This window comes from Embleya sp. NPDC005971 (genome assembly GCF_040629175.1).
GTDB lineage: Bacteria > Actinomycetota > Actinomycetes > Streptomycetales > Streptomycetaceae > Embleya.
On the sequence record NZ_JBEXUX010000009.1, the window covers coordinates 1 to 115343 of the forward strand.

Annotated in this window: 96 protein-coding genes (1 of these 96 running past the window's edge); 54 read left to right on the forward strand and 42 right to left on the reverse strand. The window is 72.0% G+C overall.

The window, feature by feature from the left end; all coding sequences use genetic code 11:
* A partial coding sequence (locus tag ABZ374_RS10855; protein WP_360309279.1) for a hypothetical protein occupies positions 1-1368 on the forward strand: 1368 nt, incomplete at its 5' end.
* Between the two features lie 2 nt (positions 1369-1370).
* The gene (locus ABZ374_RS10860) at positions 1371-3455 is read left to right on the forward strand and encodes a hypothetical protein (RefSeq protein ID WP_360309281.1); all 2085 of its coding nucleotides are present in this window, start codon (positions 1371-1373) and stop codon (positions 3453-3455) included.
* A gap of 114 nt (positions 3456-3569) precedes the next feature.
* Here ABZ374_RS10860 and ABZ374_RS10865 read toward each other — a convergent pair whose 3' ends face one another.
* The gene (locus tag ABZ374_RS10865; RefSeq protein WP_360309283.1) at positions 3570-4655 is read right to left on the reverse strand and encodes a prephenate dehydrogenase; all 1086 of its coding nucleotides are present in this window, start codon (positions 4653-4655) and stop codon (positions 3570-3572) included.
* A gap of 169 nt (positions 4656-4824) precedes the next feature.
* On the opposite strand from ABZ374_RS10865, the gene cmk reads away from it, so the two are divergent.
* From cmk to der, 3 genes are read left to right on the forward strand one after another with little or no spacing between them, the layout of a single operon-like run.
* Positions 4825-5511 (forward strand): (d)CMP kinase, encoded by a 687-nt coding sequence (cmk, locus tag ABZ374_RS10870; RefSeq protein WP_360309285.1) that lies wholly within the window; start codon positions 4825-4827, stop codon positions 5509-5511.
* Positions 5508-6173, forward strand: coding sequence for a lysophospholipid acyltransferase family protein (locus ABZ374_RS10875; RefSeq protein ID WP_360309287.1), 666 nt, complete (start codon positions 5508-5510; stop codon positions 6171-6173). The genes cmk and ABZ374_RS10875 overlap by 4 nt, the downstream gene beginning before the upstream one ends.
* Positions 6174-6217: 44 nt before the next feature.
* Positions 6218-7684 carry a ribosome biogenesis GTPase Der gene (gene der / locus ABZ374_RS10880; protein WP_360309289.1) on the forward strand — a complete coding sequence of 489 codons (1467 nt, stop codon included), beginning with the start codon at positions 6218-6220 and terminating at the stop codon, positions 7682-7684.
* Between the two features lie 120 nt (positions 7685-7804).
* Here der and ABZ374_RS10885 read toward each other — a convergent pair whose 3' ends face one another.
* From ABZ374_RS10885 to ABZ374_RS10895, 3 genes are all read right to left on the reverse strand, one after another.
* Positions 7805-8167: a hypothetical protein gene (locus tag ABZ374_RS10885; RefSeq protein WP_360309291.1), complete on the reverse strand. Its 363-nt coding sequence runs from the start codon at positions 8165-8167 to the stop codon at positions 7805-7807.
* 95 nt (positions 8168-8262) lie between these two features.
* On the reverse strand, positions 8263-9576 hold the full coding sequence (gene bioA, locus ABZ374_RS10890) for an adenosylmethionine--8-amino-7-oxononanoate transaminase (protein ID WP_360309293.1): 1314 nt from the start codon (positions 9574-9576) through the stop codon (positions 8263-8265).
* 70 nt (positions 9577-9646) lie between these two features.
* On the reverse strand, positions 9647-10426 hold the full coding sequence (locus ABZ374_RS10895; RefSeq protein WP_360309295.1) for a hypothetical protein: 780 nt from the start codon (positions 10424-10426) through the stop codon (positions 9647-9649).
* A 574-nt stretch (positions 10427-11000) separates the two neighbouring features.
* Between ABZ374_RS10895 and ABZ374_RS10900 the strand changes: the two genes are divergently transcribed.
* Complete coding sequence (locus tag ABZ374_RS10900) at positions 11001-12392, forward strand: glycine betaine/L-proline ABC transporter ATP-binding protein (RefSeq protein ID WP_360309297.1); 1392 nt, start codon at positions 11001-11003, stop codon at positions 12390-12392.
* Positions 12385-14271: an ABC transporter permease/substrate binding protein gene (locus ABZ374_RS10905; protein ID WP_360309299.1), complete on the forward strand. Its 1887-nt coding sequence runs from the start codon at positions 12385-12387 to the stop codon at positions 14269-14271. Before ABZ374_RS10900 ends, ABZ374_RS10905 begins: the two co-directional genes overlap by 8 nt.
* A gap of 82 nt (positions 14272-14353) precedes the next feature.
* Here the strand turns inward: ABZ374_RS10905 and ABZ374_RS10910 are convergent, their stop codons facing one another.
* The gene (locus tag ABZ374_RS10910; protein WP_360309301.1) at positions 14354-15481 is read right to left on the reverse strand and encodes a hypothetical protein; all 1128 of its coding nucleotides are present in this window, start codon (positions 15479-15481) and stop codon (positions 14354-14356) included.
* A gap of 22 nt (positions 15482-15503) precedes the next feature.
* Positions 15504-15740 (reverse strand): LapA family protein, encoded by a 237-nt coding sequence (locus ABZ374_RS10915; RefSeq protein WP_360309303.1) that lies wholly within the window; start codon positions 15738-15740, stop codon positions 15504-15506.
* A gap of 178 nt (positions 15741-15918) precedes the next feature.
* Here ABZ374_RS10915 and ABZ374_RS10920 point away from each other — a divergent pair, with 178 nt between their 5' ends.
* Positions 15919-17541 (forward strand): MDR family MFS transporter, encoded by a 1623-nt coding sequence (locus ABZ374_RS10920; protein ID WP_360309305.1) that lies wholly within the window; start codon positions 15919-15921, stop codon positions 17539-17541.
* Between the two features lie 76 nt (positions 17542-17617).
* Here the strand turns inward: ABZ374_RS10920 and ABZ374_RS10925 are convergent, their stop codons facing one another.
* The 3 genes from ABZ374_RS10925 to ABZ374_RS10935 all read right to left on the reverse strand — a co-directional run bounded on the left by ABZ374_RS10925 (position 17618) and on the right by ABZ374_RS10935 (position 19631).
* Entirely contained in the window at positions 17618-18475 is an 858-nt protein-coding gene (locus ABZ374_RS10925) for a 3-hydroxybutyryl-CoA dehydrogenase (protein WP_360309307.1), read from the reverse strand.
* Positions 18476-18534: 59 nt separating this feature from the next.
* Complete coding sequence (locus ABZ374_RS10930) at positions 18535-18660, reverse strand: hypothetical protein (protein WP_360309309.1); 126 nt, start codon at positions 18658-18660, stop codon at positions 18535-18537.
* A gap of 155 nt (positions 18661-18815) precedes the next feature.
* The gene (locus ABZ374_RS10935; protein WP_360309311.1) at positions 18816-19631 is read right to left on the reverse strand and encodes an SDR family oxidoreductase; all 816 of its coding nucleotides are present in this window, start codon (positions 19629-19631) and stop codon (positions 18816-18818) included.
* 135 nt (positions 19632-19766) lie between these two features.
* Between ABZ374_RS10935 and ABZ374_RS10940 the strand changes: the two genes are divergently transcribed.
* The 5 genes from ABZ374_RS10940 to ABZ374_RS10960 all read left to right on the forward strand — a co-directional run bounded on the left by ABZ374_RS10940 (position 19767) and on the right by ABZ374_RS10960 (position 25938).
* Positions 19767-20261: a pyridoxamine 5'-phosphate oxidase family protein gene (locus ABZ374_RS10940; protein WP_360309313.1), complete on the forward strand. Its 495-nt coding sequence runs from the start codon at positions 19767-19769 to the stop codon at positions 20259-20261.
* 118 nt (positions 20262-20379) lie between these two features.
* The gene (locus ABZ374_RS10945; protein ID WP_360309315.1) at positions 20380-22599 is read left to right on the forward strand and encodes an acyl-CoA dehydrogenase; all 2220 of its coding nucleotides are present in this window, start codon (positions 20380-20382) and stop codon (positions 22597-22599) included.
* A gap of 111 nt (positions 22600-22710) precedes the next feature.
* Positions 22711-23901 (forward strand): acyl-CoA dehydrogenase family protein, encoded by a 1191-nt coding sequence (locus tag ABZ374_RS10950; RefSeq protein ID WP_360309317.1) that lies wholly within the window; start codon positions 22711-22713, stop codon positions 23899-23901.
* Positions 23902-23934: 33 nt separating this feature from the next.
* Entirely contained in the window at positions 23935-25062 is a 1128-nt protein-coding gene (locus tag ABZ374_RS10955) for an acyl-CoA dehydrogenase family protein (RefSeq protein WP_360309319.1), read from the forward strand.
* Between the two features lie 75 nt (positions 25063-25137).
* Entirely contained in the window at positions 25138-25938 is an 801-nt protein-coding gene (locus ABZ374_RS10960) for a crotonase/enoyl-CoA hydratase family protein (RefSeq protein WP_360309321.1), read from the forward strand.
* 92 nt (positions 25939-26030) lie between these two features.
* Here ABZ374_RS10960 and ABZ374_RS10965 read toward each other — a convergent pair whose 3' ends face one another.
* Positions 26031-27665, reverse strand: coding sequence for a protein kinase (locus ABZ374_RS10965; RefSeq protein WP_360309323.1), 1635 nt, complete (start codon positions 27663-27665; stop codon positions 26031-26033).
* A 292-nt stretch (positions 27666-27957) separates the two neighbouring features.
* On the opposite strand from ABZ374_RS10965, the gene ABZ374_RS10970 reads away from it, so the two are divergent.
* Complete coding sequence (locus ABZ374_RS10970) at positions 27958-29562, forward strand: acyl-CoA synthetase (RefSeq protein ID WP_360309325.1); 1605 nt, start codon at positions 27958-27960, stop codon at positions 29560-29562.
* Positions 29563-29595: 33 nt separating this feature from the next.
* Here the strand turns inward: ABZ374_RS10970 and ABZ374_RS10975 are convergent, their stop codons facing one another.
* From ABZ374_RS10975 to ABZ374_RS10985, 3 genes are all read right to left on the reverse strand, one after another.
* Positions 29596-30804 (reverse strand): DUF445 domain-containing protein, encoded by a 1209-nt coding sequence (locus ABZ374_RS10975; protein ID WP_360309595.1) that lies wholly within the window; start codon positions 30802-30804, stop codon positions 29596-29598.
* A gap of 202 nt (positions 30805-31006) precedes the next feature.
* A complete protein-coding gene (locus ABZ374_RS10980; RefSeq protein ID WP_360309327.1) occupies positions 31007-31738 on the reverse strand; it encodes a sulfite exporter TauE/SafE family protein in 732 nt (243 codons plus the stop codon).
* A gap of 99 nt (positions 31739-31837) precedes the next feature.
* Positions 31838-32575, reverse strand: coding sequence for a TetR/AcrR family transcriptional regulator (locus ABZ374_RS10985; RefSeq protein WP_360309329.1), 738 nt, complete (start codon positions 32573-32575; stop codon positions 31838-31840).
* A gap of 179 nt (positions 32576-32754) precedes the next feature.
* Between ABZ374_RS10985 and ABZ374_RS10990 the strand changes: the two genes are divergently transcribed.
* The 11 genes from ABZ374_RS10990 (at position 32755) to ABZ374_RS11040 (ending at position 45692) form a co-directional block, all read left to right on the forward strand.
* Positions 32755-34203, forward strand: coding sequence for an MFS transporter (locus tag ABZ374_RS10990; protein WP_360309331.1), 1449 nt, complete (start codon positions 32755-32757; stop codon positions 34201-34203).
* Between the two features lie 155 nt (positions 34204-34358).
* Positions 34359-35213: an NAD(P)H-binding protein gene (locus tag ABZ374_RS10995; protein ID WP_360309333.1), complete on the forward strand. Its 855-nt coding sequence runs from the start codon at positions 34359-34361 to the stop codon at positions 35211-35213.
* A gap of 167 nt (positions 35214-35380) precedes the next feature.
* Positions 35381-36058: a hypothetical protein gene (locus ABZ374_RS11000; RefSeq protein ID WP_360309335.1), complete on the forward strand. Its 678-nt coding sequence runs from the start codon at positions 35381-35383 to the stop codon at positions 36056-36058.
* A 100-nt stretch (positions 36059-36158) separates the two neighbouring features.
* Positions 36159-36713 (forward strand): hypothetical protein, encoded by a 555-nt coding sequence (locus ABZ374_RS11005; RefSeq protein ID WP_360309337.1) that lies wholly within the window; start codon positions 36159-36161, stop codon positions 36711-36713.
* A gap of 172 nt (positions 36714-36885) precedes the next feature.
* Positions 36886-37341: a carboxymuconolactone decarboxylase family protein gene (locus ABZ374_RS11010; RefSeq protein ID WP_360309339.1), complete on the forward strand. Its 456-nt coding sequence runs from the start codon at positions 36886-36888 to the stop codon at positions 37339-37341.
* Between the two features lie 349 nt (positions 37342-37690).
* Entirely contained in the window at positions 37691-39067 is a 1377-nt protein-coding gene (locus tag ABZ374_RS11015) for a hypothetical protein (protein ID WP_360309341.1), read from the forward strand.
* A gap of 20 nt (positions 39068-39087) precedes the next feature.
* The gene (locus ABZ374_RS11020; protein WP_360309343.1) at positions 39088-39672 is read left to right on the forward strand and encodes an SUKH-4 family immunity protein; all 585 of its coding nucleotides are present in this window, start codon (positions 39088-39090) and stop codon (positions 39670-39672) included.
* 60 nt (positions 39673-39732) lie between these two features.
* Complete coding sequence (locus tag ABZ374_RS11025; protein WP_360309345.1) at positions 39733-40572, forward strand: nucleic acid/nucleotide deaminase domain-containing protein; 840 nt, start codon at positions 39733-39735, stop codon at positions 40570-40572.
* Positions 40573-40609: 37 nt separating this feature from the next.
* On the forward strand, positions 40610-42829 hold the full coding sequence (locus tag ABZ374_RS11030; RefSeq protein WP_360309347.1) for a hypothetical protein: 2220 nt from the start codon (positions 40610-40612) through the stop codon (positions 42827-42829).
* Between the two features lie 142 nt (positions 42830-42971).
* A complete protein-coding gene (locus ABZ374_RS11035) occupies positions 42972-43658 on the forward strand; it encodes a hypothetical protein (RefSeq protein WP_360309349.1) in 687 nt (228 codons plus the stop codon).
* A 129-nt stretch (positions 43659-43787) separates the two neighbouring features.
* A complete protein-coding gene (locus ABZ374_RS11040; RefSeq protein ID WP_360309351.1) occupies positions 43788-45692 on the forward strand; it encodes a propionyl-CoA synthetase in 1905 nt (634 codons plus the stop codon).
* Positions 45693-45725: 33 nt separating this feature from the next.
* Here the strand turns inward: ABZ374_RS11040 and ABZ374_RS11045 are convergent, their stop codons facing one another.
* On the reverse strand, positions 45726-46727 hold the full coding sequence (locus ABZ374_RS11045) for a glutamate ABC transporter substrate-binding protein (RefSeq protein ID WP_360309353.1): 1002 nt from the start codon (positions 46725-46727) through the stop codon (positions 45726-45728).
* A gap of 189 nt (positions 46728-46916) precedes the next feature.
* On the opposite strand from ABZ374_RS11045, the gene ABZ374_RS11050 reads away from it, so the two are divergent.
* Positions 46917-47399 carry a hypothetical protein gene (locus tag ABZ374_RS11050; RefSeq protein WP_360309355.1) on the forward strand — a complete coding sequence of 161 codons (483 nt, stop codon included), beginning with the start codon at positions 46917-46919 and terminating at the stop codon, positions 47397-47399.
* Positions 47400-47504: 105 nt separating this feature from the next.
* Positions 47505-48422, forward strand: coding sequence for a TIGR04222 domain-containing membrane protein (locus tag ABZ374_RS11055; RefSeq protein WP_360309357.1), 918 nt, complete (start codon positions 47505-47507; stop codon positions 48420-48422).
* Positions 48423-48574: 152 nt separating this feature from the next.
* Here the strand turns inward: ABZ374_RS11055 and ABZ374_RS11060 are convergent, their stop codons facing one another.
* The gene (locus ABZ374_RS11060) at positions 48575-50749 is read right to left on the reverse strand and encodes a serine/threonine-protein kinase (RefSeq protein WP_360309359.1); all 2175 of its coding nucleotides are present in this window, start codon (positions 50747-50749) and stop codon (positions 48575-48577) included.
* Positions 50750-51134: 385 nt separating this feature from the next.
* Here ABZ374_RS11060 and pucL point away from each other — a divergent pair, with 385 nt between their 5' ends.
* Complete coding sequence (pucL, locus tag ABZ374_RS11065; RefSeq protein WP_360309361.1) at positions 51135-52040, forward strand: factor-independent urate hydroxylase; 906 nt, start codon at positions 51135-51137, stop codon at positions 52038-52040.
* A gap of 162 nt (positions 52041-52202) precedes the next feature.
* Here the strand turns inward: pucL and ABZ374_RS11070 are convergent, their stop codons facing one another.
* Positions 52203-53099: a hypothetical protein gene (locus ABZ374_RS11070; protein ID WP_360309363.1), complete on the reverse strand. Its 897-nt coding sequence runs from the start codon at positions 53097-53099 to the stop codon at positions 52203-52205.
* Between the two features lie 242 nt (positions 53100-53341).
* On the opposite strand from ABZ374_RS11070, the gene ABZ374_RS11075 reads away from it, so the two are divergent.
* A complete protein-coding gene (locus ABZ374_RS11075; RefSeq protein ID WP_360309365.1) occupies positions 53342-55324 on the forward strand; it encodes an N-6 DNA methylase in 1983 nt (660 codons plus the stop codon).
* On the opposite strand, the gene ABZ374_RS11080 is transcribed toward ABZ374_RS11075, so the two are convergent.
* Complete coding sequence (locus ABZ374_RS11080; protein ID WP_360309367.1) at positions 55321-57267, reverse strand: serine/threonine-protein kinase; 1947 nt, start codon at positions 57265-57267, stop codon at positions 55321-55323. The genes ABZ374_RS11075 and ABZ374_RS11080 overlap by 4 nt on opposite strands.
* 294 nt (positions 57268-57561) lie before the next feature.
* Here ABZ374_RS11080 and ABZ374_RS11085 point away from each other — a divergent pair, with 294 nt between their 5' ends.
* Entirely contained in the window at positions 57562-58851 is a 1290-nt protein-coding gene (locus ABZ374_RS11085; RefSeq protein WP_360309369.1) for a citrate synthase, read from the forward strand.
* Positions 58852-59029: 178 nt separating this feature from the next.
* Here the strand turns inward: ABZ374_RS11085 and ABZ374_RS11090 are convergent, their stop codons facing one another.
* Positions 59030-61357: a serine/threonine-protein kinase gene (locus ABZ374_RS11090; RefSeq protein ID WP_360309371.1), complete on the reverse strand. Its 2328-nt coding sequence runs from the start codon at positions 61355-61357 to the stop codon at positions 59030-59032.
* A gap of 387 nt (positions 61358-61744) precedes the next feature.
* Entirely contained in the window at positions 61745-63274 is a 1530-nt protein-coding gene (locus ABZ374_RS11095) for an MFS transporter (protein ID WP_360309373.1), read from the reverse strand.
* Positions 63275-63379: 105 nt separating this feature from the next.
* Here ABZ374_RS11095 and ABZ374_RS11100 point away from each other — a divergent pair, with 105 nt between their 5' ends.
* The gene (locus ABZ374_RS11100) at positions 63380-64015 is read left to right on the forward strand and encodes a TetR/AcrR family transcriptional regulator (RefSeq protein WP_360309375.1); all 636 of its coding nucleotides are present in this window, start codon (positions 63380-63382) and stop codon (positions 64013-64015) included.
* A gap of 54 nt (positions 64016-64069) precedes the next feature.
* Here ABZ374_RS11100 and ABZ374_RS11105 read toward each other — a convergent pair whose 3' ends face one another.
* A complete protein-coding gene (locus ABZ374_RS11105; RefSeq protein WP_360309376.1) occupies positions 64070-64750 on the reverse strand; it encodes a DUF305 domain-containing protein in 681 nt (226 codons plus the stop codon).
* Positions 64751-65546: 796 nt separating this feature from the next.
* Here ABZ374_RS11105 and ABZ374_RS11110 point away from each other — a divergent pair.
* Positions 65547-67241, forward strand: a complete 1695-nt coding sequence (locus tag ABZ374_RS11110; RefSeq protein ID WP_360309378.1) for a class I adenylate-forming enzyme family protein — start codon at positions 65547-65549, stop codon at positions 67239-67241.
* A 120-nt stretch (positions 67242-67361) separates the two neighbouring features.
* Here ABZ374_RS11110 and dapD read toward each other — a convergent pair whose 3' ends face one another.
* Both dapD and ABZ374_RS11120 read right to left on the reverse strand, forming a co-directional pair.
* Positions 67362-68357, reverse strand: coding sequence for a 2,3,4,5-tetrahydropyridine-2,6-dicarboxylate N-succinyltransferase (gene dapD / locus ABZ374_RS11115; RefSeq protein ID WP_360309380.1), 996 nt, complete (start codon positions 68355-68357; stop codon positions 67362-67364).
* A gap of 41 nt (positions 68358-68398) precedes the next feature.
* Positions 68399-71293: an AAA family ATPase gene (locus tag ABZ374_RS11120; RefSeq protein WP_360309382.1), complete on the reverse strand. Its 2895-nt coding sequence runs from the start codon at positions 71291-71293 to the stop codon at positions 68399-68401.
* Between the two features lie 364 nt (positions 71294-71657).
* Here ABZ374_RS11120 and ABZ374_RS11125 point away from each other — a divergent pair, with 364 nt between their 5' ends.
* Positions 71658-72068, forward strand: a complete 411-nt coding sequence (locus ABZ374_RS11125) for an OB-fold domain-containing protein (protein WP_360309383.1) — start codon at positions 71658-71660, stop codon at positions 72066-72068.
* A 63-nt stretch (positions 72069-72131) separates the two neighbouring features.
* Here the strand turns inward: ABZ374_RS11125 and ABZ374_RS11130 are convergent, their stop codons facing one another.
* Entirely contained in the window at positions 72132-72263 is a 132-nt protein-coding gene (locus ABZ374_RS11130; protein ID WP_360309385.1) for a hypothetical protein, read from the reverse strand.
* Between the two features lie 138 nt (positions 72264-72401).
* On the opposite strand from ABZ374_RS11130, the gene ABZ374_RS11135 reads away from it, so the two are divergent.
* Entirely contained in the window at positions 72402-72689 is a 288-nt protein-coding gene (locus ABZ374_RS11135) for a hypothetical protein (RefSeq protein WP_360309387.1), read from the forward strand.
* 28 nt (positions 72690-72717) lie between these two features.
* On the opposite strand, the gene ABZ374_RS11140 is transcribed toward ABZ374_RS11135, so the two are convergent.
* The gene (locus tag ABZ374_RS11140; RefSeq protein WP_360309389.1) at positions 72718-73113 is read right to left on the reverse strand and encodes a hypothetical protein; all 396 of its coding nucleotides are present in this window, start codon (positions 73111-73113) and stop codon (positions 72718-72720) included.
* Positions 73114-73387: 274 nt separating this feature from the next.
* Between ABZ374_RS11140 and ABZ374_RS11145 the strand changes: the two genes are divergently transcribed.
* Positions 73388-73711, forward strand: a complete 324-nt coding sequence (locus tag ABZ374_RS11145; protein ID WP_360309391.1) for a chorismate mutase — start codon at positions 73388-73390, stop codon at positions 73709-73711.
* Between the two features lie 202 nt (positions 73712-73913).
* The gene (locus ABZ374_RS11150; RefSeq protein WP_360309393.1) at positions 73914-74348 is read left to right on the forward strand and encodes a chaplin; all 435 of its coding nucleotides are present in this window, start codon (positions 73914-73916) and stop codon (positions 74346-74348) included.
* A 96-nt stretch (positions 74349-74444) separates the two neighbouring features.
* Here the strand turns inward: ABZ374_RS11150 and ABZ374_RS11155 are convergent, their stop codons facing one another.
* On the reverse strand, positions 74445-75083 hold the full coding sequence (locus ABZ374_RS11155) for a hypothetical protein (protein ID WP_360309395.1): 639 nt from the start codon (positions 75081-75083) through the stop codon (positions 74445-74447).
* 168 nt (positions 75084-75251) lie between these two features.
* Here ABZ374_RS11155 and idi point away from each other — a divergent pair, with 168 nt between their 5' ends.
* Positions 75252-75803: an isopentenyl-diphosphate Delta-isomerase gene (gene idi, locus ABZ374_RS11160; RefSeq protein ID WP_360309397.1), complete on the forward strand. Its 552-nt coding sequence runs from the start codon at positions 75252-75254 to the stop codon at positions 75801-75803.
* Between the two features lie 61 nt (positions 75804-75864).
* Here the strand turns inward: idi and ABZ374_RS11165 are convergent, their stop codons facing one another.
* The gene (locus ABZ374_RS11165) at positions 75865-76863 is read right to left on the reverse strand and encodes a hypothetical protein (protein ID WP_360309399.1); all 999 of its coding nucleotides are present in this window, start codon (positions 76861-76863) and stop codon (positions 75865-75867) included.
* A gap of 98 nt (positions 76864-76961) precedes the next feature.
* Complete coding sequence (locus ABZ374_RS11170) at positions 76962-79337, reverse strand: pyruvate dehydrogenase (RefSeq protein WP_360309401.1); 2376 nt, start codon at positions 79335-79337, stop codon at positions 76962-76964.
* 185 nt (positions 79338-79522) lie between these two features.
* Here ABZ374_RS11170 and ABZ374_RS11175 point away from each other — a divergent pair, with 185 nt between their 5' ends.
* Positions 79523-81520, forward strand: a complete 1998-nt coding sequence (locus ABZ374_RS11175; RefSeq protein ID WP_360309403.1) for a hypothetical protein — start codon at positions 79523-79525, stop codon at positions 81518-81520.
* 57 nt (positions 81521-81577) lie between these two features.
* Here the strand turns inward: ABZ374_RS11175 and ABZ374_RS11180 are convergent, their stop codons facing one another.
* Positions 81578-82006 carry an SRPBCC family protein gene (locus ABZ374_RS11180; RefSeq protein WP_360309405.1) on the reverse strand — a complete coding sequence of 143 codons (429 nt, stop codon included), beginning with the start codon at positions 82004-82006 and terminating at the stop codon, positions 81578-81580.
* 246 nt (positions 82007-82252) lie between these two features.
* On the opposite strand from ABZ374_RS11180, the gene ABZ374_RS11185 reads away from it, so the two are divergent.
* From ABZ374_RS11185 to ABZ374_RS11195, 3 genes are all read left to right on the forward strand, one after another.
* Complete coding sequence (locus tag ABZ374_RS11185) at positions 82253-83212, forward strand: hypothetical protein (protein ID WP_360309407.1); 960 nt, start codon at positions 82253-82255, stop codon at positions 83210-83212.
* 438 nt (positions 83213-83650) lie between these two features.
* Positions 83651-85192, forward strand: a complete 1542-nt coding sequence (locus tag ABZ374_RS11190) for an AMP-binding protein (protein WP_360309409.1) — start codon at positions 83651-83653, stop codon at positions 85190-85192.
* A gap of 10 nt (positions 85193-85202) precedes the next feature.
* On the forward strand, positions 85203-86012 hold the full coding sequence (locus tag ABZ374_RS11195; protein ID WP_360309411.1) for an aldose 1-epimerase: 810 nt from the start codon (positions 85203-85205) through the stop codon (positions 86010-86012).
* A 70-nt stretch (positions 86013-86082) separates the two neighbouring features.
* On the opposite strand, the gene ABZ374_RS11200 is transcribed toward ABZ374_RS11195, so the two are convergent.
* Positions 86083-86337, reverse strand: coding sequence for a hypothetical protein (locus tag ABZ374_RS11200; protein WP_360309413.1), 255 nt, complete (start codon positions 86335-86337; stop codon positions 86083-86085).
* A 257-nt stretch (positions 86338-86594) separates the two neighbouring features.
* Between ABZ374_RS11200 and ABZ374_RS11205 the strand changes: the two genes are divergently transcribed.
* Positions 86595-87167 (forward strand): SAV_915 family protein, encoded by a 573-nt coding sequence (locus ABZ374_RS11205; protein ID WP_360309415.1) that lies wholly within the window; start codon positions 86595-86597, stop codon positions 87165-87167.
* Positions 87168-87174: 7 nt separating this feature from the next.
* On the opposite strand, the gene ABZ374_RS11210 is transcribed toward ABZ374_RS11205, so the two are convergent.
* Complete coding sequence (locus ABZ374_RS11210; protein ID WP_360309417.1) at positions 87175-87297, reverse strand: hypothetical protein; 123 nt, start codon at positions 87295-87297, stop codon at positions 87175-87177.
* Here ABZ374_RS11210 and lysA point away from each other — a divergent pair.
* A complete protein-coding gene (lysA, locus tag ABZ374_RS11215) occupies positions 87296-88636 on the forward strand; it encodes a diaminopimelate decarboxylase (protein WP_360309419.1) in 1341 nt (446 codons plus the stop codon). The genes ABZ374_RS11210 and lysA overlap by 2 nt on opposite strands.
* A 783-nt stretch (positions 88637-89419) precedes the next feature.
* On the opposite strand, the gene ABZ374_RS11220 is transcribed toward lysA, so the two are convergent.
* Entirely contained in the window at positions 89420-89836 is a 417-nt protein-coding gene (locus tag ABZ374_RS11220; protein ID WP_360309420.1) for a helix-turn-helix domain-containing protein, read from the reverse strand.
* A gap of 103 nt (positions 89837-89939) precedes the next feature.
* Here ABZ374_RS11220 and ABZ374_RS11225 point away from each other — a divergent pair, with 103 nt between their 5' ends.
* Positions 89940-90791, forward strand: coding sequence for an alpha/beta hydrolase (locus ABZ374_RS11225; RefSeq protein WP_360309422.1), 852 nt, complete (start codon positions 89940-89942; stop codon positions 90789-90791).
* A 3448-nt stretch (positions 90792-94239) separates the two neighbouring features.
* On the opposite strand, the gene ABZ374_RS11230 is transcribed toward ABZ374_RS11225, so the two are convergent.
* From ABZ374_RS11230 to ABZ374_RS11240, 3 genes are all read right to left on the reverse strand, one after another.
* Positions 94240-95181 (reverse strand): NAD(P)-binding domain-containing protein, encoded by a 942-nt coding sequence (locus ABZ374_RS11230; RefSeq protein ID WP_360309424.1) that lies wholly within the window; start codon positions 95179-95181, stop codon positions 94240-94242.
* Positions 95182-95394: 213 nt separating this feature from the next.
* Positions 95395-96132 carry a peptidase E gene (locus ABZ374_RS11235; RefSeq protein WP_360309426.1) on the reverse strand — a complete coding sequence of 246 codons (738 nt, stop codon included), beginning with the start codon at positions 96130-96132 and terminating at the stop codon, positions 95395-95397.
* A gap of 40 nt (positions 96133-96172) precedes the next feature.
* Entirely contained in the window at positions 96173-96892 is a 720-nt protein-coding gene (locus ABZ374_RS11240) for a DNA alkylation repair protein (RefSeq protein ID WP_360309428.1), read from the reverse strand.
* Between the two features lie 148 nt (positions 96893-97040).
* Here ABZ374_RS11240 and ABZ374_RS11245 point away from each other — a divergent pair, with 148 nt between their 5' ends.
* Both ABZ374_RS11245 and ABZ374_RS11250 read left to right on the forward strand, forming a co-directional pair.
* Positions 97041-98021 carry a zinc-binding dehydrogenase gene (locus tag ABZ374_RS11245; protein ID WP_360309430.1) on the forward strand — a complete coding sequence of 327 codons (981 nt, stop codon included), beginning with the start codon at positions 97041-97043 and terminating at the stop codon, positions 98019-98021.
* Between the two features lie 424 nt (positions 98022-98445).
* The gene (locus ABZ374_RS11250) at positions 98446-98658 is read left to right on the forward strand and encodes a hypothetical protein (protein ID WP_360309432.1); all 213 of its coding nucleotides are present in this window, start codon (positions 98446-98448) and stop codon (positions 98656-98658) included.
* Between the two features lie 40 nt (positions 98659-98698).
* Here the strand turns inward: ABZ374_RS11250 and ABZ374_RS11255 are convergent, their stop codons facing one another.
* A complete protein-coding gene (locus tag ABZ374_RS11255) occupies positions 98699-99799 on the reverse strand; it encodes an FAD-dependent monooxygenase (RefSeq protein WP_360309434.1) in 1101 nt (366 codons plus the stop codon).
* Between the two features lie 154 nt (positions 99800-99953).
* Here ABZ374_RS11255 and ABZ374_RS11260 point away from each other — a divergent pair, with 154 nt between their 5' ends.
* Complete coding sequence (locus ABZ374_RS11260; protein WP_360309436.1) at positions 99954-100946, forward strand: DUF5996 family protein; 993 nt, start codon at positions 99954-99956, stop codon at positions 100944-100946.
* Between the two features lie 25 nt (positions 100947-100971).
* Here ABZ374_RS11260 and ABZ374_RS11265 read toward each other — a convergent pair whose 3' ends face one another.
* Both ABZ374_RS11265 and ABZ374_RS11270 read right to left on the reverse strand, forming a co-directional pair.
* Complete coding sequence (locus ABZ374_RS11265; RefSeq protein ID WP_360309438.1) at positions 100972-102405, reverse strand: amino acid permease; 1434 nt, start codon at positions 102403-102405, stop codon at positions 100972-100974.
* A gap of 191 nt (positions 102406-102596) precedes the next feature.
* On the reverse strand, positions 102597-103379 hold the full coding sequence (locus ABZ374_RS11270; RefSeq protein WP_360309440.1) for an enoyl-CoA hydratase-related protein: 783 nt from the start codon (positions 103377-103379) through the stop codon (positions 102597-102599).
* Between the two features lie 257 nt (positions 103380-103636).
* Here ABZ374_RS11270 and ABZ374_RS11275 point away from each other — a divergent pair, with 257 nt between their 5' ends.
* Together ABZ374_RS11275 and ABZ374_RS11280 are read left to right on the forward strand one after the other, a co-directional pair.
* On the forward strand, positions 103637-104146 hold the full coding sequence (locus ABZ374_RS11275) for an inorganic diphosphatase (protein WP_360309442.1): 510 nt from the start codon (positions 103637-103639) through the stop codon (positions 104144-104146).
* Between the two features lie 208 nt (positions 104147-104354).
* Positions 104355-105014: an HAD family hydrolase gene (locus tag ABZ374_RS11280; RefSeq protein WP_360309444.1), complete on the forward strand. Its 660-nt coding sequence runs from the start codon at positions 104355-104357 to the stop codon at positions 105012-105014.
* A 78-nt stretch (positions 105015-105092) separates the two neighbouring features.
* On the opposite strand, the gene ABZ374_RS11285 is transcribed toward ABZ374_RS11280, so the two are convergent.
* Both ABZ374_RS11285 and ABZ374_RS11290 read right to left on the reverse strand, forming a co-directional pair.
* The gene (locus ABZ374_RS11285; RefSeq protein WP_360309446.1) at positions 105093-106685 is read right to left on the reverse strand and encodes an amidohydrolase; all 1593 of its coding nucleotides are present in this window, start codon (positions 106683-106685) and stop codon (positions 105093-105095) included.
* Positions 106682-108247: an APC family permease gene (locus tag ABZ374_RS11290; protein WP_360309448.1), complete on the reverse strand. Its 1566-nt coding sequence runs from the start codon at positions 108245-108247 to the stop codon at positions 106682-106684. The genes ABZ374_RS11285 and ABZ374_RS11290 overlap by 4 nt, the downstream gene beginning before the upstream one ends.
* A gap of 153 nt (positions 108248-108400) precedes the next feature.
* On the opposite strand from ABZ374_RS11290, the gene ABZ374_RS11295 reads away from it, so the two are divergent.
* From ABZ374_RS11295 to ABZ374_RS11310, 4 genes are all read left to right on the forward strand, one after another.
* Complete coding sequence (locus ABZ374_RS11295; RefSeq protein ID WP_360309450.1) at positions 108401-109018, forward strand: TetR/AcrR family transcriptional regulator C-terminal domain-containing protein; 618 nt, start codon at positions 108401-108403, stop codon at positions 109016-109018.
* A 126-nt stretch (positions 109019-109144) separates the two neighbouring features.
* A complete protein-coding gene (ureA, locus tag ABZ374_RS11300) occupies positions 109145-109993 on the forward strand; it encodes an urease subunit gamma (RefSeq protein ID WP_360309452.1) in 849 nt (282 codons plus the stop codon).
* A gap of 20 nt (positions 109994-110013) precedes the next feature.
* Positions 110014-111687 (forward strand): urease subunit alpha, encoded by a 1674-nt coding sequence (locus ABZ374_RS11305; protein ID WP_360309597.1) that lies wholly within the window; start codon positions 110014-110016, stop codon positions 111685-111687.
* Positions 111688-111894: 207 nt separating this feature from the next.
* Positions 111895-112929, forward strand: coding sequence for an agmatine deiminase family protein (locus tag ABZ374_RS11310; protein ID WP_360309454.1), 1035 nt, complete (start codon positions 111895-111897; stop codon positions 112927-112929).
* 42 nt (positions 112930-112971) lie between these two features.
* Here the strand turns inward: ABZ374_RS11310 and ABZ374_RS11315 are convergent, their stop codons facing one another.
* The 3 genes from ABZ374_RS11315 to ABZ374_RS11325 all read right to left on the reverse strand — a co-directional run bounded on the left by ABZ374_RS11315 (position 112972) and on the right by ABZ374_RS11325 (position 114927).
* On the reverse strand, positions 112972-113751 hold the full coding sequence (locus ABZ374_RS11315) for an SHOCT domain-containing protein (RefSeq protein ID WP_360309456.1): 780 nt from the start codon (positions 113749-113751) through the stop codon (positions 112972-112974).
* 41 nt (positions 113752-113792) lie between these two features.
* Positions 113793-114305: a hypothetical protein gene (locus tag ABZ374_RS11320; protein WP_360309458.1), complete on the reverse strand. Its 513-nt coding sequence runs from the start codon at positions 114303-114305 to the stop codon at positions 113793-113795.
* A gap of 301 nt (positions 114306-114606) precedes the next feature.
* Positions 114607-114927 carry a 4a-hydroxytetrahydrobiopterin dehydratase gene (locus ABZ374_RS11325; RefSeq protein ID WP_360309460.1) on the reverse strand — a complete coding sequence of 107 codons (321 nt, stop codon included), beginning with the start codon at positions 114925-114927 and terminating at the stop codon, positions 114607-114609.
* A gap of 134 nt (positions 114928-115061) precedes the next feature.
* On the opposite strand from ABZ374_RS11325, the gene ABZ374_RS11330 reads away from it, so the two are divergent.
* Positions 115062-115343, forward strand: partial view of a TetR/AcrR family transcriptional regulator gene (locus ABZ374_RS11330; protein ID WP_360309462.1) — the beginning only. It continues 432 nt past the right edge of the window; the window shows 282 of its 714 coding nt (coding positions 1-282); the start codon lies at positions 115062-115064; the stop codon falls past the right edge of the window.

The following is a 115343-nucleotide window of genomic DNA, read 5'->3' on the forward strand; positions in this document are numbered from 1 at the left end:
GATCTGGCCGGGTGGGTGGCGCCGGGTGGGCGGACGTTCTCCACGTACGAGACCAGCGACGCGGCGACGAAGCCGAGCTTCGTGGTGGTGCCGCGCTGGCCCAACGCGCCGGAGCCGGCCAACCGGGTCCGGATCGACCCGGATGCCGAGCCGGGCGAGGACGTGTTCCGGGAGGCCGCCCGGTTGTTGGTGCGGCGCTATCGCGAGTGGTCGTGGGAGGAGATGCTCGGCACGTTGCGGGAACTCGACGACGCGGTCGGGGCCGACGCGTCGAACCTGGAGCGTGCCGAGTACGTGCTCGGACGCCCTTCCGGGGCGGCGGCGCCGGCGGCCGGTCCGGTGTCGCGGGACGACCCGGCGGGCGAGGTGGACAGCCCGGTCCTGGGGTGGGCGAAGATGGGGCATTCCCGGGATACGGGAGTGACCGAATACGACACCTGGACCCACGGTCGGGACGAGCAGGACGAGCCGCACGATCAGGGCGGGTATCACCGGCAGGGTCGGTACGACGAGTCGGGCGACCTGGGTGAACAGGGCGAGCCGGGCGGGTATTTCCATCCGGACGCGCCGGACCGGGCGAGTGCCGCGCCCGCGCACGGTGCGCGTGGCCGGCGGGACGTTCACGGGAAAGAGGAATCGGACGAAGCGCTCGGGTCGTGGGCCGGCGGGCTCAGCAGCGGTCCGCCCGTGACCGGGTCGGCTCGCCAGGGCCGGCCGGAGTCGATCGGCCCGGTGAATCGTCCCGAACTGGCGCGGGACGCGCCGGTCTGGGCCGAGTGGGGCCGGTGGGACTGGGAGCCGTGGGACGACCTGACGGCGACCTGGGACGGATTCCTCGCGCTGCGGCAGGCCGCCGAACGGATGGCCGAGGACGGTGGCCGGGAGACGCCCAGGGTCGACAAGGCGATCGACCGCGCCGACACCGGTTCGCTGGCCGTCGCGCTGCTGCTCGTCGAACAACCGCTGCTCGGACCGGTGGTGCGGCGCCTGATCGCGCGAGTCGACCGCGAGTACGCGAATCCGCGGGGGGAGTGGCGTTCGCTGCGTTCCTACGGCGAGGTGCTCGGCCGGCTGCACGAGGGCATCGCCGCCCTCGCGGACTGCGGCGTGGACGAGGATGCGCTGCGGACCCTGTTGTGGCGGATGACCCGGATGGTCGCCGAGGACCAGGATCGTTTCCCGTACTTCGTCGCGGTGATCGCGGGCACGGTCATGCGACTTCGCACGTTCGACGGAGAGTGGGCGCACTATCAAAGCGTCCTGGTGCACGCGATGTCGGCCGCCGACTGCTATGGGTCGCTGCAGCGCGAATGTGGTCGACTCATGTTCGAGGAACTCGGCATCACGCCATACAGGACGGAAGCGTAGCCATGACGGCACGGGCGGGGCAGCCGCGAGGGAATCAAGCGCCGGCCGCCGCCGACGCGGGCGGGTTTCGGCAGATCGTCTACCGACGCCAGGAGGACGGCCTGCTCGGCGGGCGCGGGCTCGGGCCGATCGCGTCCTCGGTGCCCCGGGAGGAACTCCTGGCCTGGCACGACGACCTGCGCGAGCACGTGGCGGTGGACGCGGACGACCGCGGCGCGCCGGTGACCAGCGTCGCGCTCGTGCACACGGGGCGCGGCGCCGCGGCGATCCGGCGCGAGTACGTGGTCGAGGGCAACAACGCGCGCGTCCTGCTCGACCCGGGCCGCGATCTGGGTCCGCACGCCGCGTTGGTGCTCACCCAGGACCCGGTGTGGGCCGACGAAACCGCCCTGGAGGACATCCCGCGCGGCTACGAACTGCCCCCGCTGGCCCCGGGCTTCGTGACCGACGCGCGGGACGCGCACGCCGAACGGTTGCGCGCGCGGGCCCGCGAGCAGGCACACCTGCTGGAGGTCACGGTCGCCGCCGTGCTGCGCCACCCGGGCCGGTTCTTCTCGTTCCAACAGGGGGACGTGGGCATCGACCCGGTGCCGATGTTGTGGGGACTCTCCGACCTGCTGTTGTGGCTGGTGCCGGGAGCCTTCACGTTCTCCACGTTCGAGACGCTGGACCACTCGGCCAAGCCGCGGTTCGTCGTGCTGCCGCGCCGGCCCAGGGACGCGCAACCGTGGGCCGGCCGCTATCGGCTGCTGTTGCGCGACGAGCCCAAGACGGGTTCGGACGTGCACGCGCGTGCGGCGGGGCTGTTGGTGAGCCGGTACACCGACACCGACTGGCCGGGCATCCACGGCCTCCTGGAGAGCATGCTCGACCTGCGCCGATTCCCGCGCGAGCGGGCCGAGGAGCGGTCCCGGGAGATCTGCGCCCGGCTGGGCCGGCCGCGCGGCACGCCCCGGCCGCCGGCCGCCGAGGTCGCGGAACCCGCGCCGACGCCGACACGCGCGGAGCGGGCGGAGGCGACGGGGCGGGCCGAGCGCGTCGAGCGGGTGGCCCGGGCCGAGCGCGTCGAACGGGCCGAGCGCGTCGGGCGGACCGGACGCGAGCCGCGGGTGGTCACGGTGGCGGGGGCCGCCGAGGAGGAGCCGGCCTTTCCGTACGCGGCCGAACCGGCCCGCACGAGGTCCCTCGCGAAGGAGCGGGTGCCTCGCCCGACGGTGGCCTCGAAGGCGTCGCCCGAGCCGGTACGTGCTCCCGAGCCGGTGCGCGTGCCGGAGCCGGCCGAGCCGACCGAGACCCCGGACGTGATCTGGCGTGCCGACGAGGGCTTCGAGGAGATCGAGGACGCCTTCACCGGGCCGTGGCCGGGCTTCGAGGAGGAGCGCGGCGAACTGCCGATACCCGCGCTGCCGCTCATCGAGGACGACCCGGATGCCGACCCGGCCCGCGAGGTCGGCGGCGGACGGGGGAGCCCGCCGATCCCGGGCGCGCTGCCCGCCAGTGCCGGGAACGCGTCGTGGGGCATGTGGGCCGAGCACGGCGTCCCGGACACCGAGGTGGACAAGATACGGCGCGCGGTCAAGCGCCTCCCGGACAAGCCGACCCTGCGCGAACGCGCCCTCGGCGGCGGCGCGGCCAAGACCGAGGTCGCGGCCATCGACAACATCGTCACGCTCGCCGTCGCGCTCCGGCTCGCCGACCTGCGGGTGTTGCCGGTGATCGTGGACCGGCTGACCACCCGGCTGGAACAGCGCCGCCGGCAACTCGCGCCGGAGGCGTGGAACGCGGACGACCTGAAGGCGATGCGCAACACGCTGCTGGACGCCGAGGAGTTCGGCGACCGCCTCGAAGCGGCGGGGGCGGGCGAGAAGCGCACCCGCAAGCTGGTCGAGCAACTGCTGGTGGTGGTGCTCGCGCCCAAGGCCGACACCAAGGGCGTGCTGCGCGACGTCGCGATCCGGGTGCTCTCCGAACGCCGAGACCGCTCGCCGAACCCGCTGATCGAGGAGATCCTGCTCAACTCCCAGTGGGGAGAGGCGTTCCGCACCGAGATCGGGCGCCGCTGGGCGGAGCAGAACCCGCTGCGCTGAGCGGAGCGCGAGCCGGCGGGGCAGCGCGCCACGCCCACCAACCGGGTGGGCCCGCAGCGCGTCCGCCGGGGCCGCCCGCCGGGTCGGCGGGCGGCACCGGCGGGCGGCCCCGGGTCAGCGCTGCACGGTCCAGCCGCCGGCCCGCAGCGCCGTGGTGAGCGCCTCCGCCCGCTGCGGGTCCACCTGGAGTTCGACCAGGCCGGCCGGGCGACCCTGGGCGTGGTCGATCCGGATGTCCTCGATGTTGACCTCGGCGCGGCCCACGTCGGCGAACAGCCGGGCCAACTCGCCCGGCCGGTCCGGCACGACCACCGGCACGGCCTCGTACCGGGCGGCCGGCTGCCCGTGCTTGCCCGGAATCCGGCCGTGTCCCGCGTTGCCGCGGCGCAGCAGCGCCTCCACGTCGCGCGACCCCAGCTCGCGCTTGGCCTCGTCGTCCGCGGCCAGCGAACGCAACGCGCCGACCACGCCGTCCAGATCGGTCGCCAGCCCGGCGAGCACGTCCGCGACCGCGTTCGCGTTGGCGCCCAGGATGTCTATCCACAACCGCGGATCCGAGCCCGCGATCCGAGTCACGTCCCGCACCCCCTGGCCCGCGAGCCGGGTGTCGGTGTCCTGCGCGTGCTCCAGGCGCGCGGCCATCAGCGCGGACACCAGGTGCGGCGCGTGCGACACCAGCGCGACCGCGTGGTCGTGGTCGCGCGGCGCCATCACCACCGGCACCGCGCGGCACAACGACACCATCTCCAGCGCCCGGTTCAGCGTCTCGGTGTCGGTCTCGCGTGAGGGGGTGAGCACCCACGGCCGGCCGTCGAACAGGTCGGCCCGCGCGGCCAGCGGCCCCGAGCGCTCGCGCCCGGCCAGCGGATGGCCGCCGATGTAGCGCGTCGTGTCGCAGGCCAGATCCGCTATCGCCCGCAGCGGCTGTTCCTTGACGCTGGCCACGTCGGTGTAGCTGAGCGCGAGCCGCTCCGCCTGCACCGACCGCAACGTCTCGGCGATGAGCCCCGGCGGCACCGCCAGCACGGCCAGATCCACCGGCTCCGGCGGCGTCGCCTCCAGCCCCGCGCCCATCGCCGCCGCCGTCTTGACCGCGGTGCTGTCCCGATCCCGCAGATACACGGTGATCCCGCGGGCGGTCAGCGCGAGTGCGACGGATGTACCGATCAGTCCGGTGCCGACCACGGCGGCGGTACGCACGACGGGAACTCCAAAGGGCGGGTGACGGAATAATGGGCGAACCGATCAAGGCTATCCGTGACGGTACCCTCGGGCGGTGTCCTATCGCCCCGCGGCCTCCACTGCGCCGCCCGGTTCGGCAATACCCGTGACGGCCCCCGTGCCGGCAACAAGCGAAAGGTCGGCGACCGTGGAAGCCCGTACGCCGCTCGCGACCGCCGTGGTCGCCATCGACGGTCCGTCAGGGTCCGGCAAGTCCAGCGTCTCGCGCGCGGTCGCCGCCCGGCTGGGCCTGCGCTACCTGGACACGGGCGCGATGTACCGGGCGATGACGTGGTGGATGCTCGACAACGACATCGACATCCACGACCCCGCCGCGGTGGCCGCCGTCGCGGACCGACCGCGGATCGTCTCCGGGACCGCGCCGGAGGGCCCCACCATCACGGTGGACGGCCTGGACGCGGCCGGCCCGATCCGGACCGACGAGGTGACCAAGGCGGTCAGCGCGGTCAGCGCGGTGCCGCAGGTGCGCACCCGCCTGGTCGCGTTGCAGCGGGCCGAGATCGGCCGAGGCGGCATCGTGGTCGAGGGCCGCGACATCGCGAGCGTGGTGGCGCCCGACGCGGCGGTTAAGGTCTACCTGACCGCGTCCGAGGCGGCCCGCGCCGCCCGCCGCAACGCCGAACTGACCGGCACCCAGGCCACCAGCGTCGAGGCGACCCGAGCCGACCTGGCCCGCCGGGACGCGCTGGACTCCGGTCGCGCGGTCGCGCCGGCCGGGATGGCCGAGGACGCGATCCTGGTGGACACCACCGAGCTGGACCGCGAGCAGGTGGTCGACCACCTGCTCGCCCTGGTCGCGGAACACGTGCGGTGACCGCGGCCCTCGGGACCACCTCGAAGCCCCCGCTCGCCGGGGCCGCGCACTTCATCGGCGAACCGCTGCTGCGCAGCTTCTGGCGGGTGCGCGCGTTGGGCGCGTGGCACGTACCGATGGCCGGCCCGGTGATCCTGGCGGGCAATCACGCCAACTTCGTCGACGGGCCGATGCTCTTCGCCTTCGCTCCGCGACCCACGCAGGTGCTGGTCAAGCGCGAGATGTTCACCGGCGCGCTCGGCCCGATACTGCGCGGGATCGGCCACATCCCGGTCCAGCGCGGGGTCGCCGACCGCAAGATGATCACCGATTCACTCGACGTATTGGCGCGCGGCGGCGCACTGGGCGTCTTCCCGGAGGGCACGCGGGGACAGGCCGACTTCTCGGCAGTGCACAATGGACTTGCATATCTGGCATTGCGCTCCGGGGCACCCGTCGTCCCGGTGGCCTGCCTCGGCACCGGTGCGCGGGGATCCTCGATCGGTGCATTGCCGGGTCTGCGCTCCCGGATCGACGTGGTCTACGGCAAGCCTTTCCAGGCGGTCGAGAACGCCGACCGCCGGGCCACCCGCAAGGCCGTCCAGGCCGCGTCCGACCGCATCGTCGAACGGCTCACCGCGCACCTGCGCGAGGCCGAGCGGATGACCGGCCGCGCCGGCTGACCACGATCTTCACCCGTACCGCTACCCGAACGAGGAACACCCCCATGGAGCAGCACGCCGACGCCACGACCGAGGGCGCCTTCGACCCGGAGGCGTGGGAGGCGGGCTACGACCCCGAGGAATGGGTCGACCTGGACGGGGACGCCCCCGAACGAGGCGAGCACGGCGACGACTCCGGCGGACCGCTGCCGGTGCTCGCCGTCGTCGGTCGTCCCAACGTGGGCAAGTCCACGCTGGTCAACCGGATCATCGGGCGCCGCGAAGCGGTCGTCGAGGACACCCCCGGGGTGACCCGCGACCGCGTGTACTACGAGGCCAACTGGAACGGCCGACGGTTCACCGTGGTCGACACCGGCGGCTGGGAGCGGGACGTGGTCGGCATCGACCTGTCGGTCGCGGTCCAGGCCGAGTACGCGATCGACTCGGCGGACGCGGTGATGTTCGTGGTCGACGCGATCGTCGGTCCCACCGACAGCGACGAGGCCGTCGTCCGGGTGTTGCGCAAGTCCGGCAAGCCGGTGGTCCTGGCCGCGAACAAGGTCGACAACATGGCGCAGGAGGCGGACGCCGCCGCACTGTGGTCGCTCGGCCTGGGCCAGCCGTGGCCGGTCTCCGCCGTGCACGGCCGCGGCAGCGGTGACCTGCTCGACGCCGCGCTGGCGATCCTGCCGGAGGCGCCCGCACAGCGCTTCGGCGTGCTGGAGGGCGGGCCGCGCCGGGTCGCGCTGCTGGGCCGCCCGAACGTGGGCAAGTCGAGCATGCTGAACAAGGTCGCGGGCGAGAACCGGGTGGTCGTGGACAAGATCGCGGGCACCACCCGCGACCCGGTCGACGAGTTGATCCAGCTCGGCGGCAAGACCTGGAAGTTCATCGACACCGCGGGCATCCGCCGCCGGGTGCACCTGACTCAGGGCGCCGACTTCTACGCGTCGCTGCGCACCACGGCCGCGCTGGAGAAGGCCGAGGTCGGGGTGATCCTGATCGACGCCAGCGAGCGGCTGACCGAGCAGGACACCCGGATCATCTCGCTCGCGGTCGAGGCGGGGCGCGCGATCGTGATCGCGTACAACAAGTGGGACCTGATGGACGAGGAGCGCCGCTACTACCTCGAACGCGAGATCGAGCAGGACCTGGTCCAGGTCACCTGGGCGCCTCGGGTGAACGTCTCGGCGCTGACCGGACGGCACATGGAGAAGCTGGTCCCGGCGATCGAGACGGCGCTGGCGAGCTGGGAGAAGCGCATCCCCACGGGGCAGTTGAACGCGTTCCTGGGCACGCTGGTGGCCTCCAACCCGCACCCGATCCGGGGCGGTAAGCAGCCGCGCATCCTGTTCGGCACCCAGGCGGGCACGAAGCCGCCGCGGTTCGTGCTGTTCACGAGCGGGTTCCTGGAGGCCGGCTACCGCCGCTTCATCGAGCGCCGGCTGCGCGAGGAGTTCGGGTTCCCGGGGACGCCGATCGAGATTCGGATGAAGGTCAGGGAGAAGCGCGGTCGCAAGACCGGTCGCTGATCGCGGAGCCGACCGCGGATACGAGAAAGGCCCGGACGCCGGTGGCGTCCGGGCCTTTCTCGGGTTCGGCGGGGTTCCTCGGTGGGTGCTTTTGGCCGCGTGGATTCGATGGCACGCCGGTTACAGCGGAAGGTGGCCGTGCGGCGCGGGTACGCGTGGGGGCTGGGCGGGCACCAGGGAGGCGCCGCGGTGTCGGCCGTAGGTGGTGTAGCCGCCCGGGGTGGGGAGCGAGAAGTTCGGGAACGGGGGGTCCTGGGCGTACGAGTGGCTGATCGCGGCGGGGGCGCCGTAGGACGGGCGGCTCGCGGCGACGTCCTCGTTCGAGCGCTCGTGCGGGACGGCGCGGAACATCCGCCGCCACTCGGTCTCCAGCGCGTTGTAGATCGGCGTCAGGACGTCGTGGGCCGGGGTCGCGGGGGAGCCGACGGTGACCACGGGGTGGCCGAGTGCCCAGGTGCTGATGGAGTCGTCGAAACTGAACATACCGGGACCAACGAGAAAACGGCTCGACGGTTGCGGGGTGGGGTCGGGGCCGAGTCGTGGGTGCGGGAGGGCCGGCCGGCCCGTCGAGTCGTGGGTCAGGTCGCCGGCGCCGTGTGGGTGCGGACCGCGTCGATCATCGCGGTGGTGACCTTGGTGAGCTCCTCCGGGGTGATCACGTAGGGCGGCATCGTGTAGACGAGGCGGCCGAAGGGGCGGATCCAGACGCCCTGTTCGACGAAGGCGGGTTGCATGGTGGCCATGTCCACGGGGGTGGCGAGTTCGATGACGCCGATGGCGCCGAGGACGCGGACGTCCAGGACGCCGGGCAGGTCGCGGGCGGGGGCGAGGCCGGTTCGCAGGGTCTCGGAGAGGGTGCCGACGCGGTCGCGCCAGGGGGTGGACAGGAGGAGGTCCACGCTTGCCGACGCGATGGCCGCGGCGAGGGGGTTGGCCATGAAGGTCGGGCCGTGCATGAAGGCACCGCCTTCGCCGCGGGAGATGGTCGCGGCGACCTCGTCGGTGCACAGGGTCGCGGCCATGGTCAGGTAGCCGCCGGTGAGGGCCTTGCCCAGGCACATGATGTCGGGGGCGACGCCCGCGTGTTCGCAGGCGAACAGTTCGCCGGTTCGGCCGAAGCCGGTGGCGATCTCGTCGGCGATCAGCAACACGTGGTGTTGCGAGCAGAGTTCGCGGATCCGGCGGAGGTAGGCGGGGGAGTGGAAACGCATTCCGCCGGCGCCCTGGACGATGGGTTCCAGGATCAGGGCGGCGATGGTCGAGCCGTGCCGGTCGAGGAGTTCCTCGATGGGGGCGGTGTCCTCGGGGCGGAGTTCGGTTTCGAAGCCGGCCGGGGGGATCGGGGCGAACAGGTGGGTCGGCAGGACGTCGGAGAAGAGATGGTGCATGCCGCCGACCGGGTCGCACACGGACATCGCGCCGAAGGTGTCGCCGTGGTAGCCGCCACGCACGGTGAGCAGGCGGGTGCGTTCGGGCCGGCCGCGTCCGCGCTGGTATTGCAGGGCCATCTTCAGCGCCACCTCGACGGCGACCGAGCCGGAGTCGGCGAAGAAGACCTTGGCCAACGGCTCGGGCGTGATCTCCACCAGTCGGCGAGCGAGTCGCACGGCCGGCGGGTGGGTCAGGCCGCCGAACATCACGTGCGCCATGGTGTCCACCTGCGCGTGGGCGGCGGCGTTCAGCACGGGGTGGTTGTAGCCGTGGATCGCGGCCCACCACGAGGACATGCCGTCGATCAGCTCGCGACCGTCGGCGAGCCGCAGCCGCACCCCCTCGGCGCCGACCACCGGGAACAGCGGTGCCTCGCCCTCGGTGCTCGCGTACGGGTGCCAGATGTGCCGCCGGTCGAGGGAAACCAGTTCGTCGCCGTAGGCCGCGTCGTAGTGCTCCATAGGCCCGGCACGCTATCGGAGGGCGGGAGGCGGTCCGGAATCGGCCGCCCCCCACCGTGTTCGGGATCGTTCAGATGCCGCTGACCGGCACCGATCCGGCGGCCAGCAGGTTGCGCCGACCGGCCTCGCTGAGCGCGGCGGCCAACTCGTCGTTGCCGGTGTGGATGCCGATCGTGCCCACCGGGGCGGCGAACAGCAACACCACGCCGTGCGTCTTGGCCGCGTTCAGCCACGCCTCGGGCACCTCCGCCGGCGACTGCGCCTGCCACCACGCCTCGGTCCGGCCGCCCGCGCCGGGGAAGAGCACCGCGGTCAGGTAGCCGTCGGTCATCTGCACCGACCAGCCGCCGAGCAGCGGCGGCAGGGTCTCGTCCGGCGTGGCGATCGGCGCGAATCCGCGCTCGCCGAGCAGGGACAGGAACTCGTCCTGCGCGCCCGGCGTGCCCGGCCGGGCCACGGCGGCGCCGGGCTCGACCACCAGCGCCGCGTAGGTCACGCCCGCGCACACCACCATGCTGCCGGTGATCGAGATCGGCACCGGACCGCCGGGCACCACCGTCTGCACGGCCGGCCCCGGATTGGCCTGCGCGGCCAGCAGCGGCTCGACCGCCGCCTCGGACACCGGGATCACCTGCGAGGGGATGCAGCGCGTGTGCGCGAACGCGAGCACCGCGGTCTCCTCGGCCAGGTACAACAACGCACTGGTCTCCACGGAGGTGGTGTCGCCTTCGCCGCGGCACGAAGCGCACGCGTAGGTCTGGGGGCCGGTCTCCCCGGCCACCAGGCGGGCGGCCTCGTCGTCGCCGATCTCGGCGCGGACCTCGGGGCTGACGTCGAGCAAGCGTGACACGGAAGGCTCCATCGGTAGGGGTGCGTGCGACAGTGGGGGATCGCCGCCTGCGTTCTCGCGCCGGGACGTTACCGCCTGGTGACGTTGTGTCACATGGAGAATGCGCGAACGTCACTCCTATGGGGCATGTGCGCCCCGGCCGCGCCACGGCCATTCGGGGGACGGCGCCGGAGTGCACGCCCGTGCGTGACGGTCGACTCGGAGAGTTTGGAGAGGTCGGCGTCGGATGTAGGTTCGATGGGCGAGAGACATGAATACGGAGAGGTGAATCTGGTGTTATCTCATTAATTCGGACATTTCCGAATGGATTGATGAGATGAGAATCTCCATATGTTTCTCATCGGAACGACTCGGGCAAGTCACGCCCGGTAACAAATGCGGGATACAACTTTTCCGGGTTCGGACCCGGAACGGGCGTTCGACCCCGGACGTGCGCCGCTGCCGTGACGTTTCTGTGGCGGCCGTACTCCCGCAATCGCAGCCCGCGGCGCCGGTGCCCTCATCACGGCGGTGCTCCGGCGCGGAACCGAAACAGATGGTTCCGTTTCCCCGCGGCCTTAACGACGAGGTATGTGTGTCCAGACTCAGGGCCGAGGGCCTGTACAAAGTTTTCGGCCGGCGCGCCGACGACGCGGTTCGGCGGCTTCGCGCCGGCGAGAGCCGTGACGACGTACGCAAGAGCAATGCCACGCCGGCTGTCATCGACGTCTCGTTCGACGTCGCCGAGGGCGAGATCTTCGTGGTGATGGGCCTGTCCGGTTCGGGCAAGTCGACGCTGCTGCGCATGCTCAACGGTCTCCTGGACGCCACGGCAGGCGCCGTCTACATCGACGACCGGGATCTGACCTCGTTGCCCGCCAAGGAACTGCGCGACGTGCGCGCCCGGCGCATCAGCATGGTCTTCCAGCACTTCGCGCTGTTCCCGCATCGCACGGTGCTGGAGAACGCCGGCTACGGGCTGTCCGTGCAGGGGGTGCCGGCGGCCGAGCGCGATCGCCGGGCCCGCGAGGCACTGGCCCTGGTCGGGCTGGCCGGTTGGGAGGAGTCCGCGCCGGGCGAGTTGTCCGGCGGCATGCAGCAGCGGGTCGGCTTGGCCCGCGCGCTTGCCACGGACGCCGACATCCTGCTGATGGACGAATCGTTCAGCGCGCTCGACCCGCTGATCCGTCGCGAGATGCAGGACCAACTCCTGGAACTCCAGGAGAAGTTGCACAAGACCATCGTGTTCATCACGCACGACCTCAACGAGGCGATGCGGCTCGGTGACCGGATCGCGGTGATGCGCGACGGGCGGGTGGTCCAGATCGGCACCGCCGAGGACATCCTGACCGACCCCGCGAACGACTACGTGGCGTCCTTCGTCGCGGACGTGGACCGGACCCGGGTGCTGACCGCCGGTTCGATCATGGAGGACTCGCGCGCCACGGTGACGTGCGGCGAGGGCCCCCGGGTCGCGATGCGCACGATGCGCGAGGCGCAGACCACGGCGGCCTTCGTGGTGGACTCGCGGGAGAACGGCCGTCGGCTGCTCGGCGCGGTCACCGACGTCGCGGTCACCGAGGCCGCGCGGATCGGCGAACGCAGTGTCGGGGCCGATCCGAGCCTGGACGTGGTCACGGTGACCCCGCAGACCCCGGTGGCCGAACTGTTCACGCCGTGCGCGGAGAGCAGATTGCCGCTCGCGGTGGTCGACGAGGGCATGCGGCTGGTCGGGGTGATCCCCCGGGTGAGCCTGCTGGCCGCGCTCGGCAACGCGGCGCAGAGCGGATCGGGCGACACCGAGGGCGGCACGCTGGGCGTGACCGACACCGGCAGCGTCAAGATGCTGGTGCCCGCGGGACCGGCGGAGAAGTTGCTGCCCGCGGGTGTGGCCGGCGCGGCGCGGCCCGTCGTGGCCGGCCCGCTCGTCCCGGCTCCGGCCGGCGAGCGGGTCGTCGGCGAGGGCGAGGTGCGCGACGATGCCTAGGATCCACGTGGGCGACTGGGCGGAGAGCCTGGTCGACTTCATGCGCGACCACTTCTCCTGGTTGTTCGACTTCATCCAGAACGTGGTGGGCGGTGCGATCACGCACCTCGCCGACTGGCTGACCGACTCGCCGCTGCCGGCCGTGGTCGTGTTGTTCGCGGCGATCGGCTGGGCGGTGCGCGGCCTGCTGTTCGGGCTGCTCGCGGCGGTGGGGTTCCTGCTCATCGACGGCCTGGACATGTGGAATCCGGCGATGTCCACGCTGGCCCTGGTGCTGGTCTCGGCGGGGGTCGCGCTGCTGATCGCGATCCCGCTGGGCATCCTGACCGCGCGCAGCCGCGCGGTGGGCACCGTGGTCAAGCCGGTGCTGGACTTCATGCAGACGATGCCGGCCTTCGTGTACCTGATCCCGGCGATCACGTTCTTCGGTATCGGTGAGGTACCGGGCGCCGTGGCCACCGTGGTCTTCGCGCTGCCGCCCGGCGTGCGGATGACCGAGTTGGGCATCCGCAGCGTGGACGCGGAGATGGTCGAGGCCGGTGAGGCGTTCGGCACCAGCGAGTGGCGCATCCTCAAGGACATCCAGTTCCCGCTCGCGTTGCCGACCATCATGGCCGGCGTCAACCAGGTCATCATGTTGTCGCTGTCGATGGTGGTCACCGCCGGCATCGTCGGCGCGGGCGGCCTGGGCAGCGAGGTGTTCGGCGCGTTGTCGAACAACAACGTGGGGCTGGGCGTCGAGGCCGGTGTCGCGGTGGTCGTGCTCGCGATCTACCTGGACCGTACGGTCAGCGCGGCCGGCCGGCGGGTCGAGGCGCGGGCCGAACGTTCGGCGACCGAGCGTGCGGCCGACGGCTTCACGCCCAAGTGGCTGCTGGACTGGCGTCCGCGTCCGGTCGTCGCGGTCGGCGGCGTGGTCGCGGTCGCGCTGGTCGCCGGGCTGCTGGGCGGCTTCGGCCTCGGCGCGGCGGAGGACGGTCGCAAGAAGATCACGATCGGCTGGATCCCGTGGGAGGAGGACGTCGTGGTCACCAACATGTACAAGCAGTTGTTGGAGAAGCGCGGCTACGACGTCACGCTCAAGCAGCTCGACGTGGGCCCGCTGTTCCAGGGCATCGCGCGCGGCGACATCGACCTGTTCCTGGACGCGTGGTTGCCCACGCTGCACAAGAAGTACCTGGACGAGTACGGGTCCAAGCTCGAACAGATCGGGCAGTGGTACAACAACGTCGACGTGCAGCTCGCCGTCCCGAAGAACCTTCCGTACGACTCGGTCGAGGATCTCAAGGGACACGAGAAGGAGTTCGACGGTCGGATCGTCGGCATCGAGCCCGGCGCGAACATCATGGACCTGACCGAGAAGAAGCTGATCCCGGACTACGGGCTCGACTTCGACCTGGTCAAGAGCAGCACACCCGCGATGATCGCCGAGTTGGACCGGCAGATGGCGGCGGGCAAGCCGATCGTGGTGACGATGTGGCGTCCGCACTGGGCGTACACGAAGTACGACATCAAGCCGCTGGCCGACCCGAAGCAGTCCTATGGCGCGCCGGGGTGGATCAGCTCGATCGGTCGCCAGGGCTTCGCGAAGGACTTCCCCGAGGTGAACACCTGGGTGAAGAACCTCAAGCTGGACGACTCGGTGCTCGGGCCGCTGGAGAAGAAGGTCTTCGTCGACTTCGAGGGCAAGCCGAACGCCGCCGCGGAGGGGGTCAAGGCATACCTGAAGGAGAATCCGGAGGTCGAGAAGAAGTTCCTGGCGGACCTGCCGCCCGCGGGTGGGGAGCAGCCGAGGACGCCGGATCAGGGTGGACAGGGCGGGAGCGCCCGGCCGCAGTCGTTGCCGGCGCCGACCCGGGAGTCGGCGGGCGTGAGCTGACGGTTCGGCGCCTCGGCCCGACCCGGTGAACCGACGACGGGGCCGCCGCACGCACGTCGTGCGGCGGCCCCGTCGTCGTCGGTCAACGGCGGATCTGCCAGTCGGCGTTCGCCGGGATGGGTTCGCACTTGTAGCCCCAGCGCGAGGCGCCGTCGGCGAACGCCTTGAAGAAGGTCTCGGTGGGTTGGCCCAGGGTCAGGCCGGGGGGATCCTCGCCGTTGTGCCGGCTGAGTTGGTAGGCGACGGTGTGGCCGTCGCACATGCCGAGCACCTTGCCCTCGACGGTGCCCGCGAGTTGGGCGTCGTTGGGGACACCGCCGGTGGGCAACCGCTCGGACAGCGTGGCGCGTTCGCCGGGGATCTCGGCGCCGGGGGCCAGGTAGCCGTGCACTATGGCGAAGGACAACACCCGCTTGCCGTCCAGGAACAGGTCGCAGCCCTGGATCGCGCCGGGCCCCTCGGGGGTCGCGCTCGCGCTCCAGCGGGCGCGTTGGCCGCCGGCCGCCTGCGGGCCGAGCGCGGCGGGCTCCAACATGCCGCACACGGGCGCGTCGGTGATCGGCTTCGGTTCGGTCGCGGGCTTGATCTCGCCGGGGCGCGGGGTCGGCTTCTCGTTGCCGCAGCCGGCCGCCTTGGCCACGCCGTTGGCCAGGTCGACGGCCAGGTCGGCCAACTGCTGCCGTCGGTCGGGCGGAGCCGGTGCGCCGGCCGGGCCGATGGTGCGGGCGCGGACCAGCATCGGCACCGGTTGTTCGACGTTCTGCACCTTGCAGTTCCGGACGAGCCACGCGTCGTCCGCACCGGCCATGCCGTACAGATCGTGGTCCTTGTCGCCCAGCGGCGCGGACCCCGTCGTGGTCAGTCCGGGCAGTTGCACCCGTTCGGCACCCGCCATGTTGAACAGGTACGCCGAGCCGATGAAGCTCTGGTCGCCGGCCGAGACCTGGCAGCGCAGCACCGGGTAGTGCTCCTCGGGCGGCTGGTCCTTGTTGGTGAACGCGGGCGCCGCCGGCAGCACGGCGGTCACCGCCGGGGTGGGCAGGATGCCGGCGCACACGGTGGCGCCGACCGGGGTGGTGTTCGAGCCGGTGGGGGTGACCGAGGTGGGTTCGGCGGTCGGCGAGCCCGTGCTCGAACAACCGGCCACGAGCACGCCGGCGGTCACCAGGATCGCCACGGATACGGCCGGACGAAGCCTGGAGCGAAGCATGCCGCTCAGGATATCGGGCCGCTCAGCCGCGGTTTCCCTTCACCCACCAGCCGGTCAGCACGCCGGCCGCGAAGGTGCCGGCCAGGACGATCCACATCGGCGCGGCGACGGTGGGAATCCAGAACCGGATCGTCGCCGAGGCGGTGTTGGCCAGCACGAACCAGACGGCCAGAACGACGATCACCGCGATGCCGATCGTGCGGTAGGACACGCCGCCGACATTGCCGCCCGTACCGCCGGATCGAGGGGTCTTTGCCATGCCGCGATGCTATTTGCGTGATCGCCCGATCACGGTGAGGCGCGCCGACTTGACCATCTCTTGAAAGTTGCTTGCAGCAACAAAGGACGCTATGGTTGTAGCAAGCAACGAGTGTCGGGGGTGGGGAAGCCGCGTCCGGGCGCAGAGCATCCGAGGCAAGCGAAGCAAAGGGGAAGGTATGACCGACGCACCGGCGGCGGAGATGGCGGCGCAGCCGATGTCGCACCGGCAGATCATGGAGGCCCTGTCCGGGCTGCTCCTGGGCATGTTCGTGGCGATCCTGTCGTCCACGATCGTGTCCAACGCGCTGCCGCGGATCATCTCCGACCTGCATGGCAGCCAGACCTCCTACACGTGGGTGGTCACCGCCACCCTGCTGGCGATGACCGCGACCACCCCGATCTGGGGCAAGCTCGCGGACCTCACCAGCAAGAAGCTGCTGGTCCAGCTCGCGCTGGTGATCTACGTGGCGGGCTCCGCGTTGGCCGGCCTCTCGCAGAACACGAGCATGCTGATCGGCTGCCGGGTGATCCAGGGCATCGGCGTCGGCGGCCTCACCGCCCTCGCGCAGGTGATCATGGCCGCGATGATCTCGCCGCGCGAGCGCGGTCGGTACAGCGGCTACCTCGGCGCCACCTTCGCGCTCGCCACCGTCGGCGGTCCGCTGATCGGCGGCGTCATCGTGGACACCCCGTGGCTGGGGTGGCGCTGGTGCTTCTACGTCGGCGTGCCGTTCGCGGTGGCCGCGATCGTGATCCTGCAGAAGACGCTCAAGCTTCCGGTGGTCAAGCGCGAGGTCACCATCGACTACCTGGGCGCGACGCTGATCAGCGCCGGTGTCTCGCTGCTGTTGGTGTGGGTCTCGCTGGCGGGCAAGAACTACGCCTGGGTCTCCTGGCAGACCGCGGCCATGGTGCTCGGTTCGCTGCTGCTGATCGCGCTGGCGATCCGGGTCGAGGGCCGGGCGAAGGAACCGATCATCCCGCTGTGGTTGTTCAAGGAGCGGACCATCGTGCTCGCCGTGCTCGGCAGCCTCGCGGTGGGTCTGGCGATGATGGGCTCCTCGGTCTTCCTCAGCCAGTACTTCCAGATCGCCCGCGGCAAGTCGCCGACGGTGTCCGGTTTGATGACGCTGCCGATGATCGGCGGCCTGGTGCTGGCCTCGACCGTGGTCGGCAAGCTGATCACCGCGACCGGCTTCTGGAAGCGCTACCTGGTGATGGGCGGCATCTCGCTGACCATCGGCCTGGCCCTGATGAGCACCGCTCGCGCGGACACCAACCTGTGGGTGTTGGGCGTGTACATGTTCGTGCTCGGCATGGGCGTCGGTGCGCTCCAGCAGAACCTGGTGCTCGCGGTGCAGAACGCGGTGCCGATCCACCAGTTGGGGGCGGCCAGTTCGGTCGTCGCGTTCTTCCGCAGCCTCGGTGGCGCGGTCGGCGTCTCGGCGCTGGGCGCGGTGATGGCGACCAAGGTCACCGGCTACCTGTCCGACGCGGGGCTCAAGTCCGGTGCGGGTGGCGGGGGCGGTATCCCGAACGTGCATCACCTGGCGGAGCCGGCGCGCGGCATCGTGGAGACCTCGTACGGGCACGCGGTCGGCGACATCTTCCTGTTCGCGGCCCCGTTCGGCCTGCTCGCGCTGGTCGCGGTGCTGCTGATCAAGGAGGTGCCGCTGCAGACCGCGCAGGCGGTGGTGGTGGCCAAGGCCGAACCGCCGGCGCCGGTGCCGGCGCCCGCGACGGGCGGGCAGTCGGCGGCCGCGGTACGGATCGACAAGGTCGAGGCGCGCACGCCGTAGCGCCGGCGAAACGGGAAAACGCGAAACGCGGCTCGGGTCCACCCCGAGCCGCGTTTCGCGTTTTTCGGCCCGTCGCTCAGTACTGGTAGAAGCCGCGACCGGTCTTCTTGCCGAGCAGCCCCGCGTCGACCATCCGCAGCAGCAGCGGCGGCGAGCTGTAGAGCTGCTCCTTGAACTCGTCGTAGAGGCTGTCCGCGACCGCCTTGATCGTGTCCAGACCGATCAGGTCGGTCAGTCGCAGCGGGCCCATCGGGTGCGCGCAGCCGAGCACCATGCCGTTGTCGATGTCCTCCGCGGAGGCGAAGCCGGACTCGAACATCCGGATCGCGGACAGCAGATAGGGCACGAGCAGCGAGTTCACCACGAAGCCGGCGCGGTCCTGCGAGCGGATCACCGTCTTGCCGAGCACCTCGCCCGCGAACGCCTCCGCGCGGGCGGCCGTGCTCTCGTCGGTGAGCAGCGAGGGCACCAGTTCGACCAGCTTCTGCACCGGCACCGGGTTGAAGAAGTGGATGCCGATCACCTGCTGCGGCCGGGCGGTGGCCATGCCGAGTTTCATGATCGGGATCGAGGACGTGTTCGACGCCAGGATCGCGTCCTCGCGCACCACCACCTTGTCCAGTGTGGCGAAGATCTGTGTCTTGAGCTCCTCGAGCTCGGCCACGGCCTCGATCACCATGTCCCGGTCGGCGAAGTCGCCCAGGTCGGTGGTGTACGTGATCCGGGCCAGCGCCGCGTCCCGATCGGCCTCGGCGAGCTTGCCCGCCTTCACGCCGCGGTCCATCGACTTGGTCACCCGAGCCTGCCCGGCCTCCGCCGCGGCCGTACTCGTCTCCGCCACCAACACGTCCAGTCCGGCCTTCGCACAGACCTCGACGATCCCGGCCCCCATCAGCCCGGCCCCTACCACCCCTACACGCCGTACATCGGACACCGCGTACTCCTCGCTCCACTTACTGCCGTCGGCCTCCCGGGCATCCTCTCAGGTGTGGGTCACGCCTCGTCGACGCGCTGGACCGGTTGCCCGGTGAGCTTGGCGATGACGTCGAAGTCGCGATCGAGGTGCAACAGGGTCAATCCGTGGTGGCGTGCCGTCACGGCCACCACGAGATCCACCACGCTCGCACTCTCGTGCCGACTCGAATTTCCCGGAGCTCTTTGCAGTTGGGAGGGGTCGGGTCCTTCGGTGGGTGTGCGGGTCCCGGGAGGTGGCCTGGGGTGGTGGGGCTCGTGGTGGTTCGGGGATTCGGCCTTGTGGGTGAGTGTGGTTTCGCTCAGTGGGGGGCTGCCGCCATGTCCGGGAGGGGGTAGGGGAACTTGGCGCCGACCGCGCCGTCGACGGTGAGGGTCTGGCCGCTGACGTAGCGGGACAGGTCGCCGGTCAGGAAGAGGAGGGGGCCGGCGATGTCGGCGGGCAGGGCCACGTCGCGCAGGGGGGCGTTCGCGGCGTTGGCGGCGCGGCCGGGTTCGCCGAGGTAGGCGGAGACGCGCGGGGTCCAGACGACGCCGGGGGCGACCGCGTTGACCCGGACGCCGGCGGGGCCCAGTTCGACCGCGGCGGAGCGGACCAGGGAGATCAGGCCGGCCTTGGCCGCGCCGTAGGCCGCGTGCATCGGGGCGCCGGTCAGGCCGGAGACCGAGGCGACGAAGGTGATCGCGCCGCCGCCGTGCGCGGCCAGGTGCGCGCCGCCCAGTTGCAGGGCGAGCAGGGCGTGCCGGAGCACGATGTCCTGGTGCCAGGTCCAGTCCTCGTCGGTGGTGGAGAGCAGGTCGGCGTACCGGCTCATGCCGATGATGTCGACGATCGCGTGCGCTCGGCCCAGCCGCGCCTCGACGTCGGCCCACAGGCGGGTGACGTCGGCGCGCGAGGTCGCGTCGCCGGACCAGGCGAGGCCGTCGACCTCCGCGGCGATGTCGGCGGCCAGGTCCGGCTCGCGGTCCACCGCGAACACCCGCGCGCCGGACTGGGCGAGGGCGTGCGCGGCCTGGCGACCGATGCCCTGGCCCGCGCCGAGCACGACGACGCCGCGTCCGTCGAGCCGGAGCCGGGCCGGGTAGTCGGGGACGTCGGAGTCGTCGGTTCGGGTCATGGCGCCGACGCTAGGCAGGACCTGACGCAGTGTCAATCATGGTGGGGAGGCCGGCCGGCGCGAAACTGACGGTCTGTCAATCATGCTCCCGGCGTGGCAATGTTTGACCCAAGCAATCAAAAAAGGGGAGTCCGCATGGGCGAGCACATGGGCCACGGCGTCAAGCAGCGCGACCGGGTCCGGATGACCGAGCAGGAGATCGCCGCGTTCCTGGCCGAGCGCCACTCGATGACGATGTCCACGCTCAGCGCCGACGGCAGCATCCACTCGATCGGCATGTGGTACGGCTTCCTGGAGGGCGAGGTCGCCCTGGAGAGCAAGGCCCGCGCGCAGAAGGTGCTCAACGTGCGCCGCAACCCGACCATCACGTGCCTGGTCGAGGCCGGCGAGTACTACGAGGAGTTGCGCGGCGTCTCCATCGTCGGCAAGGCCGAGGTGGTCGAGGAGCCGGAGCGGATCTGGGAGCTGGGGGTGAGCGTGTTCGGCCGCTACGCGGCGCCGTACACCGAGGAGATGCGCCCGGCCGTGGAGATGATGCTGAACAAGCGCGTGGTGATCAAGGTCGTCCCGGACCGGATCGTGTCCTGGGATCACCGCAAGCTCGGCCTGCCGTCCACCCGCCCGAGCTGACGCCCACCCGCCGACCCCGCCGCCGACCGCAGGCGGGTACGGATCTGGCAACGCCGGATCCAGTCAGGTAGCCTGTCCGCTTACTTGATCGAGACAAGTATTGGTGAGGGAGTACACAGTGCCGATCGGATTCGCCACCGAGCACCAGGCGTTCGCGGAATCGGTCGCCGGTTTCGTCGCCCGCCACGCCTCGATCGAGGCCACCCGCGCAGCCGCCGACGAACTCGGCGCCGGCGCCCTCCCCGACTGCTGGGACGCGCTGGTCGGCCAGGGGCTGACCGCCGTGCACCTGCCCGAGGAGCACGGCGGCGCGGGCGCCGGCGTACTCGAACTCGCCGTCGCCCTGGAGGAGGCCGGCCGCGGCCTGCTGCCCGGCCCGTACCTGTCCACCGTGCTGACCGGCACCGTCCTGGCCCGCTGCGCCGGCCCCGAGGTCGGCAAGGCGCTGCTGCCGCGATTCGCCGAGGGGGCCACCGGCGCGGTCGCCGTCGTCCCGAGCCTGACCGCGCACCGCACCGAAGCCGGCTGGCGGATCGGCGGCGTCGCCGAACCGGTCCTGGGCGCGGTCGGTGCGACGTATCTGCTGCTCGGGGCGCGGGTCGAGGCCGCCGAACGGGACGAGCAGATCTGGTTCGTGGTCGAGCCCGGCGCCGAGGCGGCCATCGAGATCGTCCCGCTGGACCCGGTCGACCTCGCCCGCGGCGTGGCCCGGGTGCACGCGCACGACCTGGAGCTCCCGGCGTCCCGGGCGCTGACCGGGATCGACGCCGCCATGGTGCGCGACCTGGCCGCCGTGCTCGCCGCCGCCGAGGCGGTCGGCGTGGCCCGCTGGTGCTTCGAGACCGCGCTCGCCTACGTCAAGATCCGCGAGCAGTTCGGCGTCGCGGTCGGCTCGTTCCAGGCGATCAAGCACAAGGCCGCCACGCTGTTCACCAAGCTGCAACTGGCCACGGCCGCGGCCTGGGACGCGGCCCGGGCGGCCGACGACGTGGTCGCCGACGCCGACGAGCAACTGCGTCTGGCCGCCGCCGAGGCCGCCGTGGTCTGCCTGCCGTTGGCTCGCGAGGTGGCCCTGGACTGCATCACCATGCTCGGCGGCATCGGCTTCACCTGGGAACACGACATCCACCTCTACTGGCGCCGCGCGGTCTTCCTGGCCCAGTGGCTGGGCCCGGTGGGGGAGTGGACCGCACACCTGGGCCGCGCCGCGCTGGCGAGCGTCGGCGGCGGCCCCACCCGGCGCTTCGACCTCGAACTCGACGAGGGCGACATCGCCGCCTTCCGGGCCGAGGTGGCCGCGCACCTGGCCGAGGCGAACACCCTCGCCGAGCCCGCCCGCCGGCGGCGGCTGGCCGAACTCGGCTACGTCTCCCCGCACTACCCCGAGCCGTACGGCATCGCCGCGAACCCGGCCCGGCAGGTGGTCATCCAGCAGGAGTTCGCCCGGATCGGGCTGACCCAACCCAGCACCATCATCGGCGAGTTCGCGCTGCCGACGATCATGGCGCACGGCACCGACGCCCAGCGCGACGCCTACGTGCCGGCCACGCTGCGCGGCGAGATCGTCTGGTGCCAGTTGTTCAGCGAGCCGGGCGCGGGCTCCGACCTGGCGTCGCTGAGCACCCGGGCGACCCGGGTCGACGGCGGCTGGCGGCTGAACGGCCAGAAGGTGTGGAACTCCAAGGCGCACGAGGCCCACTTCGGCATCTGCCTGGCCCGTACCGACCCGGACGCGGCCAAGCACAAGGGCATCACCTACTTCATCGTGGACATGGCCACGCCCGGCATCGACGTGCGTCCGCTCAAGCAGTCCAACGGCCAGTCCGAGTTCAACGAGGTCTACCTCGACGACGTGTTCGTCGCTGACGACCAGGTGGTCGGCGAGGTGCACGCGGGCTGGCGGATCGCCCGCACCACGCTGGCCAACGAGCGGGTGATGATCGCCGGCGGCCCGGGCATGCAGGCGTTCGGCAAGCTGCTCGACGACATCGGCGAGACCGGCGCCGCGGACACCTCGCTCGCGAGTCGACTGGGCGCCTTCGCGGCCGAGCACTTCGCGCTGCGTGCGCTGACCCTGCGCTCGACGCTCCAGCAGTTGTCCGGGCTCAACCCGGGCGCCGCCTCCAGCGTGCTCAAGCTCGCGGTCACCGAACACCAGCGGGCCGTGGTCACCGCGCGGCTGGACCGGATCGGCGCGGCCGGCACCCACCACGCCGACCTCGGCGGCGAACTGCTCACCGCCTACCTCTCGCTGCCGGCGGTCCTGCTCGGCGGCGGCACCCGGGAGATCCAGCTCAACGTCGTCGCCGAACGCATCCTGGGCCTGCCCAGGGGCTGACCGGCGGGGCTCGCCCGGGCCGGGTCCGGGCCCGGCGTTCGGCTTTCCGTCCCGGCAACCGGCGATCGACCACCGGCTGTCAGTGCTTTCCACGGCTACCAGGGAGACCACGTGCACATCGCCTACACACCCGAGCAGGAGGACCTGCGGCGGGAACTGCGCGAGTACTTCGCGCGGATCATGACGCCCGAGATCCGGGCCGAGCAGGCCGCGGGCGAGACCAGCCTGATGGGCAAGGACGGCGCGTACTGCCGCGTCGTCAAGCAGATGGGCAAGGACGGCTGGCTGGGCATCGGCTGGCCCAAGGAGTACGGCGGCCAGGACCGTTCGATGCTGGAACAGCTCATCTTCACCGACGAGGCCACCCTGGCCGGCGCGGCGGTGCCGTTCCTGACCATCAACACCGTCGGCCCCACGCTGATGGAGTACGGCACGCAGGAGCAGCGCGACTTCTTCCTGCCGAAGATCCTCGCCGGCGACATGCACTTCTCGATCGGCTACTCCGAGCCGGGCGCGGGCACCGACCTGGCCGCGCTGACCACCAAGGCGGTCCGGGACGGCGACGACTGGATCATCAACGGCCAGAAGATGTGGACCTCGCTGATCCACGTCGCGGACTACGTCTGGCTGGCCGCGCGCACCGACCCGGACGCGCCGCGGCACAAGGGCCTGACCATGTTCCTGGTGCCCACGAACGCCGAGGGTTTCTCCTGGACCCCGATCAAGACCATGGGCGGCCAGACCACGTCGCAGACGTTCTACGAGAACGTGCGGGTGCCCGCCTCCGCGATGGTCGGCGAGCTCAACGGCGGCTGGAAGCTGATCACCGGTCAGCTCAACCGCGAGCGGGTGGCGCTGTGTTCGGCTGCGGGCATCCAGCTCGCGCTGCACGAGACCCGGCGCTGGGCCGAGCGGGCGCTGCTGCCGGACGGCTCGCGGGTGATCGACCGCGAGCACGTGCAGGCCAACCTCGGCCGGGTGCACGCCAAGGTCGAGTTCCTCAAGCTGGTCAACTGGAAGATCGCCTGGTCGGTCGACCACGGCACCAAGGTCGGCCCGGCCGACGCCTCGGCGACCAAGATCTTCGGCACCGAATTCGCCACCGAGGCATACCGGTTGTTGATGGAGTGCATGGGCGAGGACGCCTACCTCCAGCAGGACTCGCCCGGTGCGGTGTTGCGCGGCCGGCTGGAGAAGATGCACCGCACGGCGCTGATCCTCACCTTCGGTGGCGGCACCAACGAGGTACAGCGCGACATGATCGCGATGCTGGGCCTCGGCCTGCCGCGACCGCCCCGCTGACCCGCCGTCACCACGCTGACAAGGACAGGTGAAATGGACTTCGGTTACACGGAAGAACAGCAGGACCTGGTGGGCCTGGCGGGGCGGATCCTCGGCGAGCGGGTCACCCACGAGGCGCTCACGGCGCTGGACAAGCGGGTCGAGCAGGACGGCGAACCGCGCCTGGACCGCGACCTGTGGGCGGAGCTGGCCAAGGCCAACCTGCTCGGGATCGGCCTGCCGGAGGAGTTCGGCGGCTCGGGCTACGGCGTCTTCGAGCAGTGCCTGATCCTGGAGCAGGTCGGCCGCACCCTGGCGCCGGTGCCGTTCGGGCCCTCGATCGCGGTCGCCGCCTCGATGCTGAACCGGTTGGGCACCGACGAGCAGAAGGCGGCCTGGCTGCCGGGCGCCGTGGACGGTACGAAGATCCTGACCTACGCGCTCGCCGAGCCGTTCGGTCGGGACGGCGCCACGCCCGTCACCACGGCGGTGCACACGGACGGGGTCTGGTACCTGGACGGGGTCAAGACCGGGGTGCCGGTGGCGACCGTGGCGGACCTGCTGCTGGTGTCCGCGGACGTGGCGGGGCACGGCGGCGTGTTCCTGGTCGACCCCAAGGCCGCCGGTGTCCGGGTCGAGGCCCAGCTCACCACCGCCAAGGAGATCGCCGGCCTGGTCACCCTGGAGCACGCCGCGGGCATCCCGCTCGGCGGCCCCGACGCGGCCCGCGAGCTGCGCGACCGGGCCACCCTGGCGCTGTGCGCGACCCAGCTCGGGGTGACCGAGAAGGCGATGCGCGAGAGCGCGAAGTACGCGAGCGAGCGGGTGCAGTTCAAGCGCCCGATCGGTTCCTTCCAGGCGGTGGGGCATCGCCTCGCCGACGCCTACATCGACGTCGAGGGCATCCGGCTGACCACGTGGCAGGCCGCGTGGCAGGAGGCCGAGGGGCTGGACGCGGCCGAGGCGATCGCGACCGCGAAGTTCTGGGCGGCCGACGGCGGACACCGCGTCGCGCACGCGGCCGTCCACGTGCACGGCGGCATGGGCGTGGCCGAGGAGCACTTCGTGCACCGTTACTTCAACCACGCCAAGCAGATCGAACTCTCGCTCGGCGGCGCGACCGAGCAGGCGCTGCGGATCGGCGCCGGCTTCGCCGCCACGGCCGCGGGCGAGTTCGCCTGAACCGGCCCGTCCGAGCCCGCCCTCGGCCCGGCCGTACCGGCGCCGTACCCCTGTGATTCCTGGAGACGAACAGACATGAGCGAACCCCACGCCCTGGTCGAACGGGACGGCCACGTCCTGATCATCACGATGAACCGGCCCCAGGCCCGCAACGCGGTCACCGGCGAGATGATCGAGATCCTGGAGGCCGCCTGGGACGAGGTCAACGACAACCCGGAGATCCGGGTCGCCATCCTCACCGGAGCCGGCGGCGCGTTCTGCGCGGGTGCCGATCTGAAGGCGATGAGCCGGCGCGCGCCGGGCGACGCGTTCAAGGGCGGCGACGGCAAGCCGGGCATGGACATGTCCGTGATGAAGTGGTGTCTCAAGGGCTTCACCCTCACCAAGCCCTTGATCGCCGCGATCGAGGGGCCCGCCATCGCCGGCGGCACCGAGATCCTTCAGGCCACCGACATCCGGGTGGCCGGCGAGTCGGCGCGCTTCGGCGTATCCGAGGTCCGCTGGGGCCTGTTCCCGCTCGGCGGGTCGGCGGTGCGCCTGCGCCGTCAGATTCCGTACACTGTCGCCGCCGACCTGCTGCTGACGGGCCGCCACATCAAGGCGCCCGAAGCCAAGGAGCTCGGTTTGATCGGGCACGTCGTGCCGGATGGCGGCGCACTGGAGAAGGCGAAGGAGATCGCCCACCAGATCGCGGCCAACGGTCCGATCGCGGTTCAGGCGGTCCTGCGCGTTCTGCGTGAAACCGACCAGTTGACCGAGGAAGATGCGTTCAAGCTGGAGTCGCAGATCGGCATGTGGGTGTTCATGAGCGACGACGCGAAGATCGGTCCGCGAGCCTTCGCGGAGAAGAAGACCCCGGAGTTCAAGGGCACCTGATGTGCCATCGGAAGACTTCGGCATGAAACGGGCCCGCCGGGTCAGGGACGGCAATCCCCCGGCGGGTCCTCATCATGTCGACGCACGAGTGGTCATCGGGGTTGCGTCGGATGCCGGGGCAATCTCGGCGCCGACGCCGGTACCCGCCGGGCCCGGACCTCGCCGACGAGCTCGATCGAGGCCAACACGCCGAGCACGATCCACAGGGTGAGGATCAGCTTCCCGTTGGTCAGCGACGCACACGACCAGCCGGTCAGGGCGGCGAACAGCCAAAACGCCGCGATGTAGAGGCCGGGAGTGTCGCGGCGGCGCAGGAACGCGACCAAAAAGAGCAGTGCGAGCAGCACGAACGGCGCGATCGCGGCGAACTCCTGGCTGCCGAGATCGCGCGCGCTCCAGTAGTCGGAGTCGCCGTAGGCGGAGAACGCCTGCCGTCGATGGCTGTGGCGGTAGGGCGGCGCGAACAGGGCCGCGGCCAACACGGCGAGCGGCCCCCACACCAGCACCACCGCCAGTCGCGCCGACCACGGCAGCGCGGCGGCGGCGAGCGCGGCGGCGGCCAGGCACAGGTAATTGAAGCCCTTGAACCCCTCCGGGGTCACGCTCAGCCACGTGCCCGCGAGCAACGCGCCACCGGCCACCGCGAGCAGGCCGTCGCCGCTGAGCCGGAACCGGATCGCCCACGGGCCGCCGGCGGAGCGCAGTGGCGCCGAGCCGGCGGAGGCGGCGAGGCCCGGCATCCGGGGTGGCTCCGGTGCGGGCGGACCCTGCGTGGGCGGGGCCGGGGCGGGCGGCCGGTGGCCGGCGGTGTCCGGGATCGGCGCGGGTTCGGCCGGTCGCCTCGCCTGGTGGGCCGCGTTCGGGTTGCGGGCGGTGTCGGGGGCGGGCGCGCTCGCGGTGGATCGGGCCCGGATCTCCTCCAGCGCGCCCAGCAACCGACTCGCGGTCGGAAAGCGGTCGTCGGGGTGCTTGGCGAGCAGGCGCAACACCAGCGCGTCCAAGTCCTCGGGCACCTGCGGGCGCATCGCGGACGGCGGGGTCGGCGGCTTCGACAGGTGCTGGTGCATCACCGCGAACGGCGAGTCGGCCAGGAACGGCGGCCGTCCGGTGAGCAGTTCGTAGATCAACGCACCCAGCGAGTACAGATCGGTGCGGGCGTCCACGTCCCGGCCCTCGATCTGCTCCGGGGACAGGTAGGCGGGGGTGCCCACGGTCATCCCGGTCGCGGTGAGCCGGGTCGTGGTCTCCGCGAGCACCTTGGCGATGCCGAAGTCGAGCACCTTCACGCCGCCGGACGAGGTCAGCATGATGTTGGCCGGTTTGAGGTCGCGGTGCACGACGCCGTGGCCGTGGCTGTGCACCAGCGCGTCCGCGACGTCCCGGGCGATCGACACGGTGCGGTTGATCGGCAGCGGGCCCTCGTGCAGCGCCTCGGCGAGCGTGCGACCGTCGACGAACTCCAGCACCAGGAACGGCGTCGGCTCGCCGTCGGTGGTGTCCTCGCCGACGTCGTACAACGTCGCCACGCCCGGGTGCGAGAGCGCGGCGACGGTGCGGGCCTCGCGCCGGAACCGGTCCCGGAACTCCTGTTGCCGGGTCAGCTCGGCGGGCAACACCTTGACCGCGACGGTGCGGCCCAGTTCGCGGTCGACACCGCGCCAGACCACGCCCATGCCGCCGTGGCCGACGGACTGGGCCAGTTCGTACCGTCCCCCCAGAACGCGCATGTCTCCCCCGGAACTCGGTGCGTGCCGTGCCTGGACGCGCGGGTCTTCGTGAGCGTGCGGGTGTCCGGGCCGGCCCGGCCGCGCGATGCGGCGGCGCCGGCGATTCGGGACTTTCGTGGCGAGAAAGTACCGCTTGGGAGGGGAGCCCGGACAGGGCTTTGCCGGATCATCGCGAAGCTATTCTTTTGATCGAGTCAAGGGTAAGTTGACCCGACCCTGCTTCGCCCCGGATCGGATCCGTGCCTGGGATCCCGCTTCGGAGGCACCCGTACATCCGCCGTGGGAGCCGACCATGACGCCCGTCAGCCCGTCGTTCAACCTCGCCGACCTCTTCGAGGTCGTGGTGGACGCGATTCCCGACCGCACCGCGCTGATCGCGGGCGAGGTGCGCACGACCTATCGCGGCCTCGACGCGCGGGCCAACCGGGTCGCCCACCACCTGATCGAGGCCGGGATCGAGCCCGGCGACTTCGTCGGGATCCACGCGTGGAACCGCGCCGAGTGGGTCGAGGCGATGATCGGGTGCTACAAGGCGCGGGCCGTGCCGATCAACATCAACTACCGCTATGTCGAGGCGGAGTTGCGCTACCTGTACGAGAACTCGGGCATGGTCGCGGTGATCGCGGAGCGATCCTTCGCGGGTGCGACGCGGGCGATCCGGGCCGACTTCCCGGCGCTGCGCCACGTGGTGATCCTGGAGGACGGCTCGACCGAGTCGATCGAGGGCATGGTGGCCTACGAGGACGCGCTCGCGGCGGCCTCGCCGGAACGCGGCTTCGGCGCGCGCAGCGAGGACGACCTGTACGGCCTGTACACGGGCGGGACCACCGGCATGCCCAAGTGTGTGCTGTGGCGCGGCGAGGACATCTTCTTCGCGGCCCTGCAGGCCGGTCGCGGTGCTCGGCCCAAGCTGCGCACGCCGGACGAACTCGGCGACACGGTTCGGGAGTCGGCCGGGATGACCACGCTTGGTCTGGCGCCGATGATGCACGGCGGCGGGCAGTGGTCGATGTGGAACACCTTCTACATGGGCAACACCTACCTGATGTGGACCGGGCGCAGCTTCGACGCCGACACCGTGATGGCGCTCGCGGCCCGGGAGCGGGCGCTGTCGATGTCGGTGGTCGGCGACGGCATGGGCAGGCCGCTGGCGGACTGGCTCGCGGCCAATCCGGACACCTACGACCTGTCCGCGCTCAAGGCGATCAGCAACGGCGGGGCGCCGATGAGCACGGCGGTGCGCACCGCTCTGGAGCAGGCCGGCGTCTTCGTGATCGACAGCTTCGGCGCGTCCGAGACGGGCGCCGCGGCACGGCAGACCGGCGGACCGGGCAGCGCGACGCGGTTCGCCTCGTCGGCGACCACGACGGTGCTCGACGATCGCCTGGTGCCGGTCGAGCCGGGCTCCGGCGACGTCGGCCGACTGGCCGTCAGCGGGCACATCCCGCTGGGCTATCACGGCGACGACGAGAAGACCCGGGCCACCTTCGTCAAGGACGCGGACGGACGCCGTTGGGTGTTGCCGGGCGACTTCGCGCAACTGGAGAAGGACGGCGGCATCATCCTGCTCGGGCGCGGCAGCGCGACCATCAACACCGGCGGCGAGAAGGTCTATCCGGACGAGGTGGAGGGCGCGCTCAAGACGCACGCGGACGTGTTCGACGCGGTCGTGGTCGGCGTCCCGGACCCGCGCTTCGGCCAGGCGGTCACCGCGCTCGTGGTGCTGCGCGCGGGTGCCGCGCCGGCGGCGGAGGCGATCACCGCCCACGCCCGGACCATGATCGCGGGCTACAAGACGCCCAAGCGCATCCACTTCGTCGAGTCGATCCCGCGCACGGCGGCGGGCAAGGTGGACCTGCGGGCGGCCAAGGCGCGCGCCGAGGAGCTGTCCGGGTAGTCGGGTGCCGCGGCGGATCCGGCGGGCCGGGGCTCAGCTCAGCACTTCGGTCAGGGTGTGGATCAGCAGGCCGACCAGAGCGCCGACGACGGTGCCGTTGATCCGGATGAACTGGAGGTCGCGCCCGACGTTGATCTCGATCTTGCGGCTGGTCTCCTTGGGATCCCAGGCGCCGACGGTGTCGGTGATCAGCGCGGTGATCTCGTCGCGGTAGGTGGTCACCACGTAGACGGCGGCCTGCTCGATCCATCGATCCGCCTTGCCCCGCACGCGCGGGTCCTCGGCCAGCCGGCCGGCCAGTGAACGCACGGCGGTGGTGACCCGGTTGCGCAGTTCGCTGTCCGGGTCCTCGGTGGCCTCGACCAGCATCGTCCGGGCGGCGCTCCACACCGACGCGATCAGCTCCTGGACCGCCGGGTGCGCGATGGTGCGGTCCCGCAGCCGCTCTATCTGGGCGATCATCGCCGGATCGTGCTGGAGGTCGCGGGCCACCTCGGCGAGGAAGTTGTCCACCGCGAGTCGGGCCGGGTGGCCCGGGTCGTCGCGCACCGCGCCCGCGAACCGGACCAGTTCGCGGTGCACCTTGTTGGCGATCTGCCGGTCCAGGAAGCGCGGCGACCAGCCGGGGGACTCCTCGTTGACCACCCGCAGCACCGACTCGCGATGTTGCTCCAGCCAGTCGTGCGCCTTCGTCGCGACCAGGTCGACCAGGCCCCGATGCGCGCCGTCGCGCACCAGCCGGTCGAGCAGTTCGCCGATCGGCTGGGCCACCGCCTGGGCGGAGACCCGACGGGTGATCGCCTGGCCGAACACGCTCTGCACGTCCTCGTCGCGCAGCACGGTCAACGCCGCGCGGGCCAGCGCGCCCAGTTGGTCGGTGACCCGCTCGGCGTGCCCGGGGGCGGCCAGCCAGGTGCCGGCGCGGCGGGAGACCTCCATCCGGCTCAGTCGTTGCCGCACCACCGCGTCGGAGAGGAAGTTCTCCCCGACGAACTCGCCGAGATTGCGGCCCAGCGCGTCCTTGCGGGTCGGAATGATCGCGGTGTGCGGAATCGGCAGCCCCAGCGGCCGGCGGAACAACGCGGTCACCGCGAACCAGTCGGCCATCGCACCGACCATCCCGGCCTCCGCCGCCGCCTGCACATATCCGGCCCAGGCCCCGGCTCCACGCGCCTCGGCCCAGCGCGCGAGCACGTACAACACGATCGCGAACACCAGGAACCCGGTGGCGATCACCTTCATCCGCCGCACCCCACGCAGCTTCGTCAACTCCGCCGCGGTACGCACCACACCCCCCGGTCCCGAACGAGACGAAGCCACGGACTCGGATTCGGCAAGATCTTCCATGACCGTCATTCTGATGATCTGCCCACACGGGACGCGCACACGACACCGGATCGGCGCTGTGTGCTTTCCCCCGCCCCGGGTTCGGCACGGGTCGGGGTCACAGGGTGTACAGGCCCTTGGCGAGGGTGACGGCGCCGCCGGCCAGGGCCAGCCATTGCACGGCGCGTTTGGCTTGGCGTTCGGGGGTGTGGGCGGCGAGGACCCGGCCGAGCGCGGCGCCGGCGAGCAGGGCTGTGCCGATGCCGGTCCAGGCCGGGGCGCTCAGGTGTGGGGGCGACTTGGCGGCGAGCGAGAAGGCGTTCACCACGACGCCGTAGAACTGGGCGTTGGGCACGAACTCGGCGACGGTCCAACCCGCGTTGAGTGCGTACAGGGACACCGCGGGGCCGCCGACGCCGGCCGAGGAGTTCATGAAGCCGCTCGCGGCGCCGGCCACCACGGCGCCCCTGCGGGCGCGCAGGGCGGGTATTCGCACGCCGAGCATGACCGAGCCGACGGCCACGCACACCGCCGCGCCGATGCCCGCGAGCAGCCACGGCTCGGGCAGCCGGGCGGCCACCCACGAGCCGAGCGGTACGGTGCACGCCGCCGCGACCACCAGCGGCACCATCGCGGCGAGCCGGACCCGGCGCCACGAGGCGGCCAGCCCGATCGCGCTGATCACGCCCGCGCCGCCGTTGCACAACACCACGCCCTGGGCCGGGCCGAGCAACAGCACCAGACCGGGCGCCGCGACCAGCGCGAAGCCCATGCCGGTGAGGCGTTGCACCGACGCGCCCAGGAGCACGATCCCGCCCAGGAGCAGGGCGAGGGACCAGGCAGCGGACACGGGCGATCCTCGGGTCGGAGACATCTGACGACCCGACAGCTATACCGGAGATCGTCGCTCGGCGCCGTCGCGGGCGGTCTGGGTGCGACTCGGGGTGGGTCAGCCGTGTGCCGGGGTGGCCAGGATGCCGTTGAGCAGGACTTCGATGCCCCACGCGTCGCGTTCGTCGCCGGAGCCGGCCGTCAACGTGTCGCGCATCGAGACCAGGTGCGGGTAGTCCGCCGCGGACAACCGCCCGAACGTCTCGTCCATCGCCGCGACCGCGCTCTCCTCGCTCTGCCCCTCGCCGGCCTTGTCGGCGTACGCCGATTCCTCGACCGCCGCCGCGGTGATGTGCAGGTTGATCAGATCCAGGGCCAGTGAGCGGGTCGGGTCGTCGATGCCCGCGCCGGCCAGCAGCCCCAGGATGGCCTCGGCCAGCGCGAGCGCGTTGGGGCCGGTCGGTACGTCGCCCAGGGCCACGCCGGCGATCTTGCGATGTGCGCCCAGCACGGTGATCGCCGTGCGGATCAGCGTGCGCAGCTCGGCGCGCCAGTGCGGGAACGGCTCGCCGACCGCGGCCACCGTCGGCAGCGCGATCTCGCCGAGCACCCGGTCGTAGACCAACGCGAGCAGCTCGTCGCGGTTGGCCACGTACACGTAGAGCGAGGCGGCGCCGGTGTCCAGCGCCTGCGCGACCCGGCGCATGGTCACCGCCTCCAGGCCGTCCGCGTCCAGGATCGCCAGCGCGGCGGAGACCAGCGCGTCCGCGCTGAGTGCGGCCTTGGCCGGTCGGGTCCGCCGACTGACCGGCGTAGCGGGGGTGGACGGTCGCGGTTCGCCGGGTGATTTCGCCATGCCCCGAGTATACGCGTTGACGGAACGCTGTTCGCTACGTACATTGTTCGTAACGAACGACGTTCGTAACGAACATGGCTCGCCGAACGCACTCGCACCTCACCGCACCGCACTGCACTGCACCGCACCGCACGCCATCGCCTCGTCCGAGGCCGCGTCGTCCCGACCGAGGAGTACCGATGACCCTCACCGCCACCGCCGACTCGCCCGACACCACTCCCGCCGTCGAGGCCCCGCACCCCGCCGGATACGCCCGGCGGTGGCGGATCCTGGCGATCGTGCTCGTCGCCGAGGTGATGGACCTGCTCGACAGCACCGTGACCAACGTCGCCGGCCCCTCCGTCCGGGCCGATCTCGGCGGCGGCGCCGCGCTGTTGCAGTGGCTCGCCGCCGGATACACGCTCGCGTTCGGCGTGTTGCTGGTGGTCGGCGGCAGACTCGGCGACCGCTGGGGCAGACGCCGATTGTTCCTGCTCGGCGCCGGCGGCTTCGCCGTGGCGTCCCTGCTCTGCGCGCTGTCCCCCTCGCCGGAACTGCTGGTCGCCGCCCGGATCGCCCAGGGAGCCTTCGGCGCCCTGCTGATCCCGCAGGGCTTCGGCATCCTCAAGTCGGTCTTCCCGCCCGCCGAGACCGGCAAGGCGTTCGCCGCCTTCGGCCCGGTGCTCGGCCTGTCCGCAGTCGGCGGCCCGATCCTGGCCGGCTCGCTCATCCACCTCGACCTGTTCGGTACCGGCTGGCGGCTGATCTTCCTGATGAACGTCCCGCTCGGTCTCGCCGCCGTGCTCGGGGGCCTGCGCTACATCCCCCGGGACGCCCCGAACCCCGCCGTGCGGATCGACCTCGTCGCCGCCACACTGCTGACCGCGGCCTCCACGCTGATCATCCTGCCGCTCATCCAGGGCCCCGAAGCCGACTGGCCGCTGTGGTCCTTCGGTTGCCTCGCCGCCGGCTTCGCCACCTTCGCCGGATTCATCCTGCGCGAGCGCCGCAGCCCGCACTCGCTGATCGAGGCCACGCTGCTGCGCAACCGCGCGTACAAGTCCGGCATGCTCTTCGGCCTCGCCTTCTTCGCCGGCACCACCGGATTCATGCTGATCACGTCCCTGTTCCTGCAACTGCACCTGCACTACGGCGCGCTCGAAGCCGGTCTCACCCTCGCCCCGATCGCGGTCGGCATCGTGGTCGCCTCCATCGCCGGTTTCCAGGTGATGGCCAGGCTCGGCCGCAACCTGCTCCTGATCGGTGTCGGCGTGCACCTGGTCGGCCTGGTCTGCCTCGCGGCCGTGGTCGCCCACTTCGGTTCGCACACGACCGGCGTCGACCTGATCGCCCCACTGTTCGTCGCCGGCCTCGGCATGGGCGCCGTGTTCGCACCGCTGTTCGACGTGATCCTGGCCGGTGTCGCCGAGCACGAACTGGGCAGCGCCTCCGGCTCGTTGTCCGCGATGCAACAACTCGCCGGCGCGCTCGGCGCGGCCGGCATCACCACCTTGTTCTTCCAACTCGCCGAACACCACACCGCCTCCGCCGCGATGGCCACCGGAGCCCTGGCGGTGGCCGGCCTGGGCCTGCTCGCCGGCGGCCTGGTATTCCTGCTCCCTCGGCACGCCAGGCCGCACGAGGGATGAGTCCGCACGGCGGCCGGTGCCGGTCGCCGCACCGAGCCGGCCCGAAGGCCGCCCGGTCCACCCGAAGGCCCCTCACCGGCCGAAGCCCCGCCCCGACCGGCCGAGTCCACCCGGCACGGTCCACGAAACCCGACCCGACAAGGAAACGAGTCACCATGAGCATCCTCGTCACCGGAGCCCGCGGCCGCGTCGCGCGCGGAGTCGTCACCCGCCTCCTCGCGGCCGGCCACTCGGTCCGGATCGCCGGCAGCGACCCGACCGAACTCGAACCCCCCGCCGGTGTCGAAGCCGTGCGCCTCTCGCTCCGCGAACCCGACAACGCCGCAGCGGTGTTGCGCGGCATCACCAGCGTCTTCCTCTACGCCGAGGCCGCCGGCATCACCGCCTTCGTCGAGGCCGCCCGGGCCGCCGACATTCGGCACATCGTGCTGCTGTCCTCGTCCGCGACGAACACCCCCGACCCGCAGAGCAGTCCGCTCGCGGCGAGCCACCACACGGTCGAGGTCGCGGTCGCCGAGTCCGGAATCCCGTACACGGTGCTGCGCCCCGGCGCGTTCGCCACCAACGCGATCGGCTGGAAGTACCGGCTGATGGGCAGCGGCAAGATCGAACTGCCGTACCCGAACGCCCAGGTCGCCCCGATCCACGAGGACGACATCGCCGACGTGGCCACCGCGGTGCTGGTGGCCGGCGACCACCTCGGCGAGACGCTCGACCTCAACGGCCCGCAATCGTTGTCCTTCGTCGAGCAGATCGCGATCCTGGCCGATGTCCTGGGCCGCGACCTGCCGTTCGTCGAGGTCACCCGCGACCGGGCATTCGCCGGACTGACCCCCTACATGGACGCCGGCTACGCCGACGCGCTGCTGGACCTGTGGGCGGCCGCCGTCGATCCCGAACCGGTGTCCGGCACCACCGAGGCGATCACCGGCAAGCCCGGTCGCGACTTCCGCACCTGGGCCCTGGAGCACCGCGCGGACTTCGCCATCGACCCGGATCAGCGCGGGTAAATCCCCGACAACCGCCCGGACATGACGACATCGGACCGACCGGACCGGCCTGCGCCGACCGGTCGGTCCGTGCTGTGCCGATCTTGTGGCTCCCTCGCTCCCCACGAAGTCGCCAGGCTGTCTACCCTGCTGTTCAGACCGGCCGTTTACCGAAACTCTGGACGCACATGACCGTCGCGCTTCACACCGGCGCGGGTGCCGCAATCGAGGTACGCCGCGCGCTCCAGGCTGATGAAGCCAGGGACGTTCCCGAACACACGTGGGTCGGCCCGATCGTCCGGGTCCGCCCACAGGGCGAACGACACTACGAGGACGTCGCCTACATCGAGACCGGGCCCACCGACGACATGGGCAGCTCTCCCTCCCGCCACCTGATCCTGTGGGCCGACCGGGCCCGCCGCCATCGAATGGCCGCGGTGGGCACGTATTCGACCGCCGGCGACTACGCGGTCTACAGCATCACCGGGCCGGCGGGCGAGCACCTGGCCACGGTGCATCGCGAACAGGGCAGCATTCGCCGACTGCGCCGCACCTCCTGGACGATCCGCCCGGCCCAGGGCCCCACGCTGCACGCGGCCAAGGGCACCACGTTCGGCTGGATCGCCTGGTGGGCGCTGTCCCCGTTGTGGGGCCTGATGATGGCCGTGGCCGTCCTCGGCGGCAAAGCGCCGCGGCTGCCGCTGCGCACGATCTGGCGCCACGACGGCACCCGGGTGTTCGAATACCTGGGCAGCGTCGGCACGACCGACTCCTACGAACTGCCCCCCGGCCACGTCGACGCCCGCATCGTCCTGGCCCTGGCCGCCCTGCACAACAGCCACCCAGGCTGGTACGACCGCCTGTAGCCACGAGGTTCGACGGATCGGGCGGCTACCGGGCGCGGCAGCGGCGGGCTGGGACCTGCACGGGTCGGGGCGGCCGGGTGCCGGCGCGTCCCGTGCGGGCGTGAACCACCCGACGCGGGCGGGGTGGGAGCATCCGGCGGTGGTGGACGCGGTGTCGGGCGGGACCTCGCTCGGCATGGCGATCTTCATCGCCCTGGGCGGGTACCGCTCGTTGTTGCTGCTCGTGCCGATGATCGCCGCGTACGGCCTGGCCGTGGCGAGTTCGCGGCGGACCACGATGTGGGCCGCGGTCGTGGCGACGGCCGGGGTCGGGGTGTCCGGGCTGCGCTTCGGCGCGGTCTGCCGACAGGGCGAGCGCGCCGCCATACCGCTGACCTGGATGGGACTGGGCGCCGCGATCATGATCGCGGTCCTCGTGGCCTTCGTCCTCGGTGGGCGCCGGGTGATCGCGGAGTTCGGCGTGGGTCCTACCGCGGCCGTCGCCCTCGACGCGCTCGTGCCGCGCAGGATCCTGATCAGGGCGGTGACGCACCCGCTGAGCAGGTCGAACCGGTGGTTGCCGGCCCGGGTCGACCGGCGGCTGCCCCGGTTGTCGATCGAGGCCCCGGAGGTGGTCGTGCCGGCCCGGCCGGCCTCGGAGCCGGGGCGATGGTGAGACCCGGCCGCCTCGTCATCGGGGGGCGAAAATCTCGGCCGAGATTCTTTTTCGATCCGGTGTCACACATTCGCGCCGGGGTCCGTCAGTGCTGTGTAGGCCCGCGACAAGGGCCCGCAGCCGGCGGAGGCGGAGATCGGCCGCCGGTGGGACCACCTCCAGAGGAGCAGTCATGGAAGCACGTATGGGCAACCCCGCGATGGTCGTTCCCGGCGCGATGAAGGCGCTGATGGCCCTCGGGGCCGCCACCGCCCAGGCCGGGGTTCCGAAGGTCACCCTCGAACTGGCCAACCTCCGGGCGAGTCAGATCAACGGCTGTAGCGTCTGTGTCCACATGCACGCCCGTGACCTGCGCAAGAGCGGCGAGTCGGACGAGCGCATCGACACCGTCGCCGGGTGGCGCGACGCCCCCTACTTCAACGACGCCGAACGCGCGGCCCTCGCGCTGACCGAGGCGGTCACCCGGGTCGCCGACACGAGCGACCCGATCCCGGACGCGATCTACGCCCAGGCCGCCGAGCACTACGACGAGCAGCAACTCGGCGCGCTCCTGCTGTCCATCGCAACGGTCAACGTCTGGAACCGGATCAACCTCGCCACGCGGCAAGTCGCGGGCGGCGCCTGGTAGTCGAGGGACCTGCCGACGGGCGCGGACCGGGGCCCGGGAACACCTCCCGGCCGCCCGGGTCGCGCCCGAGCGCATCGTGCCGGAACGCGTTGCGCCGAGGTCGGTCGCGGGTCACTCGCGGAAACCGGAGGACCCGCGAACTTCCCTGCCCTTTGCCTTACTTGACTCGAACCCGGTTGGCCCGACCCGGACCGCGAACGTAGTTTTGTTGCGTCGTTCGGTCACTACGGGGGTAGTTCGTGCGGCGGCCCGATCCACGCGTGGGCCGCGCACGCGCGCACCGCGGCGGTAGCACCCGCCCCTCCCGAAGCGTCGAGCGCGCGCGAAGCCTACGGGGAGGCGATCGGCGATGAGCAAGACCAAGACCGGCCCGAAGGGCGGCGATTCGGGCGGCGGACACGACCGGCCCGGCGCATCGAAACCGGGGGACGCGCCGGCGACCGTGCCCAGGGCCCCCAAGCGGCCCGACGGCACCGACACCTCGGGCAAGCCCGGCGGCCCACCCGGTGACGCCGGCGGCACCCCCGGCGGCAAACCGGTCGGCCCGCCGCCCACCGGCAGCAACGGCTTCAAGCACGTCCCGGAACACGTCGAGTCCGGCGCCCGGGGCATCGACGCCTCCGCCGCCCGGATCGAGGCCGCGCACGCCAAGCTGAGCGGCGTCCTCCAGGCCAAGGGCGCGTTCTGGAACAAGGACGGCCTGGGCCAGACCTTCGGCAAGGTCTTCGAGCCGTTGTCCACCGGCCATTCCCGGGCCGGCGGCGCGCTCCAGCAGGCCGTCGCCAAGACCGCCGGCAACGTGCGCACGAGTGCCGGACGCACGGCCGCGACCGAGGAGGCGAACCTCAAGCGGTTCGGGAAGCGGATCGAGGGCCCGGACCCGAAGCAGCCCGGCTCCGGCGACGGCAAGGGCCCGGCCGGTTCCGGCGGGAATCCGCCCGGAACGGGTCGAACGCCGGTCTACTTCGTCGACGAGGACGGCCGGGTTCACCAACTGGTCAACGGGAAACTGGTCCCGGTGCAGCCCGGAGGCGGAAATTCCGGGATCGACCGGGTGCTGAATCCGGACGGCACGATCAAGGTGAACATCAAGACGGACAAGGACGGCAAACCCGAGGTCACCCCGCGCGGCAAGCCGAAACGGGTGCCGGTACCGGGCGGCAAGGGCCGCTACGACAAGTACGCGAAGGCGGAGCAGGACGACACCGGGAATGCCGCCCCGCGTACCCCGGTGCAGTCCAGGCCGCTGCAACAACCCACCGACCTGTCGCAGGCCGTCGAGGACGTGCGCCGGGCCCAGAACGACTACGGCGGCAACAACTACGCCTCGCTGTATTACCGGGACCCCTCCGGGCGCGGCGGCGATTTCATCCTGGTCGGCAGCAGCGGCAACAACGGCGGCCATTCCGAGCGGGCCATCGGCCTGCCGATGGTGCACAACGGCATGCAGAACGACGTGACCCGGCTCTACACCGAACGGGCACCGTGCCAACCGTTCCCCAGGACCGGTGGCGCGGGATGCGACATCTGGGTGGACATGCACCTCAACGGCAGCGGCCGAAACGCGCCGTTGGAGGTGAGCCACGTCGCCGACTTCGATTCGCGACGGCTCGACGGCGCGGACCGCAACGGCCCGTTCAACCTGTACATGCACGACCTGCAACAGCAGCACCGCGCGGGCAACACCGGCCCACTGGCCGGTGTATACACGTACCAATATCCGTAGGCATGCGCCGGAGCTGATTCATGATCTTCGACATCGACCGCAACGGGCTGCTGGAGGTCTTCCCCCAGGGCCGGGTGGTGCGCGCCTCGCGGGCCGAACTCGCCGAGGTCCCGGGGCGAGTCGAGGATCTGGACTTCCTGTGCGAGGTGGGTCTGCCGCAGGGGTTGTTCCAGATCGCCCCCGCGTTGGCCGGCGAACCGGGCGCGCAGGCGTCGCGCCTGCTCGACCTCGGCGACCCGGACGAGGGGGTCGACCTGCCCGAACTCGACGGGATCGGTCCGGTGCTGGTGCTCGGCGGAATCCAGCAGTGGTACGTCTTCCTCCAGCTCGAAACCGGCCGGCTGCACGCCTTCGCGGACGGCGGCTCGCAATACTGCGAGATCAACGGCGACCTCTCCTCGTTGTGCACCATGCTGGGTCTGCTGTGGCGGGAAACCCCGCGTACCGAACCCGGGAGCACGGGGCCCGGCAATGCGGAGTACCGGCGCGTCGCGGACTCGATCCGGGCCCGGATCGAACCGCTCGATCCGATTCCGTATCGCGGGGAAAGCCTGTGGATCACCTATTTCGGTGGGTATGTCGACGGTCTCTATCCGCTGCGTTGACCGCGCGGACATCGAACCGCGGCCCGGGCCCGCCGTCGCAGGAGGGATACTCGCAACACCATGAACTCTGACCTCTCCGCCGCCCTTCATCAGCGCTTCGGTCGGGACGGACTGCGCTTTTTCGGCTCGACGCAGCTCGCCGGTGTGCCGTTGCCCGTCCAGGTGGGCGCGTACTTCCTCGGCGCGGAGGACGAACACCCGCCGACGATGGGGGCGTTCGCCGACTCGGTGGGGGAGTCGCTGCCCGATCCCGCGGTGCGCGAGCGGGTTCGGTTGGGCACCGATCAGGGCGCGGAACTCTACGTCGCCGCCGACGGGTCGGTCCGGGCCCTGTTCCTGGGGGTCGATCTGCCGGAGATGCCCGTGGCAAGCGACGTGGAGGCGTTCGCCGCCGGGCTGCTGACGCTCGATCAGGCGCTGCCCCGGATCGCCGCCGTGGACGAACCGGCCGAGGGCTTCCCGCTGTTTCGCGCGTTGCGCGAGGAACTGCTCGCGCTCGACCCGGCCGCGTTCGCCGAGCGCGAGGCGTGGTGGCCCAGGGTGCTCGACGATGTGCGACTCCCGTTGAACATCGCCGGCTCGGCCGCGTTCGAGATCCTGGACGCGGACGGGAGCAAGCAGATCGTGACCGAGGTGTCCCGCCCGGGACTGCCGCATCCCGAGGAACTGCTGTGGTACCGCCTGTCGGCCGGGGGAGTGCCGGCCGAGGACGTCCTGCGGGTGTACTGCGAGTTGGAACCGTGCCTGATGCCCGGCCACTACTGTGCGCTGTGGATGGGCCGGATGTTCCCCGCCGCCGAGTTCACCCACAGCTTCGGCTACGGGGAGAGCGCGCAGTCGCGGGAGGACGGCGTCCGGGCCCTGATGACACACGTCGCGGAGCAGGCGGGCAATCGCTGACCGGGCAGCGCGCACCACGAATCGGGGGACGGACACCGTGGTCGACAACGACGGGCATCGACTGCCGCACATGGGCGCGGGCCGACACCTGGCCGCCCGTGCGCTGCTGGGCTGGCTGGACGACGAACGCTCGCCCCGCCTGTGCCTGGTCGGCGGCTCGTCGGGTTCGGGCAAGTCGCACCTGCTGGCCTGGCTGTACGCAGCCACCGCCGGCGAGGCCACACCGCCCGCGCGCCGGTTGCACGCGTTCGTACCGGCCGGCGGCCTCACCCTGCCCGGCGTCGTCGCGGAACTGGCCGCCCACCTGGGCGTGGCCGCCCACACCCCGCGCCGACTGATCGCCGCGCTGGCGCTCGACCCCCGGCGCACGGTGATCGCGATCGCCGACCCGGACCACGCCGGCGGGCCCGGCCTTCCCGGCGAAGGTGCCCGGATCGTCGCCGAGTTGCTCGACCCGCTGCTCGAACTGCCGCACGTGCGAATCCTGGTGGAGTGCGCCCGCGCGGACACCCGGGCCGCGTTCACCGCCGTCGCCGCGCCCGCCACGTTGAACCTGGACGAACCCCGCTGGACCCACCCCGGCCGGTTCGAGCGCTGGTACGCCGAACTCGCCATCGGCGCGGCACCGACCTCGCCGTTCGGCGCCGAGGCCGCCTTTCCGCATCCCGGACTGGCCCGACTGGCCGCCCGCGTGGACAGGTCGCGGTTGCCCGCGGTGCCCGACGGGGGCGCGCCGGCCGGCCTGCCGGAGCGCGCGCAGCGCATCCATCGGGCCTGGTGGGCGACGCTGCCCGAGGACGTGCGCTCGGCCGTGGCGGTGTTGTCCGGGCTCGACCTGCCGCTCTCGGCGCCCGCGTGGGAACAGGCGCTGACCACGCTCCACCCGGCGGCGGATCGCGAGTGGGCCGCCGCGACGATCGCACACGCGACGCGCGTGTTGCCCGCGGTGTTCGAGGGCGGCGACACGTGGGCGCTGCCGGCCGGGCCGCTCGCCGAGTTCGTGCGCGGGCAACGCCCGGAGAGCGCCGATCCCGACCGGCCGACCCGGGTACACGCCGCGCTGCGGCACGCGGCGGACGCGGGCATCACCGACCTCGCCGGACTCTACGACGCGGGCGAGGAGCGGGTCTCGGCGATCCTGGCGCACAGCGTGCGGATCGGCGACGCCGCCGCGTTGGCCGCCGACCCGGTCGTGCAGGCGTTGGCCCGGCCGCAGACGGTGGCGGGCGCGCTGGTGGCCACCGGGCAGTGGGCCCACCCGGCCCAGGCCGCGTTCCGCGGCGCGTTCGGCACGCTGCTCGGCCAACCCGCGCCGGCGGCCCGCGCGGCCCTGCTCGCGGTGCACCGACTCGGCCGCGACGACGCCGCCGCGCGCACGCTCGTCGCACGATCCACCTCGCCGGGCTGGCGGGCCGAGTGGGCCCGCTGGGGCGACGGCGACAGCCACCGCCCGGACCGCTGGCCGGGACCGGTCCTGGCGGCGACCGCCGGCCGCGGCGGCCTGGCCGGACGGGTGTTGCTGGCCGACGACACCGGGGTGATCCGGACCGTCGTCGGCGCCGACGGCACGATCGCCGGCCGCGTTGTCGCCGGCTTCGGCCCCACCCCGCTGCGCGCGCTCGCGAGCACCTACGGCGGCCGGGTCACCACCTTGAACCGGTGGGGCGGCGTGGACGTCCTGGACGCCGCCTACCACGGCCCGCGCGGCGCGCTGGAGGCCGCTTTCCAACGACTGGTCAACACGTGCGGGGCCGCGCTGACCGTGCTGTGCGCGCACCCGCTGCCGGCGGTCGGCGACGCCGACGGCGGTGTCTGGTGCCACGGCTCGCCGCCGAGCGTGCCGGGCGGCGAACCACCGCCGCGTGGGGTGTTGTCCGCGCCGCTGCACACCGGCCCGGTCACCGCGCTCGCGGCGGTGCGCACCGGCGCCGAGGGCGAACCACCCCTGCTGATCAGCGGCGGGCGGGACGGCCGGGTACGGATGTGGAGCCCGGGCGCGGAGCCCGCGACGGACGCGCTCGACACACGGGCGAGCCCGGTGACCGCGCTCGCCTGCGAACAGACCACCGAGGGCCTGCTGATCGCGGCGGCCTGGGCGGACGGCCTGGTCCGGCTGCGCCGCCCCGACGACGACACGGCCGTCGACCTGAACCTGGGTGCGCCGGTGACCGGGATCGCGGTGTCGGTGCAGGGATACGTCGTGCTCGGCATGGCCACGGGCGTGGTCGGCCTGCGACTGGAACACCCTGCATTTTGACCGGACTCGGCCGCTTGCGGGATCCGGCCCGAGGATGCCGCGCGACGATGCCCCGAATCGAGGTAGCGGAACCGGAACCGGCGTAACGTCGATACGGCACGCCCTCCGGTTCGGGCGTGCGCGACGACGACGGGGGTCGATTGTGGGCATCACCATACCGGGCTATCTGGACACGGCGTTGGACGTCATCGGCGTCGACTGGCCCAACCTGGACGAGGACGAGTTCAAGGAACTGGCCCAGGCGTACCGCGAGTTCGCCGACGAGATCGACGAGGCCAGAGCCGACGGGAAGAACGGCGCGGCCTGGATCCTGTCCGGCACCAGCGGGATGGCCGCCGAGGCGTTCGAGGCACACTTCGGCAAGCTGAACAACGAACACCTGCACGATCTGGCCGAGGGCGCCCGGATGCTCGCCAAGGCGCTGGACGCGGCGGCGGTGGTGATCGAGGTCGCCAAGGGCAGAGCGATCGCCCAACTGATCATCCTGGCCGACGCGATCGCCGCCGCCGCGGCAGCCGCCACCTTCACCTTCGGCCTGTCCGCGATCGCCGGCCTGGCCGAGGTGGGCATCGTGCGCACCGCGGTCAAACGCATCTTCAAGGAACTCGAACAGGAACTCATGGCGCGCGTGGTCGAGATCGCCACCGCGCCCGCGGTGGCCGCGCTGGAGGGCACGGCCAACGAACTGTTGTCCCAACTCGTGGAGAACGAACTCGGGGCCCGCAACGGCTACGACCTCGACGCCGCGATCGACGCCGGCAAACAGGGCGGACAGGACGCGATGCCGACCGTGTCCGGCATCACCGCGACGTTGAACCCGGTGGCCTGACCCGACTTTCGACAGGCCGTGCTCGAACGCTCGTACGGCCGGCTTGACTTCGTGCCGCCGCGTCGGGATCCTGCCGGCGGGCGGCACGGTCACCCGGTGCCGCCCGGGGACTACCGGGAGGAACCACGAATGAGCCGCGACACCGGCGGAGCGTACGAGTGGGCCCATCGGCGCAGCCTGGAGGATCCGGACGGCTTCTGGTTGGAGGCCGCCGCCGCGATCGACTGGGTGACGCCGCCCACCCGCGCGTTGGACGCGAGTGCCGCGCCGCTGTACCGATGGTTCCCGGACGGCACGCTGAACACCTGTTTCAACGCGCTGGACCGGCACGTCGCGGGCGGGCGCGCCGAGCAGGCCGCGATCATCCACGACTCACCGCTGACCGGGACGCGGCGCACCCTGACCTACGCCGAACTGCTCGACCTGACCGCACGATTCGCCGGCGTGCTGCGCGGGCTCGGGGTGGGTCGAGGCGATCGGGTGGTGCTCTACCTGCCGATGGTGCCCGAGGCCGTGGTGGCGATGCTGGCCTGCGCCCGGCTCGGCGCGGTGCACTCGGTCGTCTTCGGCGGCTTCGCCCCGCACGAACTGGCGGTGCGCATCGACGACGCCCGCCCCAAGGTCGTGGTGGCCGCCTCCTGCGGGATCGAGCCGACCCGGACCATCGCCTACAAACCGCTCGTGGACGCGGCCCTGGCCGAGGCGAGCCACCGGCCCGAACACGTGGTGATCCTGCAACGCCCCCAGCTCATCGCCGAGTTGACCGAGCGGGACCTGGACTGGGACACCGCGATGGCCGGCGCCGAGCCCGCCGAGTGCGTGAGCGTCGCGGCCACCGACCCGCTCTACATCCTCTACACCTCCGGCACCACCGGGACGCCCAAGGGCATCGTGCGCGACAACGGCGGGCACGCGGTCGCGCTGCGCTGGTCGATGGAGAACGTCTACGGCGTGCACCCCGGCGAGGTGAGCTGGACCGCCTCCGACGTCGGCTGGGTGGTCGGCCATTCGTACATCGTCTACGCGCCGCTGCTCACCGGCTGCACCTCCGTGCTGTACGAGGGCAAACCGGTCGGCACCCCGGACGCGGGCGCGTTCTGGCGGGTGGCCGCCGAACACCGCGCGACCATGCTGTTCACCGCGCCGACCGCGTTCCGGGCGATCAAGAAGGAGGACCCGGACGGGAAACTGCGCGCCGGACACGACCTCTCCGCGCTGCGCACGCTGTTCCTGGCGGGCGAACGGCTCGACCCGGAGACCTACCGCTGGGCCGGCGACCTGCTGGGCATCCCCGTGGTCGACAACTGGTGGCAGACCGAGACCGGTTGGCCGATCGTGGCCGACCCGATGGGCCTGGAACCACACCCGACCAAACCCGGTTCGCCGACCCTGCCGGTGCCCGGCTACGACGTGCGGATCCTGGACCCGCAGGGCAACGAGGTGCCGCCCGGCGTGGACGGCGCGGTGGTGCTCAAGCTGCCCATGCCGCCCGGCACGCTGACCACGCTGTGGGGCGACGACGAGCGCTACATCGCGTCCTATCTCGGTGCCCATCCCGGCTACTACCTCAGCGGCGACGGCGGACGCAAGGACGAGGACGGCTACGTCTACGTGATGGGCCGCACCGACGACGTGATCAACGTCGCCGGCCACCGGCTGTCCACCGGTTCGATGGAGGAGGTCCTGGCCGCCCACCCGGACGTGGCCGAGTGCGCGGTGATCGGGGTGGCCGACGAACTCAAGGGCCAGGTGCCGCGCGGTCTGGTCGTGCTCAAGGCCGGCGTGCACCGGGAACCGGCGGACGTGGCGGCCGAGTTGGTGCTCCGGGTCCGGGAGACCATCGGCGCGGTCGCGGCGCTGCGCCGGGTGGACGTGGTGCCCGCGCTGCCCAAGACCCGATCGGGCAAGATCCTGCGCCGTACGATGCGCGACATCGCGGACGGCAGGCGGCCCGAACCGCCCTCCACCATCGAGGATCCGAGCGTGCTGGAGACCCTGCGGCCGACCCTGACCGGCGAACCCGCAGGTGACTGAGCGACCGCACCGGGACCGGCGGGCGGGGAGCGCTCAGCCGACGTAGCTCGCGCGCGGCGGGGACTGCGGCCCCAGCGGGCCGGCCAACCACGTGTCGTACAACCGCTGCCACGAGCCGTCCCGCTTCATCTGCTCCAGCACCCCGTTGGCGAAGCGCACGAAGTCCTGGTGCGCCAACGGGAAGGCCATCCCGTGCGGTTCGTCGCTGAAGGCCGGGCCGACCACGTCGGTGTCCGAGTCCTGGGCCTGAAGTCCCCGAAGCAGCGCGGAGGTGGTCGAGACCGCGTCCACCTCGCCCTGCTGCAACGCGACCAGGCAGTCCGTCCAGTTCTCCACCGCGTACGGCAACACCCCCGCCGGATCGTCGCGCAGGAACACGATCGAGGTGGTGCCGCGGACCGTGCACACCCGTTTGCCGCGCAGGTCCGCGAGGTCGCGCACGCCGGAGTCGGTGCGCACCAGCACCCGTTGGCCGTCGGTGTAGTAGTCGCCGCTGAAGGCCACCTGGAGCTTGCGGTCGCACGTGATGGTCATCGTGTCGATCACCACGTCCACCTCGCCGGCCCGCAGCACCTCCGGACGCTGGGCCTGGGTGATCACCTTGTACCGGATGTGCCCCGGGTCGTCGCCGCCGAAGACCGCCCGGGCCAGGGCCTTGGCCATCTCGATGTCGAAGCCCTTGATCTGCCCGCTGCGCCGGTCCAACTCGCCGAAGAAGCGGGTGTTCTGATCCACGCCGACCATCAGGTACCCGCGCCGATGGATGGTGTCCATGGTGGACCCGGCGGGTGGTTTCCCGGGCGCGGGCAGCGCGGCGGGCGGCGTGAGACTCTCGCGCGGATCGCACGGCGGGGCGCCGGAAGGCTTGGGGTAGTCCTCGGGCGTGGCCGGGTGGGCTCCGGAGATCACCGGCCCGGCCACCGGAGTTGCCGCTGCCGCGGGTGGGCGGGTCGACCCGCCGGTGCAGGCGGCCAGGGTCGCCGCCAGGGCGAACGCCGAGGCGCCGGCCGCGATTCGACGAGATCTCCGCTGCATGCCGCTCCCTGGGTGCCGGTGCGCGCCGACGCGCCGGTCGCCGCGAGGGCCGCCTGGCCTCCCGACATCCCCCCGCGAGGGTCCGCGCTGTCGAAGTCCTCCGAGTATCGGACGCCTCGGGCTGAAATCCGGGGCGGTTGGGCAAAGAATGGGGGCTTCCCTCAACCGGGTCGATCAGGACGGAAGCACGTGACGAGTTATGGCATCACGGGCCACATCAACATCACCGCCGCCACCGTGCCGCTGGTCGACCGGGCTCTCCGTGAGCAGCTCGCGCAGGTCGAGCCGGACCGACTCGTGGGCTATAGCTGCCTGGCCGCCGGCGCGGACGCGATCTTCGCGCGCGCGGTGCTGGACCTGGGCGGCAGGCTGGTCGCGCTGCTGCCGTCGGCCGACTACGGCGACGCCAAGGTCGGTCCGGCCTACCGCGCGAGTTTCGAGCAGCTGATCGCGGGCGCCGCCGAGGTCCGGGTGATGCCGTTCCGCCGGGCGAACGAGGACGCCTACGCGGCGGCCAACGACGCCCTGTTGGCGGCGGTCGACGTGCTGCTCGCGGTCTGGGACGGCCGGCCCGCCCTCGCCCGGGGCGGTACGGCCGAGTTGGTCACCATGGCGCGCGCGGCGGGCAAGGAGGTCCGGGTGGTGTGGCCCGCGGGGTCCGCGCGGGGGTGAGCCGGACCGCAGCCGGGCGCCGGAACGGACATGCAGCGTGAGGGAGTTGCCCACGATGTCCGGCCGAGTGTTCGATCGTGCCGGATCGGCGTGTACACCTGGATCATGGAGACCTCCCTCTTCGCCCTGCTCGCGGTCCTCGCGACGATCGTGCTCGGTCTCCGAACCCGACGGGTCCTGGTCGGCGGCCCGCACGGGCGTGCGCACGCGGCCGACCCGGTCGGGGCCCAGTCGCTCGAACCCTACGAACTCGCGTTCCTGGCCGGTGGTCCGAGGCGGGTCGTGGACACCGCGATCGTGCGACTGCACGCCCGGGGAGACCTGCTCGTGTCCCGCGACGGTCGGCTGACCGCGACCGCACCGGCCGGCGGCGTCGCGATCGAGGACACGGTACTGACCGCGGCCGGGGTCGAGGGCGGAGCCGACCTGACCGAACTGCGGCTCGCGGCCGTCCGGAACCCGGCGATCGAGGCGTCGGCCGGTCGGCTCGTGGCGGCCGGACTGGCCCGGCGGCGACCCACACCGTTCACCCGCCGGGCCCTGACGGCCGGTTGGGTGGTGCCGGTCGTACTCGTCTGGTGCGCGGCCCTGTTCAAGCTCGGCACGGCGATCGTGGTCGGCGTGCCGGTGACCTCGGTCGCCGGTGTGGCCGTGTTCGCGCTGTGCGCCGAGGGCCCGGGGCCGGTGACCGAGGCCGGCCTGCGGTGCCTGGGGCGGGCCCGCAAGGAGTGGGGTCGGCTCGACTGGGACCGGGCGGGACCACCCGACGCGATCGGCGCCGCCGCCCTGTTCGCCCGCCGCGGCCTGCACGACTCCGCGTTGACGGGGGTCTTCCGGATCTCCGACGCACGGATCCGCCGACTGCGGGGCGACGGCCCTCGACGGCGCGGGCCCGTCGTCGGCGCGCGCTTGGACCACGACCCGAGCTCGGGGTACAACCCGCGCCTGGGCCGAAGTTTCTCGACCGGCGGCTACGGCGCGGACTCGAGTTGTGGCGCGTCCTGCGCCGGCGGCAACAACTGACCCGACCGCACCCGGCTGCGTGGCCCCACCGACCGGCATCCACCGCGACCCCGGCGGCGCGCCGGGCCGTGGCGCGGGTCTCGGGGTGGGCGTCGATCGGGCCCGCCGGTCGGCGGCGGGCCCGATCGACGGGCCGGGGGCGCGGGCTGCGGTCAGTGTGTCCGATTCGCCTCGGTCGGTGGGTGGTTGCCGGCGGTCGGCGAACCGGCCGCGGCCTTGCCGCGTGCGTCGAGCACGGCCAGCACCAGCGTGGCCAGGCCGGCCAGGCCCGCCAACACCGAGATGCCGGGCAGGATCACACCCATGACCATGTTCTGGGCGTCGCGCCAGGCGGAGTCGGTGAGCCGGAACAGCCCTATCCCGACGGCGGTCAACCCGAGGAGCATGATCACCGCGTGCCAGATCACCGGGTTGGCCGGCCGCGGCTCGACGGCCGGCGCGGGAGCCGGCGGGAACGGCGTGCCGGTCGGGAGCGGCGGCGCCTGGGCCGCGGCGGCGACGGGCGCGCCGGCCGGGATCGGCGGGGCGGCGGGCGGCACTTCGTCCCACGTGCTCAGCCGCGGGGTCGGCGGGGCCGCGGCCCCGTGGGCGACCTTGACGGTCTCGTCGTCGGTGCGGCCGGGCGCCGGCGCCGCGGCCCCGTGCGCGACCTTGACCGTCGCGTCGTCCGTGCCGGCGGGCGCGGGCGCCTCCGGGTCCCGGGCCACCTTGACGGTCTCGGCGTCGGTACCGCGCCGGATGACCGGCACCCGGACCGGCGCGCCGCCGTCGTAGGGCTTCCTGGCCGCGGGCTTGTCGGCCGGGGGTGCGTCGGCGTCGGCCGCCGCGTCCACCCCGCCCGCCGGCTTCCCGGCGGCGTCCTTTCGGCCCGAGCGCGCGGCAGGGGTCGCCGCGGGGGTCGCGTCGTCGGCCTCGTCCACGCCTTCGGCGCCGCCCGCCCGGCCGGCCCCGGCCTTCCCGGCGCCCTTTCCGCCCACCTTGGCGGCGGGCGTCACCACCGGAGTCGCGTCGGCGTCGGCCGCCGTGTCGGCATCGCCCGCCGGCTTCCCGGTGCCCTTCTTGCCCGTTCGTACGGCGGGCGTCGCCACCGGAGTCGCGTCTTCGTCGACCTCGGCGGCGACCGCCGTCGGCTTCGCGTTGCCGCGCTTGCCCGCCGGGGTCGCGGGTGTCGCCACCGGGGTCGGGTTGTCCCCGTCTTCCGCCGCGTCGTCGTCCCGCTCCGCGTCGGCCTTCGCGGCCGGCTTCCCGGCACCCTTCCCGGCTCCGCGCGCGGCGGGCGTCGCGACGGGAGTCTCGTCGTCGTCGGTGTCCTTGCCTGTGCGTATCGCCGCCGGCGCCGGCGCGACCAGCGCCGCGAGCGCGGGCACCTCGGCCGTCTCCGGCTCCTCCGCCTCGTCGTCCCCCTCGCCCGACTCCGCCTCCGCACGCTCGGCAACATCCGAGCCCGAGCCCGAGCCGCCATCCGCAGACGCGGAGAGCGCGGAGAGCGCGGCGAGTGCCGCCACGTCTTCCGGAAGCCAATCCTCGCTCGGTTCCGCAGCCGCGAACCGTGCCACCAGGTCCGCCGCCGAAGGCCGCGCGGTGGGGCGCTTCTTCAGGCAGTCGGCGACGATCTCGCGCAGCCAGTCCGGGAGTTCCGCCAGGTCCGGCATCTCGCGCACGACCTTCTGCGCGATCTCGGCGACCGACCCCGCCCCGAACGGGGCCACGCCGGCCGCATGGCACAGCACCCCGCCCAGTGCGAACACGTCGATCGCCGGGCCTATGGAGCCGCCGGTGACCTGCTCCGGCGCGGGCAGTCCGGGCACGTCCACGACGCCCGTCCGGGTCATCCCGGCCGAACCGAGTGCCCGGGCCAGCGCGTAATCCGCGACGCGCGGCCCGTCCGCCGCGAGCAACACGTTCGCGGGCTTGAGGTCACGGTGCGTCAGATCGGCCTCGTGGATCGCCGCGAGTCCCTCGGCCAACCCCGCGCCGAGCGCCCGCAACGTGTGTTCCGGCAGCGGTCCGTGCGTCGCGACCGCCGTCTCCAGGGACGGGCCGGCCACGTGCTCGACGACCAGCCACGGCGGAGTGCCGTCCGGGTCCGCGTCCAGGACGTGCGCGACGTGGGTACCGCCGACCTCCTGCGCGGTCGTGACGTCCTTGCGGAAACGCTCCAGGAATGTCTTGTCGGACGCCAGATCCGGCCGCACCAGCTTGACCGCGACGTGCTCACCGCCGGGCGCGCGCCCGAGGAACACCGCCCCCAGGCCGCCCTGACCCAGCCGGGCCGACAGTCGGTACCGCCCGACAACCCCGGGATCGCCCGGCTCCAGCGGATCCATGACTGCCGCCCCCTCTACGTACGTGCCGTGCCAAGGCAGGGAGCGGCTCCAGGGCATGCCAACGGCCCTGTCGGTCTCGCCTCCCCGCGGACTGTTGCCGCAGCCTACCCCGCGAGCCGAGGCCCCACCGAGGACCCGGACCGGCCGGTCGACCGGCGTCCGCCGATGCCGCGACATCCGCGGACCGGCGGGACATGTCCGGATTCGCGCCTTTGACCACGCTCCGCGCGCGCGGCTAGCTTCACCCCGCAGCGGCTGCACCGCGCCGTCGTGGACCAGGCAGCCGTTCGGCCCGCGACCGGTGCGTCACGCAGCCGTCCGGCACAAAGGCACGACACGGGTGTCACCCGGCAACATCACCCCACACGGCGAGGGAGCCGAACCGATGGCGATCGTTCTGGGCCCGAATCGATACGGCAAGGCCGAGGTACGACTGGTCCGGGTCACCCGGACCACCGCGACCGAGCACGAAATGGCCGATCTCAACGTGTCCGTGTCGCTGTCCGGCGACCTCGCGGACACCCATCTGCGCGGCGACAACGCCCATGTCGTGCCGACCGACACGATGCGCGCGGTGGTGTACGCCTTCGCGCAGGACGAACCGCTGCCCGCGATCGAGGCGTTCGGGCTGCGGCTGGCCCGGCACTTCGTCGACGCGTACACCCCGATCGACACCGCGCGGGTGCGCGTCCGGGAGTATCCCTGGATCCGGGTCCCCGGCACGCACGGACCGCATCCGCACGCGTGGACCCGGGCCGCCGGCTCCCGGTACGCGGGTGTCGTGCACGGGCCGGCCGGTACCGAGGTCTGCTCGGGGCTGGCGGACGTCACCGTGCTCAAGTCCACCGGGTCGGAGTTCCACGGTTTCCTGACGGACCGTTACACCACGCTGGCGCCGACCCGGGACCGGGTGCTGGCCACCAGCGTGCACGCGTGTTGGCGGCATCGGCGCGACGAGGGCGACGAGGGAGGCGGTACGCCGACCGACTGGGACGCGTCGTTCGGCGCGACCCGCGACACGTTGTTGCGGACCTTCGCCGAGACGCACAGCCTGTCCCTGCAACAGACCCTGTACACGATGGGCGAGGCGGTGTTGACCGAGCGGGGGGAACCGGTCGAGGTGCGACTGGAGTTGCCGAACAAGCACCATCTGCCGGTCGACCTGGACGCGTTCGGTCTGCACAACGCGGGCGAGGTCTACCAGGTGCCGGATCGGCCGTACGGCCTGATCGAGGGCACGGTCCTGCGCGACGACGCGGCACCGGCGCTCGCCGACCTGCCCTGGCAGTAGACCCGATCCGGCCGGAGCGGCCGGCGGGTTCCCAACCCGTCCCGGGCATGCCGCGGGGGCGGGGCACCCAATGGCGCCCCGCCCCCGCGTCCCCCACCCCCCCGGATGAAAGTCGATCCCCCGGACGAAGGTCTGTGTCGTCCTCTCCGGGCCCGGCGTTCGTCAGCCGAGGTTCTCGATGCCCGCGGTGCCCTTCTCGACGTCGAGGATCTCGACGGAGGAGACCTTGCGGGTGGTGTTGCTCTCGGCCCACTGCTTGGCCTCGTTGGCGAGCTTGCCGCCCTTGTCCATCCGGGCGGACTCGGCGGAGAGGTTCTCGGTGAGCGAGACCTCGGCCGGCAGCGTGGTGAGCACCGCGACGTCGTAACCGGAGTAGGTCTTGGTGATCCGGACCTTGGTGACCAGCGAGCCGTAGGTCGTGGTCTTCAGCTTGGCGAGCAGGTCGGCGGCGTACTTCTGCGAGCCGGCCTTGTCGGTGTCCTTCTCCGCGCCGTTCTCGATGCCCGCGGTGCCCTTCTCCTTGTCGAGCACCGACACCGAGGAGATGTTCAGGCTCGACGAGTCCTGCGCCCACTGCATCGCCTCGACGGCGAGCTTTTGGCCCTTGTCCATCCGGGCGTTCGCGCCCTTGGCGTCCTCGGTGATGGAGATCTCGGCGGGCAGCGTCGTGTTGACGGTGACCTCGTAGCGCTCGTACTGCTTCGCGATCCGGACCTCGGACACCACGCCGCCGTGCTTGGTGGTCTTGAGGTGGGCCAACAGGTCCTGGGCGGCCTTGTCGGCGCCGCCCTTCGGTTCGGCCTTGTCGTCCGCCTTCGGCGACTCGCCCTTGGGCGCCGCGCTCACGTCGGCCGCGCCGGTGGTCTTGGGCGACTCGACCGAGGCGCTGGCCGCCTTGCCCTCGTCCTTCTTCTCCGGTCCGCAGGCGGCGAGCGAGCCGGTCAGGGCGATCGTCGCGGCGACGGCCACGGTGGTGATCAGGGCGCGGCGACGTCCGCGCGGGGTCGCGGTCGAAGCGGACTGCTGCGGGACGGTCGGCCGGGGAGCGAGCGCGGACATGAGGGATTCCCTTCGGCGGCACTGCGGGATCGGCTGCCTGGCGGCGCCGACCGGGTCGGTCGGCCCGAGCGGCCGACCGTGGGACGACAGTGCGGTGCGGGTGTTTCCGGGGTTGCTCCGTGCTGTCGAGGTCAATAGAAGCAGTGCCTGTGAACGCTGTCAACACTGAATCTGCTCACACATCACGTCTTCTCTCTATGGTTAACTCCGATGGTTCACAACCCCGCCATGAGGAGGAGACGGTGCCCACCAGCCCCCAGGTCACCGCTGCCGAGATCGCCCGTATCGCGGGTGTCGGGCGCGCCGCCGTGAGCAACTGGCGTCGGCGCTTCGACGACTTCCCGCGGCCGGTCGGCGGCAGCGACGCCAGCCCCACCTTCGCGCTGTCCCAGGTGGAGGGCTGGTTGCGGGCCCAGGGCAAGATCGCCGAAGTGGCCCCCGAGGAGCACCTGTGGCGCATGGTCGCCGCCTCGGGCGACATCCCCGAGCGGCTCGCCGACATCGGCGACCACCTGCTGGCCGGCTCACCCGCGCCGGTCGGCCCGCACGCCGCGCTGCTGCGGGCCGCGACCGACCTGGCCGGCAGCCGCGGGGCCCCCGCGGTGTTCGCCGACCTCTACACCCGATTCGCCGAATCGGCCGCCGGCCCCGGCGGGGTCACCCCGCCGGCCACCGTCGCGCTGATCGCCGAACTCGCGGGCGTGGGGCGCGAATCCGCGACCTCGGTGCTGAACCCCGCGACCACGCACGGCGACCTGCTGCTCGGCTTCGTACGCACCGCACGCACCCTGCGCGGACAGACCGAGGCGCCCGCCCTGGCCCGACTGGTCCGGGCCCGGATCGCGCTGCACCCGGACGCGGGCCCCGACACCGACGTAGCCGTCGCCGAGGACGACGCGCTGCGCGCGGACGCCTGGCCCGGCGAACTGTTCGACACCGTGGTGGGCAACCCGCCGTTCAACGACCGCAACTGGGGCCACGACGAACTGGCCTACGATCCGCGCTGGGAGTACGGCCTGCCGGCGCGCACCGAATCCGAACTGGCCTGGGTGCAGCACGCGCTCGCACACACCCGGGTCGGCGGTCGGGTGGTGCTGCTGATGCCGCCCGCCGTCGCGGCCCGCGGCTCGGGGCGCCGGATCCGGGCCGAACTGCTGCGCCGGGGCGCACTGCGCGCGGTGATCGCGCTGCCGGCGGGCGCCGCGCCGCCCTTCGGGGTCGCGCTGCACCTGTGGCTCCTGGAACGACCCACCGGCGCGCTGATGCCCTCACATGTGCTGTTCGCCGCGCTGGAGGATGCGGCCGAGGCGCGGGCCGCGGTGGGCGCCTGGCGCGAGTTCGGCACCGACCCGGGCGCGCTGGTCGAGGTGCCCGGTCGCCACCGCGCCGTGCCGTTGATCGAACTGCTCGACGACAACGTCGACCTGACCCCGGCGCACAACCTGCCCGAGCGCACCGACCTGAACGTGGCCGAGCGGGTGCACGACACGCGCGAACGCCTGCTCGCCCGGCTGACCCGGCTCCCGGCGCTGGTGCCCCCGGTGCCCGACGCCGACACCGGCACCCCGACCTGGCGCTCGGTCGCCCTGGCCGACCTGGCCCGCACCGGCGCGGTCACCCTGTACCGCAGCGCCTCCCGCTCCGGGCGCGGCGGCCGGGAGACGCCGACCGGGCCGACGGTGCCGATGCTCACCACCACCGACCTCGCCGCCGCCGTCCCGCCCAGCGCGCGGCTGGCCGCGGCCGAGGCGGACGAGGCGCAACATCCCCGGATCCGGGCCGGCGACGTGATCGTGCCGACCCTGCTCGGCAGCGGCGAGAGCGGCTGGGCGGACGCGGTCCGGGTGGCCGGGGCCGCCGAGCAGGGCGCGGTGCTCGGGCCGAACCTGCATCTGCTGCGCCCCGATCCGGCCACCCTCGACCCGTGGTTCCTGGCCGGGTTCCTGACCGACCCGGCGCACGCCAAGCGGGCCGGCTACGGGTCCAGCATCGTCCGGGTCGACGTGCGCCGGATCGAGATCCCGCTGCTGCCGCCCGCCCGGCAGCGCGCGTACGGCGAGACCTTCCGGGCGCTGCGCGCGTTCGTGGCCGAGCTGCGCGCCACGGCGGCCCTCGGCGAGGAACTCGGCCGGGGCCTCCTGGAGGGCCTCACCGCCGGCCTGCTCAGCCCGCCGGACCCGCCGCCCGGCCCGGAAACCCGACGGCGCGTCGCCGACGCGCCTTAGCGGCCCTCCAGGGCCCTGAGGACGGCCTGGGAGCGGGCGGCGGGGGCGGCGGAGCGGAACGCTCCGGACGGGGGCAGAGCCGCCGCCGCGGCGGCCCAGTGCGGGCCGGTGTAGCAGCGCACCAGGGCCTCGGCGGCGGCACGGTGCACGTCGCCCATCGAGTACAGCTCCTCGCCGGGGACGATCCGGTGTCGCCGGGTGGTCCGGGGGTCGGCGGCCGGCCACTGTCGGTGGACCACCAGCCGGGGTTCGTCCGCGGGCTCCGGCGCGCTCAGCGTGGAGAGCGAGAGCGGGTACGGCAGCAGCGGGCCGACCAGGTCGCACAGGCCCCACAACACCGCGTCCGGATCCGGCACGCCGTCCGCCTCGGACAACGCGAACGTCGCCTCCGGCCGGGTGAGCAGCGCCGAGACCACGTCCAGCAGCACGTCGGGATGCCGGCCGGCGCGCTGCCGCAGGCCGCCCTCGCGGCGGGCCAGCTCGGCGTGCAGCACCGCCGGGTCGAGCCGGGGCACGGCCCGGCCGCTCGGGTGGTCCAGGTCGGGCAGCTCGGTCGGGGCCGCGCCCAGGGCGAGCGCGTGCCGGGGTCCCACGAGCGGGGTCGCGTCGGGACCGGGCCCGGGCGGCGCGATCAGCACCAGGGCGTGCGCGGCGGTGCGCCGGATCAGCGTCGGTCGACCGCCCAGCGTGCCGAAACGGACCGCGGATCGGCGCGGCCCGTAGTACCCGGCGCCCAAGGGCGGCCCGACCACCGGCGCCAACACCGCGTGCCGGCGGCGCAGGTCCGGTTCGGACAGTGACGAGGCCAGCACGGTCGCCGCCCCGGTGTCGCTCACCTCGTAGCGGATGCGGTCGAGCATGGCCGCGTGTGCGTACGGATCCTCGGTGTAGCGCCTGGTCGGGGCGGGCGCCGGTCGGTCCACCGTCGGCTCGGCCGCCCGTCGGGAGGCGGGTCGGACCGGGCGCGGGCGCTCGGCCGAGGGGGCTCGGGCGGGCTCCGGCTCGGGCGCCGGTCGCGGGGGCCGGCCGTCGGGCTCGATCGCGGGCCGGATCCGCCGCTCGTGCTCGTGGAGCAGTTCGAGCACCGGGCGCGGCAACCACGTGGCCGCCTCGTGCGGTCGCCGGCGGTTGGTCAGCAGGTCGGCGAAGTCGGCGACCACCCGGTTCGGCGTCGGCCGTCGGTCGGCGCGCCGGCGCAGGCACGACTCGACCAGCGGCAGCAGTGCGTCCGGCAGCCCGGTCAGGTCCGGGTCGCGGTTGCGCACGGCGTTCATCACCCGCATCGCGCTGCCCTCGTACGGCGCGTGACCGGTGCCCGCGAACAGCAGCGTGGCGCCCATCGCGTACACGTCCGAGCGCACCGTGCCGGACTCGCCCTCGATCTGTTCGGGGGCCATGTACGCGATCGTGCCGACCAGGTTCACGGTGTCCTGGTCCTCGGCGAGCGCGAGCCCGAAGTCGATCACCTTGGGGCCGTCCAGGGTGACCAGGATGTTGCCCGGGGCCAGATCGCGGTGCACCAGGCCCGCGCCGTGGATCGCGCCGAGCGCCTCGGCCACGCCCGCGGCCAGCCAGCGCACCGCGTCCGGCGGCAGCGGGCCGCACTCGTCGACCACCTCGCGCAGCGACGGCGCGGGCACGTACGCGGTGGCCAGCCACGGCCGGGCGGCCTCGGGGTCGGCGGCCACCACCGCGGCCGTGAACACCCCGCTGACCAGCCGGGCCGCGTGCACCTCGCGGGCGAACCGGCGGCGGAAGTCCACGTCGTGGTCCAGCTCGGCCAGGATCGTCTTGATCGCGACCAGCCGTCCCGCGGGGGACAGGCCGAGGAAGACTCGCGCCATGCCGCCCCGGCCGAGTCGGGAGAGCACCCGGTAGGGCCCGATCCGGCGCGGATCGTACGCATCCAGGGGCGCCGGGCCCCGCCTCCTGGCATCGGTCACGCAACGTCCCCCCGGGCCACCCGATCGTGTGCCCTCATCATGGCGCCGCATGGGTGACACTCGTAGCGGGAAGCCGAAACGCGTGCACCGTTGCGACGATGACTCCGGGCGTCCGGACCCGCCACCCTGGGTCAGGTGACGCGGCTCACGGTTTGTCGCGCGGGTGGGAGGTGGCTGCGAGGTCGCCTCGCGCGCCTGCTATTCGTACTGATGCACACATGTCACAAAGACCGGAACCGCACGGACACGATCCGGGTGGCTGCCGGAGCCTGAGCCGAGAAGTAGGGGACCCCCATGAGCGAGGACTCGGTAGTACTGCGCCACCAAGGAAACGAGCACACACTTCCGCTGATCGAGGGCACCATCGGCGACACCGCCGTGGACATCTCGACACTTCGCGCCAAGACGGGGCTGGTGACCTACGACGGAGGGTTCGTCAACACCGCCGCGTGTAAATCGGCGATCACCTTCATCGACGGCGAGGAGGGCATTCTTCGCTACCGCGGTTATCCGATCGAGCAGATCGCCGAGCAGGGCACGTTCCTGGAGACGGCGTATCTGCTGATCTACGGCGAGTTGCCGTCGGCGAGCGCGCTGGACAACTTCCGCGACGAGATCACCCAGCACACCCTGCTGCACGAGGACGTCAAGCGGTTCTACGACGGCTTCCCGCGCGACGCGCACCCGATGGCGATGTTGTCGTCCGTGGTGTCCGCGCTGTCCACGTTCTACCAGGACAGCCACAACCCGTTCGACGAGGAGCAGGTCCGGCTCTCGGCCATAAGGCTGTTGGCGAAGTTGCCGACGATCGCGGCCTACGCGTTCAAGAAGTCCGTCGGTCAGCCGATGCTCTACCCGGACAACTCGCTCGGCTACGTCGAGAACTTCCTGCGGATGACCTTCGCGGTCCCGGCGGAGTCCTACAAGGCCGACCCGGTCGTGGTGGACGCGCTGGACAAGCTGCTCATCCTGCACGGCGACCACGAGCAGAACTGCTCGACCTCGACGGTGCGGCTGGTCGGCTCCAGCCAGGCGAACATGTTCGCGTCCATCTCGGCGGGCATCAACGCACTGTGGGGCCCGCTGCACGGCGGCGCCAACCAGCAGGTGCTGGAGATGCTGGAGCAGATCAAGAACGACGGTGGCGACATCGACTCGTTCGTGAACAAGGTCAAGAACAAGGAAGACGGCGTGCGCCTGATGGGCTTCGGCCACCGGGTGTACAAGAGCCGCGACCCGCGCGCGACGATCATCAAGAAGGCCGCCGACGACGTCCTTTCCCGGATGGGCAAGAAGGACGAACTGCTCGACCTCGCGATGCAGTTGGAGGAGCGCGCACTCGCGGACGACTACTTCGTCGAGCGCAAGCTCTACCCGAACGTGGACTTCTACACCGGTCTGATCTACCGGGCGATGGGCTTCCCCACCGAGATGTTCACGGTGTTGTTCGCGATCGGTCGACTGCCCGGCTGGATAGCGCACTGGCAGGAGATGATCGCCGACCCGAAGGCGAAGATCGGCCGCCCGCGCCAGGTGTACACCGGCGTGGCGCTGCGCGACTACACCCCCATCGGTGCCCGCTGACCGTAGGGAGCACCCGGAAACGATCTTGGAGTCGAGGATCTCGAACCGCGGTTCGAGGTATTCGGCTCCAAGATCGTTGTGTTGTTCGGACCTGTCGTGCGGTCGGGGCCGATGGGCGGTCGGACCGTCGTGCGCGGCGCGGCGCGGTGCCGCGCGGTCGCACGAGAACGCGTCGCGCTCAGCCGGTGGGCGTGGCCACCGAGGGGCCCTTTCCGGTCGCGGCGTCGAGCACGTACAGATGCCGGTCCGCGCTGCCCACGAACAGCAGCCCGTCGGCCACCACCGGCGAGGTCACCCGGCCTCCGGTGGTGAACCGCCAGCGGGGTTCGCCGCCCAGGCCGACCGCTATCACCGAGCCGTTGCTGCTGCCCGCGTACACGATGTCGTCGCCGACCACCGGTGAGGTGACCCACCCTTCGGCGCCGAACCGCCAGACACAGCGCGTGGTGTTCACGTCGACCGCGTACAGTCCGCCGTCGCCGCTGCCGAAGAAGGACAGGGTGCCGGACGTGGCGGGCTGGGCGACCGGGCCACCCGCCCCGAACCACCCGCGCATCGCGCCGTCGGTGGCGTTGAGCAGGTAGAGGTACTGGTCGGTGCTGCCCACGTGCACGATGCCGTTCGCCACGGTCGGCGAGGACACCCAGCCGCCGGTGGCGAAGCGCCAGCGACACCAGCCGGTGGCGGCGTCCAGCGCGTAGACGCAGCGGTCGCTGGAGCCGAAGTAGACCGTGCCGTCCACGACGGTGGGCGAGGTGGCCCAGCCGCCGGTGGGGAAGCGCCAGCGACATCGCCCGGTGGCCGCGTCCACGGCGTACAGCGCGTTGTCGCTGGAGCCGAAGTACACGGTGCCGTCGGCCACCACGGGGGCGGCCACCACTTCGCCGCCGGTCGGGAAGCTCCACCGCCACTGCCGCGAGGTCAACTCCAGGGCGTAGACGTGGTTGTCCTGGCTGCTGAGGTACATCAGCTCGCCGTCCACGGCGGGCGGGTGCGACCAGCCCGACGAGTCGAACCGCCATTCGCGGGTGGCCAGATGCAGGGTGTGCAGCCCGTTGTCGTTGCTGTGCACGTGGACCCGAGCGGTGCGACCGGAACCCGCGCGCACCGGCGGGGTGAGGATCTCCCCGGTCGCGGTGAACCGCCACACCGGCGAGGTCTCCAGACCGCCGGTGGGGGTGCGCGGCGGCGTGGGGTGCTGGCGCGGTACGTCGGGCCCGCTCTCCGGCCACGTGACCGGAGAATTGGGTATCGGCGCGGGCGGCCTGGCCACCCGTTCGGTCGGCAGCGCCGGCGACGGGGACGACGTGGACACCTGCCGGCCCCCGACCGGTCGCGAGCCGCCCGGCTGCCCGGTCACCGGCGTGTTCGTCGGCGGCACCGGCGGTCGGGGCGGCGGCTTGCGGGTCGGGTTGGTCGGCGGGCGCTGCGGCGGTGGCGGCGCGGGCCGGTGCGGCTCGGGGCGCGGCGCCGGACGCGGCTCCTCGCGCACCTGGTTGGGCAGCTTGCCCATGTTGTTCGGGTCCGGGCGCACGTTCTCCGGCAGCTCGGGACGCTCCGGCTCGACCAGTTCGCGCACCGGCGGCGTCCGCGGGCCCATCGTCGGCCGGTACTGGCTCTCGAACCGCTGCACCATCGCCGACGCGTTGTCCGGCAACTGACTGTCCGCGTCGCTGTCGTCCAGCAGCGGCGCGAGCTGGTTGAGCAACTGGGTCGGGCTCGGCCGGTGTTCCGCGGCGCGCTGCATGCACAGATTGACCAGGCCGGTCAGCTCCGGCGGCAGCCCGGCCAGGTCGGGGGAGCCGGTGACCAACCGCAGCAGCGCCTCGGCGGGCTTGCGGTCGGGATAGGGCGAATGCCCGGTCGCGGCGTAAACCAGCGTCGCGCCGAGCGAGAACATGTCGCTCGCGGGGGTGATGTCACGGACACCCTGCGCCTGTTCCGGCGACATGTACGCCGGTGTCCCGACCGCGACGCCGGTCATGGTGAGCGAACCGAAGTCGGCGGCGCGCGAGATGCCGAAGTCGATCACCTTGGGCCCGTCGCTGGCCACCAGCACGTTGGACGGCTTCAGGTCGCGGTGCACCAGCCCGGCGGCGTGCACGGACTCCAGCGCCTCGGCGATACCCGCGGCCATCCAGCGCACCGCGCGCGGCGGCAGCGGGCCGCACGCGCGGACCAGGGATTCGAGCGAGGGCGCGGGCACGTACGCGGTGGCCAGCCACGGCACCGCGGCGTCCGGATCGGCGTTGACCACGGCGGCGGTGAACACACCGCTGACCCGGCGGGCCGCGGCCACCTCCTGCGCGAAGCGCGCGCGAAAGCCCGGGTCGCCGCCGAGTTCGGAACGGATCGTCTTGATCGCGACGAGTCGTCCGAAGGGCGAACGCCCCAGATAGATGCGGCCCATGCCACCGGCACCGAGTCGGCCGAGCACCACATAGGGACCGATCCGTTCCGGATCCCCCTTGGCCGGTGGCTCACCCGGCCATCCGTGTTCCGTCACAATCCCCCCGAAGTCGCCCCACCGCCCATCATCCCCGCCGAGCGGCCGTTTCGACAGGAACAGGCGGGAGGAGTGCCACGGCGCCGGTCGTCCCGTCGTCGCGATAGAGGTGCCCCGGGGTGGAGCACCCGCTGCCTGTCGCAGGGTACCCGCCTGCCCGGTCTGCCGCCCACGCCGCGTCCCGCTTCGACCGAAACACTGGGGATTCCCCCAGACGCCGATCACGAAGAGTGGCCGCAGAAGCGGGAATTCCCTCCCTGATCGGTTCGAATCGGACACGACACGGCCACGGACGCGAACACCCGGACTCGGTTCGATGTGAACCGAGCCCGGGTGTCGCGGTACTGACGGTTTGTCAGTATGTCTGCAAGTCGGCCTGGTACGGCACTAGTGCAGACCGGCGGGGGCGTCCTTGGACAGCTCGGACTTGTCGACCCGGAGCACCACCACGGCGATCACGGCGGCGATGCCGAGCAGGATCGAAGCGGTCAGGAAGCCGGCCGTATAGCCCTCGGTGAGGGCCAGGTTGCGTACCGCCTCGCTGCCGATCGCCTTCTCGCCGAGCTTGGCGAACTGGTGCTCGAACTCGTCGTCCCGAGCGTTCGTGTAGATCGTGGTCAGCACCGCGATCGCCACCGCTCCGCCCACCTGCTGGGTGACGTTGAGCATCGCCGAGCCGATACCCGCGTCCTCCGGGGCGATCCCGGCCACCGCGGTGGCCATGATCGCGACGAAGATCAGGCCCATGCCCAGACCGAAGACCAGCATCGCGGGCAGCAGGCCCACGACGTAGTTCGAGTCGACCTTGAGCAGGGACAGGTAGAACAGGCCCAGACCGGCCAGCACCGGCCCCGCCGTCAGCAGCACCCGCGGCCCGATCTTGGGCAACATCACGCTGGTGAACTGGGCCGAGATCATCACGCCCGCGCACAGCGGGAGATAGGCTAGGCCGGCCTTGATCGGCGAGTAGCCCGCGACGATCTGCATGTAGAGCGTGATGAAGAAGAACGCGCCCATCATGCCGCCGGCGGCGAGCGCCATCACCACGTAGCTGGCCGAGCGATTGCGGTTGCGGAACAACCGCATCGGCATCAGCGGCCGTTCCACCCGCAGCTCGATCGCGATGAAGGCCGCGAGCAGCGCCGCCGACACGATCAGCGAACCCACCGTCAGCCCGTCGGTCCAACTCTTCTCCGCCGCGCGGATGACGCCGTAGACCAGCGCGGTCACACCGAGCGTGGAGGTCAGCGCGCCGGGGATGTCCAACCGGCCACGCCAGATCGCCTTCTCGCCGGTCTTGGCGTCGTCGGGTATCGCCAGCGGCAGCGCCATCACGAGCGCGATGCCGATCGGCACGTTGACGAACATCACCCAACGCCAGGACAGGTACTCCACGAGCAGGCCACCCATGAGCAGGCCGACCGCCGAACCCATGCCCGACACCGCCGCGTAGACCCCGAACGCCTTGTTGCGTTCCGGGCCTTCCTCGAAGGTGGTGGTCACCAACGACAGGACCGCGGGGGCCACCATCGCACCACCGACGCCCTGCAGGGCTCGCGCGGCCAGCAACAGCGCCTCGCTGGTGGCGAACCCGCCGAGCAGGCTCGCGGCGGTGAACACGATCAGGCCGAGCGCCAGCAGGCGGCGTCGGCCGAAGAGGTCACCGAGCCGACCGCCGAGCAGCAACAGGCCGCCGAAGGTCAGCATGTAGGCGTTCATCACCCACGAGAGCGATGTTTCGCTGATGTGGAGCGCCTTGCCCATGTCGGGCAGTGCGATGTTCACGATGGTCGCGTCGAGCACGATCATCAACTGAGCCCCTGCGAGCAGGGCCAGGGCCAATCCGCGACGCGCGTGGGGCGCTTCGGCGGCTGGGGATCCGGTCGAGCCGGCGACCTCGGAAGGTGCCGTCGTCATGGATTGCCTCGCATTACTAGTGGACGTGAGCGTTCTCTACGCGAACCTAGGGCTTTTCCCGTAGAGAACGCAAACGTTTTCTGTACCATGGCCGCGGAGGCGAGAGTGAGCACAGGAGTACGCGCGGGTCGAGTCGAGACAGCCCTGCTGGTCACCGACTACCGACAACGGCCCCGGAAGCGCGGCGTCACGCTGGAGCGAGCGATCACCGAGGCGGTGCTCGCCGAACTCGGCGAGCGTGGCTACGGCGCGGTGACCTTCGAAGGGGTGGCGACCCGAGCCGAGACCGGCAAGTCGGCGCTGTATCGCCGCTGGCCGGACAAGATGAGCATGGTCGCCGACGCGCTCTCCGCCGCTCTGCCCGACCCGCGATCGTTGACGCTGCCCGGCGAGTTGCGCGCCGACCTGATCGTCTACCTGGAGACCGTCGCGCAGGGCATGCACGGCGCACTCGGGCTGGGGATGCGGGTGCTCAGTGGCGAGATGTGCCGACACCACGAGCTCGGCGAGATGTGGGAGCAGCGGGTGATCGGCCCGTGGCAACGCCTCCTCACCGAACTGATCGGCGACGCGATCGCCCGGGGCGAGGCCCGCACCGGCGCGCTCGCCCCCGAATGTGTGCTCACCGGCCCCTCGGTCCTGTGCCAGCGCTTCACCCTCACCGGTGTGCCGATGTCCCGGGCCGAGATCGAATCCCTGGTCGACAACGCCCTGCTGCCGATGATGGCGGCGCGCAACTGACGCCCACGCCACGCCCGGTCGGCCCCGCCCGGTCTCCGGGCGGGGCCGATCGCATCAGTGGTGCGCGGGGGCGCCGGTGGTCGGCGCGGCGCTGCCGCCCCGGCCGCCGAGCAGACGCTTCATCAAGGTCACCTCGTCGGCCTGGGTGGCCCGGATCGCCTCGGCGAGCCCGCGCGCGTCCGGGTTGGTGCCCTTGGCGAGTTCGTCCTCGGCCATCTTGATCGCGCCCTCGTGGTGCACGATCATCAGCTCCAGGAACCGCCGATCGAAGTCGGCCCCCGACGACTTGCCGAACGCCTCCATCTCGGCGGCCGACATCATCCCGCTCATGTCGTGACCCATCGGCGCCGCGAGCGGCTTGCCCCACGCGGTCAACCAGCCCTTGAGCAACGCGATCTCCGGCGCCTGCGCCGCCTCGATCGCCGCCGCCAGCCGCTTGACCTCCGGGTCGGCCGCCTTGGCCGGCGCCTGCCGGGCCATCTCCACGGCCTGTTCGTGGTGCGGGATCATCATCTGCGCGAACATCACATCGGCGTCGGCGAACACCGCCGCGCCGGTGCCGGGCGAGGCCGGCGCCGTGGCCGCAGCGGTCGGCGCCGTGCCGCCGCCCTTCTTGCCTCGGTCCTCGTTCTCGTCCTCGTCCGCGCCACACGCGGCGAGCACGAGCGTGCCCGCGAGAGCGAGCGCGGCCAGGATGCGGGCGCGCCGAAGGCGCCCGTGGAAGTGCGACTGCATGGGGTTCGTCTCCCGGTCGTGACTACGATCCGGCCGGCGCCGGAGCGCGCGGGCCGGCAGGGCTGACGTGGCGTCACGGGCCGTGGCCCGCAACCGGGATCGCCCTATCTACGCAGCACCGAAAGCCGCACCGGATCCGGCGGTCGAAGCGGCGCCGACACGGCCCGCAACAGCCCCCACAACCCACGGACAACCGCCCGCCAAGCCCCCGAGCCAAGCCTTCGCGTCCGCCCCCGGACCAGCCCGACCAGCCCGAGCGCCAGCCCCCCGAACAACACCGCGACACAGATCAACGCGGACCCGGACCCGGAGCCCTCCCCGTGCCCGGCACCCCCACCGTGCTCGGAGCCGGACCCGACCGCGTCCCCGTGTCCGCCCATCCCGTCGCCGACGGTCGCCCCGCCCTGCCCGGCCATCGCAGCCGGCGCGGACGATTGCGGATGCCCGACGGTGTGCATCCCGACGGTGCCGACCAGAAGCAACAACAAGAACAACAACCGCCCGAACGACCCGGCGAGCCGGACCCGGAGCGGCCCGCCGCCCCCACCCACCTCCACCGCGCCACCCCCACCCGTCGACTCGGAACCGACAGCCTACCCATACCGGGTACCGGCACCACCGCGCCCACCCGCGACACGACCGACACCGCCACGCCACCGGCGCCTCGGGCCGTGCGGGTTCGTTGTGCCCACGACTTCGGCCGGTGGTGGTCGGGGCTCGGGTCGGACCTGAACACGTGTCAGATCACACCCCCTCATACTTGAATGACTCGATCAAGCAGTTCTAAGGTCCGGCCATGGCTCCCACCTCCGCCGCACCCGCCGACCCCACCCTCCGAGCCCTGACCGCCCCCGACGGGCCGTTCGCCCTCGTGGAAGAGGACGTCCTCGGCGTCCCGTCGCTGGTCCTGGCCGACCGGCCCCGTTCGATCAGCGCGTTCGTCGAACGGGCCCGTCGGTTCGGCGACCGTGAATACCTCGTGTACGAGGACCGCCGGATCACCTTCGCCGAACACGTGCGCGACGTCGCCTCGACCGCACTCGCGCTGCGTGAGCGCCACGGCATCGGCCCGGGGGACCGGGTCGCGATCGTGGCGGCCAACCGGCCCGAGTGGCTGACGGTATTTCAGGCCACCGCCGCGCTGGGCGCGATCACCGTCGGAATGAACGGATGGTGGGCCGCCGACGAGCTCCGTTACGGCGTACAGGACTGCGCGCCCAAGCTGGTGGTCGCCGACCGGCGCCGGCTGGAGCGGCTCGGCGGGGCCTCGGCGGCGGCGCGCAGCCTGGGTGTGCCCGTACTGGAGATCGAGGCCGACTGCGCCGCCCTGGCGGCCCACGCGCCCGACGCCGAACTGCCGCCGGGCGCCGCCGACGAGGACGACCCGGTGCTGATCCTGTACACCTCCGGCACCACCGGCCGGCCCAAGGGCGCCGTGCTCACGCACCGCAACGTGGTCGCGATGCAGAACCTCCAGGCGCTGCTCGGCGCCCGGGCGACCGCACACGTACCCGCCGAGAAGCTCGCCCAGGCGCCGCCCGGACGCTGGCTGGTGAACAGCCCGTTCTTCCACGTCTCGGGCCTGCTCGCGGGTGCGGTGGCCGCGCTGGCCGGCGGTCAGACCATGGTCCTGTACAGCGGCCGGTTCGAGGTGCCACGGTTGCTCGAACTGATCGAGCGCGAGCGTTGCACCTCCTGGGCGTTGGTGCCCACGCTGGGCTGGCGCGTCGCCAACCACCCGGACACGCCGAACCGGGATCTGTCCTCGATCACCCGACTGGGCGGTGGCAGCGCGGCCTTCTCGCCCGAACTGGTGCGCCGGCTCCAGGAGGTGTTCCCGAACGCGAAGGGCGCACTCGGCGTCGGGTACGGCCTGACCGAGTCGGGCGGCGTGGCCACCACGGCCGGTGCCGCGCAACTGGAGGACGAGCCGGGCGCGATCGGCGCGGCGGTCCCGACGGTGGAGGTGACGGTCCATCACGAGGACGGCACCGAGGCGCCCGAGGGCGTCGAGGGCGAGTTGTGGATCCGCAGTCCGCTGGTGATGCGTGGCTACTGGCGCAACGACGAGGCCACCGCGAAGGCGCTCACCGCGGATCGCCGGCTGCGTACCGGCGACCTGGGATACACCCGAGGCGGTCGGTTCTACCTGGCCACCCGGCGCAGCGACCTGATCCTGCGCGGCGGCGAGAACGTCTACCCGGCCGAGATCGAACACTGCCTGGACGCGCACCCCGAGGTGGCCGAGTCGGTGGTGGTCGGCGTACCCCATCCGGAGTGGGGCGAGGAGGTCAAGGCGATCGTGGTGCCGGCGGCGGGAGCGGGGCTCACCGCCGAGTCGCTCGGCGCCTATGTCGCGGAACGGCTGGCCCACTTCAAGGTGCCCGCGCACTGGGAGCTGCGCACAGAGCCGCTGCCGCGGACGCCGACGGGGAAGGTCATTCGGGCCGTGGCCACGGGGGCGAAGGCGGGGGATCTGATCGAGGAGTGAGGGCCGAGCCGCGCGCATCGCTCGCCGAGGTCGCAAGGCCGCACGCGTGGGTGTGCCGGGGCCGGCGCAGTGCGTGGGCCCGGTGGGGCCGCCCGGGAGGTGGGGCGGCCCCGGGCGGGGTCAGTCGTTCTTGTGGAGTTCCTCGTTGAGGGCGCCCCAGGACTTGGTGCGGGCGATGGCCTCGATCGTGCCGGTGACCGAGTTGCGGCGGAACAGGAGGCCGTCGCGGCCGGAGAGTTCGGCGGCCTTGGCCACCTTGCCGTCGGGGGTGGTGACCCGGGTGCCGGCGGTGATGTAGCAGCCGGCTTCGACCACGCAGTCGTCGCCGAGCGAGATGCCGATGCCGGCGTTGGCGCCGAGCAGGCAGCGTTCGCCGACCGAGATGGTTTCCTTGCCGCCGCCGGAGAGCGTGCCCATGATCGAGGAGCCGCCGCCGATGTCGCTGTGGTCGCCGACCACGACGCCCGCGCTGATGCGGCCCTCGACCATCGACGCGCCCAGGGTGCCCGCGTTGAAGTTGCAGAAGCCCTCGTGCATCACGGTGGTGCCAGGGGCCAGGTGCGCGCCCAGGCGGACCCGGGTGGTGTCGGCGATCCGCACGCCGCCGGGCACCACGAACTCGGTCATCCGGGGGAACTTGTCCACACCGGCCACCTCGAACGGCACCCGCGCGGCCCGGGCCCGCAGCCGGGCGGCGTCCACGCCGTCGACCGGGACCGCGCCCAGGTTGGTCCACGCGACGTTGGGGAGCAGGCCGAACAGCCCCTCCAGGCTCTGCCCGTGCGGGCGGACCAGGCGGTGGCTGAGCAGGTGCAGTCGCAGGTACGCGTCGTGGGTGTCCACCGGGCCGGCGGCCAGCGACGCGATCACGGTACGCACGGCGACGACCTCGACCCCGCGCACCGGGTCGGTGCCCAGGCCGGCCGCGGCGTCGGCGCCGAGCGCCTCGATCGCCTCGTCGGCGGACAGGCGCACGGTCTCGGCCTTGCCGTCGACGTCGCCCGAGGTCAGCTCGGGTGCGGGGTACCAGGTGTCCAGGACGGTGCCGTCGGCGGCGATCGTCGCGAGACCGGCGGCGACGGCACCAACGGGGGAGGAAGCAGCAGTGTCGATCACCCCGCTACCGTACCGGGAGCGCGCCCCGGAACCGATCGCGGCTACTCCGCCTCGGGCCGGCGGGTCGGGCCGTCGCGGAAGGGCCAGGTCTCGGAACGATCGCCGTCCGTGTCCGGGCGGGCCTCCTGATGCGGGATGCCGAACGGGCTGTATCCGCCGCTGTACTCGTCCACCCAGTCGTCCGCGTCCGCACGACCGTGATCGACCGGCGGCAGCGCGATGGCACCGACCAGGGACTCCACCATCGCCGCGGCCCGGGTCTGCACCGGGATCGCGCCACAGGCCATCGCGGTGTCCCGGGCCCGCTCCAACTCGCCGATGGCGTCCGGCTTGTGGCCGTCCTTGCGCAGCCGGTCACCGTAGGCGAGCAGTGCCTTGGCGTATTCGTAGTTGGCGCCGACGCCTTCCAGGGCCACCGCCGCGTCCCACAACGCCTGCTGTGCGTTCACGTTGTCCTCGATGATCCCGGCCACCCGCTTGGCCTGACCGGCGGCCACGGGGGCGTAGAACGTGTCGGCCCGGGTGACGGCCTGTTTGGCCACTTCCAGCGCCAGCTTCCGGTTCTGCCGCGGCCCCTCCGCGTTCAACGCCTCGGCGAGCAACAGGCCCCACGGGCACCACGCGGGGTTGTCCATGCCACGAGCGCGCAGCCGCTCGCCGAGCTCGGTCAGCGGCTGGATCACCTCGTCGTGCCTGCCCTGCGCGATCCGCAGTTCGGCGAGCACGATGGCGGGGACCGGCAGTACGCGGGTGGCCTGTTCGACCTTCGCCGGATCGTCGAAGCCGATCCGGCGCGAGGTGTTCTCGGCCTCGTCGATGTCGCCCAGCGCGATCAGGGTCTGGATCAGCACACCCGCCGCGTACCACTGCGACGGCGTGCCCTCACCGAGTTGCTCCGCCATCTCCAGACCGATCTCGGCCTGTTCGCGAGCCTCCTTGAGCCGGCCCATCCGGTAGTACAACATCGCCCGGAAGGCGTGGCCGTAGGACAGATGGGCACGCTGGCGGCCGTTGTCCCGGAGTTCGGCCATGCCCTTCTCCAGGAGTTGCTGGGCCTCCTTGAACAGGTCGCAGTAGATGAAGGTCAGGGTCAGCACCATCGGGATCTCGAAGCCCCAACCGTCCTCGACCCAACTGAACCCCTGACGTTCGTTGTTCGGCCGCACCGGCCCGAGCGCGGCCCGGGCGAACTTGGTGGTGGTCTGCAGCCGGCGTCCGCTGAGCACGCCGTACCAGGCGACCAGCGCGAACAGCGAGCAGTTCGTCCGGGACGTGGCGGCGCCTTCGGTGTTCAGCCGCACGGTCAGCCGTTGCAGGTTGTGGGCGCGCGACGCGAAGCCGGTGTCGTCCTCCCAGAAGGCGGCCCACATGAACAGGTCGGCGTACAGGCGCTGGCGCTTGGCCAGTGGGGTGATGTCGATCTCCTGTTCCAGGAGTTCGATGCTCTTGGGCAGTTGACCGCTGAACGCGAGCGAGCGGCCCAACTCGACGACGATGTTGGTGCGGAGCAGATCCACGCCCGGTTCGCCGGACTCCCGCAGCGCCTGTTGCAGTGGTTCGAGGCTGGCCCGGGGATTGTTCACGAAGTAGGCGCGGCCGATGTTGTAGTGCAGCCGGGCCCGCATGTCGCTCGGCGCGAGGTGGTCCAAGGCGTGTCGGAGGTAGGTCACGCCCGCCTCGGGGACACCGGACGCCAGACACTCGCGAGCGGCGTCCACCGCGATGCCCGTGGCCCAGCGGTCCTCGGTGCCGACGATCTGGAGCACGTGGGTCGCGGCGGTCTGCGCGGAGAACTGGTCCTCGCGCAACAGCCGGGCCGCCCGTGCGTGCAGGGCGGAGCGCTCGTTCGGGGCGAAGCAGTGGCTGTAGACCGCGCGTTGCACCAGCGAGTGGGTGAAGCCCCAGGCCGAGCCCGAATCGGTGACGTCGGTGAGGATCTCCTGCCGATACAGGTCCCACGCCGCGTCGACGATTTGTGCCGGGCTCATCCCGGACAGTTTCGAGGCCCGTTCGACGGTCAGGTGCGGCGTCAGGATCGCGGCGATCTGGGCGAGCCGGCGGGAATCGGGTCCGAGTCGGGCGAAGCGCTCCTTGAACTGCCCCTCGTGATACGCGTATGTCGCGTGGTCCTCCATCGCCTTGCCGTGTCGGGGCAACGCGGCCGAGGACGGCTCGATCCGGTTCTCCTCGATATAGCGCAGGAGTTCGCGCAGGGTCTGGGGCAACCCGCCACAGAAGCGATGGCATCCCTCGATGAACTCCTCGTCCACCGGTTGGTTCGGGAAACGGTGCCGAATCACCGTCGCGGCGCCTTCGATGCTCAACGCGGTGAGTCGAGCGACCCTGGTGACCGCGACGTCGTTCAACGCCCGGAGCGAGTCGGCGAGCAGGTCGCTGTATTCCTCGGGGCGGTACGAGACCACGATCAGCACCGGGAACTCGCGCGCCTGGAGGCCGAATCGGGCGAGCCACTCCATCGAGGGCCGGTCGGCCCAGTGCGCGTCGTCGACCAGGATGATCAGCGGGGTGCGGTCCGGCGACAGGTAGCCGTGCATGACCGCGTCGAGGGCGTTGCGCACGGTCTCGGTGTCCGGGGACTCCTTGGGCTGGCGCGGGACCATGCCGAAGATCGGCGCGAGGATCCCGAACCACTCGCCCAGTCGCTCCTTCCGCCCCGGCTCGTCCAGCCTGTACAAATCGTTGAACAGTCGCTTCACCAGACCGTAGACCCGGACCTTCTCCAGGTCGTACCCGGTCACATCGAGTGAGGCGAAGCCCTCGGACACGGCGGTGCGCTTGATCCAGTCCAGCACGGCGGACTTGCCCATGCCGGCCTCGCCCTTGACGATCGCGACCCGGCCCTCGCCGGTGTCGCGGACCGCGAACAGGTGTTCGCGGAGCTCGCCTTGGATGAATTCGCGCTCGACGAGAGGCATGGGCTCCGTCCTGGAGGCGGGTTCGGGTGTGTGCTCGCGCCCCAGGTCACCCGGGCGCGGTGCCATGCGTGGTGCCCTCATCGCGCAACCTCTCTGCCGTGCGTCCCCACCCCGAGCCCGCGCGGAACGATTACGCGCCGTGGCGGATCACTTGCGCTACCCATCCTGCGCCAATCACGCAAGCCCTGTCCCCGACTTGGCCGAGAAGTCCTGTCGACGTCCTCCCCTCGGGGGGTGCCGTTTTCGCCGACGGGAACGCGTGTGCGACCGATTCGGCAACCACGCGCTTGGTGCGCGAGCATGCAGCCGAACGCTCGTTTCGAACATCGACGGGCGAGACGAAGTACGACCGAACGGAAAGGCCGTGACACCCGTGTTGGGACCGCAGATCGGTGTACCCGTGACCCCCGCCGCGTCGGTGCGGGTGCCCCCGGAACAGGGGGAGTTGCGCTATCAGCGCTGCGGCGCGTGCGAGACGGCGAACTTCGCCCCCACCGAGATGTGCCGGGGTTGCTCGTCGCGTGCGTTGCAGTGGGCCACCAGTGCCGGGCGCGGCAGCGTGTACAGCTGGACCGTGGTGCGTCGGCCCGCCGCGCGCGAACCCGGCGACCCGTACGCGGTGGCGATCGTGGACCTGGACGAGGGCTATCGCATGCTCACCAACCTGGTCGAGGTGGAACCGACCGAGATCCACTCGGGCATGCGGGTGCGGGTGGACCTGCGGCCGACGGGCGAGGAACGGGTGCTGCCGTTCTTCACGCCCGACCGGAGCTGACACCGCGAGCGCGGCCCGCCCGCCGATCGACGTCGAACGGTTGCCGGGCGCGAGTGGCGACGATCACCCGGGCCGGCGGGGGCAGGCGCGGCGGCAGCGCTCGACCACGAGGGTCACCCGGGCGGTCGCCGCGCCCACGCGCTTGAGCAGATCCAGCCGGACGATGCCGCCGCACGGGGGCGTGGGAAGTGTCATGTGCGAATGATATACCCCAGGGGGGTAACTGCCGGTTAGGATTCGATTCCGGTGGGATCGCGCATCGACGCGATCACCTCGGGTAGATCGATCGGACGGGGCCCGTGGGGGTCGCAGGCAGCACGAGGAGGAGGCGCGATGACCACCACCGCGATCGCCGCACTGGTCACGCTGTGCGTCGGCCTGGTCGGCTGCCTGTGGCTGCTCACCCGAGGACGGCGCGCGGAGCGGATGACCGCCGCGGTGCTGATGTGCATGTTCGCGTCGCTGGCGCTGGTGTTCTACTCGATCGGCAAGGGCGGCCTGGACGCGCTGGACGCGGCCCTGATGCTCGGCGTCGCCGCCCCGGCGGGCACGCTGATGGTCGCGGCGCGCGGGCGTGGGCTCAGCCGGGCGACCGGCAGCCGCAACCACCGGGCCCGCTGACGGGTGCCGGGTCGATCGTGGTGGGCGATCAGGTCTTGTCGCCGCGCCGCAACAGGAAGCTCACGCACAGCCAGACCAGCGTGGTGGTGCAGCCCATGATGATCAGCGCGAACGCGATCACCACCAGGTAGACGCCGGACGTGGTGGCCAGCGCCGCGAACACCGCCGCGAACAGCACCACCAGCAGCAGCACGTGCCAGGTGCCGGAGAGCGTCGGCCGACGCATCCGGCGCCGGGCCCGCTTCGAGGCCGGCATCGAGCCCGCACCCGGAACGACCCGGCCGCGGGTGGCGGTCCGCCGGCGGTTGCGGGAAGGACGCATCGTACGCAGCGCGAGGTCCAATTCCTGGTCCTTGCGCAGTTCGTACTCGATCTCCTCCAGCATCCGCCGCTCGCTCGGCGTCAGACGCACTTCCTCCATCATGTCGTTCGCCCCCTACTGCAGCCCCGGCCGCATCCCCTTGAGCACCGCCGAACGGTCGGTGCGCCGCGACAGGGACAGCCGACGGCGCGGACCGTACTCAAAGGGTCCCCCGCAGGTGGCGATGTGACACCTGGCAGAACGAGAGATGACAGGTGGTGATATTTGTCGTGATTACTCGAAAGAGCGGTGGTGACGAGTGCGTCGCGGGCCTTGTCCGGGGCCGGTGAACGCCGTCCGTCCGCTCGCGCGACGTCGCCGGGTAGGGTCACCCGTTATGGCCAACGGAACCACTGACGAAACGGCGGGCGAGGCGCCCGGCACGCCCGCCGAACTGCTCGACCTGCGGGACAGCATCGACAATATCGACGCCGCGCTGATCCATTTGCTGGCCGAGCGGTTCAAATGCACCAAGCGGGTCGGCGTACTCAAGGCCGAGCACAAGCTGCCGCCGGCCGATCCGGCCCGCGAGGCGGTACAGATCCGCCGGCTGCGCGCGCTGGCGGAGAGCGCCAAACTCGACCCCGACTTCGCGGAGAAGTTCCTCAACTTCCTGGTCGCCGAAGTGATTCACCACCACGAGGCGATCGCGCGAGCGTGATCAATCGGTGCCCGGCTCGTTGAGCCATTCGCGTGCAGTGCCCCGATTCCCCCGTCGATAGCGCCGTCCGACGTCCGCGTACGCGCGGGTTGCTACTTACGGGGGAAGTTCGCACGCCCCCCGTCACCGGTGTGCGCCCAGGTGCGTTGGACGGCCCGGAACTCCGGTTCCACCGTCTATCGATCGATGGGAATAACTACCAGTGAACAAGCTCACCAAGGGTGCGGTCGTCACCGCCGCCATTCTCGGCGGTTCGGTTGCGATGGGGGGGCAGGCGTTCGCGTCGGCCGATGCGGACGGCGCCGCCGTGGACTCGCCCGGCGTCATCTCCGGCAACAACATCCAGGTGCCGGTGAACATCCCGATCAACGTGTGTGGCAACACCGTCGACATCATCGCGGTGCTGAACCCCACGTTCGGCAACACCTGTATCAACGCGGACGACATCGAGCACGCCACCCCGATGCCCTCCGGGCACGAGGGTCACCCCGCGTCGCCGCACCACGCCGCCCCGGCCGACGACTGCGCGCGGGAGCTCCCGCCGCCGCCGCACGCCGCGCCCGGCGACGACTGCGCCGAGGCGGGCGGCGACCTGCTCGCCGGTGCCGCGAACATGGCCGGTGCGATGATGGGCTGAACGCCCACCGTCGTATGTGCCGCGGCCCCGGAACACCAGCCAGGTGTTCCGGGGCCGCGGCCCGTCGGGCGGGCGCCGGGGCGCCGCGCGGGCCCGTCAGGCGGCGGCGCGATCGCGCAGCCGGCGCGGCGGGGGCTTGGGCTTGGGCGGCTTGCCGAACGCCTCGAACGCGCCCACCGCCGAGATCACCAGCGAGATCGCGGTCAGCCCACCGAGGGCGCCGAAGAAGTCGGTCAGCGCCTTCGTGCGCTCGGCGTCGCCGGTGACCAGGATCAACAGGCCCAGCAGCGCTCCGGCGATCGCCATCGCGCCCACCATGCGGGCGAACTCGATCGCCTCGTACCGGACCCGATCCATCCCCCGAGCCGGCGGTCGCCACGGCAGCGGCCCGCCGAGGAAGTGGTAGCCCACCCGCTGGTCCACCCACCGGATCGCCCGGTGGCCGAACATCACGGTGATCCCGATGTACAACGCGGCGATCCCGTGCCGCGCGCCGGCGGTGGCGCCGCCGCGCAGGTCCACCACGGCGACCACGAGCAGGATCACCTCCAGCAGCGGCGTGCCGTACAGGAACACGTTGCTCAGCCGGCGGCGACGCAGGGCATAGCGGCTCAGCAGGCCCAGGGCGATCAACACCCAAAAGCCCACCTCGCAGGCCACGATCATGGCGACGACCACGGTGATCACCTCCTCGGAGCGGGGCCGGGCGGCTCGCCCCAGGGGGGACGAGAGCACCGGCGAACGGACTCCACCAGCCTCTCGCGCGGACGCGGCCCGGGGATCGTCGGCAGGTGGGATTCCGGCCTACAGACAACGATGTAGCGGGCGTCGGCGCGGTATCGAGGGCCCGTTGACCCGCCCGCCGGATACTGTGCAGGCAAGGCCGAACAGCAGGGAGAGCACATGGCGCAGGAGCAGCCGGACGGTCGGGTCATGGTCGAGTTGGTGGACCCCCAAGGGAACACGATCGGCCTCGCGGAGAAACTGGAGGCTCATCAGCCGCCGGGTCTGCTGCACCGTGCGTTCTCGGTCTTCCTCCTCGACGACGAGGGCCGGGTGTTGATGCAGCGTCGGGCGCTGACGAAGTATCACTCGCCGGGCCGATGGTCCAACACGTGTTGCAGCCACCCGTTTCCGGGCGAGGACCCCAGGGACGCGGTGCTGCGCAGACTGAACGAGGAGCTGGGCGTCAAGCCCACCACGCTCGAATCGGCCGGCCTGGTGACCTACGACGTCACCGACGAGGTCTCGGGCCTGGTCGAGAAGGAGTTCAACCACCTCTTCGTCGGCCTGGCCGGCGACGATCTGGGGCTCGACCCGGAGGAGGTCGACGACGTCGCGTACGTGCCGTTGGCCGAACTGGACGCGTGGCTGGCCGCACACGAGCACACCGCGTGGCTGAGCGCGGTGCTCGACCCGGTCCGGGAGCCGCTCGCGGCGCTCGCCGCGCGCTGAGCACACGACGACGCGAAGGGCGGGTCCGGAACCCCGGACCCGCCCTTCGCGGTGCGCGGGCTCAGACCTGCGGCGGCTTGGTGCCCTGTTCGGGCCAGGTCGGCGCGGGCGCCGGGACCAGCGTGCCGTGATCCGGCTTGGGCGCGGGGCCGCCGAAGACGTACTCCGTGCGCAGTTGCCGGAACGCGCCGGTCGCCGCGCCCTTGTCCACCACGGTCGTGCTCACCTCCGAGTACGCGGGCAGGTGCGTGGCCGGGTCGATCCAGAACACCGCGCGCACCGGCGAACCGCTCTGCTGACCGAAGTTCTCGATCTGGTACGGCCCCTTGGTGAAGTCGGGGATGGTGGCGCGGAACGCCTTGAGCAGCAGATCGGTGTTGACACTGGAGCCGGCGCCGCTCGGCTGCGGCTTGAGGTCCACGGTCAGCCGCAGGTACGACTTGCCCTTCTGCTGCGCCGGTTCCACCGCCGAGGGGGTCAACCAGCCCGGCGTGGCTTCGAGTTGGGCGGCGAACGTCTTGGCCTGCTCGGCGGTCAGGCCGGTCGGCAGGATGCCGTCACCGACGTACTTGCCCTCCCGGGCCATGTCCACCACGCACGGGCGCTTGGTGTCGGTCCACTGCTTGAGCGCGTTGTTGTAGCTCCACTCCTTGCCCGCCTCGCACGACGAGCGCTTGATCGGCGCGTTCGCGGCGACCTGGTACGCGCGGTCGGTGAACGCGGTCTTGCCGGCGGCGTCGTACCAGGACCACAGGTCCTCGCGGACCGTCTGCTCCTTGCCGGTGTCACCGGTCGCGGTCCGCACCCCGTGGTACTCGACCACCTGCTGGGTGGTGGTCGCGGCCAGCAGCGCGGCCCAGACCGACTTCGGATCCTGGTCGCCCTTGCCGGCGGGTGCCGCGCCGCCGGTCGGCGCCCCCGTGCCGCCCGCCTTCTTGTCCTGCCCGCCCTTGTCGTTCTTGTCGCCGGAGTCGGACGAGCACCCCGTCAGGACGACGGCGGCGGTCAGGCCCGCCGCCGTCCAGGTGCTCCACCGTCGTCCCATGCCCCCGTGTCGCATGCACAGCTCCTCGAATCGTCGAACGCTCCGTCAGCAGGCATACCGTACGCGTGAGCGAGCCGGGCGGGCCGGCCGGCGCCCGCCCGGCGGCCGGTCCGTCAGGCGAGCGAGAGCGCGGCCAGCGCCGCGTTGACGATCGATCCGGGCAACAGGTCGTGCAGCTCGTACAGATCCTCGATCCGGCCGGTCTGGCCGAACTGGTCCACGCCCAGCGGCACACTCGGCACGCCGAGCGCCGAGCCGAGCCAGGCGAGCGTGTGCGAGGACGAGTCGTGCACGGTGACCACCGGCGCCCGATGCGGGAACGCGGTGCGCAGCGCGCCCGGCGCGGAAGGCGTGGTCGCGGTGCGCACCCCTTGGCGCAGGGTGCGCTGCCAGGCGGCGTAGAGCCGGTCGGCCGAGGTGATGTCCACGACGTGCGCCGCGATGCCCTCGTCGCGCAGCTCGTGCGCGGCGGTCAGCACCTCGGGCAGCACCGCGCCGGAGGCGGCCAGGTAGACCGTGGGCGCGCCGGGCAGATCGGGCGCCTCCAGCAGTCGGTAGGCGCCCGCGAGCACCTGGCGGCGCAACAACGCGTCGCCGAGTCGGGTCCGGGCGGCCTCGAACGGCGCCTGGTCGATCGGCCGGGTGGTCAGCCGGAAGTAGTAGGCGCCGTTGTCCGGTTCGACACCGTGGTCCGGGCCACCGGCGATCCGGCCCACCGCGTCGCACAACAACCAGTCCAGCGCGGTGCCGTAGGCGGGCTCGATCAGCGTGGTGCCGGGCAGTTCGAGCCCGATCGACGCGGTGATCGTGGACTGGTGCGCGCCGCCCTCGGGAGCGAGCGTCACGCCGGAGGGGGTGCCGGCCACGATGAATCGCGAGCCGGAGTAGACGGCGTGGATGAACGCGTCCAGGCCGCGGCACACGAACGGGTCGTAGACCGTACCGATCGGGATCAGCGGTTGCCCGGACAAGTCGCCCGCGAGGCCGAGCTGTTCGAGCAGCAGGAACAGGTTCATCTCGGAGATGCCCAGTTCGATGTGCTGCCCGCTCGGGCCCTCGATCCACTTCAGCGCACCCTCGCCGGACCACGCGCGGCGGTCGGTGGGCGCGAACACGCCGGTGCGGTTGATGAAGCCGGCCAGGTTGGTGGAGGTGGCCACGTCGGGCGCGGTGGTCACCAGGTACGGCGCCAGCGCGGGGTCGCGGGAGAGCTCGACCAGGACCCGGCCGAAGGTCTCCTGGGTGGAGACCGGCTTGGTCATCCGCTGACCGGTGGCGGCGGCGACCGCGACGCCGAGCGGGCCCGGCTTGGGGGCGCGGGCCAGGTGCTCGCGGCGCTGCCCGGCCAGGATGCCCTCGGGGGTGGCGGCGTCGAAGCGGTCCCACTCGGTGCGCTCGGTCAGTCCGAACCCGGTGCGCAGCGTGGCGACCTGTTCGGTGCTCAGCAGCGCGGAGTGGTTGCGCGGGTTGCCCGCGATCGGCAGGCCCCAGCCCTTGACGGTGTACGCGAAGACCACGCTGGGTCGATCGGTGACCGCGTCGCAGCGCCGGTAGGCGTCGAGCAGGGCGGCGATGTCGTGCCCGCCCAGGTCGGTGACCAGCGCGTGCAGTTCGGCGTCGGGCACGTCCGCGACGGTGGCCGCGACGTCGGCCGGCGCGCCGTCCAGGAAGTGCGCGCGCACGTCCCGGTCGGCGAGGCCGAACAACGCCTGGTACTGCTCGTTGGGCATCGCGTCGATCCACGCCTTGAGCGCCGCACCGCCGGGCCGCTCGAACGCGGCCTGGAGCCGGCGGCCGTACTTGACCTCGACCACATGCCAGCCGGCCGCCTCGAACTGGCCGCGCCACTGGTCGATCCGCACCCCGGGCACCACCCGGTCCAGCGACTGCCGGTTGAAGTCGACCAGCCACATCACATTGCCCAGGCCCTGGGTGGCCGGGTCCGCGATGGCCTCCCAGATGTTGCCCTCGTCCAACTCGGCATCGCCCAACAGGGCGACGAAGCGGGACGCCGGTCGCGGCCCGAAGTGCGCGTCCACGTATCGCCGGGCGGCGGCGCCGAACAGCGGGGCCGCGGCGCCCAGGCCGACCGAGCCGGTGGAGAAGTCCACCCATTCGCGGTCCGGGTCCTTGGTGCGGCTGGGGTACGACTGGAGCCCGCCCTTGGCGCGCAGCGTGGTCAGGTACGCCCGGTCCAGGTTGCCGAGCAGGTACTGGATCGCGTGGAAGACCGGCGACGCGTGCGGCTTGACGCTGATCCGGTCCGGGCCGTCGAGGTGCGCGAACCACAGCGCGGTCATCGCGGACACCAGCGACGCCGAGGACGCCTGGTGGCCGCCGACCTTGATCCCGTCCGGGTTCGGCCGGTCGTGGTTCGCGGAGTCGACGATGCGCGTGGCGAGCCAGAGGATGCGGCGCTGGACCGCCTCCAGGACCGGCAGGTCGATGCCGAGCGCGGCCGCGGCGTGGTCCGTGTCGCTGCGATGCATGGTCACCTCAAGATCGGTTCGGGGTGGCCGAAGCATACGGCGATCGTCTCACCATGCGATACGCGAGGCGGTTCGGGGTCGCTGTCGGTGGCCGTGGATTGACAGAGCGTCCGGCTGCTGTTGGTCTGTCCCGAGCGCCACCGCACCTATCCGATGGATCGTCCCCACGCCTCCGGAGGCATGCCATGGCCCATCCCGCGATACCCGGCGGACCGCCGCCGATCGCGACGCTCACGTCGTACGTCACCAACCACAGATCCGACACGGTCACCGTCCTGGACGTGGTCACCGGCACCGCGCTCGCCACCATCGACGTGCCCGGCGTCCTCGGCGTGGCCGCCGTCCCGGGCGGATCCGTGTACGTCACCTCGCCGGAGCGCGGGGTGATCACCGTGATCGACACCGAGTCGCCGGTCGTGCTGGGCCGGATCGCCGCGCGCTGGCCGTATTCGCCGGTGGCGGCCCCCGACGCGCGCGCCGTCTACTTCGCGTCCTGCCCGCCGGCGGACGACGGCTGCACGCCGTACACGATCGAGGTGCTCAGCACCACGCTGAACACGGTGGTGCGCAGCTACCCGGTGCCCGCCCCGGCCACAGTGCTGGCGCCGGCCCCCGGCGGCGGCCGGCTCTACCTGGGCACCTTCGACCGGGACCTGATCACCGTGCTCGACCTGGCCGACGGCAGCACCACCTCGGGCACGACGAAGGCGCCCCGGGGGCTGGCCTGCGCGCCGGACGGGGTGACCGTCTACGTCGCCGGCGAGGGCGGCGTGGACATCCTGGACGCGGCCACCCTGGGCCGTCTCGGCGCGATCGCGATCGACGGCGGCGCCACCGACGTCGCGGTCTCCCCGGACGGCTCCCGGCTGTACGTGGTGCCCGCCGCCGCCCGCGACCTGCGGATCGCGGACCCGGTCACCCGGGCGGTGATCGGCAGCGTCGACACGCCGAACGCCGGGGCGGTCACGCTCACTTCGGGAGGAACCCGCGCGGTGGTGATGAACGTGGGATCGGGGGACGGCGTCGTCGCGTCGATCGTCGACACGGCCGACGACACGATCCTGTACTCGGTACCGATCGGGCGCAGTCCGTTCCATCAGGCGTTCGTCGGGTCGGCGGGGGCACTGCCGGTGACCCGGACCGGGAGTTGGGCCGCGCCGGTCGATCTCGGCGGCACGATCGTGGGCGGCCCGGGCGTCACGCTCGACCGATACGGGCGGGTCGTGGTCTTCGCGCACGGCGCGGACGCGCACCACGTGTGCACGCGCGCCGAACGCCCGGACGGGGAGTGGACGCCGTGGGTGGACCTGGGGGAGCCGATCGACGGTGCTCCGGTCGCGGCCCGGGCCCTCGACGGGCGGCTCCTGGTGTTCTTCCGTGCCGGAGACGCGCTGCGCCTGTTGTGCCGGGCCGGCGACGACGAGACCTGGCTCGCCGCGCGGACCCTCGCGGACGGCGTGGTCGGCGATCCGGTCGTCGGGTTCGGCGCGTCGGGACGACCGGAGGTCTACTACCGGGGCACCGACGGCGCGCTGTGGCACGTGCGGCCGGACACCGGTGAGGCGGTTGGGGGCCGGCCGGCCGCCGAGCGCCTGGGCGGCGGGCCGGTCGCGGGCGGCATCCCGGCCGGCGCGTCGACGGCCGGGGTGGCCGGGACGGCCGGGATGGCCACGGTTCGCGACGGCGAGGGTCGGCAGGTGCTCGTGCACGTGGACCCGGCCGGTCGGGTGTGGTCGATCCGGCAGCAGGGGCCGGACGGGCCCTGGGCGGAGTTCGAGCCGGTCCTGGACGGTGCGCTGCCGGACCGGCCGCCGACCGTCGCGGTGGGCGCCGACGGGCGGGCACAGGTCGTGGTCGTCGGGGCCGACGGCGCCCTGTGGACCTCGATCGCGGGCAAGGACGGCTGGGGCGAGCCGGAGCCGCTGTTCGGCGCGGTCGGCGGCGCGGTACGCGCGATCGCCGCGGTCGACGGGCGGATCGTGGTCGTCGTCCGCGGCACCGACGGCGTGTTGTGGGTGAAGGGACAAACCGGGCCGGAGACCGACGATCGGAACGAGTACGCGTCGCTCGCACCGGACGCGGCGAGCGACCCGGTGCCGGTGCTGGACGGGAGCGGATGCCTGCGGATCGCCTATCGCGCCGAGGACGAGAGCGTGCGGGTGGTCGGCCAGACCCGGATGTGACGCCGATTCGGGCGCCCGCGACGTGCGGTCGGGGGCGCCCGAGGGGTCGGGCGGGTCCTACGCGAAGCGCTCCTGCAGGGCGGTCAGGCCCGCGCCGTAGGTGCCGTCGGCGAACACCGCCTCGACGGTCTCCACCAGGTCCTCGTCGCTGTCGTAGGTGGCCGACCAGACCACCTCGCTGCCGTCCGGGTGCGGCGTCACCACGAGCGAGCCCACGTAGTCGCGCACCGCCAGCGGCACCTGGATCAGGCGATACGTCATCCGATGCGCGTCCGCGTCGTGGCTGAGCAGCTCCTCGCGCGAGAGCACCTCGCCGTCGATCGCGAACGCCCGTACGGCACCCGGGGTGTTGGCGTCGCCGCCGCCCTCGATCGTGCTCGGCGGCACCACCGGGTGCCAGTCGCCGAGGGCGCCGAAGTCGCCGATGACCGCCCAGACCTTGTCCGGTGTGGCGGCGATCACAGCAGAACGTGAGATCTCGTGCATGAAGGCACTCCCATGGGTTCGAAATTACGCGCGTGGAGATGGGACGATGCAATTCGAATCGGTTTCCACGCCGATTCGATCCGGGTCCGCATCGGGTCGCAATACCACCGGGTGGTTGGTGTCCGCCGAATAAATCACCCGACCGATGTGGCCTGTCTCCTGGACGCGGAAACCACTTGGCGCCTAGAACCGTTGCAGGGCCGGACGGGAACGGCGGCGACGAGGCCAGAAAGGGGCGGCGAGGACGTGTTGTACGGACTTGTGCTGACGGCTTTCGCGGCGGCCATCCTGGTGACCGCCCCCAAAGTCCTGCGCCGGGCCGAACACAGCGGCTTCAGCCCGCGCCACGTGCAACGCGCCTGGCGGGCCGCCGCCGGTGGCGTGCTCGCCTCGTTCGCGCTGGCCGTGCCGGTCTACACGCCCGACCTGTGGCTCGCCCCGATGCGGGCGGCCGGCTTCGACCCGCAGATCGGCATGCCGCACGTGCCGCTGGTCGCGCAGATAGTCGTCGCCGTGCTGGCGCTGGTGGTCGTGGTGGTCGGCTGGCGGCGGGGCGCGGGAGCCACCCGCGACTACCGGCGGGCGCTGCACGTGCAACTGGACCGGCTGGAGAACTGCGCGCCGCTCCTGGACGAGGAGGCCGGCGGCCGACCGCGCCTGGTGATCGTCGAGGACGAGGCACCGCGACTGGTGTTGCTGCCGTCCCGACCGCCGCGTGTGGAGGCCACCACACGGGCCCTGGACCTGCTCCGCCCGGAGGAACTGAACGCGGTGCTCACCCACATGGCGGGGCACCTGCGCCGGCGCGACGCACAGTGGATGGTCTGCGCCGACACGCTGGCCGACGCCTACCCGACGGTGCGGTTCTTCGGCGAATGGGCCGATCACGCCGCCGAACTGTCGGAGAAGGCGGCGGACGCGGACGTGCACGGCTCGATCGCGCGGGTCAACCTGCGCCGGGCGATCGTCAAGCTGTCCGGCCCCGGGCAGGCGGGCGGGCCGTTCTGCCCGTGCTTCGCCTGGCCGCAGCAGCGCCAGGAGGAGCTGACGGTGCACCAGGTGCAGGCGACCGCCCACCCCGAGGTGGCCGTCGCGGGCGTGCGAGTGGGCGCGCCGGTCGCCTCCGCCGGGCTGCGGTTGCTGACGGCGGCGGCGTTGCTGGTGCCTTCGGTGATCGTGGTGTCGCCGCACTTTCTGTATTTGTGAGGGTCGAGGCCCTGCTCGTCGGGGTGGCTTGGGGTTTGTGCCGTCCGTGAGGCCGGCGGCCTCGCTTGTCCGGGCGGTTTGGCGTTGTGTTGTCTGTGAGGGTCGGCGGCCTCGGCTGTCCGGGCGGTTTGGCGTTGTGCTGTCCGTGAGGGTCGGCGGCCTCGGCTGTCCGGGCGGTTTGGCGTTGTGCTGTCCGTGGGGGACGGCCGCCTCGGCTGTCCGGGTGGCTTGCCGTCCCGCTGTCCGTGAGGGTCGGTCGGCGGCCTCGCCCGTCCGTGCGGCTCGGCGTCCTGTCGTCCGTGGGGCTCGGTGTCCCGCGCGGGTGAGGCTGCGGCGGTGCGGGGTCGGCTCGGGTGGGTGCGTGGGCGTCGGTGGCCTGTCGGGTCGCGACCGTTCCTGATAGGTATTCGGGACGGGCGGGGCGAGGAGGGTGCGACGGTGACACATACGAGCCTCTGGGCGGCCATCGAGGCGCGGGCGGCCGAGTCGCCCGATGGCGAGTTGTTGGTCGACGAGCGCGGCCGACGGCTGACCCACCGCGAATTCCGCGATGCGGCCGAGGCCCTGGCGGCGTTCCTGTACACCCGGGGCCTGAGCGCGGGCGCCGCGGTCACCTGGCAATTGCCCACCCGGCTCGAATCCGTCGTGCTGGTCGGCGCACTGTCCCGGCTCGGCGTGGTGCAGAACCCGGTGATGCCGGTCCAGCGCGAACGCGAACTCGTCTTCGTCACCCGGCAGACCGGCGCCTCGATGCTGATCGTGCCACCGGTCTGGCGCGGCTACGACTACCCCGAACTGGCCCGTCGGGTGCGCGACCGGGTCCCGGGCCTGGAACTGCTGGTCCTGGACGAACCGCTGCCGACCGGCGACCCGGCCGTGCTGCCGCCTCCGCCGGAGGTGCCCGGTACGCCCGAAGAGGCCCCGGTGCGCTGGTACTTCTACACCTCCGGGACCACCGCCGACCCCAAGGGCGCCCGGCACACCGACGCGACGATCATGGCCGCGGGCGTCGGCATGGCGGACCGGATCGGCGCACGCGAAGGGGACAGGGTCGCCCTGGTCTTCCCGTTCGCGCACATCGGCGGTTGTACGACCTGGCTGACCGCGGCGCTCACGCACGGCGTCACGATGATCCTGACCGAGGCGTTCCACCCCGAGGACACGCCGGAACTGCTGCGCCGCGAGCGGGTCACGCTGGCGGGCGCGGGCACCGTGTTCCACCAGACCTGGCTGGCCGCCCAGCGCCGCCGGCCGGCCGGCGACCCGCTCTTCCCGTACCTGCGGAGCTGCCCGGGCGGCGGCGCGCCCAAGCCGCCCGGGCTGCACCACGACATCAAGCACGAACTGGGCGGCGTCGGCATCCTGGCCGGGTGGGGGATGACCGAGGCGCCGATCCTGACCATGGCGGGCCCGGACGACCCGGACGACGTGCTGGCCCGGGCCGAGGGCCGGCCCACCCGTGGGGTGGAGGTCACCGTGGTCGGCCCGGACGGCGCGGCGCTCCCGATCGGCGCGGAGGGCGAACTGCGGGTGCGCGGGCCGCAGGTGATGCGTGGCTACCTGGACGCGAGGCTGGACGCCGAGGCGTTCGACGAGGTCGGGCGGGTGCGTACGGGCGATCTGGGCCGGCTGGACGAGCAGGGCAATGTGTACATCACCGGGCGGCTCAAGGACGTCATCCTGCGCAAGGGCGAGACGATCAGCGCCAAGGAGGTCGAGGATCTGCTCGACGCCCACCCGACGGTCGCGGAGGTCACCGTGATCGGCCTGCCGGACGCCGAACGCGGTGAACTGGTGTGCGCGGTGATCGTGCCGACGGATCCGGCGATTCCGCCGGATCTGGGTACGGTGCGGGATTTCCTGGACACTCGGGAAGTGATGCGGCAGAAGTTCCCGGAGCGTATCGAGATCGTCGCCGCGCTGCCCCGGAATGCGGCCGGAAAGGTGCTCAAGAAGGAGCTTCGGGAACGCTACGCGTAATCTGCCGACCATGATCGACGGCGAAGTGTGGTTGCGTTCCGAAGGCGCCGAGGCGCGGATTCTGCCGGACGCCGGATGCCGGCTCGGCTCGTTGCGGGTGCGCGGGCTCGAACTGCTGCGGACCGAGGGCGAGCGGCCGGCCGAGTGGGGCAGTTACCCGATGGTGCCGTGGGTCGGCCGGATGGGTGCGGCCCGGTTCGAATTCGACGGTGCCGTCCACGAGTTCCCGGCCGACGCGGCGCCGCACGCGCTGCACGGGCTGGGGTATCGGGGGTCCTGGAAACAACTCGACGGGGACGCGGCGTCGGCGGTCTTCGAGTTCGCGCTGACCGATCCGTGGCCGTTCGCGGGGCGGGTCGAGCAGACCTTCACGCTGACGTCCGACGGGCTGGTCACGGTATTGCGGATCGAGTCCGAGGACGCGACGTTTCCCGCGCAGGCCGGCTGGCACCCGTGGTTCCGGCGGCGGTTGGCGGTGGGCGGCGAGCTGGAGTTGTCCTTCACGCCCGCCTGGCAGGAGGAGCGCGGCGCCGACTACCTGCCCACCGGACGCCGGATATCCCCACTGCCGGGCCCCCGTGACGACTGCTACGGGACGCCCGGCGGGGTGGACGCGACGCTGTCCTGGCCCGGGGCGTTGCGGCTGCGGATGACCTCGGACTGCGACTACACGGTGGTGTACGACCTGCCGCCGGAGCATGTGTGCGTGGAGCCGCAGACCGGCCCGCCGAACGGCCTGGTGGGCCCGACGCAGCGGCTGGTGCGCCCGGGGGAGCCGTTGGTGGCGACGACGGAGTGGGCGTGGGGCGGGGCGGCTTAGGCGCTGGGGTGGGCTTTCCCGTCCACCCGTGCACCCGTCCACCCGTCCACCCGTCCACTTGTCCGGCCGTCTATTCGTCCAGGTGTTGCTCCGGGTGTGGGTGGTGGGCTGTTGCTCGGGAGCGGGATTTACGGAGCTCTCGGCGGATGACGACGAGCGCGTGGACAGTCATCGCGGTGATCGACAGGGTTGCGGTCAGCGGGGACCACAGGCGGTATTGCCATTCGTCGGAGAGCAGGGCCGGCAGCCTGGAGAGGAGATACAGGGCGAGCCAGGCACGGAGGATGACGTAGCAGGCCCGGAGCCCGGCTCGTCCGTCGTACATCTGCGCTTCCTTTCGCCGCCGGGCGTCGGCATGCGCATCGAGGTTGGCACAGGGCGCGGGCCGTGGGTCGGGCGGGCTCTCGGCGGGTCGATGTGCGCGGATTTCCCGGGTTTTGTTCGGGATCGCGTCAGGGGGGCGTCAACAACGGGGTGGGGATGATCAAGGGCGCGGTAGGGACGGGGTTGCCCGGTATGGGGCGTCGTAGCGTCTGAGGTGGGGCTCGCGGTTGGCTGCGGAGCCGGACTTCGGAGGTTGTCGTGTCGGATGTGTTGATCACCGATGAGGAACCCGCTTCTACGACCACCGCCCGGTGCGTGTTGATCGTGCCGGTGCGGTCGGTGGACGGGGCTCGGGTGGTCCGGCTGTGCCGGGATCCGCTGGGTGCCCGGGTGGTGGTCGCGTTCACGTCGGTGGCGCGGTTGCGTGCGGTGCTGGGCGTCGAGCAGGAGTGGATCCGACTCGGGGCGGGCGCGGTGCGCTCGCTCGTGGACGAGGTCGGCGGCGAGCGTCTGCTGGTCGACCCGGGGCTCTCGGCGGCACCGGTGCGGCACGCGGAGCCGGTGGCGGCGACGGCTGTTTCGGCCGGGGGCGGGGGTGGGGTCGGGGTGGTGCCCGCCGAGGCCGGCCGGCGCCCGGTGGCGGATGTCGGGCCGGCCCACTCGCGTGCGGGGGCGCGGCTCGGCGGGGCGGGTGGCCTCGGGACGGGTGGCCTTGGGGCGGGTGGCCTTGCGTTGGGCGTCGGACCTTTCTGGGAACCGCAGTTGCTCGGCGCGTTGCGGACCACCGCCGTCGTCACCGCGCTTCTCGTCGTGCTTTCCGTCGTCGGCTGACCTGCCGTCACCCATTGCCCGGGCTGATGCCCCGGCCCGTGCCCGGGTTCATGCTCAGGCTCATGCCCGGGTTCATGTCCAGGTCCATCTCCGGGTTCGTGCCCATGCTTGTGTACAAGGGAGTCGCCATGTCCGTCACGCTTGCGGAGCCGGTTGTGGACGCGGCCGTCTGGCCGCGCTCGACCCGGGCGCACGGCAGCGATCTGGCGGTCGGCGGCCTGCCGCTGGCCGAACTCGCGGAACAGTTCGGGACGCCGCTGTACGTACTGGACGAACAACACGTACGGGACGCCTGCCGGGCCTACCGCCGCGCGCTGCCGGGCGTCGAGATCGCCTACGCCGCCAAGGCGTTCCTGTGTCGCGGCCTGGTCCGCTGGCTGCGCGAGGAGGGCTTCGGGCTCGATGTGTGCTCGGCCGGCGAGTTGGCGCTGGCCACGTCGGCCGGGATGCCCGGCGAGCGGATCATCCTGCACGGCAACGCCAAATCGGCGGACGAGCTGCGCGCGGCGCTGCGCCTGGGCGTGGGCCGGATCGTGCTGGACAACCCGGCCGAGATCGCCCGGTTGGCCGCGCTGGTGGCGCCGAGCCGGCGGCAGCGGGTGATGGTGCGCGTGGTGCCCGGGATCGAGGCGGGCGCACACCACGCGATCCGTACCGGCGGTGAGGACCAGAAGTTCGGCCTGTCCATCGCCCGGGGCGACGCAACCGACGCGGTGCTGCGCACCGTTGCCCAGCCACACCTTGAACTGACCGGTCTGCACTGCCACTTGGGCTCACAGATCGGCTCGGTACGGCCCTGGCTGGCAGCGATCGGCACGCTGGTACGGTTCCTGGCCGAACTGCGCGACCGGCACGCGATCGTACTGCCCGAGCTGAACCTGGGCGGCGGCCACGGGATCGCCTACCGGACCGGCGAACACGCCTTGGACATCGAGTCGTTCGCGATCGACGTGCGCCGGCAACTGGCCCGCCAATGTGCGCTGTACGAGCTGCCCGTGCCGCGCCTGATCGTCGAGCCGGGCCGGGCCGTCACCGGTCCCGCCGGCGTGGCACTGTACCGGGTGCTCGTGGTCAAGCGCACCACGCACCGGGTCTTCGTGGCGGTGGACGGCGGCATGGCGGACAACCCGAGGCCGGCCCTGTACGGCGCACGCACGACGGTACGCCTGGTCGGCCGCCCGGGCGCGGCCCAGACCCGACGGGTCACCGTCGTCGGCCGCTACTGCGAGTCCGGCGACGTCCTGGCCCCCGACGTCGACCTCCCCGACGACATCCACCCCGGCGACCTCCTCGCAATCCCCGCCGCCGGCGCCTACCAACAGTCGATGGCCTCCACCTACAACCTGGTCGGCCGCCCCCCGGTGATAGCCGTCCACAACGGCAACACCCACACCCTCCTACGCCGCGAAACCATCGAGGACCTACTCCGGAGAGACGGGGACACCGACACGGACACCTCGGCCACCTGAGCACCGCGATGCCCCGGCGGACGGGCGGGTCGACGGGGAGCGCGGTCGGCGCGGGCAGGGCGCCGCTCGGGCGCGGGCCGGCGGCGACGTCCGGGCAGGCCGGGTCGGGGCCAGGGGCGCGCGTGTGGTGGTGAGGCGGCGAGGGTGAGGCGGCGGCGAGTCGGGCCGGCTTGGTGGCGCAGCGCCGGCCTGCGGTGACACCGGTCCACTTCCGTCGGGTGGCAGGCGCGCTGCCCGTTGCCCGCTGTCCGCTGCCCGACGGCGGACACCATCGGCCGACGAGGCCCCCGATACCGCAGGTTGCGCGTTGCGCTCGGGCCGGCATCAACGTGTGAAAGACACGGTCTCCGGGTCTTGTTCAGGGCTGCGGTGCGTGTTTGGTCGGGTTGGGTGCGGGTGGCCTTGTGCTGAACGGTCGGCGTGGGCCGGCGTGGGCCGGCGGAGGTTGGCCCGGTCCCGGGGTTACCGGCGGTCAGGGTCCCTGGATTCCCCGGCGAGAGTGGGGTGTTGCTCGGCTGGAAAGGCGCCGGCAACGGCGGAGCGCGTTGGTGCTTTCGTCGGGTCCGCCGGGAGCGCTCCCGAGTGGGTCGGGCGTTTGCGGCCGGCGGTCGTGTCTTGGTCGACAGCGGAGGCGGATGGCCTTGTGCCGAACGGTCGACATGGACTGGCGGAGGCGGACCCGGTCCCACCGTCACCGGCGGTCAGGACCCCCGGAGTCCCCGGCGAGATGCGGGTGTTGCCTGCCACCAACGAGTGGCTGTGACCAGCACAGTCGGTCCGTACCTAGTTGGAGGGTGGTGACTCGTCGGCGAGTTGGTTGCTGCGGTCGATCTCCGGCATGTGTGTCTCGGCCCAGACCCGCAGGGCGGAGAGCGGTCTTTCGAGGGACAGGCCGAGCTCGGTGAGCCGGTAGTGAACGGCCGGCGGCACGGTGGGTTCCACTCGGCGCGCGACCAGACCGTCGCGGACCAGGCTCTGCAGGGTGACGGACAGCATCTTCTGGGAGATGCCCGCAATACGGCGCCGCAGTTCCGCGAAACGGAGTTCGTCCGGAGCCTCCTCGGCCAGCACCTTGACCGCCATCGACGTCCATTTGGTGCCGATACGGTCGAGCAACTGGCGGGTCGGGCAGCGCGGATCCAGCAGATCACCCCGCTCGCCGGGTCGCCGACCGGGTTCGTCGGGCCTCGATGTGGTCACTCGGAGCTCACCACCTGAAGGGAAAGTGCCGTCTTGGACGGACCAGGATAGTTCCCTAACGTGACCTGGTCACCATTCCTCACCACCCACCTGGAGCCTCTCCATGCCCGAGCTGCGGCGCGTCCCCGTCAACGGTGTCGAACTGAACGTCGCTCTCGTCGGATCGGGCCCGGCCGTACTCCTGCTGCACGGTTTCCCGCACACCTGGGAACTGTGGACGGACGTCATGGCCGACCTGTCCGACCGCTACCGCTTCATCGCGCCGGACCTGCGCGGGTTCGGCGCGAGCAGCCGGGCCGCCTCCGGGTACGACGCGGGCACCCTGGCCGAGGACGCCGCAGCGCTGCTGACCACGCTCGGCGAGTCCTCGGCCGCGGTGGTGGGCATCGACGCGGGTGCCGCGCCGGCCTTCCTCCTCGCCCTGCGTCGCCCCGGTCTCGTCCGGCGCCTGGTCGTCATGGAGTCCCTTCTGGGCAGGCTGCCCGGCGCCGAGGAATTCCTCGCCGACGGGCCGCCGTGGTGGTTCGGCTTCCATTCCGCCGCGCCCGGCCTTGCCGAGACCGTGTTGGAGGGCCACGAGGCCGCCTACGTCGACTGGTTTCTGCGCGCCGGCACACTCGGCGACGGGGTACGCCCCGCCCTCCGGGATGCCTTCGTCCGCGCATACACCGGCCGCCAGGCGTTGAGCCGCGCGTTCTCGTACTACCGAGCGCTGCCCGAGAGCGCGGTCCAGATCGAGCAGGCGGTAGCCACCGCCCGCCTGACGGTGCCGACGATGGCGTTGGGCGCCCGGCCCGTCGGCGCCGCGCTGGAACGCCAGCTCCGCCCGATCACCGACAACCTCACCGGACACGTCATCGAAGACTGCGGCCACATCATCCCGCTGCACCGCCCACGCGCCTTGCTCACGCTGCTGCATCCATTCCTGGCCGGCAAGACCGCGAAAGTACCGTGACCGGGCACCGGGGCTGACGTTCGATCCACGCCTCAGGCCGGGTTGCGCACGGCGGGTGGCTTTGTGCTAAACGGTCGGCGTGGGCTGGTGGAGGTGGGCCCGGTCCCACGGTCACCGGTGGTCAGGAGCCCTGGGTCTCCCGGCGAGAGGTGGGTGTTGCTCGGCTGGAAAGGCGCCGGCAACGGCGGAGCGGGAGGGTGCTTTCGCCGGGTCCGCCGGGGAGCCTTCCCGAGTGGGCCGGGCGTTCGCGGCCTGCGGTCGCGTCTTGGTCGGGCTGGGTGCGGATGGCTCAGTGCTAAACGGTCGGCGTGGGCTGGTGGAGGTGGGCCCGGTCCCGGGGTCACCGGCGGCCGGGAGCCTTGGACTCCCCGGCGAGACACGGGCGTTGCTCACTGGGAAAGGCGCTGGCAACGGCGGAGCCGGAGGGCGGTCCGGTCGGGTCCGCCGGGGAGCCTTTTCGAGTGGGTCGGGTGTTCGCGGCCGGCGGTCGCGTCTTGGTCGGCAGCGGATGGCCTTGTGCTAAACGGTCGGCGTGGACCGGCGGAGATCAGCCCGGTCCCGTGGTCGCCGGTGGCCGGGAGCCTTGGGTTTCCCGGCGAGAGGTGGGTGTTGCTTGCCGGAAAGGCGCTGGCAACGGCGGAGCGGGTGGGCAGTCGGGTTGGGTTCGCCGGGGAGCCTTTCCGAGTGGGTCGGGTGTTCGCGGCCGGCGGTCGCGTCTTGGTCGGCGGCGGGTGGCTTTGTGCTAAACGGTCGGCGTGGATCGGTGGAGGTGGGCCCGGTCCCGTGGTCGCCGGTGGCCGGGAGCCTTGGGTTTCCCGGCGAGAGGTGGGTGTTGCTTGCCGGAAAGGCGCCGGCAACGGCGGAGCGGGTGGGCGGTCGGGTTGGGTTCGCCGGGGAGCCTTTCCGAGTGGGTCGGGTGTTCGCGGCGGGCGGTCGCGTTTTGGTCGGCGGCGGGTGGCTTTGTGCTAAACGGTCGGCGTGGCTCGGTGGAGGTGGGCCCGGTCCCGTGGGCGCCGGTGGCCGGGAGCCTTGGGTTTCCCGGCGAGAGGTGGGTGTTGCTTGCCGGAAAGGCGCTGGCAACGGCGGAGCGGGTGGGTGCTTTCGCCGGGTCCGCCGGGGGCCTTGTCGGGTGGGTCGGGTGCTCGCCGCCGGCGGTCGCGTCTTGGTCGGGTTGGGTGCGGGTGGCTCAGTGCTAAACGGTCGGCGTGGGCTGGTGGAGATCGGCCCGGTCCCACGGTCACCGGCGGCCGGGAGCCCTGGGTTTCCCGGCGAGAGGTGGGTGTTGCTCGCCGGAAAGGCGCTGGCAACGGCGCGGAGGGAGGGCGGTCCGGTCGGGTCCGCCGGGGAGCCTTTCCGAGTGGGTCGGGCCGTTGCGGCCGGCGGTCGCGTCTTGGTGGGCAGCGGATGGCTCAGTGCTAAACGGTCGGCGTGGACCGGCGGAGATCAGCCCGGTCCCGGGGTCACCGGCGGCCGGGAGCCCTGGACTCCCCGGCGAGACCTGGGCGTTGCTCGCCGGAAAGGCGCTGGCAACGGCGGAGCGGGAGGGCGGTCCGGTCGGGTTCGCCGGGGGGCGTTCCCGAGTGGGCCCGGCCTTTTCTGCGGGCGTTTGGAGTGGGTGTCGTGGGCGGAAGGGCTCTTGGTGGGCTTGGGTGGTCTGCATCCGGATGATGGGGCGACCTCGGGCGCGTCGTTTGCCGCTGACCTGCGGTTTTGCGGGGATGGGCGGCGGGAGTGCGTGCCGAGGGCCGGTTTGTGAATGCCGGTGGTGGATTGAGGGTGGGTCGGGCTCTCGGTGGGCGTTTCGGGTCGGGGCGCCTGGGAGGGTAGCTCGGTGAGGCTCGTCGGGGAGCTTTCCTCAGTGGGTTGGGTCGTTTTTTGGGGGGCTGTGGGGGCGGGACGGTCGGGCGAGAGGCGGTCTGAGGGCTTCTAGGGTCATGATCCGGATCCCGGGACTGCTTCGAGCGCGCGGTTTCCCGTTGACCTGCGGTTTTACGGGACCGACCGGGAAGAGCGCGTGTCGAGGGCCGGGTTGTGCCCTCCAGCAACCGGAACCGCCCACCCACGGCCCCGCCTTCCTCCCCTCCCGCCACCGCCCGCCGAAACGACCCGACCCACTGGGGAAGGCTCCCCGGCGGACCCGACGAAAGCACCCACCCGCTGCGCCGTTGCCAGCGCCTTTCCCACCGAGCAACACCCGCCTCTCGCCGGGAAACCCAAGGCTCCCGGCCGCCGGTGACGGTGGGACCGGGCTGATCTCCGCCGGTCCACGTCGACCGTTTAGCACTGAGCCATCCGCTGCCGACCAAAGCGCGACCGTCGGTTGTGAACGCCCGGCCCACTGGGGAAGGCTCCCCGGCGGACCTGACCGGGCCGCCCCTCCGGCTCCGCCGTTGCCAGCGCCTTTCCCGGTGAGCAACGCCCGTGTCTCGCCGGGGAGTCCAGGGCTCCCGGCCGCCGGTGACGGTGGGACCGGGTCGCTCTCCGCCGGTCCACGTCGACCGTTTAGCACTGAGCCTCCCGCTGCCGACCAAGGCGCGACCGTCGGTTGTGAACGCCCGGCGCGCTGGGGAAGGCTCCTCGGCGGACCTGACCGGGCCGCCCTCCGGCTCCGCCGTTGCCAGCGCCTTTCCCGGTGAGCAACGCGCAGGTCTCGCCGGGGAGTCCAGGGCTCTCGGCCGCCGGTGACGGTGGGACCGGGCTGATCTCCGCCGGTCCACGCCGACCGTTTAGCACTGAGCCTCCCGCTGCCGAGCAAGACGTGACCGCTGGCCGCGAACGCCCGGCCCACTCGGGAAGGTTCCTCGGCGGACCCGACCGGGCCGCCCTCCCTCCGCGCCGTTGCCAGCGCTTTTCCGGCGAGCAACGCGCAGGTCTCGCCGGGGAGTCCAGGGCTCCCGGCCGCCGGTGACCCCGGGACTGGGCTGATCTCCGCCGGTCCACGCCGACCGTTTAGCACAAGGCCACCCGCTGCCGACCAAGACGCGACCGCCAGCCGCGAACACCCGGCCCACTCGGGAAGGCTCCCCGGCGGACCCGACCGGACCGCCCTCCCGATTCGCCGTTGCCGGCGCCTTTCCCGCCGAGCAACACCCACATCTCGCCGGAGAGCTCAGGGCTCCCGGCCGCCGGTGACCGTGGGACCGGGCCCACCTCCACCAGCCCACGCCGACCGTTTAGCACAAGGCCACCCGTGCCCAACCCGACCAAGACGCACCGCACCTCGAAAGCACCCGGCCCATTCGAAAGGCTTCCCGGCGAAGCCGAAAAGCACCCGCCCGCCCGCCGCGCCTCGCCGCCCTCGCTGAGCGCCGCCTCCTCCCCACTCCCTCCCGCCCCCTCCCCGCTGCCTCCCGCCCCCTCCCCACTCCCTCCCCGCTGCCTCCCGCTCACTCCCCGCCCCCTCTCGCCCCCACCTGCTCTCCTCCCCGCGCCCTGTTCCCGACTCGGCTTATGGGTTGCGGATGGTTTTGATGGTGGCGGTGAAGGCGTTGGGGCCGTGGCCTCGGGCGATGGTGCGGGTGGTGAGGTCTTTGACGGCTTCCAGGACCCCGACGTCGAGGCCGCGGGTTTTGGCGGCGGTGAGGATGTGGTCGATGCCTGCGGCTTCCATGGTCAGGTTGCCCTGGTCGCCGGGGTGGGTGTCGGTGTCGATGGCTGTGGTCATGGCGGTCATGATGTTGGGCAGGATGCCGAAGATGATGTTGGCGAACGGCAGGAACTCGGCTGCCGACACCCCGTCCGCGCCGACCAGACCGAAGGCGTGGGTCAGGCCGGCCATCGAGGTGTAGAAGAAGTCCAGCATGCCGAGGTCGTAGACGGCGGCCAGGCCGTGATCCTCGCCCAGGAACGGCGTGTTCGGGCCGAACGCCCGCAGCGTCGCCCCGTGGGCCTCGAACGCGGGGCGTGAACCGCTGTAGAGCACAAGGCCGTTGGCGGTGCCCACGACCGGAGTGGGCACCATGATCGCGCCGTCGAGGTAGGGGATGTCCCGCGCCGCGGCCCAGGCGGCGGCCTCCCGAGCGCGCTCGGGGGTGTCCGAGGTCAGGTTGACCAGTGTGCGGCCGGCCCACGGGTCGGCGTCGGCGGTGGATCCGACGTCGGCCAGGAGCGTGTTCGCGATGTCGTAGTCGGTTACGCACACCACCACCAGCGCACTCGCGGCGACCGCCTCGGTGGGCGAGTCGGCGCGGGTGGCGCCGCGGGCGACCAGGGCGTCCGCGCGGGCCGGAGAGCGGTTCCAGACCGTGACGCGGTGGCCGGCGGCAAGGAGCGCGTCGGCCAGCGCGGTGCCCATTGCACCCAGGCCGAGGACGGACACGGAGGTATCGGGGGCATCGGGCCGATGAGGGGAAGCAGGCGTGTCGGAAGCGGGCATGTCGAAGGCAGGCATGTCGAACTCGTTCCATCGCGGTGGTGGGAGCGCGAGGCGGGTTGCCCGGGGCCAGGCCCGTCGGGGGTGTTCGGCTCGCGGTATCGATGCTGCTCCTGCGCTGCATTCCGCTCAAGTACCTACCTGAAATTCAGGTACCAGAAGATTGGTAAGTATCCAGGTCAAAGGCCAGGCGACACTCGGGTGAGATCACAGGTCACGTCACGGACCAAGTCACAACCGGACCATCGGCAACGCGGACTCCCGCACCCCATCCACCCCATCCACCCCATTCACCCCATCCACCCCGCCCACCCCGGGCTCGACCCGGTATGCCTGTGCCTCCGCCCGTTCGGCGACGAAACCGTGCACCCTGCCGTCGACGAGGTGGATCGCGGCGCCGTCGTCCAGGGCGTAGCCGGGTGCCAAGACGCCTGCCTCGATCGCCGCGTGGTACGCCGGACGGCGACCCGCCTCGCCGTCGTAGTGGGGGCAGACGCTGCCCGCGGCCCAGCCCAGGCCGTCCGCGAGGGGGCGGAGTTCCGGGCCGAACGAGTCGGTGATGCCGCCCTCGAACCAGCACAGTGCGCCCGCGCTCAGGCCGCATACCACCAGGTCTCCCGCAGCGGCCCGCACCGCGAGCGCGACGTCGAGGCCGTGCAGGCGCCACAGTGCGAGCAGGTTGGCGGTGGAGCCGCCGCCCACGTAGATCACGTCCTGCTCGGCGAGCATGTCCGCGAGGTCGACGCCGGTGCGCTGGAACAGGCTCAACTCGCCCGCCTCGCAGTCCAGTTGTCCGAACGCGCGGAGGAATCGGTCCACGTAGCCGGCCGAGTCGCCGGAGGCGGTCGGTATGAAGCACACGCGCGGGTGGGGCCGACCGGCGAGGTCGAGTACGTATCGGTCCAGGGCGGAGGGGCCTTCGTTCATCGAGAAGCCGCCGCCGCCCATGGCCACCAGGTGAGTCGTCATCGACACATCCTGCCGTGCCGCCCACCGCGGGCGGCACGCATCAACCGGCGGCGCGCAACCGGTCCGCGTCGGCGGCGGGAAGTCGGCGGATCGCCTCGCGGAAGGTCACTCCGGACATCCGGGCCCGATGCGCGGTGGTCCAGGCGATCACGTAGGCCGGGTCCCGCCTGGCGATCTCCCGCAGCAGCCAGCCGATCGCCTTGCGGATGAAGAACTCCCGCTCGTCCAGCATCGCGTCCGCGTAGCGGTCGAAGCGGACCAGGTCGGGCTCGCCCGCGCGGATGCCCGGGAGCAGGCTGAGCAGGGCCGCGCGGCGTAGCCAGAAGTCCTCGTCGCCGGCCCACGCGTCGGCGGTGCCGAAGTCCGCGGGCGTCCGGCCCATCAGCACTCCGGCGACCTTCTCCGCGAGGACGTCCACATACACCCAGCCCGCCGCGTCCCGGATCAGTCGCGCGACGAGTGGCAGGTCCGCGCGGGTGAGTACCCGCACGTGGATGCGCATCAGCTCGATCGCGGCGAACCGGCTCTCGTGCACGGGTCGGGACCACAACGCGGCGATCAGGGCCAGGAGTTCGGGATGGGACGGCTCCGGGCGGGCGCGCGCCGCCGAGGTCACCGCCTTGCGCAGTACCGGGACGGTGACGCCGAGGAAGGTCAGATCGCTCTTCAGGTACGCCTTTTCCGCCTCGGCGCGCTCCGGTGTGCCCAGTGCGGCGAGGGTGGTGACGAGTGTGGCGGCGGCTTCCTCGGCGTCGAACATGGGCCCACGGTACGGCGCGGGAGGCCGCGGGGGTCGGAGCCGGTCGTCGTGTTGTCGGGTGTGGCGCTTGACATGAAGTGAACTTGAGGTTCGAGACTGGCGCCCGTGTTTGTGGTTCCTTCTGTTTCGCCAAACTCCGGAGTGTTCGATGCGCGCGATTCGCCTGAATGAGTTCGGCCCGGCCGAGAACCTGCGATACGAGGAGGTGGCGACTCCGGAGCCCGGGCCCGGGGAGGTACGGATCGCCGTTGCCGCAGCGGGAGTTCATCTACTCGATGTGATGTTGCGCGCGGGTGAGGGGATGGGCCCGTTCCCGAAGCCGGAGTTGCCCGCCACGCTCGGCCGTGAAGTGGCCGGTACGGTGGACGCGGTCGGCGTCGGGGTGGACCCGGTCCTGGTGGGTCGGCGGGTGGTGGCACATCTGGGCAACCGCGCTGGCGGCTATGCGGAGTTCGCGATCATCGACGATCAGGCGCTGCTGATGTTGCCGGACGGGCTGCCCGCCGAGATCGCGGTGTCGATGGTGGGCACCGGGCGTACCGCGCTGGCCATCCTGGAGGTGGCCGGGATCACCGCCGACGACATCGTGCTGATCCCCGCCGCGGCGGGCGGCCTGGGCACGCTGCTGGTCCAGGCGGCCCGACGCGTCGGCGCGGTGGTGGTGGGGGCGGCCGGCGGCGCGGCCAAGGTCGAGGCGGTCCGCGCGTCGGGCGCCGATCTCGCGGTGGACTACACCGTTGCCGACTGGGCCGACCGGGTCCGCGAGGAACTCGCCGGGCGGTCGGTGACGGTGGTCCTGGAGAGCGTCGGCGGCGATATCGGGCGGGACGCGCTGGAACTCCTCGGCCGAGGCGGACGATTGGTGACGTTCGGCTGGTCCTCCGGCACGGCCATCCCCGATCTGGCCGAGGCCGCGGCCGATGCCGGGGTGACGGTGGAGAACCCGCTGGGCCCGCGGATGATGAACCGGCCGGGCGGCATCAAGGCCCTCGCCGAAGCCGCACTCGCCGCTGCCGCGGCCAATGAACTCCGCCCCGCCACAACGACCTTCGCCCTCCCCGACGCGGCAGCCGCCCACACGGCACTCGCCACCCGGAAAACCATGGGCAAGGTCGTCCTGGTCCCATGAGCGCGGTACGCCCGGCACACGCGTCGGGGTGACGCGCGCTCAGCCTGTGGACGTCGCGTCGCCCGGTGGTCGCGCGGATCGACCCCCGCCACTCGACCAGGCTGCCCCACCCGTCCGGTGGGGCGGCTCGGCCCGGCAGCCGGCCGCTCGTCCACTACGCGGCCGGGTGGGAGCCACAAGGGGCGGCCCGTTGCCCGTCCGCCAGGTGGGAGTGGGCCGCCCGCCGGACCGGCCCGGTGCGGGGGTGGAGCACGGTCGGGTGGGTGTGGCAGAGGGCGGCCGGTTGCCCGCTCATCGCGCGGCCGGGGGTGGGGCCGGTCGCGCGGCACCGGGTCGCTCCTTCGCCACGAAGCCCGGGTGCGTGGTCGCAGGGCGCACGACTGCGGCGCGCACGCAGCCCGGCGGCAGTTGCGGCGATACGTCCGTGGCCCGCACATGGCAAGTGATCGGCGACGGCGACGCGATGCTCGCCGTCGCCCATGCCACCCGCGCTGATCTGCCCCCGCCGCCCCATCCGGGAGCCCCGGGCCGGCGCCTCGACTTCCCGGCCCGGGACCTGCCCCGGGCCGGCCCGGCCCCGGCCCGGCCCACCCCGCCGCCCACCCCCACCGACTCGCCCGCCCGCGTCCTGCCGTAGGTGCCGGCAGCCTCGTCGGGCGTGTTTCGGGGTGGGTCGGTCAGTGTGCGGTCGGAGCCTCGGGGTTGGGGGGTGTCGGGTCGGGGGGCGTCATGGCGGCGCGGCGTAGTTCCTCGTAGTGGGTGAGGGCCGCGATCGGGTCGGTGTGGAGGGCCAGTTCCTGGGCCAGGACGCGGGCGTCCAGGATGGCCTGGGAGGCGCCGTCGGTGCCGGTCGGGGACGTGGCGTGGGCCGCGTCGCCGAGAAGGGTCACCCGGCCGTCGGACCAGCTCGGCAGGGGATCGCGATCGACCGTCGGGTACTCGTACGCGACGTCCGCGTCGGCGATCAGCGCCGGTATGTCCAGCCAGTCGAATTCCCAGTCCGCGAAGTGGGCCAGGATCGTGTCGAGTTCGGCCGGCCGTTCCCAGTCGCCGAGCTCGACCGGGGGCCCCGGGTGCGGGAGTTCGGCGAGCCAGTTCAGGAGTGCGGGGCGGTCGCCCTCGGCGGCCCGCAGCGGCTGGGCGACGAACGTGCGATCGCCGTCGCCCACCAGGATCGTGCTGTGGCCGGTGAGCAGCGCCGGCGAGGGCGATACGCCGCGCCACAACACTCGGCCGTGCCGGGCGGGCGGTCCCTCGCTCGGGTACATCAGTGCGCGACCCGCCGAGTCGATGCCGTCGGCGGCGATCAGGATGTCGGCCTCGTCCGTGACGGTGTTGCCCGCCAGGTCGGTGAACTCGACGGTGACGCCCTCCGCGGTCTGCGCGTATCCGCTCAGCCGCAGGCCCGTACGCAGCGACTCGGCGCCCAGCCAGGCCAGTTGAGCGCGCAGCAGCAACATCTGCAACTCGCCCCGGTGTACCGAGAACTGCGGCCACGCGTGGCCGGCGGCGAGACCGCGCGGCTCGACGTGGACGCGCCGGCCGTCGCCGTCGTGGCGGACCCACTCGTCGATGGCCACCGAGATCTCGGCGACGTCGTCGTACAGGCCCAGCGCGGTCAGATCGCGGACCGCATACGGCAGCAGATCGATACCGACACCGAGCGGGCGGATTTCCGGGACCGCCTCGTACACGGTCACGTCGGTGATACCCGCCGTGTGCAGACTCAGGGCTGTGGCCAGCCCACCGATGCCGGCTCCGGCGACGACAACGCGCACGAGTGCCCCTGTACAGGTGGTTGGGATGTTGTCGCACGCAGGGTACGCTCCGGCCGTGTTCACCCGTTCGGGGGGTGGCGCACAATCGCCCGAACCGGCTCGGACGGCGGAGCAAAACGGGGCGGATGGGATGTCGGGGCGCGAGAATCGGCGCATGGCCTTCCCCTCGAACGACCGCACCCGGGCCACCGGGCCCGCCGACCCGCCTCGACTTCCCGAACTCCCGTACCACGCGTGGGTGGATACTCTCGACACGCTGCATCTGTTCGCCCAGATCGTCGGCAAGGTCAAGCTCGCCGCGAGCCACCCGCAGAACCACTGGTGGAACATCACCTTCACGGTGGACGCCCGAGGCTTCACCACCCGCCGGATCACCGTCGCCGACATCGCGTTCGATATCGCGTTCGACTTCATCGACCATCGTGTGGTGTTTCGTACCGATCGTGGCGACGTGCGCGAGATCGCGCTCGTGGACGGGTTGAGCGTGACCGAGTTCGACGTCGCGGTGCACGGGACGCTCGCCGACCTGGGCATCGACGTGCCGTTGTTGGAGCGGCCGTTCGGGGTCCCGCATCTGACCACGCCGTTTCGCGAGGACACGACGCACGCGAGTTATCAGGCCGAGTACGCGCAGCGCTTCTGGCGGATCCTGACCTGGTCGGCGGACGTGTTCGACGAGTTCATGGGCTGGTTCGACGGCAAGACCTCACCCGTACAACTGTTCTGGCACTCGTTCGACCTCGCCCTGACCCGGTTCTCCGGCAAGCGGGTGGAGCCGCCGTTGAGCGGCGTGGACCCGGTGACCGCCGAGGCGTACTCGCACGAGGTGATCTCGTTCGGCTTCTGGGCCGGCGACCCGAACGTCACCCACCCGGCCTACTACTCCTACGCCGCGCCCAAACCGGACGGCGTCGAGAAGCAGCCGCTGTCGCCGCGCGAGGCGGTCTGGCTGCCGGACGGCTCGCGGTCGACGCTGGCGTACGACGTGGTCCGACTGGCCGAGGACCCGCGCCGCACCCTGCTGGGCTATCTCCAGTCCAACTTCGCCGCGAGCGCGACCCTGGCGGGCTGGCCGACCGAGGAGATGCGCTCCAACTGGTGCCCGAGCAGCGAGCAACTCCACGCCCTGGCACGCGCCGGGCTGTGAGTGCCCGGGTGGGCCGGGCGCCGGGTCAGAACCGGCCGCCCGCCCGCCTGCGCAGATCGCGCCGACGCGCCTCGCGGACCAGGGCGAAGCCCAGTACCACGGCCACCACGACCACCGAGGAGAGCAACTGCGGGCGCGCGTCCTGGTCGAACAACATCAGGATCGACACCGCGGCGAGGGCGAGCATCACGAACCAGGTCAGATACGGGAAGCCCCACATCCGCACCAGCAGCCGATCCGGGTCCTCGCGCTCGATCCGGCGGCGCAGCACCAGTTGCGATGCGGCGATGGCGAACCACACGAAGAGCAACATCGCGCCGACCGAGTTCAGCAGGTGCTTGAACACCTGCTCCGGCCACCACACGTTGAGCAGCGCGGCCACGAAGCCGAACGCCGAGGAGGCCAGCACGGCGGTGCGCGGCACCCCGTTGCCCGCCACCCGGGACAGTTGCCGGGGTCCCTCGCCGCGCCGGGACAGCGAGAACGCCATCCGGGACGCGCCGTACAACATCGAGTTCAGCGCGGAGAGCAGCGCGGTGAACACGACCACGTCCATCACGTGCGCGGCGCCCGGGATGCCGATGTCCTCCAGCACGGAGACGTACGGACTGCCGAGCCGGTCGGAATCCCACGGCAGCAGGGTGGCGATGATCGCCACCGAACCGATGTAGAAGAGCAGGATCCGCCACACCGCGGTGCGCACCGCGCGGGCCACGTTGCGGGCCGGATCGTTCGACTCGGCGGCGGCGATGGTGACGATCTCCAGGCCGCCGAAGGAGAAGGCGACCGCGAGCAGGCCGGTGATCACCCCGTCCCAACCGTTGGGCAGGAAGCCGCCGTTGCCGGTGAGGTTGCTCAGTCCGGGCGCGTCGACGTCCGGCAGCCAACCCACGATGGCGAGCACGCCGAGCACCAGGAAGCCGACGATGGCCAGGATCTTGACGGTGGCGAACCAGAACTCGGACTCGCCGAACGAGCGCACCGTGAGCAGGTTCGCGCCGGTGAACACGAGCATGATCACCAGCGAGAACACCCAGATCGGGATGCCCGGCACCCACCCGTGCGCGATCGCCGCCGCGCCCGAGCCCTCGACCGCCAGCACGATGGTGACCATCCACCAGTACAGCCAGCCCACGGTGAAGCCGGCCCACCTGCCGAAGGCGGCTCCCGCGTACTCCGAGAACGAACCGCTGCGCGGTACGGCCGCCGCCATCTCGCCGAGCATCCGCATCACCAGCAACACCAGCACCGAGGCGAGCGCGTAGGAGATCAGGATGCCCGGTCCGGCGGTGTGGATGCCCGCGCCGGTGCTGACGAACAGCCCCGCCCCGATCGCGCCGCCGAGCGCGAGCATGGTCATGTGCCGAGGCTTGAGGGTGTGACCGAGGTGGTGGGCGCCCTCGGGGCCGGGGCCGCTGTCGGCGGCGCTGCCTGGGGTCTGTGCGGCTGGGCTGCTCATGGGTGGCGCTGATCCTGGGGACTGGAACGGTGGTGCGGAGCAGACAGTATTCCGCAGTTCCGGCCGGATCCGGCAAATCGGGACAACTGATGAATGTTCGAGCCCGACGGGAGGGCGGGTGGCCCGGTCCGAGGTCGCCGCCGGCCGGGCCCCACTCGGCCGGCCCCACCGGGCCTGCCCGCCCCGCGACCTCAGCCCTCGCGGGCGTCGATCGCCGCGAAGTCGGGTTCGCGCCGCTCGGCGAACGCGGTGAGGGCCTCGATGTTGGCGGGCTTGCCGAGCAGCCGGCCGAAGGCCGCGTCCTCGCGTCGGCGGGCCCGGGCGACCTGGTCGCCGAGTCCCTCCAGGACCGCCCGCTTGCTCTCGATCAGCGACGGGATCGACTTGGCGGCCAGGACGCGGGCGTGCCGCATGGTCACGTCGAGCAGCTCGTCGGCCGGGCACACCTTGAACACCAGGCCCATCTCCAGGCACTCGGCGGCGCTGAGCCACTCGCTGCTCAGCAGTGCCCACATCGCGCGCTGCCGCCCGAGCAACTGCGGGAAGGTCACGCTGCTGCCCGCTTCCGGCGCCACCGCGAGCGAGGTGAACGGGCACTTCAGTCGTGCGGTGTCGGCCATGAAGGCGAGGTCGGCGAAGCCCAGGACGGTCGCGCCGATGCCCAGGCCGAGTCCGTTGACGGCGATCAGCAGCGGTTTGGGGAACGCCTGGAGCCGGTCGACCATGCCGCCGAAGCCGTGTTCGCCGCGGACCTTGGTCCCGCTGTTGTGCTGGGCCATCTCGATCAGGTCGGTGCCCGCCGAGAACGCCCGTCCGGCGCCGGTCAGTACGACCACGGCCACCGTCGGGTCGGCCGCCGCGTCGATCAGCGCCTCGGTGGTCGCGTCGTACAGCGCCTCGTTGAACGCGTTGAGCGCTTCGGGGCGGTCGAGGGTGATGGTCCTGACGCGGTCGGCGTCCTCGATCCGGATCACGGCTGCTCCTGGTGGGGTGCGTGGGGGTGGTGCGAGTGCGGGGCGGGCGTGCGGTGGGTCGACGGACAGGAAACCTTACTTAATTGACCGAGTCAAGGGTCGATGCGATCGGGTGGTCGCGAGGCGCCGATGGCCCGGTTGTCCCGTGCTTCACGTGCGTAACGGCCCGGTGACGTGGGAAAGTCCTCGACGGTACGTCAGGAATACGGAATGCCGCGCATATCGGGTCTTGATCCATAGGCCGTTAAGGAGCCGTCGTGGAGTTCGACGTCGTCGTGGAGATTCCCGCGGGCAGTCGGAACAAGTACGAGATGGACCGCCGCACGGGACGCATCAGGCTCGACCGCATGTTGTTCACGTCCACCGCCTATCCCGCCGACTACGGATTCGTGCATCGCACCCTGGGCGGCGACGGCGGCCCGCTCGACGTGCTCGTGTTGCTGGACGAGCCGACCTTTCCCGGCTGTGTGATTCGTTGTCGCACCGTCGGGATGTTCGTGATGAGCGACGAGAAGGGGCCGGACGAGAAGGTCCTGTGCGTGCCCGCTCGTGATCCGCGCAGACACGCGATACAGGACATCGGCGATGTACCGGCGTTCCAACTCAACGAGATCGCCCACTTCTTCGAGGTCTACAAGGACCTGGAGCGCGGCAAGTCGGTGGAGGGCTCGCACTGGGAGGGCCGCGACGCCGCCGAGAAGGAGATCGTGGCGGCCTACGAAAGGCGCGAACTCGACGGCGACGATTGGCCGTTCGAGGGTCGATGAGGTTCCGGGCAAGGCGCTGAACGGCTCGGGGTCGGGGCGTTCGAGCCGCCGAGGGCGTCGCCGAGCCGGACGGCGACCTCCTCGGCCGGCGCGTACGGGGTGACGTCGGTTCGAGGCGGCGACGCCGAGGCGTGCGCGCCACGTAGGCGGCGGCGCCCCGCTCGGGCGGGACCCGCTCCGGAAACCGGGGCCTCGTAGGCTGCCGGGTATGACGCTGACCGGGTTCGATCTGGTGATCTTCGATTGTGACGGCGTGCTCGTGGACAGCGAGCGGATCGCGGTGCGGGTGGACGCGCAGGTGTTCGGCGCGTTGGGCTGTGCGTTCACCGAGGCCGAGATCCTGGAACGGTTCGTCGGTTGCTCGCGCGAGCAGCACACGGCGCTGGTCGAGGCGCGTCTGGGCCGCCGGCTGGACCCGGACTGGCACGAGGAGTTCCGGCACCTGTACCGGGCTGCCTTCGACGCCGAACTCACCGCCGTGGACGGCATCGTCGCGGCGTTGGCCGAGGTGCCCCGGCCGTGGTGCGTCGCCTCGAACAGTTCGCGTGAGGCGGTCGAGCGCAACCTGAGGTTGGTCGGGCTGCACCGGCACTTCGAGGGCCGGGTGTTCAGCGCGAACGACGTGGCGCAGGGCAAGCCGGCGCCGGATCTGTTCCTGCACGCGGCCCGGGAGATGGGCGTCGATCCGGCCCGGTGCGCGGTGGTCGAGGACAGCGCCTACGGGGTGCGGGCGGCGCGGGCCGCCGGAATGCGGGCGTTCGGCTACATCGGCGGACTGACCACGGCGGAGCGGTTGGCGGATTCGGGCGCGGTGTTGTTCGACGACATGCGCGCCCTGCCGGAACTGCTGCGGGCGGCGGGGGCCTGAGCCCACGCCGGGACCGCTCGGACCTCCCCGAGCCCGCGCCGGGGCCGCGCCGAGAGGCGACGCGGTCCCGGCGGGTGGTCAGGTCCGATGCACGATCCGTCCCGCCACCACCGTCGCGGTGACCGGCAGTTCCGGCAGGTCGTCCGGCGCGCAGGTGAGCGGATCGCCGCCGAACACGGTCAGGTCGGCCCGGTAGCCCACCGCGATCCGACCGGCCACCGTTTCCCGGCCCACCGAGTAGGCCGCCTCCGTGGTGTATCCGGCCAGTGCCCGCCGGGCCGAGATGCCGGCCGAGGCGCCGTACGCCGCGCGGTCGATCTCGCCCGCCGGGCGCCGTAGTTGCGCGCCGGCCAGGGTGCGCCGCGGGTCGAACGCGGCGACCGGCCAGTCCGAACCGAGCGCGACGTGGCCCCCGGCGGCCAGGATGTCCGCGTAGCGCCAGGCCCGTTCCGCCCGCTCCGGGCCGACCCGCCGGGACCAGTTGTCCGAGCCGTCGGGCAACGACCAGTCCATGTGGGTCGGCTGCATCGAGGCGACCACGTCGAGCGCGGCGAACCGCGGCACCTCGGCGTCGGCGAGCACCTCGGCGTGCTCGACCCGGTGCCGGGTGCCCGGCGGCGCACCGTGTTCGGCGTATACGTCCAGCGTCCGGGCCACCGCCCGGTCGCCGATCGCGTGGGTCCAGGCGGGCAACCCGGCGCGGCCGGCGATCGCGACCGCCTCGGCGTACCGGTCGAAGTCCTTCCACTGCGAGTGGTGCGACTGGCCGCAGCAGTCCGGCTCGTGCAGCCAGGCGCCGCCGCCGTCGATCGCGCCGTCGGCGAAGAACTTGACCGCGGCGAGTTCGACCGGCCCGTCCAGGGAGCGCAGTTCGAGGATGCGCTCGGCGAGGTCGTCCACGTTGCCGGCCGGGCACCACGGGGCCAGGTGCACCCGCATGCTCAGCCGGCGCTCGTCGGTCAGCCCGGTCAGGGTGTCGACGGTGCGCGGCGCGTCGTCCGGGATGTGTATGCCGGTGATCCCACACCGGTTCTGCTCGGCGAACAACGCCTCGACCCGGGACAGGAGTTCGGCGCGCGGCATCGGCGGTACCGCCCGATAGCCCAGGAGGCACGCGGTCATCTCGTGCAACTCGCCGGTGGGGCCGCGCTCGTCGCAGACGATCTCGCTGTGGTCGGCGAACTCGCGCGGCCCGGTCAGCCCGGCGATCCGCAGCGCCGCCGTGCTCAGCAGCGCGGTGTGGCTGTCCGACATCCACACGAACGCCGGTCGCCCGCCCACGGCGGCGTCGATCAGGTCACGGTGCATGGTGTGGCCGGCGAACGCCGCGTACTCGCCACCGAATCCGATCACCCAGTCGTTGTCCCCGCACGGTGCGGCCTGCTCGGCGAGTCGGCGCAACACCTCGTCCAGGGTGACCGCGCCGACCAGGTCGGCGCCGCGGGTGGTGTCCGCGCCCATCACCGGGTGTTGGTGACAGTCGGTCAGCCCCGGGGTGACGGTGTCCCCGTTCGCCTCGATCACCTCGGTGCGCGGCCCGATCAGTGCCCGGGCGTCGGCGCCGAGCGCGACGATCCGCCCGTTGCGTGCGGCGATCGCGTCGGTGTCGGGTCGGTCTTCATCCATCGTCACCACGTGTGCGTCCAGCACGACGAGGTCGGCGGGCTTCATGCGTTGCTCCCTTGTGGAACCGAGGTCGGTGTGTCGGCGCCGCGATCGCCGAAACTCTCGCTCACCCGCACCTTGTCCTGCGGGCGGGCGAACAGCAGGTACAACACGCCGGTGGCGACCACCACCACGATGCCCAGCACGGCGGCCCAGACCTGGTAGGCGGGTGCGCCGGGCGGGGCGAGGATCTTGCGCGGCCAGGCGATGTTGACGAATTCGAAGGCCAGCCAGGCCACCGCGAGCACGTTCAGCGGGGTGCCCCAGCGGCCGAACCGGACCAGGCCGCCGGGCGTCCAGGTACCGCGCAGCCGGGCGATCAGCGCGGCGAGCGCGATCAGCAGGAACTGGAGATACATCGCGGCGCTGCCGAAGGTGATCAGGCTGCCGATCGCGGCGCTGTTCAGGGCCGGCAGCAGGGCCAGGCAACTGATCGCGGCGGTGATCACCAGGGCGCCGACGGGTGCCTGTCGCTGGCTCACCACGCGCAGCGCGCGCGAGCCGGGCAATACGCCGTCCCGGGAGACCGAGTAGACCGAGCGGGCGGCGGCGGCCTGCGAGGCGAGCGCGCACGCGATGAACGCGATGATCACCACGACCACGAAGGGCTTGGCCGACCACGAGCCGAACGAGTTCACCACGGCGGTGGTGACCGGGTCGAGGTCCTCGCCGGCGACCACCCTGGCCGGGTCGGGGTGGGCCAACTCGGCGGCGACCGCGTTCAGCACGACCAGTCCGCCGACGCTGATCAGCGTCCACCAGATCGCCTTGGGCACCTGCCGGGCCGCGTCCTTGGTCTCCTCGGACGAGGACACGCACGCGTCGAAGCCGAAGAACGCCCAGCCGCCGACCGCGAGCGCGGCCGGCAGGGCGGAGAAGGTCGAGCCCCCGGAGAGTGCCTCGGCGCCCATCGTGTCGGTGAGGATGCCGAAGCCGTTCTCCCGGAAGACCAACAGCAGCGCCAGCCCCACCCCGAGCGAGGCCAGCGCCTCGGCCGCGATGCCGGCCGCGAGCACCCAGCGCAGCACGTCGATGCCGAACGCGTTGATCGCGGTACAACACATCAGGAAGATCGCGGCCACCACGACGATCCGCCCCGGCGTGGGCTCGGCGTCGAACAGCGCGAAGAACCACGGTGCGCCCAGATAGACGATCGTGGTGTTGGCGAACACGACCGCGCACATGCCCACCCACCCGGCGAGCCAGGCATACGTGGGGCCGACCAGGCGGCGGGCCCACTGGTAGGCGCCGCCGGCGATCGGGTACTGCGAGGCCAGCTCGGAGTACACGCACATCAGCAGCGCCTGGCCGAGCAGGCAGATCGGCAACACCCACACCCAGGCCGGGCCGGCGATGGTGGTGCCCACCTGCGCGACGGCGTACAGGCCCACGACGGGGGAGACGGTCGCAAAGCCGATGGCGAGGTTGCCCAGCACGCCGAGGCTGCGCTTGAGCTCCTGTTCGTAGCCCAACTCGCCGAGTTGTTCGGCGTCGTGATCGACCGGCCGGCTCGATGCGGGCGGCACCGACGCGGCGGGCGTCGGTGGGCGAGAAGTGCCGTGGTTCATCGGGACCTCGCAACGGGGATGTTAAAACTTACTTAGTTAGTTTGAGGACCTTAACCGCCGGCCGGGTGCGGGGGAAGAGGTGACTTCGAGCTAGGTTGGCAACGCAGAGTGACCGACGGCGGTGCTCGCGAACGGCACAGAGGTGAACGCACGATGGGTCGACCCAGCCGCCCCAAGCTCGACCGCGAACTGATCGCCAGGGCCGCGGTCGAGCTGGTGGACGAGAAGGGCATGGGCGCGCTGACCATGCGGGCGCTGGCCGGTCGGCTGGACGTCCGAGGGCCCTCGCTCTACAACCACGTGGCGTCCAAGGAGGAACTGCTCGACGCGATCACCGTGGTGATAACCCGGGAGATCGATCGGGCGCCGCTGGACGACCCCGACTGGCGGGTCGGCATCGCCGCGTTCGCGCGAGGGTACCGGGCGGCCTACCTGCGTCACCCCGAGGCGCTGCCGGTGATCGCCCGCCGGCCGGTGTCCACCGAGCAGGCGCTGTCCGCGTACGACGCCACCGCCCGCACCCTGGTCCGGATCGGGCTGAGCCCGGCCGAGGCGGCGGAGGTGTCCGCGGCGCTGGACTACCTCGTGGTCGGGTCGGTGATCGAGACCTATGTCGAGGGCTTCGCCCGGCCGGTCGAGGACTACCGGGCCGAATATCCCTCGCTCGCCGACTCACTGGCCGCGAGCGACCCGAAGACGCTGGACGAGCGCGGTTTCGAGGTCGGCCTGCGGCTGCTCCTGGACGGCCTGGCGGTGCGCCTGGCCCGCTGAGCGACTCGCTCCAACGGGCTTCGGCGCGGCGTGAGAGCGGGTCGGCCGACACCTCGCGAGAGCGTTGACAGGCGGTATTGAATGGCGTTCAATGCGGTTTGAACGTCATTCAATACGGAGGTGCGCATGCGGCTGACGCCCACCGAGCGGGACCGGTTGCTGATCTTCACAGCCGCCGAGCTGGCCCGCGCGCGGCGTGCCCGGGGGCTGCTCCTGAATGTGCCCGAGGCCGCCGCGCTGATCGCGGACACCGTGTGCGAGGCGGCTCGGGACGGGGCCCGGTTGGCCGACGCGATCGACGCCGGGCGCTCGGTGCTCAAGGTGATCGACGTACTGCCCGGTGTCGTGGACGTGCTGGCCGACGTCAAGGTCGAGGCGGTCTTCGACGACGCGACCCGGCTGGCGGTGGTGACCGACCCGTTCCGCTCCGGCGAGGGTCTGCCGGTGGGCGAGGGCGAGGTGCACTGCCACGGACACGGTTCGCGCTCCGGCGCGGTCGCGGCGCCGGTGTCCGGTCCCGGCTCGCTGGGCGACGACGCGCCGGGCGCGGTGATCCCGGGCGGACCGGCGGTGGATCCGTACGCGGACGCCGACCTGGTGTCGGTCGCGGTGACCAATACCTCCGAGGTGCCGATCAGCGTCACGTCGCACTTCCACTTCTTCGAGACCAACCCGCGGCTGCGCTTCGACCGGGCGATCGGCTACGGGCGTCGGCCGGCCGTCCCGGCCGGCTCCACCGTGCGCTTCGACCCGGGGGAGACGGTCGAGGTGCGGTTGGTGCCGATCGGCGGGGCGCGGGTGGCGATCGGTTTCGCCGGCCTGGTGGACGGGCCGCTGGACGCGCCGGGCGCGCTGGAGGAGGCACTGCGCAAGGCGCACGCGTGCGGCTATCTGGGGGCCGAGCCGAGTGGGACGCCGGTCGCCGGCGACGGGGCGTCGGATGCGGGCAACGGCCGGGAAGGCGGCGGTCGGTGAGCGGCGGCGGTGACCAGGTGATGGATCCGCGCGACTACGCGTCCACGTACGGTCCCAGGGCCGGCGACCGGATGCGGCTCGGCGATTCGGGGCTGGTGATCGAGATCGAGCACGACTCGGCGCTGCCCGGCGACGAGTTCCTCGCCGGCTTCGGCAAAACCGCTCGGGACGGCCTGCACCTGAAGGCGATCCCGGTGCGCGACACGTGCGACGTGGTGATCTCCAACGTCGTGGTGATCGACGCGATCCAGGGCATCCGCAAGGTCTCGATCGGCATCCGCGAGGGCCGGATCGCCTCGATCGGCCGCGCGGGCAACCCCGATACGCAGGACGGCGTCGAGGTGGTGGTCGGCACCGGGACCACGATCGTCAGCGGCGAGGGGCTGATCGCCACCGCCGGCGCCATCGACACCCACGTGCACCTGTTGTCGCCGCGAGTCATGGAGGCGTCGCTGGCCTCCGGGGTGACCACGATCGTCGGCCAGGAGTTCGGCCCGGTGTGGGGGGTCGGGGTGAACTCGCCCTGGGCGCTGCGGCACGCGTTCTCCGCGTTCGACGCGTGGCCGGTCAACATCGCCTTCCTGGCCCGGGGTTCGTCCTCGGGACGGGGGCCGCTGGACGAGGCGCTGATCGAGGGCGGCGCGTCCGGCTTCAAGGTGCACGAGGACATGGGCGCGCACACCCGGGCCCTGGACACCGCGCTGCGGGTGGCCGAAGACCACGACGTACAGGTCGCGTTGCACACCGACGGCCTCAACGAGTGCCTGTCCGTGGACGACACGCTGTCCGTACTGGAGGGGCGGACCATCCACGCGTACCACATCGAGGGATGTGGTGGCGGGCACGTGCCGAACGTGATGCGGATGGCCGGGGTGGCCAACGTGATCGGCTCCTCGACCAACCCCACGCTGCCGTTCGGCCGCGACGCCCTGGGCGAACACTTCGGCATGATCGTGTCCGCGCACGGCCTCAAGACCGACCTGCCGGGCGACGCCGCGATGGCGCGCGACCGGATCCGGGCGGGCACGATGGGCGCCGAGGACGTGCTGCACGACCTCGGGGTCATCCCGATCACCTCCTCCGACGCCCAGGGCATGGGCCGCGCGGGCGAGACCGTGCGGCGCACCTTCGCGATGGCCGGGAAGATGAAGCTCGAACGCGGTGCCGAGCACGAACGGCACGACAACGAACGGGTCAAGCGCTACATCGCCAAGCTGACCGTCAACCCGGCGATCGCGCACGGCCTGGCGCACGAGGTCGGCTCGATCGAGGTCGGCAAGATGGCCGACCTGGTGTTGTGGCACCCGCAGTGGTTCGGCGCCAAGCCGCAACTGGTGCTCAAGAGCGGATTCCCGGCCTACGGCGTGGTGGGCGACCCGAACGCGTCCACCGACAACTGCGAACCACTGGTCCTGGGCCCGCAGTTCGGCGCCCACGGCGCGGCGCCGGCGGAACTGTCGGTGGCCTTCACGTCGCAGGCGGCGGCAGCCGGCGGCGGCGACCTGATGCCGACCCGGCGCCGCCGGGTGGGCGTACGCGGCACCCGGGGGATCGGTCCGGCGGCGATGATCCACAACAACCGACTGGCGGAGGTCCGAGTCGCCGCCGACACGGGGGCGGTGACGATGGACGGCGAACCGGTCATGTCGCAGGCCGCGGAATCGGTGTCGTTGAACCGGCTGTACTTCCTCTAGGGCGCCGTGCTTCGCGGGTCCGTGTTCCGCCGATCCGGGTGCTACCGGCCCGTGCTCCTACCGGCCCGTGCTCCTCCGATCCGCGTTCTGCGGGTCCGTGCTTCACGGGTCCGTGCTTCGCCGATCCGTGCCTTGCGGGTCGTGCTCCAAAGATCCGTGCTCCAGAGATTCGTTGCTCTGGACAGTTGAGTCCGAAGGAATTTCGAGATGACGAACACCCCGGCCGCAGACGGCTTTTCGATGCCCGCCGAGTGGGCTCCGCACGAGCGCACCTGGATGGCCTGGCCCAGCCGCAACGAGACCTTCGCCGAGGAGGATCTGCACACCGCGCGGACCGCGTGGGGTCGGGTGGCCGAGACGATCGCCCGCTACGAGCCGGTGACGATGATCACCGACATCGGCGAGTCGGACACCGTGGCGCGGTACGTCGGCCGGCCGCTCGCCGTGTCGGAGCGCCCGCTCGACGACGCGTGGATGCGCGACATCGGCCCGACGTTCCTGACCGGCGGGCCGGGCGAACTGGCCGCCGCCGACTGGATCTTCAACGGCTGGGGCGCCCAGGAGTGGGCCTCGTGGGAGCACGACCGGGACATCGCCGAGCAGGTGATCGAGGCCGCGGGCGCCCGGCGCTACACCTCGCGGATGGTCAACGAGGGCGGCGGCATCCATGTCGACGGCGAGGGCACGGTGTTGATCACCGAGACCGTGCAACTCGACGAGGGCCGCAATCCCGGGTGGACCCGGGAGCAGGTCGAGGACGAGCTGAAGGCGTTCCTCGGGGTGCGCAAGGTGATCTGGCTGCCGCGCGGACTGACCCGCGACTACGGGATGTACGGCACCCGGGGCCACATCGACATCGTCGCGTCGTTCGCCCGCCCGGGACTGGTCCTGGCCCACGTGCAGCCCGATCCGGCGCACCCGGACCACGAGGTGGGCAAGGAGAATGTGGCGCTGCTGCGGGCCTCCACCGACGCGCACGGCCGAGCGCTCGAAGTGGTGGAGATCCCGGCGCCGACCGTGCTCGAAGCACACGACGACTGGGTCGACTTCAGCTACATCAACCACTACGTCGCCAACGGCGCGGTGATCCTGTGCGCCTTCGACGACCCGCGCGACGAGGAGAACGCCGCGACCTTCGGCAAGCTCTTCCCCGGCCGCGCGATCGAACTCGTGGACGCCCGCGACATCTTCGCCAACGGCGGCGGCATCCACTGCATCACCCAGCAGCAGCCGAAGGTGTGAGGGCTCGCGGGGCGGGTGCGGGTGCCGTGGGGCCGCGGGCGATCACCCGCCGTGCAGGATGCGCGCCTTCGCGGTGGCGAATTCGTCGTCGGTGAGCGCACCGGTGGCGTGCAGGTGGGCCAGGGTGGCCAGATCCTCGACGGTGGAGTGCGGTACGGCGTCCGACGTTTCCTCGTCGGCGAGGGTGATCGCCTGGATCGAGGGGTCGTCGGGGACGTAGCGGATCCGGGCCGCGGCGCCCAGGCGCGGTCGGGCGTACCGGGGGCGGTATTCGGTGTGCGTGGCGTGCGCGGACGTGCCGTCGGCCCGGCGGAAGTCGATCTCCAGGCGGAAGGGTTGGGCCTCGTTCGCCGTCCACCCCTCGGACGGCCGACTCACCTCGACCACCAGCCCCGACACCTCCACCGCCTCGTCGCGCAGCCGCGCCTCGACGGCCGCCGCGGCCCGAGCACGCTCCCGAGAATGGACCCGCTCGCGGAGCACCCATCGGGTCGCGGCGGCGGCGACGAGCAGCAGCGCACCGGCGATCGCGAGCAGCCAGTGGGGAGCGGGGCCGATGCCGGCCCAGGCGCCCAGCAGGGTGGCGGCGAGGGTGACGGGAATCAGCACGCCCAGCGGGACGGATGCCTCGGTGATCGGGGAGACCGTGCCGGCGATCACCAGTACCAGGAGCAGCGCGGTGAATTCGAGCGCCCACAGGCCGGGGGACCCGTCGAATCCGGAGCCGAGCAGGGCACCGAGCGGGCCGGCGACGAACAGCGGTGTCAGCCACCCGATCCAGTGGGCGCGCACGCTGTGGCCGGCGGGCGCTTCGATGGTCATGGGCGGGTCCTGGCGTCCGTCGGCGAATGCGGGATGACGACTCAGTGCCGGTCGGCGGGTGGGCCGACGGCGAGCGACTCGGCCGGCTTCGCGGTGTCGGCGGCCGTCGGGGCGTGGCGGGGTGCCGGGCCACGTTCGCTCGTGCCGAAGGCGGCGAGGGTGAGCAGCAGGACGACGAGGGCGACGGTGGTCGCCGTGGGGACGTACCAGCCGGCGTCGGCGGCGGGTTCGGTGAACGCGGCCAGGACGGCGACGGTGCCCGCGAACAGCAGGGCGCCGGCGAACGCGGGCAGGCCGCGCCGGCCGGCGGTGGCCGCGACCGCGCCGGCCACCAGCGCGAGCAGCAGCACCAGGCCGGCCAGCCCGATCAGGGAGGGGCCGAAGTCGTCGCCCGTGCAGCCGCGTTGCCCGAAGTCGTCGCACGAACCCTGGGCGGCGGCGCGGATCGCGTACGTCCCGATCAGCCAACCGGCCGACCCGGCGCCGGCGATCGGAAGAAGCCAGCCGCGAAGGGTGGCCGAAACGGGGTGGGACGCCGATGCGTCGGTGCTCATGCCCGGAGGCTAGGCGGCGTGCGGGTCGCCCGGATGAACGCCCAGAAAGCACCGAGTGAAGCCTGTGTGGCCCGGCGGGCAGGCGGCGGGGCGGGTGGGCGCGTGGGCGCGGGCGGGCCGGGGCGTCCCGGGCGTGCGGGGGCGGCACCCGCGTGCTGCGGGCCGGGCGTCGAAGCGGGACGGCGCCGGTGTGGAACCGAGGGGCTGCCCCTCGGGACGGGTGCTTCGACGTCGGGCGGCCGGATGTGGTGATGCCACGGCCGGAGGCTTCGCCGGCGGCGGGGTCGGCTCGGGGCCGGGCCTAGCTCCGTGAGGTGACGTTCTCGGCGCCGTGGGCTGCGGCGAAGGAGGCTACTCGGGTGGCGAACTCGACGTCGGTGGCGGTGATCCGGTCGCCCGCGTCGTGGGTGGTCAGGGCGAACGACAGGGTGCCGTAGAGGATGGTGATCCGGGCGTGGTGGTTCGCCTGGTCCTCGGCTGCGGCGACGGTCGCGTAGAACGCGGGGACGTCGGCTCGGGCGCACTTGTAGGTCGCGGTGAGTTCGCCGTCGGTGACCCGCCAGCCCGGGAGGTCGGCGAGGGCCTTGGTCAGTTCGGCGTCGGTGAGCGGCTGGGATGCCACGGTGGGTCCTCTCGTCGAGGTGGACGCTGCCTCTCGCCAGTATGGGGCCGCCGGTTCGCCGGGCGCGGTATTGAACGACGTTCTAACATGGCGGAAGGCGAGGTCCGCCGTCGAACGAACCAGGGGTGCTGAGCATGGCGGGGACACGGCGCAAGCGGTTGGAACAGCCCAGGGAGGTGGTGCTCCAGGCGGCGATGGACGCGATCGCCGAGCACGGACTGGGCCGACTGACCATGGCGGGCCTGGGCAAGCGGATCGGGATCAGCGGCGGTCACGTCGCGTACTACTTCGGGTCCAAGGAACAACTCCTGGTGGAGACGCTGCGCTGGAGCGAGCAGGGATTCGCGCAGCGCCGCCGGGCGCTGCTGACCGCCGTCGGCGTGTCGCTCGCCGAGCGGCTCGCCGGCTACATCGAC

Bases quoted from the DNA above. Each gene is read 5' to 3' on its own strand.
- ABZ374_RS10860 (WP_360309281.1), top strand. From the start codon at position 1,371: ATGACGGCACGGGCGGGGCAGCCGCGAGGGAATCAAGCGCCGGCCGCC.
- der (WP_360309289.1), top strand. From the start codon at position 6,218: ATGGAGCAGCACGCCGACGCCACGACCGAGGGCGCCTTCGACCCGGAG.
- ABZ374_RS10885 (WP_360309291.1), bottom strand. From the start codon at position 8,167: ATGTTCAGTTTCGACGACTCCATCAGCACCTGGGCACTCGGCCACCCC.
- bioA (WP_360309293.1), bottom strand. From the start codon at position 9,576: ATGGAGCACTACGACGCGGCCTACGGCGACGAACTGGTTTCCCTCGAC.
- ABZ374_RS10905 (WP_360309299.1), top strand. From the start codon at position 12,385: ATGCCTAGGATCCACGTGGGCGACTGGGCGGAGAGCCTGGTCGACTTC.
- ABZ374_RS10910 (WP_360309301.1), bottom strand. From the start codon at position 15,481: ATGCTTCGCTCCAGGCTTCGTCCGGCCGTATCCGTGGCGATCCTGGTG.
- ABZ374_RS10915 (WP_360309303.1), bottom strand. From the start codon at position 15,740: ATGGCAAAGACCCCTCGATCCGGCGGTACGGGCGGCAATGTCGGCGGC.
- ABZ374_RS10920 (WP_360309305.1), top strand. From the start codon at position 15,919: ATGACCGACGCACCGGCGGCGGAGATGGCGGCGCAGCCGATGTCGCAC.
- ABZ374_RS10935 (WP_360309311.1), bottom strand. From the start codon at position 19,631: ATGACCCGAACCGACGACTCCGACGTCCCCGACTACCCGGCCCGGCTC.
- ABZ374_RS10940 (WP_360309313.1), top strand. From the start codon at position 19,767: ATGGGCGAGCACATGGGCCACGGCGTCAAGCAGCGCGACCGGGTCCGG.
- ABZ374_RS10955 (WP_360309319.1), top strand. From the start codon at position 23,935: ATGGACTTCGGTTACACGGAAGAACAGCAGGACCTGGTGGGCCTGGCG.
- ABZ374_RS10960 (WP_360309321.1), top strand. From the start codon at position 25,138: ATGAGCGAACCCCACGCCCTGGTCGAACGGGACGGCCACGTCCTGATC.
- ABZ374_RS10965 (WP_360309323.1), bottom strand. From the start codon at position 27,665: ATGCGCGTTCTGGGGGGACGGTACGAACTGGCCCAGTCCGTCGGCCAC.
- ABZ374_RS10970 (WP_360309325.1), top strand. From the start codon at position 27,958: ATGACGCCCGTCAGCCCGTCGTTCAACCTCGCCGACCTCTTCGAGGTC.
- ABZ374_RS10975 (WP_360309595.1), bottom strand. From the start codon at position 30,804: ATGAAGGTGATCGCCACCGGGTTCCTGGTGTTCGCGATCGTGTTGTAC.
- ABZ374_RS10985 (WP_360309329.1), bottom strand. From the start codon at position 32,575: ATGGCGAAATCACCCGGCGAACCGCGACCGTCCACCCCCGCTACGCCG.
- ABZ374_RS10990 (WP_360309331.1), top strand. From the start codon at position 32,755: ATGACCCTCACCGCCACCGCCGACTCGCCCGACACCACTCCCGCCGTC.
- ABZ374_RS10995 (WP_360309333.1), top strand. From the start codon at position 34,359: ATGAGCATCCTCGTCACCGGAGCCCGCGGCCGCGTCGCGCGCGGAGTC.
- ABZ374_RS11000 (WP_360309335.1), top strand. From the start codon at position 35,381: ATGACCGTCGCGCTTCACACCGGCGCGGGTGCCGCAATCGAGGTACGC.
- ABZ374_RS11010 (WP_360309339.1), top strand. From the start codon at position 36,886: ATGGAAGCACGTATGGGCAACCCCGCGATGGTCGTTCCCGGCGCGATG.
- ABZ374_RS11015 (WP_360309341.1), top strand. From the start codon at position 37,691: ATGAGCAAGACCAAGACCGGCCCGAAGGGCGGCGATTCGGGCGGCGGA.
- ABZ374_RS11020 (WP_360309343.1), top strand. From the start codon at position 39,088: ATGATCTTCGACATCGACCGCAACGGGCTGCTGGAGGTCTTCCCCCAG.
- ABZ374_RS11025 (WP_360309345.1), top strand. From the start codon at position 39,733: ATGAACTCTGACCTCTCCGCCGCCCTTCATCAGCGCTTCGGTCGGGAC.
- ABZ374_RS11040 (WP_360309351.1), top strand. From the start codon at position 43,788: ATGAGCCGCGACACCGGCGGAGCGTACGAGTGGGCCCATCGGCGCAGC.
- ABZ374_RS11045 (WP_360309353.1), bottom strand. From the start codon at position 46,727: ATGCAGCGGAGATCTCGTCGAATCGCGGCCGGCGCCTCGGCGTTCGCC.
- ABZ374_RS11055 (WP_360309357.1), top strand. From the start codon at position 47,505: ATGGAGACCTCCCTCTTCGCCCTGCTCGCGGTCCTCGCGACGATCGTG.
- ABZ374_RS11060 (WP_360309359.1), bottom strand. From the start codon at position 50,749: ATGGATCCGCTGGAGCCGGGCGATCCCGGGGTTGTCGGGCGGTACCGA.
- pucL (WP_360309361.1), top strand. From the start codon at position 51,135: ATGGCGATCGTTCTGGGCCCGAATCGATACGGCAAGGCCGAGGTACGA.
- ABZ374_RS11070 (WP_360309363.1), bottom strand. From the start codon at position 53,099: ATGTCCGCGCTCGCTCCCCGGCCGACCGTCCCGCAGCAGTCCGCTTCG.
- ABZ374_RS11085 (WP_360309369.1), top strand. From the start codon at position 57,562: ATGAGCGAGGACTCGGTAGTACTGCGCCACCAAGGAAACGAGCACACA.
- ABZ374_RS11095 (WP_360309373.1), bottom strand. From the start codon at position 63,274: ATGACGACGGCACCTTCCGAGGTCGCCGGCTCGACCGGATCCCCAGCC.
- ABZ374_RS11105 (WP_360309376.1), bottom strand. From the start codon at position 64,750: ATGCAGTCGCACTTCCACGGGCGCCTTCGGCGCGCCCGCATCCTGGCC.
- ABZ374_RS11110 (WP_360309378.1), top strand. From the start codon at position 65,547: ATGGCTCCCACCTCCGCCGCACCCGCCGACCCCACCCTCCGAGCCCTG.
- ABZ374_RS11120 (WP_360309382.1), bottom strand. From the start codon at position 71,293: ATGCCTCTCGTCGAGCGCGAATTCATCCAAGGCGAGCTCCGCGAACAC.
- ABZ374_RS11130 (WP_360309385.1), bottom strand. From the start codon at position 72,263: ATGACACTTCCCACGCCCCCGTGCGGCGGCATCGTCCGGCTGGATCTG.
- ABZ374_RS11135 (WP_360309387.1), top strand. From the start codon at position 72,402: ATGACCACCACCGCGATCGCCGCACTGGTCACGCTGTGCGTCGGCCTG.
- ABZ374_RS11140 (WP_360309389.1), bottom strand. From the start codon at position 73,113: ATGATGGAGGAAGTGCGTCTGACGCCGAGCGAGCGGCGGATGCTGGAG.
- ABZ374_RS11145 (WP_360309391.1), top strand. From the start codon at position 73,388: ATGGCCAACGGAACCACTGACGAAACGGCGGGCGAGGCGCCCGGCACG.
- idi (WP_360309397.1), top strand. From the start codon at position 75,252: ATGGCGCAGGAGCAGCCGGACGGTCGGGTCATGGTCGAGTTGGTGGAC.
- ABZ374_RS11165 (WP_360309399.1), bottom strand. From the start codon at position 76,863: ATGCGACACGGGGGCATGGGACGACGGTGGAGCACCTGGACGGCGGCG.
- ABZ374_RS11170 (WP_360309401.1), bottom strand. From the start codon at position 79,337: ATGCATCGCAGCGACACGGACCACGCCGCGGCCGCGCTCGGCATCGAC.
- ABZ374_RS11175 (WP_360309403.1), top strand. From the start codon at position 79,523: ATGGCCCATCCCGCGATACCCGGCGGACCGCCGCCGATCGCGACGCTC.
- ABZ374_RS11180 (WP_360309405.1), bottom strand. From the start codon at position 82,006: ATGCACGAGATCTCACGTTCTGCTGTGATCGCCGCCACACCGGACAAG.
- ABZ374_RS11195 (WP_360309411.1), top strand. From the start codon at position 85,203: ATGATCGACGGCGAAGTGTGGTTGCGTTCCGAAGGCGCCGAGGCGCGG.
- ABZ374_RS11200 (WP_360309413.1), bottom strand. From the start codon at position 86,337: ATGTACGACGGACGAGCCGGGCTCCGGGCCTGCTACGTCATCCTCCGT.
- lysA (WP_360309419.1), top strand. From the start codon at position 87,296: ATGTCCGTCACGCTTGCGGAGCCGGTTGTGGACGCGGCCGTCTGGCCG.
- ABZ374_RS11210 (WP_360309417.1), bottom strand. From the start codon at position 87,297: ATGGCGACTCCCTTGTACACAAGCATGGGCACGAACCCGGAGATGGAC.
- ABZ374_RS11225 (WP_360309422.1), top strand. From the start codon at position 89,940: ATGCCCGAGCTGCGGCGCGTCCCCGTCAACGGTGTCGAACTGAACGTC.
- ABZ374_RS11230 (WP_360309424.1), bottom strand. From the start codon at position 95,181: ATGCCTGCCTTCGACATGCCCGCTTCCGACACGCCTGCTTCCCCTCAT.
- ABZ374_RS11235 (WP_360309426.1), bottom strand. From the start codon at position 96,132: ATGACGACTCACCTGGTGGCCATGGGCGGCGGCGGCTTCTCGATGAAC.
- ABZ374_RS11240 (WP_360309428.1), bottom strand. From the start codon at position 96,892: ATGTTCGACGCCGAGGAAGCCGCCGCCACACTCGTCACCACCCTCGCC.
- ABZ374_RS11245 (WP_360309430.1), top strand. From the start codon at position 97,041: ATGCGCGCGATTCGCCTGAATGAGTTCGGCCCGGCCGAGAACCTGCGA.
- ABZ374_RS11260 (WP_360309436.1), top strand. From the start codon at position 99,954: ATGGCCTTCCCCTCGAACGACCGCACCCGGGCCACCGGGCCCGCCGAC.
- ABZ374_RS11265 (WP_360309438.1), bottom strand. From the start codon at position 102,405: ATGAGCAGCCCAGCCGCACAGACCCCAGGCAGCGCCGCCGACAGCGGC.
- ABZ374_RS11280 (WP_360309444.1), top strand. From the start codon at position 104,355: ATGACGCTGACCGGGTTCGATCTGGTGATCTTCGATTGTGACGGCGTG.
- ABZ374_RS11285 (WP_360309446.1), bottom strand. From the start codon at position 106,685: ATGAAGCCCGCCGACCTCGTCGTGCTGGACGCACACGTGGTGACGATG.
- ABZ374_RS11290 (WP_360309448.1), bottom strand. From the start codon at position 108,247: ATGAACCACGGCACTTCTCGCCCACCGACGCCCGCCGCGTCGGTGCCG.
- ABZ374_RS11295 (WP_360309450.1), top strand. From the start codon at position 108,401: ATGGGTCGACCCAGCCGCCCCAAGCTCGACCGCGAACTGATCGCCAGG.
- ureA (WP_360309452.1), top strand. From the start codon at position 109,145: ATGCGGCTGACGCCCACCGAGCGGGACCGGTTGCTGATCTTCACAGCC.
- ABZ374_RS11305 (WP_360309597.1), top strand. From the start codon at position 110,014: ATGGATCCGCGCGACTACGCGTCCACGTACGGTCCCAGGGCCGGCGAC.
- ABZ374_RS11310 (WP_360309454.1), top strand. From the start codon at position 111,895: ATGACGAACACCCCGGCCGCAGACGGCTTTTCGATGCCCGCCGAGTGG.
- ABZ374_RS11315 (WP_360309456.1), bottom strand. From the start codon at position 113,751: ATGACCATCGAAGCGCCCGCCGGCCACAGCGTGCGCGCCCACTGGATC.
- ABZ374_RS11320 (WP_360309458.1), bottom strand. From the start codon at position 114,305: ATGAGCACCGACGCATCGGCGTCCCACCCCGTTTCGGCCACCCTTCGC.